The sequence below is a fragment of the Halosimplex salinum genome, assembly GCF_003730195.1.
Taxonomy (GTDB): domain Archaea; phylum Halobacteriota; class Halobacteria; order Halobacteriales; family Haloarculaceae; genus Halosimplex; species Halosimplex salinum.
Window position 1 is genome coordinate 1 of record NZ_QWGG01000009.1, and the last position, 113,093, is coordinate 113,093.

103 protein-coding genes (1 of these 103 running past the window's edge) are annotated in these 113,093 nt (G+C 67.8%); 51 read left to right on the forward strand and 52 right to left on the reverse strand.

Translation table 11 applies throughout. From position 1 onward, the window contains the following. Window positions 1-327: 327 nt before the first annotated feature. From D1409_RS19015 to D1409_RS19030, 4 genes are all read right to left on the reverse strand, one after another. Window positions 328-513 (reverse strand): hypothetical protein, encoded by a 186-nt coding sequence (locus D1409_RS19015; protein ID WP_123538581.1) that lies wholly within the window; start codon window positions 511-513, stop codon window positions 328-330. 353 nt (window positions 514-866) lie between these two features. After that, window positions 867-2,126: a site-specific integrase gene (locus tag D1409_RS19020; RefSeq protein WP_123538582.1), complete on the reverse strand. Its 1,260-nt coding sequence runs from the start codon at window positions 2,124-2,126 to the stop codon at window positions 867-869. A gap of 322 nt (window positions 2,127-2,448) precedes the next feature. Beyond that, entirely contained in the window at window positions 2,449-2,718 is a 270-nt protein-coding gene (locus D1409_RS25450; protein ID WP_123538583.1) for a hypothetical protein, read from the reverse strand. Between the two features lie 125 nt (window positions 2,719-2,843). After that, on the reverse strand, window positions 2,844-3,218 hold the full coding sequence (locus D1409_RS19030; protein ID WP_123538584.1) for an SHOCT domain-containing protein: 375 nt from the start codon (window positions 3,216-3,218) through the stop codon (window positions 2,844-2,846). Window positions 3,219-3,476: 258 nt separating this feature from the next. Between D1409_RS19030 and D1409_RS19035 the strand changes: the two genes are divergently transcribed. Continuing rightward, a complete protein-coding gene (locus tag D1409_RS19035; RefSeq protein WP_123538585.1) occupies window positions 3,477-3,674 on the forward strand; it encodes a heavy-metal-associated domain-containing protein in 198 nt (65 codons plus the stop codon). 429 nt (window positions 3,675-4,103) lie between these two features. Here the strand turns inward: D1409_RS19035 and D1409_RS25270 are convergent, their stop codons facing one another. After that, window positions 4,104-4,427 (reverse strand): hypothetical protein, encoded by a 324-nt coding sequence (locus D1409_RS25270; protein ID WP_206425131.1) that lies wholly within the window; start codon window positions 4,425-4,427, stop codon window positions 4,104-4,106. A gap of 137 nt (window positions 4,428-4,564) precedes the next feature. After that, window positions 4,565-6,241: a DUF4397 domain-containing protein gene (locus D1409_RS19045; protein ID WP_123538586.1), complete on the reverse strand. Its 1,677-nt coding sequence runs from the start codon at window positions 6,239-6,241 to the stop codon at window positions 4,565-4,567. Between the two features lie 545 nt (window positions 6,242-6,786). On the opposite strand from D1409_RS19045, the gene D1409_RS19050 reads away from it, so the two are divergent. Together D1409_RS19050 and D1409_RS19055 are read left to right on the forward strand one after the other, a co-directional pair. Continuing rightward, window positions 6,787-7,146, forward strand: a complete 360-nt coding sequence (locus D1409_RS19050) for a hypothetical protein (protein WP_123538587.1) — start codon at window positions 6,787-6,789, stop codon at window positions 7,144-7,146. Between the two features lie 100 nt (window positions 7,147-7,246). Next, a complete protein-coding gene (locus D1409_RS19055) occupies window positions 7,247-8,860 on the forward strand; it encodes a long-chain-fatty-acid--CoA ligase (protein WP_123538588.1) in 1,614 nt (537 codons plus the stop codon). A 9-nt stretch (window positions 8,861-8,869) separates the two neighbouring features. Here the strand turns inward: D1409_RS19055 and D1409_RS25455 are convergent, their stop codons facing one another. Next, window positions 8,870-10,057, reverse strand: coding sequence for a hypothetical protein (locus D1409_RS25455; RefSeq protein ID WP_235853623.1), 1,188 nt, complete (start codon window positions 10,055-10,057; stop codon window positions 8,870-8,872). 389 nt (window positions 10,058-10,446) lie between these two features. On the opposite strand from D1409_RS25455, the gene D1409_RS19065 reads away from it, so the two are divergent. Then, complete coding sequence (locus tag D1409_RS19065; protein ID WP_123538589.1) at window positions 10,447-11,904, forward strand: sulfatase; 1,458 nt, start codon at window positions 10,447-10,449, stop codon at window positions 11,902-11,904. 68 nt (window positions 11,905-11,972) lie between these two features. Here the strand turns inward: D1409_RS19065 and D1409_RS24760 are convergent, their stop codons facing one another. The 3 genes from D1409_RS24760 to D1409_RS19075 form a co-directional block, all read right to left on the reverse strand. Further along, window positions 11,973-12,146: a hydrogenase maturation nickel metallochaperone HypA gene (locus D1409_RS24760; protein ID WP_164471788.1), complete on the reverse strand. Its 174-nt coding sequence runs from the start codon at window positions 12,144-12,146 to the stop codon at window positions 11,973-11,975. 75 nt (window positions 12,147-12,221) lie between these two features. Then, on the reverse strand, window positions 12,222-12,908 hold the full coding sequence (locus tag D1409_RS19070; RefSeq protein WP_123538590.1) for an RraA family protein: 687 nt from the start codon (window positions 12,906-12,908) through the stop codon (window positions 12,222-12,224). 97 nt (window positions 12,909-13,005) lie between these two features. Then, window positions 13,006-13,932, reverse strand: coding sequence for an LLM class oxidoreductase (locus tag D1409_RS19075; protein ID WP_123538591.1), 927 nt, complete (start codon window positions 13,930-13,932; stop codon window positions 13,006-13,008). Window positions 13,933-14,041: 109 nt separating this feature from the next. Here D1409_RS19075 and D1409_RS19080 point away from each other — a divergent pair, with 109 nt between their 5' ends. Further along, window positions 14,042-14,626 carry a hypothetical protein gene (locus D1409_RS19080; RefSeq protein WP_123538592.1) on the forward strand — a complete coding sequence of 195 codons (585 nt, stop codon included), beginning with the start codon at window positions 14,042-14,044 and terminating at the stop codon, window positions 14,624-14,626. 27 nt (window positions 14,627-14,653) lie between these two features. Here the strand turns inward: D1409_RS19080 and D1409_RS19085 are convergent, their stop codons facing one another. The 3 genes from D1409_RS19085 to D1409_RS24770 all read right to left on the reverse strand — a co-directional run bounded on the left by D1409_RS19085 (window position 14,654) and on the right by D1409_RS24770 (window position 16,301). Next, window positions 14,654-15,139 (reverse strand): metal-dependent hydrolase, encoded by a 486-nt coding sequence (locus tag D1409_RS19085; protein ID WP_123538593.1) that lies wholly within the window; start codon window positions 15,137-15,139, stop codon window positions 14,654-14,656. Window positions 15,140-15,413: 274 nt separating this feature from the next. Further along, a complete protein-coding gene (locus tag D1409_RS24765) occupies window positions 15,414-15,734 on the reverse strand; it encodes a hypothetical protein (RefSeq protein WP_164471789.1) in 321 nt (106 codons plus the stop codon). 75 nt (window positions 15,735-15,809) lie between these two features. Next, window positions 15,810-16,301 carry a hypothetical protein gene (locus tag D1409_RS24770; protein WP_206425132.1) on the reverse strand — a complete coding sequence of 164 codons (492 nt, stop codon included), beginning with the start codon at window positions 16,299-16,301 and terminating at the stop codon, window positions 15,810-15,812. Between the two features lie 289 nt (window positions 16,302-16,590). Between D1409_RS24770 and D1409_RS19095 the strand changes: the two genes are divergently transcribed. Beyond that, a complete protein-coding gene (locus D1409_RS19095) occupies window positions 16,591-17,808 on the forward strand; it encodes an RNA-guided endonuclease InsQ/TnpB family protein (protein ID WP_123538595.1) in 1,218 nt (405 codons plus the stop codon). 98 nt (window positions 17,809-17,906) lie between these two features. Here the strand turns inward: D1409_RS19095 and D1409_RS19100 are convergent, their stop codons facing one another. Further along, window positions 17,907-19,262, reverse strand: a complete 1,356-nt coding sequence (locus D1409_RS19100; protein ID WP_123538596.1) for an arylsulfotransferase family protein — start codon at window positions 19,260-19,262, stop codon at window positions 17,907-17,909. Between the two features lie 147 nt (window positions 19,263-19,409). On the opposite strand from D1409_RS19100, the gene D1409_RS19105 reads away from it, so the two are divergent. Beyond that, on the forward strand, window positions 19,410-20,213 hold the full coding sequence (locus tag D1409_RS19105) for a lamin tail domain-containing protein (RefSeq protein ID WP_123538597.1): 804 nt from the start codon (window positions 19,410-19,412) through the stop codon (window positions 20,211-20,213). Between the two features lie 14 nt (window positions 20,214-20,227). Here D1409_RS19105 and D1409_RS19110 read toward each other — a convergent pair whose 3' ends face one another. Both D1409_RS19110 and D1409_RS19115 read right to left on the reverse strand, forming a co-directional pair. After that, complete coding sequence (locus D1409_RS19110; protein WP_123538598.1) at window positions 20,228-20,596, reverse strand: Cdc6/Cdc18 family protein; 369 nt, start codon at window positions 20,594-20,596, stop codon at window positions 20,228-20,230. A 68-nt stretch (window positions 20,597-20,664) separates the two neighbouring features. Beyond that, complete coding sequence (locus tag D1409_RS19115; protein WP_123538599.1) at window positions 20,665-21,357, reverse strand: TIGR00266 family protein; 693 nt, start codon at window positions 21,355-21,357, stop codon at window positions 20,665-20,667. Window positions 21,358-21,584: 227 nt separating this feature from the next. Here D1409_RS19115 and D1409_RS19120 point away from each other — a divergent pair, with 227 nt between their 5' ends. Then, on the forward strand, window positions 21,585-23,066 hold the full coding sequence (locus D1409_RS19120) for a hypothetical protein (protein WP_123538600.1): 1,482 nt from the start codon (window positions 21,585-21,587) through the stop codon (window positions 23,064-23,066). A gap of 35 nt (window positions 23,067-23,101) precedes the next feature. Here the strand turns inward: D1409_RS19120 and D1409_RS19125 are convergent, their stop codons facing one another. Then, window positions 23,102-23,854, reverse strand: a complete 753-nt coding sequence (locus D1409_RS19125) for a DUF429 domain-containing protein (RefSeq protein WP_123538601.1) — start codon at window positions 23,852-23,854, stop codon at window positions 23,102-23,104. 172 nt (window positions 23,855-24,026) lie between these two features. Between D1409_RS19125 and D1409_RS19130 the strand changes: the two genes are divergently transcribed. The 3 genes from D1409_RS19130 to D1409_RS19140 are packed head-to-tail and all read left to right on the forward strand — an operon-like array spanning window position 24,027 to window position 24,609. Then, complete coding sequence (locus D1409_RS19130) at window positions 24,027-24,221, forward strand: cold-shock protein (protein ID WP_006883278.1); 195 nt, start codon at window positions 24,027-24,029, stop codon at window positions 24,219-24,221. Further along, complete coding sequence (locus D1409_RS19135) at window positions 24,221-24,415, forward strand: cold-shock protein (RefSeq protein WP_006883278.1); 195 nt, start codon at window positions 24,221-24,223, stop codon at window positions 24,413-24,415. Before D1409_RS19130 ends, D1409_RS19135 begins: the two co-directional genes overlap by 1 nt. Then, entirely contained in the window at window positions 24,415-24,609 is a 195-nt protein-coding gene (locus D1409_RS19140) for a cold-shock protein (RefSeq protein ID WP_123538602.1), read from the forward strand. Before D1409_RS19135 ends, D1409_RS19140 begins: the two co-directional genes overlap by 1 nt. Before the next feature lie 162 nt (window positions 24,610-24,771). On the opposite strand, the gene D1409_RS19145 is transcribed toward D1409_RS19140, so the two are convergent. Then, on the reverse strand, window positions 24,772-25,638 hold the full coding sequence (locus D1409_RS19145) for an aldo/keto reductase (protein WP_123538603.1): 867 nt from the start codon (window positions 25,636-25,638) through the stop codon (window positions 24,772-24,774). Between the two features lie 120 nt (window positions 25,639-25,758). On the opposite strand from D1409_RS19145, the gene arsN2 reads away from it, so the two are divergent. Next, window positions 25,759-26,202, forward strand: coding sequence for an arsenic resistance N-acetyltransferase ArsN2 (gene arsN2 / locus D1409_RS19150; protein ID WP_123538604.1), 444 nt, complete (start codon window positions 25,759-25,761; stop codon window positions 26,200-26,202). On the opposite strand, the gene D1409_RS24775 is transcribed toward arsN2, so the two are convergent. Further along, entirely contained in the window at window positions 26,194-26,364 is a 171-nt protein-coding gene (locus D1409_RS24775) for a hypothetical protein (RefSeq protein ID WP_164471791.1), read from the reverse strand. The genes arsN2 and D1409_RS24775 overlap by 9 nt on opposite strands. A 77-nt stretch (window positions 26,365-26,441) precedes the next feature. Then, a complete protein-coding gene (gene katG, locus D1409_RS19155) occupies window positions 26,442-28,604 on the reverse strand; it encodes a catalase/peroxidase HPI (protein WP_123538605.1) in 2,163 nt (720 codons plus the stop codon). A 217-nt stretch (window positions 28,605-28,821) separates the two neighbouring features. Here katG and D1409_RS19160 point away from each other — a divergent pair, with 217 nt between their 5' ends. The 6 genes from D1409_RS19160 to D1409_RS19185 all read left to right on the forward strand — a co-directional run bounded on the left by D1409_RS19160 (window position 28,822) and on the right by D1409_RS19185 (window position 34,163). Beyond that, window positions 28,822-30,123 (forward strand): M48 family metallopeptidase, encoded by a 1,302-nt coding sequence (locus tag D1409_RS19160; protein ID WP_123538606.1) that lies wholly within the window; start codon window positions 28,822-28,824, stop codon window positions 30,121-30,123. 106 nt (window positions 30,124-30,229) lie between these two features. Further along, window positions 30,230-31,822: an alpha,alpha-trehalose-phosphate synthase (UDP-forming) gene (locus tag D1409_RS19165; RefSeq protein ID WP_123538607.1), complete on the forward strand. Its 1,593-nt coding sequence runs from the start codon at window positions 30,230-30,232 to the stop codon at window positions 31,820-31,822. Continuing rightward, window positions 31,809-32,627, forward strand: a complete 819-nt coding sequence (gene otsB, locus D1409_RS19170) for a trehalose-phosphatase (protein ID WP_164471792.1) — start codon at window positions 31,809-31,811, stop codon at window positions 32,625-32,627. The genes D1409_RS19165 and otsB overlap by 14 nt, the downstream gene beginning before the upstream one ends. Window positions 32,628-32,955: 328 nt before the next feature. Continuing rightward, window positions 32,956-33,444: an Lrp/AsnC family transcriptional regulator gene (locus tag D1409_RS19175; RefSeq protein ID WP_123538609.1), complete on the forward strand. Its 489-nt coding sequence runs from the start codon at window positions 32,956-32,958 to the stop codon at window positions 33,442-33,444. A gap of 78 nt (window positions 33,445-33,522) precedes the next feature. Next, window positions 33,523-33,774 carry a HalOD1 output domain-containing protein gene (locus D1409_RS19180; protein WP_123538610.1) on the forward strand — a complete coding sequence of 84 codons (252 nt, stop codon included), beginning with the start codon at window positions 33,523-33,525 and terminating at the stop codon, window positions 33,772-33,774. A gap of 167 nt (window positions 33,775-33,941) precedes the next feature. After that, on the forward strand, window positions 33,942-34,163 hold the full coding sequence (locus tag D1409_RS19185) for a hypothetical protein (protein WP_235853624.1): 222 nt from the start codon (window positions 33,942-33,944) through the stop codon (window positions 34,161-34,163). A 43-nt stretch (window positions 34,164-34,206) separates the two neighbouring features. Here the strand turns inward: D1409_RS19185 and D1409_RS19190 are convergent, their stop codons facing one another. Continuing rightward, the gene (locus tag D1409_RS19190) at window positions 34,207-35,289 is read right to left on the reverse strand and encodes an NAD(P)/FAD-dependent oxidoreductase (RefSeq protein ID WP_123538611.1); all 1,083 of its coding nucleotides are present in this window, start codon (window positions 35,287-35,289) and stop codon (window positions 34,207-34,209) included. Between the two features lie 118 nt (window positions 35,290-35,407). Beyond that, on the reverse strand, window positions 35,408-37,219 hold the full coding sequence (locus D1409_RS19195; RefSeq protein WP_123538612.1) for an ArnT family glycosyltransferase: 1,812 nt from the start codon (window positions 37,217-37,219) through the stop codon (window positions 35,408-35,410). A 150-nt stretch (window positions 37,220-37,369) separates the two neighbouring features. Here D1409_RS19195 and D1409_RS19200 point away from each other — a divergent pair, with 150 nt between their 5' ends. Then, window positions 37,370-38,476, forward strand: a complete 1,107-nt coding sequence (locus D1409_RS19200) for a Gfo/Idh/MocA family protein (RefSeq protein WP_123538613.1) — start codon at window positions 37,370-37,372, stop codon at window positions 38,474-38,476. A gap of 4 nt (window positions 38,477-38,480) precedes the next feature. Here D1409_RS19200 and D1409_RS19205 read toward each other — a convergent pair whose 3' ends face one another. The 3 genes from D1409_RS19205 to fabG form a co-directional block, all read right to left on the reverse strand. Next, entirely contained in the window at window positions 38,481-38,873 is a 393-nt protein-coding gene (locus D1409_RS19205; RefSeq protein WP_123538614.1) for a HEPN domain-containing protein, read from the reverse strand. Further along, window positions 38,866-39,204 (reverse strand): nucleotidyltransferase domain-containing protein, encoded by a 339-nt coding sequence (locus tag D1409_RS19210; RefSeq protein ID WP_123538615.1) that lies wholly within the window; start codon window positions 39,202-39,204, stop codon window positions 38,866-38,868. The genes D1409_RS19205 and D1409_RS19210 overlap by 8 nt, the downstream gene beginning before the upstream one ends. A 105-nt stretch (window positions 39,205-39,309) precedes the next feature. Then, entirely contained in the window at window positions 39,310-40,047 is a 738-nt protein-coding gene (gene fabG / locus D1409_RS19215; RefSeq protein ID WP_123538616.1) for a 3-oxoacyl-ACP reductase FabG, read from the reverse strand. 135 nt (window positions 40,048-40,182) lie between these two features. On the opposite strand from fabG, the gene D1409_RS19220 reads away from it, so the two are divergent. The 3 genes from D1409_RS19220 to mutS all read left to right on the forward strand — a co-directional run bounded on the left by D1409_RS19220 (window position 40,183) and on the right by mutS (window position 44,667). After that, a complete protein-coding gene (locus D1409_RS19220; RefSeq protein WP_123538617.1) occupies window positions 40,183-41,025 on the forward strand; it encodes a sugar phosphate isomerase/epimerase family protein in 843 nt (280 codons plus the stop codon). Between the two features lie 72 nt (window positions 41,026-41,097). Continuing rightward, window positions 41,098-41,817 (forward strand): class I SAM-dependent methyltransferase, encoded by a 720-nt coding sequence (locus D1409_RS19225; RefSeq protein ID WP_123538618.1) that lies wholly within the window; start codon window positions 41,098-41,100, stop codon window positions 41,815-41,817. Window positions 41,818-41,937: 120 nt separating this feature from the next. Further along, window positions 41,938-44,667, forward strand: coding sequence for a DNA mismatch repair protein MutS (mutS, locus tag D1409_RS19230; RefSeq protein ID WP_123538619.1), 2,730 nt, complete (start codon window positions 41,938-41,940; stop codon window positions 44,665-44,667). Window positions 44,668-44,681: 14 nt separating this feature from the next. Here the strand turns inward: mutS and D1409_RS19235 are convergent, their stop codons facing one another. Then, entirely contained in the window at window positions 44,682-45,932 is a 1,251-nt protein-coding gene (locus tag D1409_RS19235; protein WP_206425133.1) for an orc1/cdc6 family replication initiation protein, read from the reverse strand. An 815-nt stretch (window positions 45,933-46,747) separates the two neighbouring features. On the opposite strand from D1409_RS19235, the gene D1409_RS19240 reads away from it, so the two are divergent. The 3 genes from D1409_RS19240 (at window position 46,748) to D1409_RS19250 (ending at window position 50,758) form a co-directional block, all read left to right on the forward strand. Then, the gene (locus D1409_RS19240; RefSeq protein WP_123538620.1) at window positions 46,748-47,377 is read left to right on the forward strand and encodes a GNAT family N-acetyltransferase; all 630 of its coding nucleotides are present in this window, start codon (window positions 46,748-46,750) and stop codon (window positions 47,375-47,377) included. 65 nt (window positions 47,378-47,442) lie between these two features. Then, window positions 47,443-48,498, forward strand: coding sequence for a prolipoprotein diacylglyceryl transferase (locus D1409_RS19245; RefSeq protein ID WP_123538621.1), 1,056 nt, complete (start codon window positions 47,443-47,445; stop codon window positions 48,496-48,498). A gap of 760 nt (window positions 48,499-49,258) precedes the next feature. Continuing rightward, window positions 49,259-50,758, forward strand: a complete 1,500-nt coding sequence (locus D1409_RS19250) for an aldehyde dehydrogenase family protein (RefSeq protein ID WP_123538622.1) — start codon at window positions 49,259-49,261, stop codon at window positions 50,756-50,758. 91 nt (window positions 50,759-50,849) lie between these two features. Here the strand turns inward: D1409_RS19250 and D1409_RS19255 are convergent, their stop codons facing one another. Beyond that, window positions 50,850-51,248, reverse strand: coding sequence for an acyl-CoA thioesterase (locus tag D1409_RS19255; protein WP_123538623.1), 399 nt, complete (start codon window positions 51,246-51,248; stop codon window positions 50,850-50,852). Then, window positions 51,248-51,397, reverse strand: coding sequence for a hypothetical protein (locus D1409_RS24780; RefSeq protein ID WP_164471793.1), 150 nt, complete (start codon window positions 51,395-51,397; stop codon window positions 51,248-51,250). The genes D1409_RS19255 and D1409_RS24780 overlap by 1 nt, the downstream gene beginning before the upstream one ends. A gap of 81 nt (window positions 51,398-51,478) precedes the next feature. On the opposite strand from D1409_RS24780, the gene D1409_RS19260 reads away from it, so the two are divergent. Further along, window positions 51,479-52,888 carry an SLC13 family permease gene (locus D1409_RS19260; RefSeq protein ID WP_123538624.1) on the forward strand — a complete coding sequence of 470 codons (1,410 nt, stop codon included), beginning with the start codon at window positions 51,479-51,481 and terminating at the stop codon, window positions 52,886-52,888. Between the two features lie 141 nt (window positions 52,889-53,029). On the opposite strand, the gene D1409_RS19265 is transcribed toward D1409_RS19260, so the two are convergent. Next, the gene (locus D1409_RS19265; protein WP_123538625.1) at window positions 53,030-53,548 is read right to left on the reverse strand and encodes a gamma carbonic anhydrase family protein; all 519 of its coding nucleotides are present in this window, start codon (window positions 53,546-53,548) and stop codon (window positions 53,030-53,032) included. A 127-nt stretch (window positions 53,549-53,675) separates the two neighbouring features. Between D1409_RS19265 and D1409_RS19270 the strand changes: the two genes are divergently transcribed. Next, on the forward strand, window positions 53,676-54,083 hold the full coding sequence (locus tag D1409_RS19270) for a universal stress protein (protein WP_123538626.1): 408 nt from the start codon (window positions 53,676-53,678) through the stop codon (window positions 54,081-54,083). Window positions 54,084-54,118: 35 nt separating this feature from the next. Here D1409_RS19270 and D1409_RS19275 read toward each other — a convergent pair whose 3' ends face one another. After that, window positions 54,119-54,559: a MaoC family dehydratase gene (locus D1409_RS19275; RefSeq protein WP_123538627.1), complete on the reverse strand. Its 441-nt coding sequence runs from the start codon at window positions 54,557-54,559 to the stop codon at window positions 54,119-54,121. Between the two features lie 84 nt (window positions 54,560-54,643). Next, window positions 54,644-55,066, reverse strand: a complete 423-nt coding sequence (locus D1409_RS19280; protein ID WP_235853626.1) for a hypothetical protein — start codon at window positions 55,064-55,066, stop codon at window positions 54,644-54,646. A 135-nt stretch (window positions 55,067-55,201) separates the two neighbouring features. Here D1409_RS19280 and D1409_RS19285 point away from each other — a divergent pair, with 135 nt between their 5' ends. Next, the gene (locus D1409_RS19285) at window positions 55,202-57,760 is read left to right on the forward strand and encodes a hypothetical protein (protein WP_123538628.1); all 2,559 of its coding nucleotides are present in this window, start codon (window positions 55,202-55,204) and stop codon (window positions 57,758-57,760) included. Between the two features lie 79 nt (window positions 57,761-57,839). Here D1409_RS19285 and D1409_RS19290 read toward each other — a convergent pair whose 3' ends face one another. From D1409_RS19290 to D1409_RS19310, 6 genes are all read right to left on the reverse strand, one after another. Further along, a complete protein-coding gene (locus tag D1409_RS19290; protein ID WP_123538629.1) occupies window positions 57,840-58,721 on the reverse strand; it encodes an NAD-dependent epimerase/dehydratase family protein in 882 nt (293 codons plus the stop codon). Between the two features lie 88 nt (window positions 58,722-58,809). Continuing rightward, window positions 58,810-59,790 carry a glycoside hydrolase family 5 protein gene (locus D1409_RS19295; RefSeq protein WP_123538630.1) on the reverse strand — a complete coding sequence of 327 codons (981 nt, stop codon included), beginning with the start codon at window positions 59,788-59,790 and terminating at the stop codon, window positions 58,810-58,812. Window positions 59,791-60,274: 484 nt separating this feature from the next. Continuing rightward, a complete protein-coding gene (locus tag D1409_RS25275) occupies window positions 60,275-60,691 on the reverse strand; it encodes a Zn-ribbon domain-containing OB-fold protein (RefSeq protein ID WP_206425134.1) in 417 nt (138 codons plus the stop codon). Then, on the reverse strand, window positions 60,691-61,674 hold the full coding sequence (locus D1409_RS19300) for a hypothetical protein (protein ID WP_206425135.1): 984 nt from the start codon (window positions 61,672-61,674) through the stop codon (window positions 60,691-60,693). The genes D1409_RS25275 and D1409_RS19300 overlap by 1 nt, the downstream gene beginning before the upstream one ends. Further along, the gene (locus D1409_RS19305) at window positions 61,671-62,840 is read right to left on the reverse strand and encodes a thiolase domain-containing protein (RefSeq protein ID WP_123538631.1); all 1,170 of its coding nucleotides are present in this window, start codon (window positions 62,838-62,840) and stop codon (window positions 61,671-61,673) included. Before D1409_RS19305 ends, D1409_RS19300 begins: the two co-directional genes overlap by 4 nt. A gap of 77 nt (window positions 62,841-62,917) precedes the next feature. Then, the gene (locus D1409_RS19310) at window positions 62,918-64,153 is read right to left on the reverse strand and encodes an iron-containing alcohol dehydrogenase family protein (RefSeq protein ID WP_123538632.1); all 1,236 of its coding nucleotides are present in this window, start codon (window positions 64,151-64,153) and stop codon (window positions 62,918-62,920) included. A gap of 430 nt (window positions 64,154-64,583) precedes the next feature. Between D1409_RS19310 and D1409_RS19315 the strand changes: the two genes are divergently transcribed. Further along, window positions 64,584-64,838 carry a hypothetical protein gene (locus D1409_RS19315; protein ID WP_206425136.1) on the forward strand — a complete coding sequence of 85 codons (255 nt, stop codon included), beginning with the start codon at window positions 64,584-64,586 and terminating at the stop codon, window positions 64,836-64,838. A gap of 50 nt (window positions 64,839-64,888) precedes the next feature. After that, entirely contained in the window at window positions 64,889-65,509 is a 621-nt protein-coding gene (locus tag D1409_RS19320; protein ID WP_123538633.1) for a VOC family protein, read from the forward strand. Between the two features lie 26 nt (window positions 65,510-65,535). Here D1409_RS19320 and D1409_RS19325 read toward each other — a convergent pair whose 3' ends face one another. Both D1409_RS19325 and D1409_RS19330 read right to left on the reverse strand, forming a co-directional pair. Further along, on the reverse strand, window positions 65,536-66,375 hold the full coding sequence (locus D1409_RS19325; RefSeq protein ID WP_123538634.1) for an alpha/beta fold hydrolase: 840 nt from the start codon (window positions 66,373-66,375) through the stop codon (window positions 65,536-65,538). A 37-nt stretch (window positions 66,376-66,412) separates the two neighbouring features. After that, window positions 66,413-66,844: a nuclear transport factor 2 family protein gene (locus D1409_RS19330; protein WP_123538635.1), complete on the reverse strand. Its 432-nt coding sequence runs from the start codon at window positions 66,842-66,844 to the stop codon at window positions 66,413-66,415. 158 nt (window positions 66,845-67,002) lie between these two features. Here D1409_RS19330 and D1409_RS19335 point away from each other — a divergent pair, with 158 nt between their 5' ends. From D1409_RS19335 to D1409_RS19345, 3 genes are all read left to right on the forward strand, one after another. Continuing rightward, window positions 67,003-67,920, forward strand: a complete 918-nt coding sequence (locus D1409_RS19335; RefSeq protein ID WP_123538636.1) for a CoA transferase subunit A — start codon at window positions 67,003-67,005, stop codon at window positions 67,918-67,920. A 38-nt stretch (window positions 67,921-67,958) separates the two neighbouring features. Next, window positions 67,959-68,696 (forward strand): CoA-transferase subunit beta, encoded by a 738-nt coding sequence (locus D1409_RS19340; RefSeq protein ID WP_123538726.1) that lies wholly within the window; start codon window positions 67,959-67,961, stop codon window positions 68,694-68,696. Between the two features lie 76 nt (window positions 68,697-68,772). After that, window positions 68,773-69,726 carry a VOC family protein gene (locus D1409_RS19345; RefSeq protein WP_123538637.1) on the forward strand — a complete coding sequence of 318 codons (954 nt, stop codon included), beginning with the start codon at window positions 68,773-68,775 and terminating at the stop codon, window positions 69,724-69,726. 39 nt (window positions 69,727-69,765) lie between these two features. Here the strand turns inward: D1409_RS19345 and D1409_RS19350 are convergent, their stop codons facing one another. Both D1409_RS19350 and D1409_RS19355 read right to left on the reverse strand, forming a co-directional pair. Next, window positions 69,766-70,554: an IclR family transcriptional regulator gene (locus D1409_RS19350; protein ID WP_123538638.1), complete on the reverse strand. Its 789-nt coding sequence runs from the start codon at window positions 70,552-70,554 to the stop codon at window positions 69,766-69,768. Window positions 70,555-71,459: 905 nt separating this feature from the next. Next, the gene (locus D1409_RS19355) at window positions 71,460-73,652 is read right to left on the reverse strand and encodes a periplasmic substrate-binding domain-containing protein (RefSeq protein WP_123538639.1); all 2,193 of its coding nucleotides are present in this window, start codon (window positions 73,650-73,652) and stop codon (window positions 71,460-71,462) included. A gap of 649 nt (window positions 73,653-74,301) precedes the next feature. Here D1409_RS19355 and gfo6 point away from each other — a divergent pair. Further along, window positions 74,302-75,369, forward strand: coding sequence for a D-xylose 1-dehydrogenase Gfo6 (gene gfo6, locus D1409_RS19360; RefSeq protein WP_123538640.1), 1,068 nt, complete (start codon window positions 74,302-74,304; stop codon window positions 75,367-75,369). 75 nt (window positions 75,370-75,444) lie between these two features. On the opposite strand, the gene D1409_RS19365 is transcribed toward gfo6, so the two are convergent. After that, window positions 75,445-76,620, reverse strand: a complete 1,176-nt coding sequence (locus tag D1409_RS19365; RefSeq protein ID WP_123538641.1) for a mandelate racemase/muconate lactonizing enzyme family protein — start codon at window positions 76,618-76,620, stop codon at window positions 75,445-75,447. Between the two features lie 115 nt (window positions 76,621-76,735). Here D1409_RS19365 and D1409_RS19370 point away from each other — a divergent pair, with 115 nt between their 5' ends. The 3 genes from D1409_RS19370 (at window position 76,736) to D1409_RS19380 (ending at window position 80,107) form a co-directional block, all read left to right on the forward strand. Next, the gene (locus tag D1409_RS19370) at window positions 76,736-77,497 is read left to right on the forward strand and encodes an IclR family transcriptional regulator (protein ID WP_123538642.1); all 762 of its coding nucleotides are present in this window, start codon (window positions 76,736-76,738) and stop codon (window positions 77,495-77,497) included. A gap of 117 nt (window positions 77,498-77,614) precedes the next feature. Further along, the gene (locus tag D1409_RS19375) at window positions 77,615-78,484 is read left to right on the forward strand and encodes a fumarylacetoacetate hydrolase family protein (protein WP_123538643.1); all 870 of its coding nucleotides are present in this window, start codon (window positions 77,615-77,617) and stop codon (window positions 78,482-78,484) included. Between the two features lie 126 nt (window positions 78,485-78,610). Next, complete coding sequence (locus D1409_RS19380; protein ID WP_123538644.1) at window positions 78,611-80,107, forward strand: alpha-N-arabinofuranosidase; 1,497 nt, start codon at window positions 78,611-78,613, stop codon at window positions 80,105-80,107. Here the strand turns inward: D1409_RS19380 and D1409_RS19385 are convergent. Then, window positions 80,058-81,509, reverse strand: coding sequence for a hypothetical protein (locus D1409_RS19385; protein WP_206425137.1), 1,452 nt, complete (start codon window positions 81,507-81,509; stop codon window positions 80,058-80,060). The two genes, D1409_RS19380 and D1409_RS19385, sit on opposite strands and share 50 nt — an antisense overlap. Before the next feature lie 105 nt (window positions 81,510-81,614). Here D1409_RS19385 and D1409_RS19390 point away from each other — a divergent pair, with 105 nt between their 5' ends. Next, window positions 81,615-83,555, forward strand: coding sequence for a glycoside hydrolase family 127 protein (locus tag D1409_RS19390; RefSeq protein ID WP_123538645.1), 1,941 nt, complete (start codon window positions 81,615-81,617; stop codon window positions 83,553-83,555). Between the two features lie 60 nt (window positions 83,556-83,615). Here D1409_RS19390 and D1409_RS19395 read toward each other — a convergent pair whose 3' ends face one another. The 3 genes from D1409_RS19395 to D1409_RS19405 all read right to left on the reverse strand — a co-directional run bounded on the left by D1409_RS19395 (window position 83,616) and on the right by D1409_RS19405 (window position 88,585). Continuing rightward, a complete protein-coding gene (locus tag D1409_RS19395; protein WP_206425138.1) occupies window positions 83,616-86,195 on the reverse strand; it encodes an alpha-L-arabinofuranosidase in 2,580 nt (859 codons plus the stop codon). 468 nt (window positions 86,196-86,663) lie between these two features. After that, window positions 86,664-87,458: an IclR family transcriptional regulator gene (locus D1409_RS19400; RefSeq protein ID WP_123538646.1), complete on the reverse strand. Its 795-nt coding sequence runs from the start codon at window positions 87,456-87,458 to the stop codon at window positions 86,664-86,666. A 35-nt stretch (window positions 87,459-87,493) separates the two neighbouring features. Then, a complete protein-coding gene (locus D1409_RS19405) occupies window positions 87,494-88,585 on the reverse strand; it encodes a Gfo/Idh/MocA family protein (RefSeq protein ID WP_123538647.1) in 1,092 nt (363 codons plus the stop codon). A gap of 248 nt (window positions 88,586-88,833) precedes the next feature. Between D1409_RS19405 and D1409_RS19410 the strand changes: the two genes are divergently transcribed. Continuing rightward, the gene (locus D1409_RS19410) at window positions 88,834-89,289 is read left to right on the forward strand and encodes an NUDIX domain-containing protein (protein WP_123538648.1); all 456 of its coding nucleotides are present in this window, start codon (window positions 88,834-88,836) and stop codon (window positions 89,287-89,289) included. A gap of 60 nt (window positions 89,290-89,349) precedes the next feature. Here D1409_RS19410 and D1409_RS19415 read toward each other — a convergent pair whose 3' ends face one another. From D1409_RS19415 to D1409_RS19425, 3 genes are read right to left on the reverse strand one after another with little or no spacing between them, the layout of a single operon-like run. Then, window positions 89,350-89,964, reverse strand: coding sequence for an ArsR/SmtB family transcription factor (locus D1409_RS19415; RefSeq protein WP_123538649.1), 615 nt, complete (start codon window positions 89,962-89,964; stop codon window positions 89,350-89,352). Further along, window positions 89,961-91,577, reverse strand: a complete 1,617-nt coding sequence (locus D1409_RS19420) for a S8 family serine peptidase (RefSeq protein ID WP_123538650.1) — start codon at window positions 91,575-91,577, stop codon at window positions 89,961-89,963. The genes D1409_RS19415 and D1409_RS19420 overlap by 4 nt, the downstream gene beginning before the upstream one ends. Then, on the reverse strand, window positions 91,567-92,796 hold the full coding sequence (locus D1409_RS19425; protein WP_164471804.1) for an ABC transporter substrate-binding protein: 1,230 nt from the start codon (window positions 92,794-92,796) through the stop codon (window positions 91,567-91,569). Before D1409_RS19425 ends, D1409_RS19420 begins: the two co-directional genes overlap by 11 nt. Window positions 92,797-92,899: 103 nt before the next feature. Between D1409_RS19425 and D1409_RS19430 the strand changes: the two genes are divergently transcribed. From D1409_RS19430 to D1409_RS19465, 8 genes are all read left to right on the forward strand, one after another. Beyond that, window positions 92,900-94,102, forward strand: a complete 1,203-nt coding sequence (locus D1409_RS19430; protein ID WP_123538652.1) for an ABC-2 transporter permease — start codon at window positions 92,900-92,902, stop codon at window positions 94,100-94,102. Window positions 94,103-94,234: 132 nt separating this feature from the next. Continuing rightward, entirely contained in the window at window positions 94,235-95,179 is a 945-nt protein-coding gene (locus D1409_RS19435) for an ABC transporter ATP-binding protein (RefSeq protein ID WP_123538653.1), read from the forward strand. Continuing rightward, entirely contained in the window at window positions 95,176-96,039 is an 864-nt protein-coding gene (locus D1409_RS19440; RefSeq protein WP_123538654.1) for an ABC transporter permease, read from the forward strand. The genes D1409_RS19435 and D1409_RS19440 overlap by 4 nt, the downstream gene beginning before the upstream one ends. 5 nt (window positions 96,040-96,044) lie before the next feature. Then, entirely contained in the window at window positions 96,045-96,587 is a 543-nt protein-coding gene (locus D1409_RS19445) for a hypothetical protein (protein ID WP_164471794.1), read from the forward strand. 72 nt (window positions 96,588-96,659) lie between these two features. Then, window positions 96,660-98,906 carry a DNA mismatch repair endonuclease MutL gene (gene mutL, locus D1409_RS19450; protein WP_123538656.1) on the forward strand — a complete coding sequence of 749 codons (2,247 nt, stop codon included), beginning with the start codon at window positions 96,660-96,662 and terminating at the stop codon, window positions 98,904-98,906. A gap of 107 nt (window positions 98,907-99,013) precedes the next feature. Further along, the gene (locus D1409_RS19455; protein WP_123538657.1) at window positions 99,014-99,955 is read left to right on the forward strand and encodes a sugar kinase; all 942 of its coding nucleotides are present in this window, start codon (window positions 99,014-99,016) and stop codon (window positions 99,953-99,955) included. Between the two features lie 118 nt (window positions 99,956-100,073). After that, complete coding sequence (locus D1409_RS19460; protein WP_164471795.1) at window positions 100,074-101,312, forward strand: PGF-CTERM sorting domain-containing protein; 1,239 nt, start codon at window positions 100,074-100,076, stop codon at window positions 101,310-101,312. A gap of 130 nt (window positions 101,313-101,442) precedes the next feature. After that, entirely contained in the window at window positions 101,443-101,850 is a 408-nt protein-coding gene (locus tag D1409_RS19465) for a hypothetical protein (RefSeq protein ID WP_123538659.1), read from the forward strand. 34 nt (window positions 101,851-101,884) lie between these two features. Here the strand turns inward: D1409_RS19465 and D1409_RS19470 are convergent, their stop codons facing one another. Further along, window positions 101,885-102,460: an LURP-one-related/scramblase family protein gene (locus D1409_RS19470; RefSeq protein ID WP_123538660.1), complete on the reverse strand. Its 576-nt coding sequence runs from the start codon at window positions 102,458-102,460 to the stop codon at window positions 101,885-101,887. Between the two features lie 163 nt (window positions 102,461-102,623). After that, a complete protein-coding gene (locus D1409_RS19475; protein WP_235853629.1) occupies window positions 102,624-103,451 on the reverse strand; it encodes a PIG-L deacetylase family protein in 828 nt (275 codons plus the stop codon). 154 nt (window positions 103,452-103,605) lie between these two features. Between D1409_RS19475 and D1409_RS19480 the strand changes: the two genes are divergently transcribed. The 3 genes from D1409_RS19480 to uvrA all read left to right on the forward strand — a co-directional run bounded on the left by D1409_RS19480 (window position 103,606) and on the right by uvrA (window position 109,111). Beyond that, on the forward strand, window positions 103,606-104,619 hold the full coding sequence (locus tag D1409_RS19480) for a hypothetical protein (RefSeq protein WP_123538662.1): 1,014 nt from the start codon (window positions 103,606-103,608) through the stop codon (window positions 104,617-104,619). A gap of 70 nt (window positions 104,620-104,689) precedes the next feature. After that, entirely contained in the window at window positions 104,690-105,913 is a 1,224-nt protein-coding gene (locus tag D1409_RS19485; RefSeq protein ID WP_123538663.1) for an aminotransferase class V-fold PLP-dependent enzyme, read from the forward strand. Between the two features lie 186 nt (window positions 105,914-106,099). Then, complete coding sequence (uvrA, locus tag D1409_RS19490; RefSeq protein WP_123538664.1) at window positions 106,100-109,111, forward strand: excinuclease ABC subunit UvrA; 3,012 nt, start codon at window positions 106,100-106,102, stop codon at window positions 109,109-109,111. 79 nt (window positions 109,112-109,190) lie between these two features. Here the strand turns inward: uvrA and D1409_RS19495 are convergent, their stop codons facing one another. Beyond that, window positions 109,191-112,124 (reverse strand): rhamnogalacturonan lyase family protein, encoded by a 2,934-nt coding sequence (locus D1409_RS19495; protein ID WP_123538665.1) that lies wholly within the window; start codon window positions 112,122-112,124, stop codon window positions 109,191-109,193. Window positions 112,125-112,678: 554 nt separating this feature from the next. Between D1409_RS19495 and D1409_RS19500 the strand changes: the two genes are divergently transcribed. Continuing rightward, window positions 112,679-113,093: the beginning of an aminoacyl--tRNA ligase-related protein gene (locus D1409_RS19500; protein WP_123538666.1), read on the forward strand. Its footprint extends 887 nt past the window's final position; 415 of the gene's 1,302 nt are visible here — the first part of the coding sequence; the start codon lies at window positions 112,679-112,681; the stop codon falls past the right edge of the window.

The window sequence follows — 113,093 nt, forward strand, 5'->3', positions numbered from 1 at the left end:
CGGCGCTCGCCTCCGAACGAAATACTTCAATTGGAAACATAGTCGGGTGATGCTGACGCATCACCCTTGCCCGCTACGCTTTCATAGCGCCAGCTCTGTTCGACCAACAATCTGCTTCCGAAGAGCGTTGCTACCAAGATACCCGCCGAGTGACGCCGCTCCGAAGACGCCTAAGTAGAACCGACGATTCAGGCGTACCCACAGAGTGTATGATAAGGACGTCGGTGTCGTTCGCCTGCAGCACAGCAGGGGTTGTCACGTCGTATCGTAGTGATAGGGTTACTGGGCTGCCCGCGCTTGACGACTCTGCTCAACTATGAGCCGAACTTACCGACTGAGATCTTCTCGCAGTTCCTCTTCTAAGTTAGTGAGTTCTGCATCGAGTTCAGCATCATCCACCTGTTCTGGTGGCTTGTCTTCTTCATCCTCGGCGTGATCATCGATTGGATGGCTGAACATCCGATCTAACTGATCGAGACTAGTGAAGAAGCGCCGGAACTCTTCGTCGTCCATAATAGAAGGTGTATGCTCCATTGACAAAACTTCGATGCCGATTACGGATCGTAGCCATTGCCATGTATCACCCCCATATGTCTGTTTTATTACTATCTGTGTTGGGTGGCTTGTGACCCCTCCGAAATCACAACGGGGAGTTCTGTCCGGTGGATTTGGTTGAGTCTACCAACCGCCGAAAGTCAATGAGATAGCATCCCGCCGCTGTACAGCGAATCTGAGTTGACTGAATTGGTTCGGTTGTGAGAGCTACAAATCGAAAACGAACAGGGAGCTAGTTATAACTGAAAAATGAGATGAGAGAACAAGACCGAATCTAACTCTATCTTGGGACTTTACCGGAAGTGTATGTTCTATATTTCAAGCCCCAATGAGCGGAGTTCCTCGATCTCGCTTTGGATGCTCTTGACTCGCTCTTTCATGTTGCCATCAGCTTCCAACGCTGAGTCGAAGAGTCGTTCTTCCCGTTCTTCGAGTCGCTCGACACCCTTCGGACTCAGAGCCTGCCCACACCACATACATTGGGCCTCTCCTCTGGGCGTATCGCGTTGACACCGCGGACACTCCACCGGCCCGATGTCCTCAATCTCATCCTCCGAAACGTCTGCTCCGTGGGCTCGGGCAACTTCTCGTGCAGTATCCTCTCGGAACACGTTGATGTATCGGCGGGCCTCGTCGCTATTTTCGACCCACCCATGGTGCTTTTCTATATGATTCTGTGACACGTTCTTTCGTGCGAGGTAACTTGCGGAAGATTTCCGCATCCGCGTGAATTCTATCTTCGACGGCTTTCTGAGATCGCCATTATCGACTGCTCGTTTGACGGGTGCTCGGAGCATTTTCAACTTCATGTTGTAGCTCACGTCCCGCCCGGTGTCTAAGTCCGACCAAAGCGGTGCATCAGGCTCGTTACCCCGAGGGTGAACCTCTAACCAGCGTTTGAGGTATGGGACTGATGTGATTAATACAATCGAGCGGCGACCCCGCTTTCCATCAACGGTGATCTCCATCCCGTACTTGTGATCACTAACGTCACCAACAGTTAGTTCACGGAACTCCTCGGATCGCGTACCAGCATCCCAGCTGACGGCGACTGCTGCCTTGTTGCGTGCGTGTTTGGCGTTATCTAGGACAGGAACGATGTGCTCGTCCCACCACCACATCTTCGTCGGGTCTGGTTTTGGGTTGTAGTCTCTGGGGAGGTCGGCCGAGATCCACTCGATACTTGATGGTTTCTCGTCCTCATAATCACCTTCTGTTATGTGCCCACCAAACACTCGAAGCGCGACCCGATGGTCACGTTTCGATTCTTCGCTATCATAGTTTGCGTTGATCCAACTGACGTATTTCTTTGCGGCCTCTTTCTCTTTCTTTGACTCTCCGATGATTTCTACTAAATCTGGCTCAGGTAGTTCATCTGGCGAATATTTGGACGAATCCCCAGCCATCATCGTACAGTGTTGGAGGAGCTTTGTCCATCGGCCCTCAGAGTAATTGTGGACCCCGAGTTCTGAGGAGAACTTGAGAAGGGCGTCTTTCTCCTCTGGTGACAGAGTCTCCGATTTCTCAATCCGCGTGTGGAGTGTTTCGATCTTGTCTGGCAGCTTCGGCATACTCTAATTTAGAACGGGTAGGCATTTGAACTCTTGGTATATGTCCGGGAGGCGGCATTTTCCTGCGAACGAAGTGAGCAGTGAAAATGCTCCTGACCGCGATTTGAACCCTGGAAGTCGCAGCGTCGAGCGAAGCGAGACGACCGTCTTCCTCTGGTTCACGATCCGGGAGGCGGCATGTTTCTATCATCCCACAGTCGCCACTGAAGGGGGTATGGTGGTCCCGAAACCCGTACCTGGTAGTCGGACGTGTGGGCGTGACGGGCCTCTGTGGCGAGGGTGCCATATCGGGGTCGATCAGCGTACTGCCGTCGTGATCCGATCAGTGATGGTCGTGTCCGTCGGACGGCACGTCGGCGGCCGGTGCACGCGTCGCGAACTCTCCCGGCATCTCCACGAACGCTCGCTCGCTCGCAACTCCGCGAGCAGAAGTGATAGTCGTCCCGTCGTGGGTCGCCATCGACCCGTCCACGTCGGTCCGCATCCCGAAGACCGGATCGCGATACCGACCGGAAGCGCCGAGACCGCGTCGATACACGTAGAGGAAGAACTCCAGGAGCGTGAACGCGATCAGATCTTTAGAGACGTACACACCTGGACGAAGCTGGTGACGATCAGCCCCAGGACGATCGCCCACGCGACCGTTCAGAGGAAGCCGACGCCGATTCGCAATGCCTCGAACATCTGGGAGAGGAGTTCCGCTTGCATCGTTTGCTCCTACCGTTCAGATTCGAGCCGTTCACGACGCCGTTCGAACTCCTCGTCGTCGAGTTCCCCGCGAGCGTACGCGGAGCGCAGTTCCTCGAGGGCGGGATCGGTCGATCCGGAGGTGGACGTCATCGCTTTGTAACCGAGGTAGCCGAGACCCACGAGGAGAGCCAGGAACAGCAACTGGAGTCCCGCGCCGACGACGAACAGCCAGCCCATCGCCCCGCCGCTGGCTCCCCACATTCCGTGGCCCCAGTCGCCACCCATCGCGGGACTCATGCCCATCACGCCGAATCCCATCGCAAACGCCGGGAGGAGGACGAGTACGGCGACGATCACGAGGACGAACCAGACGAGTTGCCGGACGGTCGTGTCGGTAGCCATGGATATCATCTCCGAGTCGCGACGGAACGCGATCTCTACCTAGACAGACGAGCGCATCGTTCAATGCCGTTGCCCTTCGGATGGCAAGCATATCTGGGCGCCGATCGTTGCGATCGAAACCGTCTCTCCCGAGGACTCAAGATTCGAGCGATGGATACGGTCTGACTGCCCTCTAAACGGCCTCCGAAGGGACCTGTCCACCACTCCGGTTTCGAAAGCGCAATCGAAAAAGTCGGCAAGGGCGTAGATGGGCCTACCATGACCCGAACCCTGACCGTCGAAGGGATGACCTGTGGCCACTGTGAGCAGACCGTCGAGGCGGCGCTCGAAGGCGTCGACGGCGTGACCGACGCGACGGCCGACCGCGAGACAGAGCAGGTGACGATAGCGGGCGACGCCGACCCGGACGCCCTCGTCGCTGCGGTCGAGGACGCGGGATACGAAGCGAGCGCCTGACAGCGAGCGGATCGACCCCTGTTGTGGACCGATTTTCGCGCCCCGCTTACGCTGACAAACGCTCGCTGCCGCCGGACCGAGAGATGCATCCGTATTCCGAACACAACAAAAATATTATGTAGACTATCTGTCTGTACTCGACTGATGAACGTCGTGGAGATCGTCGAAGAGATGATCGAGGGGTACCTGTCGGGCGGCGCGGAGGAGGCGCTATCGGAGGGCGCCGAGGAGACAGTGGAAGGGGCGACCGGGAAAGACCTGTAGCAGGTCACCGAGCGGACACTCGTCGCCCCGTCCCTCGGTGGCGTGAGGTTCCGCTGGACCATAGCGGAGCGGCCGACACCGGCTGCTGCCGGTCTGTGGAGCCGAGTCCAAGTCTCTACGCTCGCACCGAACTGAAGAACAGCCGACCGAAATCGGGGCCGATACTCAGGCGGGTTTCTCGAGGCAGGCCTCGTGGACGGTCTCGTCGTTCTCGTTCGGTTTCCGCACCTGCCCGGGAACGATCGGTTCGCCGCAGGCGGCACAGCGCAGCTCTCCGCGCTCGCGGGGCCGTTCGGTATCGACCGTCTCCGGTTCGCCGGCGGACGCGGTCGCGACCGAGTACCCGGTCACGGCCGCGAGGCCGCCGACCAGCAGGCCGCGAAGTCGGTTGCCCTTCCGGAACGACCGGATCGCGACTGCCGCCAGCGCGGCGGTGAGGAGTGTGCGAACGGTCCGGTCACGGTCGCCGAGAGTTTCCTGTAACTCCATACCGGGGTATCGGGTTCCGTGACCTTGTATCATCCGTCCCGGCGGACGGAGTCGGTCGGACAGAGCGAGGCGGCACAGTCGCGTGCTCGATCGAAAAAACGGGCGAAAGCGGATTGCTGGGGTTCCGACGGTGGCGATCAGTCGGACGGCGCGCGGGGGTCGGACCGGGCGGGCAGGATGCCGCCGTCGTCGGTGCCGCCGTCGGCGCGCTCGCCGTCGCTGGCGGTCTCGACGGCGACGAACTGGAACTCCTGCGGTTCGTCCTCGACTACCCCATCGCCCTCCGCCGTGGTCTCCGTCTCCTCGTCGGCGCCGTCGTCAGTCGGCGTCTCCTGTCCGACGTCGCCTCCGTCGTCCGTCGGCGTCTCCGCGCCGACCTCGTCTCCATCGTCGGTCGGCGTCTCGGTCTCGGTCTCGGCGCCTGCCTCGTCGGGGTCGAAGTATCCGACCGCGAAGCCACTGTAAACGGTCCCGCCTTCCAGCGAAACCTCGGCCTCTCGGACCTCCGCTTCGCCCTCCTCGTCCGGGGTGGCGGTCGGGGTCTCCTGACCGACTCCGCCACCGTCGGTTGGCGTGTCTTCCTGCTCACCACCGGTGGCCTCGGTCTGCGTCGCGGTCTCCGTCTCGTCGTCGTCACCGCCGCCGAAGAGACCGCCGCCGTCCTCGTCCTCCATCGCGACGACGTTCACCGAATCGACGTCGGGAACCGCGTGGAACACGCGGATGCGCGACGTGTCACTGCCCTCGTCGGTCGGCGTCTCCTGTCCGCCGCCGTTTCCGCCGTCAGTCGGCGTCTCGTCGCCGTCGGTCGGCGTCTCGTCGTCGGTCGGCGTCTCGTCGCCCGGAGTTTCGGCGCCGGTCTCCTCCCCCGGCGCGGAGAGGTCGTCTTCGAGGACCTCGACCTGGAACGCGGTGTCGGTCGTCTCGGTCTCCCCGCCGCCGTCGTCTGTGGGCGTCTCGTCGTCGGTCGGCGTCTCTCCGCCGACACCACCTTCGTCTGTCGGTGTCTCGTCGTCCGGGGGTTCCGCCGTGATGGGCGTCGCCTCGTCGTCCGTCGGCGTCTCCGCGCCAGTGGTATCGTCCGTGGTCCCCTCGGCCTCGCTGATCTCGAGGGTGTAGTCCCCCGCATCGACCTCGACCGACTCGTGTTCTCCGTAGCCCAGCCCCTCGACGAGGACTTCACTGCCATCGGTGGTCCCCTCGCCGTCGGTAGGCGTCTCGGTTTCTTCGCCGACGCCGTCGTCGGTAGGCGTCTCGGTCTCTTCACCGACACCGTCGTCTGTGGGCGTCTCGGTCTCTCCGCCGACGCCGTCGTCGGTCGGTGTCTCCGTGCCGGGTGTCGCTTCCGCTCCGAGGTCGGACTCGGCGAGCACACCGTACGCGACGACGGTGTAGGTCGTACCCGAGTCGAGTTCGACCTCGTCGTCGTAGATGACCTGCTCCTCCTCCTCGCCGAAGATGCCTTCGAGGAACCCGGTGTTCTCGGTCGCGACGATACTGACCTGGTAGGTTCCCGGGTCGACCTCCTCGTAGCTGCTCACGTCACCGAACTCGAGCCCCTCGACCAACGGACCGTCCTCCTCGTCCGTCGGCGTCTCGTCGCCGGCGTCGCCCCCGTCGTCGCCGTCGCCTTCGAGTGTCACTTCGACACTCGGCGTGTCCGGCGACGCGTGGGCGACCCGCAGCGCGGCCTGATCGTCCTGGACTGTGCGCCTGTCGCCCTCCGCCGAGACGAGCGCGTTGCCGGCCACGCCGGCGACGCCGAGCGCTCCGACTCCCTGGATCACTTTGCGCCGTGTGATATTCGGACTCATGCGTTCCGAACGTGGGGCTCTGTGGCTATTGTTACTGAGACGTTCCCTGTTCCGGGCGACATAACAGACATATATGATAAGATAAACAGACCATTTTCCCGACTATGACGGCGTTCCGACGGGAGGTAACGGGACCGAACCTCCGGTTCGGAGCCAGTACAGACTCTCGAAGGCCTCTGAACCCGACTTTCGGGCACCTCTATCGGCCATCGCGTCGTGCGGCTACGCCCGTCGATACTGTCCGATTTCGCTCATAACCCCGAAGAGAGACGTTTCCTTCGTCGAGACTAACCGTTTCGGCCGTTTCGATGGCGCCGCGACGAGAGACGCAGTTACCTCGCTCGATCGGACGGCGCGCTGGTCGAGCGACGCAATCGTTCGCGCGGCGGCCACATCCCGGCCGGGTGGCCACACCGACCGGCTCCCGGTGAGCGCCCGGCGTCGACCGATCGTCGCATCGACTTCCGAGAACGGGATAGGGGTGGCGGGACCCCGCCTCCGGTAGGTGGGTAGTAACTACCGGGCTGGTCCGGGATAGAGTCGATATGGCGCTCATCGACTCGGTCATCGTATTCGTCGTCAGCCTGCTCGTCGGCGCGCTCGGTATCTACGCCGGCGCTCGTGTCGTCACCGACTACGAGGACTACACGTACGCGATCGTGACGGCGCTGATCGGCGCGATCATCTGGGGAATCGTCGGCTTCCTGTTCGGCTGGATCCCGCTGCTCGGGCCGCTCCTGGTGCTGATCGCGTACGTCGCGGTCATCCAGTTCCGGTACCCCGGCGGCTGGGGAGACGCGGTCCTCATCGCACTGATCGCGTGGATCGCGTCGCTGGTCGTCCTCTACGCGCTCGCGCTCGTCGGGATCGGCGCTCTCGAAGCTGTCGGGGTCCCCGGCGCCTGATCGAGGGGCCCGAGCAACCCGAGAGACCCGGGCGAATCGTTCATCATCGAACGTTATTTTATGTGAGAGTAGTCCATTGGGTCCGGTGTGATCGGTTCTCATGCATAAACCACTGCTCGTGACGGACTTTCTGGACAGGGCCCGGCGACACTACGGCGACGACGAGGCGGTCGTGGCGACCACCGGCGAGCGGTTCACGTACGACGAGCTGGGCGAGCGGGCGGACAGGTTCTCGGCGGCGCTCCGCGAGCGCGGCATCGAGAAGGGCGACCGCGTCGCCGTCCTCGACCCGAACACCCACTACCACCTCGAGGCGGCCTACGGGACCATGCAACTCGGCGCGGTCCACACGCCGCTGAACTACCGGCTGACGCCCGACGACTTCGCGTACATCCTCGACGACGCCGGCGTCGACGCTATCTACGCCGACAGCGAGTACGTCGAGAAGATCGAACCCGTTCGTGAGGACGTCCCCACGGAGACGTTCATCACGAACGACGCGGAGTCGGTGGCGGGAGACTGGGAGTCTTTCGACGACCTCCTCGACGCGGCCGACCCGAACTTCGAACGGCCCGAGATGCACGAGGACGAGGTGATCACGATCAACTACACCTCGGGAACGACCGGCGACCCGAAGGGCGTGATGCGGACCCATCGCTGCGAGACGCTCCACGCCTATCTGATCTCGATCCACCAGGAGATCCGCGACGACGACGTGTACCTGTGGACGCTCCCGATGTTCCACGTCAACGGCTGGGGCCACATCTACGCGGTCACGGGGATGGGCGCGACCCACGTCTGCAGTCGCGGAATCGACGCCGAGTGGATATTCGAGACGGTCGCCGAGGAGGACGTCTCCTACCTCTGTAGCGCGCCGACGGTGCTGAACATGCTGATAGACTACTACGAGGACGAGGCCCCGGCGACGACCGGCGCGAACGACGTGCGCGTCGCGACGGCGGGGTCGGCCCCACCGGAGGCGACCATCAGGACCGTCGAGGACGACTTCGGCTGGTATCTCAAGCACGTCTACGGAGCGACCGAGACCGGCCCGCTGATCACCACCTCCGACGCTCGCAGACACTTCGACGACGACGGGTCCGCCCGCTTCGCGATCAAGAAACGGCAGGGACTCGGCTATCTCGGGACCGACGTCCGGGTCGTCGACGAACACGGCGAGGACGTGTCCAGAGACGACGGGAGCATCGGCGAGGTCGTCGTCAGGGGGAACCAGGTGATGGAGGGGTACTGGAACAAGCCCGATGCGACCGAGGAGGCGTTCTCCGAGCGGATCGAGGGGTACTACCACACGGGCGACCTCGCGACCGTCGACGAGAACGGGATGATCGCCATCCAGGACCGGAAGAAGGACATCATCATCTCCGGCGGCGAGAACATCTCCTCGATCGAACTGGAGGACACGCTGTTCGACCACGACGCGGTCTCGAACGTCGCCGTCGTCCCGGCGCCCAGCGACCAGTGGGGAGAGACGCCGAAGGCGTTCGTCGTCCCCGCGGCGCAGACGGTCGACGACCCCGACGCGCTCGAGTCCGAACTGATCGACTTCACTCACGAACGCCTCGCGAGTTACAAGACGATCGGGAGCGTCGAGTTCGTCGACGAACTCCCGACGACTGCCACCGGGAAGGTCCAGAAGTACGAACTCCGGGCCCGGGAGTGGGAGGACGAGGACCGGATGGTCGGCGAGGGGTGAGGAAACGGCCTACTGCAGCCCGCTCGCGATCATGAACAGCCCGACCAGCGCGAGCAACACCCCGACGATCCTCGTGAGCGCGACGTTCCACTCCGCGGGTTCGACCTCGGAGGCGGGCGTCTTGCTCCCGATGGCGTCGAACTGCTCGCTCAGGCGTGCGAACCCGTAGGCAAATCTGGTGCTGAGAGCGCCGAAGCCCGTCAGGAGTACGCCGAAGAAGATCGATCCATCGCCTGACCCGCCGTCTCTCCGCTCGTCGACCTCCTGCGGTCCGTCGGGGCCGCCGCCTCCCGGCCACGTTCCCGGCCCGGGCCAGGCGTCGTCGGTCGGGGACTCGGTCGCCCCGGATCCGGAGCCCTCCCGTGGGTCGTCCGCCTCGGAGACGCCGACGGCCAGTCCGTCGAGGAACGCCCGCCCGTCGAGCACGACGCGCCACTCTGCCGCTCCCGCGTCCTCGAAGCGCGCGTCCCACTCGTGGTCCCACGGATCGCCGGATTCCCAGACCGCGACCCGAACCGTGCCGTCGCTCGCGCGGCTGACGGCGAAGTCGAAAAAGCGCCCCGACGGGAGCGTCAGGTTCTCGGAGCGGCCGCCGACCGAGACGACGGCCGTCGTCGAGAAGTCCGGCCCGTCGTTGGCGAGAATCACCCCGGACTGCGCAGCCGTGGGTCGCGTGTCAGTCGACGTTACGGTCGGCGTCATCTCCGTCGCGGACAGCGTCGTGGCGGTCACTATCGGCGTCGCCTCGCTTCTGGTCGGTCCGTCGCTTTCCGTCGCCGTCGCGGTCGTAGCCGCGCGGTCTCCGCCGGTCTCGGGTCTGGACCCGTTCGGGTCGACGAGGCGGAGCGACCCGTTCGCGCCGAGGTCGAGCGTTCCAGTGACGACGCCGGAGTCGGGTTCGACGGTGCCGTCGGGTCTGGTCAGCGTCGCCGTCTCGGAGTCGGCGACGTACAGCGAACAATCGCCGTCGGCGCCCACGGGGACGGTTCGACCGCCGCTCCAGTTGTCGAGCGAGTTCTCTCCCAGTCCGTCCTCGAAGGCCGGCGCCCAGTCGTCGTCCAGTCCGGGCGCCGAGTAGGTCTCGTACGTGCAGTCGGCCACGCCGTAGCCAGCGGCCGGCCCGCTGTCCGCCGAAACCGTCCCGAGGACGGCGCCCGACGCGACCGACACCGCACCGACAGCGACGGCCAGGAACACGACGAGAGAGACGACTCGCGGAACTACCGCGTCTGATGGAGGGCTCGACACACGGAGACAGTCGTCGTGAACGACACTTAGTGACTTTGGAACCGCCCGACGCCGGCAACTCCGGCACACCGCCGAAGCGTAGACGACTCCGTGCGCGAATTCGGGTCGCTCCTCTCTCGTTGCCGACCGCTCACTCGGCCGAGAGGTCGGCGGCATAAGCCGGACGTACTCGCCGCTCACCGGTGTATCGGGGTGTGACCGGTCACAGCCGATGCCCCGCCGCCGGCTCCGGTAAGTCCGCCCTATCGAAACGCCCGACCGCGGGAGGAAACGAACGGCGAAAATCAGCGAGTAAGCGGTCAATTGCTATCGGTATCGGCCCCCAAGCGCAGGCGACAATGGCTACTCAGCCGAACGTCGTCGTCGTCGTCGCCGATACCACGCGAGTCGACGACGCGTACGACTCGCAAGTCGCGCCGACGATCGCGGAACTCGCTACGACGGGAACTCGGGCCACGCAGGCGGTCTCCGCCGCCCCCTGGACGCTCCCGTCCCACGCGTCGCTGCTGACCGGAACGCCGCCGTCGGAACACGGCGCTCACGCCGACCACGAGCGCCTCGACGACCGGCGGCCGCTGGTCTCGGAACAGTTCCAGGACGCCGGCTACGAGACCGTCTGCGTCTCGAACAACACCTGGCTGAGCGCCGAGTCGGGCTTCGACCGCGGCTTCGACGAGTTCCGCCAGATGTGGCAACTCGTCCAGTCCGACAACGCGCTGAGCGAGCTCGTCGACGAGACGGAAGGGAGTCGCGCCCGCCTCGTCGCCCGGAAGCTCTTCGACGGGAACCCGGTCGTCAACGCGGCCAACACGCTGTACCGGCGGCTGGTCCGCGACCGCTCCGACGACGGCGCCCAGCGCAGCACGGAGTGGATCGCCGACTGGCTCGGCGACCGCTCGACCGACCGCCCGTTCTTCCTGCTGGCCAACTACCTCGAACCCCACCTCGATTACCGGCCGCCGAAGCGCACCACCGAGCGCCACCTCCCCGACGACGCAACCTACGAGGAGGCGATGGCCGTCCCGCAGGAGCCCTGGGAGTACCTCGCCGGGGATCTCGAACTCTCCGACCGGGAGCTCCGACTGCTCCGCGACCTGTACCGCGGCGAAGTCACCTACTTCGACGAGCAACTGGCCGCGCTCAGGGAGGCGCTCGTCGCCGCCGGCGAGTGGGAGAACACGATACTGGTGGTGACCGCCGACCACGGCGAGAACGTCGGCGACCACGGCCTGATGGACCACCAGTACTGCCTCTACGACACGCTCGTCCACGTCCCGCTCGTGATCCACGGCGGCGCCTTCACCGGCGGCGACGACCTCGACGACCTCGTGAGCCTGGTCGACCTCGCGCCGACGCTCCTCGACGCCGCGGGCGTCGACGCACCCGGAGCCCGCGAGGCGTTCCACGGCACTTCGTTCCACCCGGACGCCGACGCGTCTCCCCGCGAGTTCGTCGTCAGCGAGTACATGGCCCCACAGCCGTCGATGGCCGCACTGGAGCGCAACCTCGGCGAGGTCCCCGACCACCTCACCCGCTTCGACCGGTCGCTGCGCTCGATCCGGACGGACGAGCACAAACTCGTCCGCGGGTCCGACGGCTCCGAGCGGCTCTACGACCTCGACGCCGACCCCGGAGAGACGACCGACGTGTCCGAGGCACGGCCCGAGGTCGTCACAGACCTGAGCGACGCGCTCGACGACTGGCTCGATACCGTCGACGCGGCCGGCGACCGCGGGTCCGTGTCCATCGGCGGCGAGCGCAAGGAACGGCTCGAACAACTGGGATACCTGCAGTGACCGGGGCCGACGTCTCCACTCGCTGACCCGCCGGTCCGGCAGTCGTCAGGGCCGTACCGAGTGTCGTCTCAGGTGTCCGGCGCCATGTCGAACCCCTCGACCTCCTTGACGTCGGTCGACCCGCACTCCGGGCAGTGCTCCCGCGGCGCGTCGAACTCCGCCCCGCAACTCGTACACTGTAGGTGGACGCCTGGTTCGGTGTCGGGGACGAGCAGGTCCCTGATCGTGTCAACTATCCCCATGGGACGGGGTTGGCTGTCGACACGCAAAGGTGTTGTTCCGTGTGCGACGCGGCGCGAATCGCGAACGGTTATCGACTACAGCGTGCCGTAGCGGTCCCAGACCTCGAAGACGCTGTCGCCGTCGCGGATGTCCGAGCGGACCTGGTTCTCCGTCTCTAGCTCTTCCTCGCCGCGTTCGAGCACCTCGTCGACGATGTCGGGCTCGATGACCGCGATCGACTGGTAGTCGGCGAAGATCACGTCGCCGGGCGCGATGGTCACGTCGTGGACCTCGACGGGCACGTCCCACTCGCGGAAGCTGACGCGGCCGAACGACTCGATGGCGCTGTGGCCGTCCGACCAGACCGGGAACTCGTGCTCCTCGATCATCGTCGAGTCGCGCGTCGGGCCGTCGATGAGCGCGCCCGTCGCGCCGTTCTCCTGCACGATGGTGCTCAGGAGTTCGCCCCAGAGCCCGACTTCCGTGTCCTTCGGCGCCGCCATGACGACGAAGTCGCCCTCGTCGGTGGCCTCGAGGTACTGGAAGAAGTCGATGTCCTCGGCGTCGCGGTCCTCGTCCTCGTCGTCACCGCCCTCCTCGTAACCGATGTCGACGCGCTGTGCGGTGTGTGCCGTCCCGACGGTCGGCTCCGTCGACCAGACGGGGCGGATGCGCGTCCCAGGGATGACGTTGTCCTCGATGCCCATCTCGTCCGTGATGTCGTTGATGAGGGCGCTGTGGAGTTCCTCGAACCGCTCGCGTTTCTCCGGTGTGAGCGTCATTTGGGTTCTCTCCGAGCGACACGATGCGAGGGAAAAAGGGTGGCTATAGCGGCAGGCTGGACCGGCGTCGGCCGAGCGGAACACTAGATCGTCCTCGTCACAGCCCGGCCAGCACCTCGTCGGCGAACTGTTCGAGCACCGCGCGCTCGTCCCGGCTCGGGTCGGTCGCGCGAACGTTGATCATCACGTGGTCGACGCCCGCCTCGCGCAGGTCGCGGACGTGGTCGCCGAGCCAGTCGGTCCCCGCGGCGTACCCCTGATGTATCCGCTCGGGACCCGCCGCCGGATCCTCGGACAGCGCCACGTGGAGCACCTGCACGTACGGTTTCTCGCCGGCAGTCTCGCGCCACTCCTCGACCTGCGCGGCCACGTCCTCAACCGCGCGCTGGTAGTACACCCAGCCGTCGCCTTCCTCGCCGATCCACTCCATGGACTGGCCGGCGTGCCCGGTCACGAGCAGTGGCAGCGTCTCCGTCGTCGGCTTCGGGAGCAGGTCCAGCGAGCCGTCGAGCGTCCCGAACGACGAGTCGAGTTCGGGGTACTCCTCGCGCCAGAGCGTACGGAGCACGTCGACGCTCTCCCGGAACAACTCGCCCGCGTCGTCCTGGTCCACACCGAACGCGGGGAACTCCGGCGGCCGGTCGCCGCTGGCGACGCCGAGGACCAGTCGGCCGTCCGAGAGCCGGTCGACGGAGGCTGCGGCCTTCGCGACGTGGAGCGGGTGGCGGAGCGGCAGGACGATACTGCCGGTCGCGAGCGCCACGTCGTCGGTGTTCGCGGCGACGTGCGAGAGGAACACCCACGGGTCGTACACCTGCCCGGCGTCGTCGAACTTCGGCCAGAACAGCGGCACGTCGCGGAACCATAGCGCGTCGAACCCCAGTTTCTCGGCGACCCTCGCCAGTTCGACCTGTTCGCCCAGCGGCGGGATCGGGCCGTCTGCGGTCGTGATCGGGAAGAACAGCCCGACGGAGAAGTCGTCGCCGAAGAGCCGACGATACCCCCGGTTTTCGTGGTCGGTCATCGACTCCCGGTTCGGTCGACGCCGCCGAGAAACCCCCGGTCTCGGCCGCGTCCGGCTTGCACGAATGTGCCGGCCGGTCGCCCATTCGCCTGGCGGCCCGAACGACCACATGGCACTGTCCGGACAGCGCCCCGCAACGGACCCCGACTCGCCGCCGGCCGCGTCGGACCGCGACCACTCGGCCGTGGCTCGGCCGCTCTTGCTCGCTGTCGTCGTCGCGTCGCTCGGTACCGTCGGCGTCGCGGTCGACCGGCCGGCGGACGACTCCTCGATAGCGGGCGCCAGCGCGGGCGGCGCGCTCGCGGGTGGGGCCGCAGTCGCACCGGTCGGCGGCCCGGCAGCCCTCCAGTCGAACGGGACCGAGTCGGTCGCGCTGTCGGTCGAGAACGTCGCGAACTGCGGCAGTCGCTGTCGGCTGGTGACGGCGAATCTGACCAACAACGGGACCGAGCGGCTGGAGAACGTCACCGCGGAGACGCGGATCGCCGCCGACGACGCGCGGCTCTGGAACCGCACCTACCGGTTCGGAAACCTCTCGGTGAACGAGTCGGCCAACCGGACCGCTCGCATCCGCCTCAGCGTCACCGAGAGCCTCCAGGTCGCCCGCAACGACGGCTGGATACGGATCAACACGACCGTCTACTGGGACGGCGGCAACGCCACCTTCAGCGAACGCCGCCGCGTCATCCGATGACCGGAATCGGCTCCCGGCCGTGACCGGTCAGCGCCGGCTGTCGCCGTCGCTTCGCCGCTCACGTCCGACGCCGTCGAGTCCGTCCCGAGAGACCCACAGTATCGCCAGCGAACAGACCCACAGCACCGCAGTCGCCTCGGGGGAGTGGCCGCCGAGCGAGACGCCGACGTGAGTCGACCAGAACGGCGCTGCCGCGGGAATGCCGCGGGGAGTCATCGCGTCGACGATTAGCTGGGACGCGTACCCCACTCCCACGCCGCCGGCCGCAGTGTGGCTGTACCTGGCCGCCACGCCGGCCGCGACGACGGCCGCGAGCACGCTGTGGGTGAGGCCGCGGTGTGCGAGCGGCCCCCACGCCGTCGGTACGAGGAGATCCGCGTCGGCGACGACGCCGCCGACCAGTCCGGCCCGCGGTGCGTCGAACAGCGCCGCGCCGAGCGCGTAGCCGACCAGCCCGTGCGTCGCTATCGCGACCGCGAGGAAGAGCGCCCGACTCCCGAGATAGGCCGCCACGGTCTGTGGCAATTCGGTGTGCCGACCGACCTAAACGTTCCGGCGACTCCAGCGTCGGTACCGGCCGGTTACGCGCTCACAGGCCGACCGTACGCCCCGCGCTTCCCGGCCTATCCGCGTAAGGGACGGTTATCGAGCGGGCCGTTCGCCCCGCCCTGGTAAACGGAGTCGGTCCTATATCCCGACCGCGCCCGGAGCGATAGCACTGGGTACCGGACCCGGATTTCCTATGCAAAACAGTCACCCGACCGACTCCGACCGACACCAGCGACAGTCACACGACCGCCAGCAGCGACAGGGCCAGCACCATCGCGGCCAGCAGACCGGCCACCAGCAGACCGGCCAGCCCGATATCGGCCGCCAGCAGAGCCAGGGCCAGCACGGTCAGCATCAGGGCCAGCAGCACCAGCAGAGCCAGGGCCAGCACGGTCAGCATCAGGGTCAGCACGGTCAGCAGCACCAACAGACGCAGAGCCATCAGCAGGAGCGACAGCCCGCGGGGCAGCATCACCCGCGGAACCAGCGACAGCAACACGGTCAGCACGGCCAGCAGCACCAGAGCCACCAGCACGGGCAGCAGACTCAGGGGCAGCATACACAGTCTCAGGGGACCCGATCGGCGCCGCAGCATCACCCGCAAAACCAGCGTCCGCAGCCCCAGGGCCACCAGTCACAGGGACAGCAGAGCGGGCACGGGACACACCAGCACCAGCAGCGCGAGAACCCCCAGCAGATGGGCGCTGGTGAACGGGACAATCGACAGCGCCACAGCACGGGCGGCCAGCACCGCCGACGAACCGACTGGGATCCGAGGGGGCAGCACCAGCAGGGTCAGCAGCACCAAGGCCACCAGCAGGGTCAGCAGCACCAGCAGGGCCAGCAACACCAGATCCCACACGGCGGGGGCAGCCAGCGACACCGTCCCCAGCAACAGGGCGGCCACCCCGGCGGACATCAGGCCTCGCAAGGCAGTCACCAGCAATCTCATCAGGGCGGCCAACAGCACCAGACGCACCAGCAGGGCGGCCAACAGCACCAGACGCACCAGCAGGGCGGCCAACAGCACCAGCGATCTCAGCAGGGCGGCCAGCAACACCAGACTCAGCAGCACGGTCAGCAAACCCGCCACAGCGGTCAGCAGGCGAGCCAGTCGGGCGGTCACTCCGGGTCGTGGTCGGAAGAGGGGCTGCGGTACGGTGGCGAGGCGCGCCACGACCACGACCCCTCGCACGTGGGGAGCGAACAGACGTACGGCCAGTAGACGGGTACCGGTCTGACGCCCCGGCGACCCGACACGCCGCCCGCCGTCGACCGCGTTCACAGGCGGTCGAGGCGGATGCCCCGACCCTCGAGGTCGTGGAGGAAGCCGACACCTGGTGCCACCAACCATACTCGATGACAGGTCTATTCCCTAATATGTTAAGTAACTACAATCGCATATGTGAACCACAGTGGAGGACCGTCGCACCGCCGTCATCAAACTCGACACTCCCGAAGGAGCCGATGACTCCCTTCGAGAGACTGTCGAACAGTTCAACCACTGCGCCAACACCGCGAGCGAGTGGTGCTGGCACGGCGACGACGGCTACCACGTCACCTCCAAAGCCAAAGCCGAACGCGCTCTGTACGACCGACTCCGGGACGAAACCGACCTGACCGCGAACCTCGTCCAGAAAGGGATCCGCAGGGCGGTCGAAGCCGTCAAAAGCGGCGTCGAACGCCTCAAACGTGGCGAGAACACGTCACAACCGCACTTCTCGGCAGACAGTGCGGTGTACGACAAGCGGAGCGCGACGTTCCACCGCGACCACGTTTCCCTCTCGACCGTAGACGGGCGCATAGAGTGCGACTACACCCTCCCCGACGACTCGGAGATCCCGCCGACGAAGTACGTCTCCGACGAGGATTTCGAGTTTCGGATGGCACACTTGCAGTACCGCGGCGGTGACTGGTATCTCCACGCTTCGATGCGGAAACTCGAAGCAGACGAGGAACCGTCTGAGTCCGAGTCCAAGCACAGAACAGTCCTTGGTGTGGATTTGGGCGTGAACAACCTCGCTGTTACTTCGACGGGGCGATTCTGGTCGGCAGACGAGTTCAACCACTGGCGTCGAGAATACGAGAAGCGTCGTGCATCATTCCAGCAGTGTGGCTCTCGCCACGCCCACGAAAACATCGAGCGTGTTGGGCAGAAAGAGTACGGACGCTTCGAGATATACCTGCACGCGGTGGCGAACGAACTTATCGAGGAGGCCGTCGAGAACGACTGCTCGCACATCGTGTTTGAGGATTTGACCCACATTCGGGAGACCATTCCCGAGGCGACGTGGCAACACGTCTGGGCGTTCCGACGCCTCTACGAGTACGTCGAATACAAGGCCGAGGAACACGGTGTCGAAGCCGTGCAGGTAGACCCGCGTAACACGTCAAAGCGGTGTTCGACGTGTGGATTTACCCACGACGACAATCGGTCGGGTGAGTCGTTCGAGTGTCAGCAGTGCGGGTACGAGAATCACGCCGATTACAACGCGGCGAAGAACATCGGTTTGCAGTATCTCCGTCGTCGGCAAAATGCAGACGATGGAGGCGCACCCGTAGATGTGCGCTTGAATCGCGGGACGCTGAACGTGAGTGGGGAGTACGTGCCCCCTGCCTCGGCTGAGGCATAGAACGGGAGTCCACGCGAAAGCCTCGGGGTCGTACGGAAATCGAAGATTTCCGTGATGACGAGAGACTCGTCTCTCGAACCACTTGACCCCGAGGCGATTTACTCCTTCTCGTAGACCGGCCACCGGAGACCCACGTCGGGGAGGCGCCACCGGAGTTCGAGGCCGACCCACGTCAGCGCCGAGCCGAGACCGACGAGCGCCGCCGCGAACTCCGGGCGCCCCATCCACACCGGCGAGAGGAAGATGACGCCGTTGACGATCCGCGAGGGAACGACCGCCGTCACCAGGTCGCTGAGCAGGTCCAGCGGGTCGAACCCGCCGCCGTCCGAACCCTCGGCGGTCCGCGATTCGAGACCGAGTCGGGCCGCGCTCTCACCACCCGCGCTCTCCGGGCCCGTCTCCAGTCGCTCCACGTCGTAGGGGTGTGAGACCGGGACCGACCAGGCGATCGCCCCCTCTCGGTCGACCTCGACGACGCGCTTGCCGTGCGTGTCGGCGATCAGCGTGTGACCGTTCGGGAGGCGGTCGGCGTCGCGTGGCCACTGGATGCGAGCGTCCTGCCACTGCCAGGTCCGCTCCCAGACGCCGTCGGCTGCCGTCGTCGCCTCGCCGGAGTCGGGGTCGACGCGCTGGTACTCGACGATCCGCCCGTTCTCCGAGTCGGCGACGAGGACGGCCGGTCCGCCCCGCTCGGGCGGGATGTAGTCGGGGTTGTGCTGCTCGTAGAGCGTGTCGTAGTCGCCCTCGCTCCCGAGCGTCCACTCGTCGACGAGGCCGGTCTCGCGGTCGAGGAAGACGACCTGATCCTGGTTGCGGAGGCTGACCATCACGCGGCCGTCGTCGAGGAGCGACACGTCGTTGATGTGCGCCCAGTCTTCGGGATAGGGCCCGCCGCCTTCGACGGGGAAGTCGCTCTGGGCGTCCCAGCGCCACTCGACGAGTTCCGTCGTCGTGTTCACCAGGAACACCTGGTCGTCGACGATGTCGGCGATCAGGATCCGTTCGTCGTCGACGCGGACGTGGTCGTGCCACTCCGCGGCGAGTTCGCGGCCGTCGTAGCGTGCGTAGACTTCGCGGGTCTCCCCGGTCGAGAGATTCACCCGTTCGATCACGTTCCGGGTGCAGGGCGGCGACTCGCAGGTAGGACCGCTGGCGTGTATCGTGTCGGTCGCGGCGTACTCGACGGTGAGCGACTCGTTCTCGACGGGGTCGACGTCGAAGTACTTCGTGCGGTCGTCGTCGTAGTACAGGAGGCTCCCGTTCGGGCGCCACGCGACGATCGTTCCGAACTTCGCTGACTCGGTGACGACCGTGTGACCGTCGCGGGGTTCCGGTCGCGGCACGTCGTCGGCGCTGGCGGTCGTGGGCGCCGTCGCCGCGCCGTAGGCGAGGCCGGCGACCGAGACGACGAGGAGCGCCGCGAGCGCGAGTCTGAGCGTCCGGCGTGAGACCATCTGGTGGGTCGGTCCTCTCGGCCGACGCTAATAAACGGTCGTCCTCTCGGGGCGGATCGACGGGTCCGAGCGGCGCGCCGTCCGGCAGGTGCCCACGGTTGCGAAGGCAGGCCGAAGGGCTACGGCTCGGTGAACCGAGCATCCGCCATGAGCCAGAACGACGACTCGGGCGCGTGGCGGACGACGCGCGACCACGAGGAGATCCAGGAGTGGGCGGTCGAGCGCGACGCCGTCCCAGTCGACCGCGGCGCCAGCCAGCCGGACATCGCGTTCGAGCGCGAACCCGCGGACGCGATGCCCTGGAGCCGCTTCTTCGGTATCTTCGACAGCGAGGACCTGGTGTTCCGATACCGGCCGGACGCCGACGAGGTCGGTCCGAACCACGAGGTCGTGAGCCAGGACGCGAGCGGTGACACCGGGGCGGCGAGCGTCGAGACGCGCCGGTCCCGGACCGCGGACTCCGAACACCTGGGACAGTCGGACACCGGCGAATCGGAGCCGGCCACGCACGACGAGGCCGGGAGTGAGGACGAGTCCGCCGGGAACGCGGGCGCCGCTCAGCGGACGACGACCGCCGACCAGGCTCGCGGTCCGACGGCGGCGGCGGACCAGCTCGTCCTCGACAGCGTCCACGAACACCGCCCCGGTCTGGGCGACTCGCAGGACGAACACGTCGCGCTCGAGAACGCCGGGGACGAACCGCTCGACCTCTCCGGGTGGCGACTCCGCAACGGCGACGGCCGCACGTTCGAGTTCCCGCCGGCAACGACGCTCGACCCCGGTAACTCACTGCGCGTCCACAGCGGCGAGGGCCGAGACGAGGAAGCGGACTACTGGGGCGCCGACGGCGTGGTGTGGGAGGGCCGCGGTGAGACCGTGATCGTCGAGACGCCCGACGGCCGCCGCGTGCTCGAAGCGGACTACAAGAGCGGCAGTTCGGACGCGCCGTAGCGCCTGCCCGGCGGTCAGCGGTCGAGCGACGCGATGCGGTCGGCGATCGGTTCGACGCGTTCGTCGGCCGCGAGCGCCTGGCAGATGGCGTCGGGGTCGGCGACGAGTCGGTAGCGCGGCCGCCCCTTGCCGGTCGCGCTGGTGTCGTCGCGCGACCCCTCGACGAGGTCCTCGGCGTCGAGTTCGTTCAGCGTCCGCGAGACCTCGGCCTCGGTCATCCGCCCGAGTACTTCGTCCGAGACGGCGTCCATGGCCTCGTTGCACGCCCCGCGGATCTCACCGGCGTGGGCGGGCGTCCGACCGCGGACCGATAGTTCGGTCACGCCCGCGAGCACGACGTGCGCGGACAGCGACGCCGAATCGAGTTCCACAGATTCGCTCATGGGTATCTATCAACACCGACGTGTCATAATGATTGTGACAGAACCGGGCGTGGAGGCCCCGGTCCCGGTCACGTGGACGTCGAGGTCGTCGTGTTCCGGGAGGGGAGCTTCGGGATCAGCCACGAGAGGAACGCGTCGGGACTGCGGGTCTGGGTCCAGACGCGGCCGTCGCCCTCAAACTCGCAGACCAGTCCCTCGCCGCTGAACAGCGTCGACTTCAGGCCGCCGACCTTCCGCACGTCAAACGAGAGCGAGTCCTCGAAGGCGACGATGTGGCCGGTGTCCACGACGAACGACTCCCCGGCCGTCACGTCGTGTTCGTCGATGGCGCCGTAACTCGACAGGAACACCGGGCCGGTTCCCGACATACGGAGGAGGAAGAGCCCCTCGCCGCCGAAGAACGTCTTCGCGCCGCCGAACTCCGTGTCGACATCGACCGACGGGTCGGAAGCCAGGAACGACGACGACTGGACGTACAGCGTCTCGTCGTCGAGCCGGTGGTGTTGCACGTCACCCGACAGCGCCGGCGCGAGCTGGAGTTGTCCCGGTTCCGACGCGGTGAACGTGTTCATGAAGAACGACTCCCCGCCGAACAGCGACCGAGAGAGGGACTTCAGGACGCCGCCCTCGGCGCTCGTCGTCACGTCGATGTGGGGCGCCTTGCTCACCATCGCTCCGGCCTCAGCCCGAACCGATTCGCCCGCCTCGAGATCCAGCGTCAACTGTGCGTAGGACGGTCTGTGACCGATGTCGTACTCCATGTCGACCTGTACACCGGCCCCCTTCTGGTTAGTTCTTTCCGACAGGTTGCCAGTTCCTCCGGTCGGTGCCGCTCGACGCCCGCGCGGTCAGTCGCCCGACCGGGCGACGAAGTAGATCTGTCTTACCGGATCGAGGGTGAGACGGGTCGTTCGCGACGCCGAACCCCGGGACGGTCGCCGACCGTTTCCGCCATCATAACAATCCGTGTGGCGGTCCGGGAGGGGGTATGTCGAACGACACGCCGTCGCTCCGTGCGGGAGCACTCGACAGGCGAACGCTACTGCAGGTACTCGCGGGCGCCGGCGCGCTCGGAACGGCTGCCGCCGGATCGGTCGCGGCGACGGACGACGGAACGGGCGCCGGGAGCGAGGGGGAATCGACCGCGGGCTTCGGCCGTCGGTTCGTCTTCGAACAGGACGACGAGCGGGTTCAGGTAGAACCGCTCACCGGGTCGGAACCGGTCGAGTCGTTCTACGACCTGCGGATCCCCGAGAAGTACGAGGGCGACAACGGCGCGACGGACCCTGGCGAGAGGCCCTACTACATGTCCGTCGGGACGCAGGATATCCAGCGGCCGTCGACCTCGCTCCTCTTCTTCTACGACGGACCGAACGGGGTGAGTCTCGTCGCCGTCCACGACGCGCAGGACGACGACGGCGGGTCCGTCACGTGGACGGTCTCGGGCGTCCCCGAAAGCGTCGACTGGCTCGTCAAAGACGACTTCTACCTGTTCGAGTCGGGGGACCGGCCCGACAGCAACTACGACAACTGGGACACCGACGGGACGACCCACGAGATAGACTGGACGTGGGGCGCGAGCAGGGGCGACGGCGGCGCGCTGGGGTATCTCGACGCCGGGACCGCCGTCGATATCGATCCGGCGTTCAACGAGGCCGCGGCGCTCTACGACGAACACTACGAGGGCGAAGTCGACGAGTGGCAGATGCTCTCGGCCGAGGAATCGGACGACGGAGATGGGGGCGGGGACGGGGACGGGAAGGAAGACGGGAACGGGATCCGCCGGATCGACCTCGACCTCGACCAGCCCCTGACGGTCGCGGTCGAGCGGAGCATCACGGGCGAGGACTCGCCGTTCGACCTCTCCGTCGCCCCGCCCGACGGGAGCATCAACGTCGAGAGCGAGGGCCTGATACCTGTCGAGATAGACTGCCCCGACCCCTCGGCGATCGACACCGACTCGATCGGGTTCGGCGCGCCCGAGGCGGTCGACGAGGGCGACGGCGCGACGCCGGAACACGACAGCCACGGCGACGAGAAGTGCAAACTCCACTTCGACGTCGACGAGAGCGACCTCGAACCCGATATCGACACCGCGAAGATCGTCGGCGAAGTCGACTGGCTCGGCGAGGACGACGAGAGCGACGGAAACGGCGGCGACGGCGGAAACCGCGGAGACGGCGGAGACGATGAGGAGGACGGGGACGAGGGAGACGACAACCTGATTCCGTTCTCTCTCTCCGACGCCGTCGACGTCTTCGACCCCACCGACGACGAGGACGAAGATGAAGACGAAGGCAAGGGCAAGGGCAAGGGCAAGGGCAAGGGCAAGGGCAAGGGCAAGGGCAAGGGCAAGGGCAAGGGCAAGGGCAAGGGCAAGGGCAAGGGCAAGGGCAAGGGCAAGGGCAAGGGCAAGGGCAAGGGCGAGGACAACGACGGAAACGGTCCGCCGGACCACGCCGAGAACTGAGAGCCGCTCGGCGTCAGACCGCCGAGACGGCGGCCTTATTCGCTGTCGAGCGGCGCGTCGGCGCGATAGGTGATACCCATCGGGAGTCCCTTCGCGTCGGTCGGCGGGTCCGCCGGGAGCGTGCGGAGGGTGCCGTCACCGGGCGCGGCGGTGTAGGCCAGCGCCATCGCGTCGAGGACGTCGGCGACAGCGACTTCGTGGCCCTCGGTGGACGCAGCGGCCGCCTGCACGGCGGGCGGCGCGTCGCGGTCGTACTGCGCCAGCGTGCGCATCCGCTCCGCGTAGCCGGCCGCGTACGCCTTCGAGTGTTCGAGCGGTTCGCCGGCGAACGCCCGGAAGCAGACCTCGGGATTGGACTCGGCGAACGCCGCGTGTGCCTCCGGGACGTTCCGGAGCAGTTCGTCGACGGCGGCGATCGCGTCGCTCATCGCGAACGCTCGCTCGGTGATCCCCCGTCCCGCCTTGCGCTCGTTGACCCGCTGAGCCGCCGGATACCGCCGCTTTCGCGTCGCCTCGCGGACCGGCGGCGTGACGACCGTCCGGCCCATCGGACCGAGAACCTCCCGTGCGAGTTCGTCACAGCGACGCCCCTCCTCGCCCTCCTCGACGAGACCGATCGGCAGGTCGACCAGCACGCGCTCGGCGACCTCTTCGTAGCGTACCCAGAGGTCGCCGACCTCCTCGAAGACGGCGGCGTGGTCGAACCCCGACGGGTCGAACGCCACCGCGACCCACGACCCGCCCGACCAGTCGACGCCGACGTACAGCGGCCCCTCCGTCTCGCTCATTGTCGGAATTTCAACGCCCCCGGGCAATAACCCCTTCCCCGCACGTCAGACATCTCCGACGCCTCCGTACGCCGGCGATTCCCGCGCGCCACCCTCTGAGCCCCCCGTGAAGGGTCGTGGTAACGCTTCTCTCGGAACTCTTATACATCCCCCGCGTCTGTGTTTAGTCGCAATGGCATCCGGTAAGGTTGACTTCTTCAACGACACGGGCGGTTACGGTTTCATCGAGACTGAGGACGCTGACGACGACGTTTTCTTCCACATGGAGGACGTGGGCGGTCCGGACCTCGAAGAGGGACAGGAAGTGGAGTTCGACATCGAGCAGGCCGACAAGGGCCCGCGAGCGACCAACCTGGAGCGCCTCTAATGGCCTCCGGAAAGGTCGACTTCTTCAACGACACCGGCGGTTACGGTTTCATCGAGACTGAGGACGCGGACGACGACGTATTCTTCCACATGGAAGACGTCGGCGGCCCCGACCTCGAAGAAGGTCAGGAAGTCGAGTTCGACATCGAGCAGGCCGACAAAGGCCCGCGAGCGACCAACCTGGAGCGCCTCTAATGGCCTCCGGCAAAGTCGACTTCTTCAACGACACGGGCGGTTACGGCTTCATCGAGACCGAGGACGCGGACGACGACGTATTCTTCCACATGGAAGACGTCGGCGGCCCCGACCTCGAAGAGGGCCAGGAAGTGGAGTTCGACATCGAGCAGGCCGACAAGGGCCCGCGCGCCACGAACCTCACGCGACAGTAAGTCGCACTCTCTAACTACGGCGTCAGCGTTCCGCTGACTCCGAATTCTACACTCTCACCCACCGAGCGACGGCGCCCGCGCCGCCGCTCGCCGTGAGACGACATCCGACACCACCGAGCGACGCGTACAGCGGTAGAAACGGGCGACAGCGCCGAGTCGCGACTACTGCGCGTCGATCTCGTTCAGTTTCGCCAGGTCCTCGTCGGTCAGTTCGACCTGCGAGGCGGCGACGTTCGATTCGAGGTGGTCGACGCTCGACGTCCCCGGGATCGGCAGGGTCACGTCGGAGTGGTGGAGGAGCCACGCGAGCGCGACCTGCCGACGGCTCGCGTCGTGCGCCTCGCCCACTTCGTCGAGGACGCCCGCGACACCTTCGTCGTCGACGGTGTACAGCGGTCCCCACGGGATGAAGCCCACGTCGTACTCCTCACAGGCCTGGAGGACGTCCTCGTCGTCGCGGTAGGCGACGTTGTACTGGTTCTGGACCGTCGCGATGTCGACGATGTCCCGCGCGGTATCCAACTGCTCGACGGAGACGTTCGAGAGGCCGACGTGGTCGACCTGGCCGGCGTCTTTCATCTCTGCGAAGGCGTGGACGGAGTCCTCGAAGTCCGTGTCAGGGTCGGGCCGGTGGAACTGGTAGAGGTCGATGCTGTCGACGCCCAGCCGGTCGCGACTGCAGAGGACCTGATTGTGGAGGTAGTCGGGGTCGCCGTGCGGGAGCCACTCTCCGTCGCGGTGGCGGAGCAGCCCCGCCTTCGACGCGACGATCGGGTCCGAGTCGGTCTCTGCGAGCCCCTCCTTCAGGATACGCTCGCTCGTCCCGGGGCCGTACGAGTCGGCGGTGTCGATGAAGTCGACGCCCAGTTCGGTCGCGCGCTGGACGACGCTCCGCGCGTTCTCCTCGTCGTCGGGCCGGCCGATGATGTCCTCCCCGGTGAGCCGCATCGCGCCGAATCCGAGGCGGTTGACCGTCAGTTCCCCGCCGATGTCGAACGTGTCGCTCTCGTTGTATACGTCGTCAGCCATAGCGAACACTGCTGGGGCTTCCACTCACTAAGCGGTGGGGATGGCGGAACTATGGGTGGGGTTCGAGGGAGAGCGGACTCCGGGGGAAACGTAATCCCAGCGGATACTGTACGCACAGTCATGACCGAGACGCCGGTCACCCTCCAGCGAGCGGACGACGACTCGCTCCGGTACGCCGAATCGATCCTCGGCCGCGCAGGGCTCCCGACGGACGACCTCCGCACGGCACCCGTCCACGTCTACGTCGCCCGCGACGGCACCGAGAGAATCGGCGTCGGCGCCCTCGAAGTCCACGGGTCCGACGCTCTCCTCCGGTCCGTCGCGGTCGAACCCGCCGAGCGCGGGAACGGCCACGGCACGGCCATCGTCGACGCGCTCGAAACCGAGGCGAAGCGGTCCGGCGTCTCCCGCCTCTATCTCCTCACCACGACTGCGAGCGACTTCTTCGTCGCCCTCGGGTACGACGAGATCGACCGTCCGAACGCGCCCGATTCCATCCGGGACACCACCCAGTTCACCGACCTCTGCCCGTCGTCGGCGACGTGCCTGTACAAGTCAGTGTAACTCCTCACGGGCGACGAAGACGGTCTTCAGTTTCCGGCCGCAGGTCGGACAGCAGAGCGCCTGCCACTTCCGCGGATCCAGGTCGCCGTACGGTTCGCTGCGAGTGGCCGCCTCGCGCGTTACTGCGCAGTCGCAGGTGTCACAGCGGAGGTCTTCGCTCATGCGCGAGCGCTCGGTCCCGAGCGAGATAACCGCGTCGAATGGCCGGAGGGCGGCGGAGATACCGGACGAGAGACGGACTACTCCAGGTCGAAGCGGTCGAGCCGCATGACCTCGCTCCAGGCGTCGACGAAGTCCGCGACGAGGTCCTCCTCTCCGTCTTCGGAGCCGTAGACCTCCGCGATGGCGCGGAGCCGGGAGTTCGACCCGAAGATGAGGTCGAAGCGGGTCGCCTCCCACTCGAGTTCGCCGGTGTCGCGGTCGCGGCCCTCGTACACCTGGTCGCGGCCGTCGGCGGACTCCCACTTGGTGCCCATATCGAGCAGGTTCACGAAGAAGTCGTTGGTCAGCGTCCCCGGCCGGTCGGTAAGTACGCCCAGGTCCGTGCCCTGGTAGGTCGCGTCGAGCGCGCGCATGCCGCCGACCAGCGCCGTCATCTCCTCGGCGCTCAGGTCCAGCAGGTCCGCCCTGTCGACCAGCAGTTCCTCCGCCGGGCGGTCGACGCTCTCGGCGATGTAGTTGCGGAAGCCGTCGGCTTTCGGCTCGAGCGCCTCGAAGGAGTCGACGTCGGTCTGGTCGGCCGTCGCGTCGACGCGTCCGGGTTCGAACGGCACCGTCACGTCGTAGCCGGCCTCGGCCGCCGCCTGCTCGACGGCCGCGTTGCCGCCCAGCACGATCAGGTCGGCGAGCGAGACTCGCACGTCGTCGGACCGCGAGTCGTTGAACTCAGACTGGATCGACTCGTAGGTCTCCAGTGCCGTCTCCAGCTCGGCCGGCTCGTTGACCTCCCAGCTACGCTGGGGCTCCAGACGAACGCGGGCGCCGTTGGCGCCGCCGCGCTTGTCGCTGTCGCGGTAGGTCGACGCCGAGGCCCACGCGGTCTTGACCAGTTGCGACCGCGAGAGGTCGCTGTCGAGGATGTCGGCCTTGAGGGATTCGACCTGCTCGTCGTCGATCAGGTCGTGGTCGCGGTCGGGTAGCGGGTCCTGCCAGATCATCGTCTCGTCGGGGACCTCCGGCCCGAGGAGCCGCTCGGGCGGGCCCATGTCGCGGTGGGTCAATTTGTACCACGCTTTCGAGAAGGCCATCCCGAACTCCATCGGGCTCTCCTGGAACTCCTCCATGATCTCGCGGTAGTCGGGGTCGCGCTTGAGCGCGATGTCCGTCGTGAGCATCATGGGGGTGACCTCCTCGTCGGGGTCCGAGGCGTCGGGGGCCGACTCGACGTCCTCGCCCTCCTTCGGCGTCCACTGCCACGCGCCGCCGGGCCCTTTCTCGGGCTCCCACTCGTAGTCGAGGAGGTTGTCGACGTATCCCATGTCCCACCAGGTCGGGTCCTGTGTCCACGGCCCCTCGATGCCGCTTGTGATCATCTCGCCGCCCTTCGTGCCGTCGGTCTGCCAGCCGAGCCCCATGTTCTCGATGGGGGCCGCCTCCGGTTCCGGGCCGTGGTTCTCCTCGGGGTCGTCGGCGCCGTGGACCTTCCCGAAGGTGTGGCCGCCGGCGATCAGCGCGGCCGTCTGCTTGTCGTTCATCGCCATCCTCGAGAACGTCTGGCGGATGTTCTTCGCCGCGCCCATCGGGTCCGGCTGGCCCTTGGGACCCTCCGGGTTCACGTAGATGAGCCCCATGACGGAGGCGCCCAGCCCCTCCTGGATCTCGCCGGGCTCCTCGAAGCGGTCGTCGGCCTCCCACTCCTGCTCGGGCCCCCAGTCGACGGCCTCGTCGGGTTCGAAGGCGTCCTCGCGTCCGCCGCCGAAGCCGAACGTCTTGAACCCCATCGACTCGATGGCGACGTTCCCCGCCAGGACGATCAGGTCGGCCCACGAGAGGGCGCGGCCGTACTTCCGCTTGACCGGCCAGAGCAGTCGCCGCGCCTTGTCGAGGTTCGCGTTGTCGGGCCAGCTGTTGAGGGGCGCGAACCGCTGTCGCCCGCCCGCTGCCCCGCCGCGACCGTCCGATGCGCGGTACGTGCCCGCGCTGTGCCACGCCATGCGGATCATGAACGGCCCGTAGTGGCCGTAGTCGGCCGGCCACCAGTCCTCGGACGTCGTGATGGCCGTCTCGATATCCGACTTCACCTCGTCGAGGTCGAGTTCCTGGAACGCCTCGGCGTAGTCGAACTCGTCCTCGTAGGGCCCGCTGTCGCGGGCGTTCTGGTCGAGGGCACTCAGGTCCAGCGAGTTCGGCCACCAGTCGCGGTTTTTCTTCCGTGTCTGGGGCGTCGGCTCGTTTTCACTCATTAGTCGTTCGTAAGCCGGGCATATTGCTCCATAAGCCTTCCTTTGGCTAGGACCAACCCGCTGGAGTCGCCCGAGTCCGGCACGCGACGAACGGCGCGTTCGACCCGCTGAACGGCCGGACTTCCCGACGCGGTCGCGGCGACAGCGGGTCGCCCCCGGACGGTCGGGCGGGGGCGCGGGCGTGGGGGTTTAATGAGTCGATACCGTACCGGCCCCCGTGATCGAACTCCACGTCGCCTTCGTCCTCTTGCTCGTCGGGACCGAGGCCTTCTTCACCTGGCTGGCGGCGCTCAACGTACGGTACGGCGCCCGGGCGGTCGAGCGAGAGGCGAGCTGGTTCGACGAGCGCCTCGACGTCGACGACACCGACGAACTGCTCGGGTACCAGCGGGCGAGAGCCGGCGCCTCCCAGCTGGAAGCCTGGGTCGGCCTCGGACTGCTCCTGCTGGTCCTCTACACCGGCCTCCTCGCCGACGCCGTGGCCGCCGTCGAGTCGCTCGGGCTCGGCACCGTGCCCTCGGGCGTCGTCTTCTTCCTCGGCGTCGTCGTCGCCGTCCAGCTCTCTTCGATTCCCTTCGACCTGTTCGAGACGTTCGTCGTCGAGGAGATATTCGGGTTCAACGAGCAGTCCCCGCGACTGTGGCTGCGCGACCAGGTCGTCGGACTGGCGCTCTCCCTCGTCGTCACCGGCCTGCTCGTCGCGGCGCTCATGGCCGTCGTCGAGGCGTTCCCGGGGCTGTGGTGGGTCGGCGCGTGGGCGCTGTTCGTCGCCGTCTCGCTGGCGATGATGGTCGTCTACCCGCGGGTGATCGCGCCGCTGTTCAACGACTTCGAGCCCGTCGAGGAGGGGGGTCTGTACGAGGCCGTCACGGACGTGTTCGACCGCGCCGGCTTCGAGTGCTCGCAGATCTACGTCATGGACGCCAGCAAACGGAGCGGCCACTCGAACGCCTACTTCGTCGGGTTCGGCGCGACCAAGCGCGTCGTCCTGTTCGACACGCTGGTCGAGCAGATGGAGACCGACGAGCTCCAGGGCGTGCTCGCGCACGAGCTCGCACACTGGAAGAAAGCACATATCTGGAAGCGCATCGGGAGTTCGGCCGTCCAGATGGGGCTGTTGCTCTTCGTCGCCTACCAGCTCGTCACCGGCCCGTGGCTGTACGACATGTTCGGCCTCGCGTCGGGGTCGGGACGGCCGGTGTATGCAGGGCTGTTCCTCGCCGCGCTCGTCCTGCAACCGCTCGCCCGCCTCACGAGCCCACTGGAAAATAAGCTGTCCCTTGCACACGAGCGGGAGGCCGACGCGTTCGCGGTCGACGTGCTCGGCGACGGCGAACCGATGGTCGACGCGCTGTGTCGACTCGCCAGCGAGAACCTCTCGAACCCGTTCCCGCACCCGCTGTACGAGACGTTCCACTACACGCATCCGCCGATCCCCGACCGGGTCCGAAACATCCGACAGCGAGCCGGGGCGAGCACGGACGACGCGGACGACAGTACGGCCACGAATACGGGGTAACGGCGCCGTTTCGGCGGTCGTCGAGTGGCGTGGTGTTCCGGGTGACAGCCCGCAGGTGCAAGCCGCGGCCATACCCCCCTGGCGGGGCAATCACGCGTACGACGACATGGCGAGGACACATCTGCGAGCCGACCGTGTCGAGACCGACCTCGACCGACTACTGACGACAGTGGGCGACGACGTTGTCGTCGCCTCCAACCGACAACCGTACAGACACCGGTACGACGACGACGGCGAGGTCGTCGTCGACCGGCCGACCGGAGGACTGACGGCCGGTCTCGACGCCGTCATGCGACAGGTCGACGGGACCTGGATCGCCTGGGGGGACGGCGACGCGGACGCGACCGTCGTCGACGCGGACGACAGCGTGACCGTACCGCCGGCCGACAGCGAGGGTAAAGGTGCGGGTGAACGCGAGACGGCCGGGGACGGCGGCACCTACACGCTCCGGCGGGTCTGGCTCGACGACGACGAGGTAGAGGGGTACTACTACGGATTCAGCAACCAGGTACTCTGGCCGCTGTGCCACGCCGCGCTGGGGACCGTCGAGAGCTCCAGGGGCGGCTGGGCGGACTACCGCCGCGTCAACGACCAGTTCGCGGCCGCGCTGGCCGACGCGGTGGCGAGCGACGCCTTCGTCTGGCTGCAGGACTACCACCTCGCGCTCGCACCCCGGCAGGTCCGCGAACGCGAGGCCGCCGGCGGCGCGACCACCGACGCCACGCTCGCCCACACGTGGCACATCCCGTGGCCGGGCTGGGACGCCTTCCGGGCGTGTCCCAACCGCGAGGCCGTCCTCGACGGACTGCTCGGCAACGACCTCCTCCTCTTCCACGTCTCGCGCTACTGCGAGAACTTCCTGGACTGTGTCGACAGGGGGCTCTCCGACGCCGACGTCGACCACGACCGCGGCACCGTCGACTACCGGGACCGAACGACGACGGTCCGCGCGGTCCCGATGGGCGTCCCCGCCGACCGGATCCGCGAGCAGGCCGGGAGCAGGACCGCGACGGGCTTTCGCGCCGCCTTCCGCAAGAACCGCGGTATCGACCGCGACACCCGCATCGCGGTCGGCGTCGACCGGCTCGACTACACCAAGGGCATCGTCGAGCGCCTCGACGCGCTGGAGCGGCTCTTCGCCGAGCGACCGCGCTGGCGCGAGGAGCTGACGTTCGTCCAGATCGGGACCGAGAGCCGGTCGGCCATCGAGGCCTACCAGCGCTACCAGGACCGCGTCGAGGCGACCGTCGACCGGGTCAACGACCGCTTCGCCACCGACGACTGGCGACCCGTCGTCTACACGACGGACATGATCTCCGACGAGGGACTGGCCGGGCTCTACCGAGAGGCGGACCTCGCCGTGGTGAGCCCCGTCCGCGACGGTATGAACCTCGTCGCCCAGGAGTACGTCGCCGCACAGGACGACGACCCCGGCGTGCTGGTCCTCAGCGACCAGGCCGGCGTCCACGACTGCGTCGGCGAGTGGACGACCTCCATTCGCCCGCACGACACCGAGGGGTTCGCCGCCGCGCTCGACGAGGCGCTGTCGATGCCCGACCGCGAGCGACGCCGCCGCGCGAACGCCCTGGCCGACTACGTGGCCGACAACGACATCGAGTCGTGGCTCTGTGACGTGCTCGGCGTCGCCACCGGCCTCGACTGCACCGACGGGGGTGTCCCGACCCGTGCAGACCACTGACCCGACGCCGCTGTGGCTCGCCCGCGACACCGTCGTCGACCGCCTCGCGAGGCCACCGGGCCTCGTCTGCTGTCTGGACTTCGACGGGACGCTCGCGCCCATCGTCGACGACCCCGACGCCGCCGAGCTACCGCCGGCCGTCCGTGACCGCGTCGCCGGCCTCGCGGACTGCCCGTCCGTCGACGTGGCCGTCGTCAGCGGCCGCGAACTCTCCGACCTCCGCGACCGCGTCGGCCTCGACGGCGTCGCCTACGCCGGCAACCACGGCCTCGAACTCCGCGGAGGCGGCGAGGAGACCGTCAACCCGGTCGCTCGCCGGAGTCGAGCGGCCATCGACCGCATCTGCGACCGCCTCTCGGACTGCCTCGCGCACGTCCCCGGCGTCGAGATCGAGAACAAGGGGCTCACCGCGACGGTCCACGTCAGGAACGTCCCCGACGAGCGCGTCCCCGAGGTCGAGCGGACCGTCCGCGTCGCCGTCGAGGAGTCGCCCTCGACGAGCGGTGCGCAGTTCGAACTCCGCGACGGCAAGGCCATCCGCGAGGTTCGCCCCGCCGTCGACTGGGACAAGGGGAGGGCGGTCGAACTGCTCAGCGAGGAGGCGCCCGACGACTGGCTCCCCCTCTACGTCGGCGACGACCTGACCGACGAGGACGCGTTTCGGGTGCTCGACGACCAGCGAGGGGCGCTCGACGGGATCGGAATCCTGGTCGGCGAGCGGGAGACCGCGGCGGACTACCGACTGGAGAACCCGCGCGACGTGCGTGAGTTGCTGGACCTGATCGAAGACGCGCAGTGTGCGTGAGCGGGTTCGAGAGGGTGTCGGAGAGCGTTTCAGAGCGAGTGAGTCCCGCGCTGGGTAGAGACGGACCGGCTGGTCGGGGGCTCTGTCTATCGAGTGTCGGTCGCTCTCTCAGAGTCGAGTGTGTCGAGGACACAGTGTGAATCCAGAGCGCGTATTTCGCAGACCGTACATCGGCAGTATCGTCCTGACCCACAGCGAACGATACATCGACGTGGAATCGTAAAGCCGAACTCGTCGGGATCGGACGCAGAACCCCGAGTGTAGTACGCTAAATGCGTGCGCCTCCCGGCGCGAGAAGGGTTTTCCGCACGGATGGCGTACGACAATTATGGCCCCCGACGAGATCGATAACACGGACAAAGGGATCATCTATCTGCTTCAGCAGGACGCCAGGAAACGAACGGTCGCCGACATCGGCGAACAGGTCGGCGTCTCGTCTAGCACCGTCACCAACCGAATCGACCGGCTCGAGGAACAGGGCGTCATCAAGGGCTACCATACGATCGTCGACTACACGAAAGCTGGGCTCGGTCATCATCTTCTGATCACTGCGACGGTTCCCATCTCGAAGAAGGAGGAACTGCTCGACGAGATAATGGAAGTGTCCGGTGTTGTGAGCGTTCGAGAGCTGTTGACGAACAACGATAACCTGTCGTTAGAACTGGTTGGTCGAACTCAGGGGGACATAGAGGAGAGCCTGGAAGACCTGGATTCGCTGGGAGTCAATCTCGCACGAGTGGAGATTATGAAACAGGAACGGGCCCAGCCCTACAATCATTTTGGTCAGGAGTTCGCTGACGAAGAGGACGTTGGATGATGACCAGATCGGTTTAAGTGCCGCTGTTTAATGTCCACTACCCGACATATTTAAATGGAGTGAGGGCCGAATGAACACGTGAATCAGGTACAGACCGACGATTCTGGAGACGGCACTATCTGCCAAAATGTTGTTGAGTCTATCGCCAAAGCGGAAGGAACGAGTCCGACCGAACTCGTTCCGTCCCTGTACGAGGTGATCGACCCCGACGCCCTGGAGAGCCTGTTCACCGACGACCAGGCACTTGGGAAGGTGATTTTCAATTACAACGGCTACGAGGTGAGTATCTTCTCTGATGGGTACGTTTCGGTCGAATCTCACGGGGCATAACCACGGTTGCTGAGAGCACAGAGGACGCTCGAACCTCTGTAGAGAGCGCTTTGCCGTACACGTACTCTGCATCGAGCGCCAGTGAAATTCGAACACGGACACGGGAACCGCTGAACGACACTCTCAGCCACCAACTGTAATGTAATCCGACCCCGTATCGGCGGCCAATGCGCGAGTTTCTCGCGGACGTGTTCGCGCCGACGCGGTACAACGTCGCGACGGCCGTCGTCGTCGCGGCGCTGCTCGTCGTCGCGTACGTCCTCGTCCCGCACCCCTACGTCCAGTACGGGGCGTGGCTCGTCATCTTCACCATCTGGATGGTGTGGTTCGTCTACGTCGGCGTCGACCGCGTGTACGGCATCGGCGCCGACTCCGACTCCGAGTCCTGACGCCGGTCGGCTGGCGGTCGGCCAGCGAAAAATGTCCCGCCGCTCAGTCGTCGTCTGCGGTCTGTTCGTCGCCGCTCTCGACGTCTTCCGGTGACTCGACGCGCGGCCCGGCCGCGTGCCCTTCGTGGGCGACCGCGTTCGCGAGCAGTTCCTGCGAGACGGCCGGCACCTCGCCGGAGGAGACCGGGCCGAGTTCGTCGATGCCAGCCGTCGAGCGCGGGAACGGGCGCAGGTCCATGTGGATGGCGATACCCGCCTTCGCGCCCTGGCCCATCGCGACGGGGATCTGGTTGTGGCCGGGGGTCACGTCGCCGACGGCGTAGACGCCGTCGACGCTGGTGCGACCGTGGTCGTCCACGTCGACCGTCCCGTCGTCGGTCAGCTCACAGCCGAGCGACTCGTGCAGGTCCGTGTTGTACTGCGACCCGTACATCGGGAAGCCGCCCTTGTACTCCCGTTCCGTCCCGTCCTCGAACTCGAAGGATTCGAGCCACCCACCGTCGTCGCGGTTGGCGGCGGCGATCTCCTCGTGGACCACGTCGACGGGGTGGTTGCGGAGCATCTCGTCGGTGTCCGCGCTCCACTCGGGGTCGTCGCCGCGGGTCAGCAGGTCCACGTCGTCGGTGAAGTTCAGCATGATCATCGCGACGTAGGCCGCCGAGTCGCCCGTCCCCATCACGTAGACGGGTTCGTCGACGAACATGTAGGCGTCGCAGTGCAGACAGTAGTGCAGGCCGCGACCCGTCGGCGGGAGCGGCGGGTCGGGATGGACGTCCGAGAAGCCGGTCGCGAGGACGACCCGGCGAGCCTCGTACTCGGCGTTCTCGGTCTGGAGTCGGAAGCGCGGTTCGTCCCCGTCGTCGACGCGTTCGACCTCGCCGACGAAGGCTCGATGCACGTCGGCGCCGTAGGACTCGACCTGTTCGGTCGCGGTCTGGAGGAACTCCCCGCCGCTGACCTCCTCGGTGACGCCGATGACGTTGTGCGTGTCCTGCATCATCGCCGCGCGACCGCCGCCCCGGTCGACGAGTGCCGTGTCCAGTCCGAGCCGCGTGGTGTACAGCGCGGCCGTCAGTCCGGCCGGCCCGCCGCCGACCACGACGACGTCGTACTCGCTATCGGTCATGTACGAGTCGATAACGGACGAGTCGGCTTAAACCCCGTCAAAGCGGCACGCGCGGTTACTCACGGGTAATCCCACTTCGAGACGAGATGGCCGTCGGTACGGACCCGATCCGACGCGGTCAGCGGCTCTCCGAGCGGGTTGGGTCTGTGAGCGTCCCGTTCCCGCACTCGCCGGTCCGCTCAAGAACGATCGTGTACTGGTCGACGCCCATGTCCTGTGGGTCGCCGTACTGCATCGTCCGCGGACGGATCCCCGCGCGGAGGAGCCGCTGCCACGTCGGCGGGCGCCCCTCGTTCTCGAGGAATCGGGGTCGTCGGCCGAATTCGCCGGCGATCTCGTAGGGATACGTGTCCTGAGCGAGCAGGTCGAGGACGTGCCCCTCGACGCGGGGGTCCGAGAGCTGTTCGGCCCGCTTGCCCCAGTCGTCGGGCGCGAGATAGAGGATCGACTTGTGGTAGTTGAGGACGACGAACGCCGGACAGCGGTCGGTGAACGAGCCGACGCCGTAGCCGGGCTGCTGGTCGACGCGGTCGCTGTACGGCACGGCCGCGTCCTGCGGGTCGATGGGGTAGGTTTCGATGGTGTCGTCCGGCCCGCCGTTGCGTTCGAGATACGAGACGGCCTGGTCGCGCGGCTGGGAGGCGTAGGCGAGGGTCCCGGCCCCGGCGTAGACGGCGCTGGTCACCAGCAACAGCGCGACCGCCGCCCGACCGACGGCGGGCCGGCGCTCGCGCAGTCGGACGAGGCCGACAGCGAGGACGAGCGCGAGCAGGGCGAACGTCGGCAAGAGGTGGTGGGTTCGGACGTACTGCCACGTGCTGAAGACCACGAGATACGTGGTCACGCCGACCAGCGCGAGCCTGATCCCGTCGGCGGTCAGCGACCGCTCGCGCAGTCGGGGGAATGCGGCGGCCGCCCCGCCGAGGAACCCGACGAACAGCGGGAGCCCCGCCCCGTGGAGGTACCCCCGCAGGATCCACCACCAGCTCGGGCGGACGAGCCAGCCGTGGGAGTCCGACTTCGCGCCGAACGCCCGGGCGATCCGGCCGCCGAACTCCTCCGGTGCGCCCAGAAGGAGCGACGGGAAGCCCAAAGCGATGGTCACGAGGGCGACGAGGATGCCCGTCCCCAGGAACTTCGGCCGGAGCGCCCCCGACACGAGGCCCTCCTCCGAACGGCGGGCCCGCTGGAGGTGTGCGACGCCGAGCATCACCGCGCTCACACCACCCGAGAACTTGAACGCGATGGCGACGCCGCCGAACAGACACCCCCAGTAGAACAGGCGGTCGGCGCCCGACTCGACGTAGCGAAGCGCGAAGTACAGCGACAGGAGCAGGAAAAACAGCGAGGGGATGTCCTCGCCGCCCTCGTGGGCGAGGATCAGGAATCCCCAGGTGACGGTCAGCAGCGCCGCGGCCAGCCGACCGGTCGCGCGGTCGTGCATCGTCGTCCCGATCCGGTAGGTGACGTAGACGCTCCCGACGGCCATCGCGACGTTCGCGAGGCGCACCGGGAGCACGCTCCACGTCCAGATCCAGGCCGGCGTGTCGAACCAGTGGCTCCAGAACCCGATATCGACGTGTCGGCCCATGTTCGCGAACGCCGCGAGCGAGTCGGTCGCGAGGACGACGACGAACACCGGGACCAGAGCGAACGCGGAGAGATGCATCGCCGCGCCGTACGTCCGCCAGTAGGCGACGCCCTCCGATATCGACCCCAGTCGGGGGTCGTCGAGATACGCGGCGACGACTTCGACGGGATCGACGACCCGCCAGCGCTCGTCCCGGGTCGCGAAGTTGGGCAGTCGGTGCCAGATCCAGAACGACGACAGGAGGAGGGCGGCGACGAGGATGTACGGCAGATACGGGTCGGCGCGGAGGTCGTCCGCGACCTGCCGTTTCGCCCGCTGGAGGGGGTCGGGGAGGGCCATCGGTACGTTTCAGTCGACCGATGCGAGCGGTAAAAACGCCCCGCCTTCGGACGAGAGCGGGCGACGGTGGGAGCGCCCGAGGCGAGCGGTGGAGGCGGGGTTCGCCCCCTCGGTCAGCTTTTAGTCACGGGGTCGTGAACCCGGCGCTACATGACCGACCGAATCGCGATCGCCGGGATCGGAGCAGTCGCGCGGATGCACGCCGAGTCGATCGCCGACATCGAGGACGCGACGGTCGTCGCCGGGTCCTGTCGCACCGAGTCGCGCGGCCGCGAGTTCGCCGGCGAGTACGACTGCGCGTGGTACGACGACACCGAGACCATGCTCGACGAAGAAGACGTGGACGTGCTCACCGTCTGCACCCCCAGCGGCGCCCACCTCGAACCGACCCTCGCCGCCGCGGAACGGGGCGTCGACGTGCTCTGCGAGAAACCCCTGGAGATCACGACCGACCGCATCGACGAGATGGTCGACGCGGCCGAAGCGGCCGGGATCAGGCTCGGCGGCATCTTCAACCAGCGCTACAACCCCGTCGTCCGACAGCTTCACGAGGCCGCCGGCGAGGGGCGCTTCGACGGCCTCTCGGTCGCCAGCGCCTACGTACCGTGGTGGCGCGACGACGACTATTACGACGGCGCGTGGCAGGGCACGCGGGACCTCGACGGCGGCGGCGCGTTGATGAACCAGTCGATCCACGGCATCGACGCGATACAGTGGCTGGCGAGCGCGGCCGGAGCGGGCGGGGACGGTGTCGGCGAGGAGGACGACGGAAGCGGTGACGGAGTGAATCCCGTCGAAGAGGTGTTCGCCTACACGGACCGGCGCGCCCACGACGACGATATCATGGAGGTGGAGGACACGGCGGTCGCCGTCCTCCGGTATCGCGACGGCACGCTCGGCCAGATCCTGGGAGCCACCTCGATGTATCCGGGGTCGCTCAAGCGCCTCCAGTTAGCAGGCAGAGGCGGCACCGCCGAGATACTGGAGGACGAACTCGTCACCTGGCAGTTCCGCGAGGAGCGCGACGACGACCCGGCGATCCGCGAGGAGTTCGGCGAGACCGACTCCGGTGGGGGCGCGGCCGACCCGATGAGCATCGACTACGAGAACCACCGGCGCAACATCGCCGACTTCCTCGACGCCCGCGCCGACGACGAGCCCTACATGCTCGACGCGAGCGAGGCCCGGAAAGCCGTCGAGATCATCGAAGCCATCTACGAGTCCGCCGAGCGGGGCGAGCCTGTGCGGATCGAGTGACGAGTCAGTTCCCGGCGTCGGCGTTCAGTAGGTCGCCGACGACTTCGACGAAGTCGTGTGTCCGCTCACGTAACGCTTCGACGTCTTCGTCGATAGGAGCGTAGCCGTAATCCGCCTGTTGACGGAGGTCGGCGAGTGTCGTGAGCAGTCGGCCATGATCACGTGATACGCATCCGTCGACGACGAGATGTTCACCGAATCGGTTTCGAACTGCACCGTGTGAGGAAGGGTCGACACTGCGGTCGTACAGCGCTGCCTGTGCCGCGTGGAAACACGCGTAGTAGAGCCGATTCACGACGCCGGCGTCGCTTCCGCCGCTCGCAGCGAGCGATTCTGCGTCGGCGAGTGCCTCGCGGGCTTTCGAGAACTCTTCCTCGACGTACTCCCGGTCAGCCATAGATCGGGCGTCCCTCGTCGAGCGCAGTCCGGAAAAACGGGTGGTCGGCCCGCGCCTCGACCGTCGACTCCGTTACCGCGTGGATGCTGAAGGCTGGACCGCCTTCGAGCATCACGTCGTAGGCGAGGTCACGGAGCCGCTCCTCGACTGCCGAGACGTCGGCTCCGTCGTCGAGAACGGCGAAGATGTCGACATCTGAGTCGGGGCGCTGGGTCCCGCGAGCGACGCTCCCGAAGAGGTACAGTCGCTGAATGGCGTCGAAATCTCCGTCCTCGACTCGCTCGACGAACGCGTCGACGGCCTCCCGGTGTGGGAGCGTCGATTCGGCCATACCGGATGTTGCTCGCCACCGTATTTAAATTCCAGTCCGCCGAGCGGGGCGAACCGGTGCGGATCTGACGACCGCGCCGACTCGACGGTAGCACCACCCGCCCACTCAGAGGTCCTTCCCGCCGTTGACGTCGATGATCTCGCCGGTGATGAACGACGAGCGGTCGCTGGCGAGGAAACAGACGACCTCCGCGACCTCGCGGACGTCTCCGAGTCGGTTCAGCGGCGTGTCCTCGCGGATCTCGGCTTTGATTCGGTCGGGGAGGTCTTCGACCATCCGGGTCGAGATGAACCCGGGCGCGACGCAGTTCGACGTCGACCCCTCGCGTGCGAGTTCGAGCGCGAGCGTCCGCGTGAACCCGAAGATACCCGCCTTGGCGGTCGCGTAGTTGGCCTGGCCGAAGTTGCCGCCCTTCCCGACGATGCTGGAGATGTTGATCAGTCGGCCCTGCTCGGACGCGGCGATGTCGTCGTAGAACGCCTGCGTGCAGTGGAACGCGCCGTCGAGGTGGACGTCGAGGACGGTGTCCCACTCCTCGTGAGTCATCGCCTCGAACTTCACGTCCTGGTTGATCCCCGCGTTGTTGATCAGCACGTCAGCCTGCCCGAAGGCGTCGTGGACTTCGTCGCGCATGGCCTCGACTGCATCCAGATCCGTGACGTCGGCCCGGACCGCGATGGCCGTCCCGCCCGCGTCCTCGACTCGCTCGACCGTCTCGTGGGCCGCCTCCTCCGACCCGCGGTAGTTCACGGCGACCTGGCACTCGTTCTCCCCGAGGCGCTCGGCGATGCCGCGACCGATCCCGGTAGACGATCCCGTGACGACGCACGTCTTTCCCTGCATAACGGTAACATTACTCAGTGGCGCGTGAAAAGTGCTCGCCACGGGGGTCGCGGTCGGTGTCGACCCGACGGAGAGTCCCGGCGGTGCCCGCCGCGAGAGCAAGACCTACGGACCAGTGGCGCGACCCCGGAGACGATGACCGACCCCGCCGTCCACATCAGCGGTTTCGCCGACGAGATCGCCGACGACCTGGACGACCAGCTATCCGTCCTCGAATCACTCGATATCAACCACCTCGACCTGCGAGGTGTGTGGTCGGAGAACGTCCTCGATCTCTCGGAGGACCGACTGGACGAACTAGCGGCGACCCTCGACGAGCGTGGATTCTCCGTGACATCCATCGGCTCGCCGATCGGCAAGATCGGTATCGAGGACGAGTTCGAGCCACATATGGAGCGCCTCGACCGGGCGCTCGACGTCGCGAACCGCTTCGACACCGAGTACGTCCGCGTGTTCTCCTACTACATCCCGGAGGGCGACGACCCCGCCGACCACCGCGAGGAGGTGCTCCGGCGGACCCGCGTCGCCGTCGAGAAGGCCGAGGAGGCGGACGTGACGCTCGCGCTGGAGAACGAGAAGGACATCTACGGCGACACGCCCGGCCGGATGCGAGACCTGCTGACGACCGTCGATTCGCCCCACCTCCGTGCCGTCTTCGACCCCGCGAACTATCTGGAGATCGGCGTGCGGCCGTACCCCGACGCGCTCCTGCAGGTCGTCGAGTACGTCGAGCAGGTCCACGTCAAGGACGCCGAATACGGCGAGCGCGGTGAGATCCGACCCGCCGGCGAGGGCGACGGCCGGATCGGCGAGACCGTCGCGGCGCTCCGGGACAGGGGGTTCGAGGGCGCCCTCTCGCTGGAACCGCACCTGTCGTTCGCCGGGTCGGCGTACGGCTACAGCGGTCCCGAAGGGTTCGAGGCGGCCGCCGAGTCGCTGAAAGCGGTCCTCGACGAGGAGGGCGTGCGGCACGGGTGAGTCCCGATTCGAACTCGGAACCGGAACCAGAACCGGAACGACTAATTCGCCGAGTGACATGATATCGCACTCATGTCGCCCGAAGAGAGTCCGTCCGTAGGAGACGCGTACGACAGGCTGGCGGAAACGTACGAGACCCAGGAAGCGGACCCGTACTGCGCGGACTTCGAATTTCCCGCGACGACAGACCTCATTCCAGACGTGGCGGGCAAACGAGTCCTCGACGCTGGTTGTGGGCACGGCCGGTACGCGGAGTGGTTGCTCGAGCGGGGAGCGGACGTCGTCGCCGTCGACGAGAACGCCGAGATGCTCGACCGGGCGAGACGACGACTCGGGGACCGAGCAGCCCTCCACCGGGGCGACATCACGGAGCCGCTCGAGTTCGCCGACGACGGCGAGTTCGACGGCGTCGTCTGCGGCCTCTCGCTCCACTACGTCGAGGACTGGCGAGAGGCGTTCGCGGAGTTCGCTCGGGTCCTCCGACCGGGCGGCTTCCTCGTGTTCTCGGCGCAGCACCCGGTCGACGAGTACGTCGCGTTCGACGCCGAGGACTACTTCGCGGTCGAGCGGGAGACGATGACGTGGTCGGCCGACGGCGAGGACATCGACGTCCCGTTCTATCGCCGACCGTTCTCCGAGGTCGTCAACCCCCTCCTCGAAACCGGGTTCCGGCTCGACGAACTGGTCGAACCGAAGCCGAGGGAGTCCTTCGCGGAGCAGAAGCCCGAGTCCTACGAGAAGCGGGTGACGTACCCAACGTTCCTCTGTGTTCGAGCGTCGAAATCCGAGTAGCGGCGGAGTGTCGCGGCGATCGAACCGAGACGAGTCCGTTCGGTCACGCCGGCCGAGCGGTCGGACCACTTCCGCCGCGGACCCGTAGCCTTTTACCCGACTTCGGTCACACCTCAGGGTATGACCGAGGCGACGGGTATCGTCGGGGAGTTCCTCGCGCTCAAGGAGGGGACCGACGCCGACATTCTGGCGATGCAGTGCGGCGACTTCTACGAGTTCTTCGCCGAGGACGCCGAGATCGTCGCCGACGAACTCGATCTCAAAGTCTCGCAGAAGGGGTCCCACGGCTCCTCGTACCCGATGGCGGGCGTGCCGCTCGACGACCTGACGCCGTATCTCTCCGCGCTCGTCGAGCGCGGCTATCGCGTGGCCGTCGCGGACCAGTACGAGACTGACGACGGCCACGCCCGCGAGATCTCGCGAGTCGTCACGCCGGGAACCCACCTCGAGACCACCGACGACGACGCGCAGTACCTCGCCGCGGTGGTCCGGGAAGGCGGCGGCACGGACGGTGAGCGCTTCGACGACAGCGACGCCACCTACGGTATCGCGGTGGCGGACGTGACGACGGGGCAGTTCCTCGTCACCGAGCAGTCGGGGGCGGACGCGACCGCCGCGGCGCTCACGGAACTGTACAAGTTCGACCCCGCGGAGGTGTTGCCGGGACCGGACATCCGCTCGGACGACGCGTTCCTCGACGAGGTACGCGAGCGCACCGACGCGTCGCTCTCCCTGCACACGACGGAGGCGTTCGCACCGGGACGCGCGCGCCACCGAGTGCGCGAGCAGTTCGGCGACGAGACCCTGGAGAGCGTCGGGATCGCGGACGACGACGCCGCCGTTCGAGCGGCCGGCGCCGTGATATCGTACGTCGACGAGACCGGCGCGGGCGTGCTGGCGTCGATGACGCGCCTGCAGTCGTTCGACGAGTCGGCGTACGTCGACCTCGACGCGACGACCCAGCGCAACCTCGAACTCACGGAGACGATGCAGGGCGACCGGGACGGCTCGCTCTTCTCGACGGTCGACCACACCGTCACGAGCGCCGGCGGGCGACTCCTCCGGGAGTGGCTCCAGCGCCCGCGCCGCTCGCGCGGCGAACTGGTCCGGCGCCAGTCCGCCGTGGCGGCACTCGCCGAGGCCGCGATGGCCCGCGACCAGTTGCGCGAGACGCTCGGCGATGCCTACGACCTCGAACGACTGGCCTCGAAGGCCGCCTCGGGGAGCGCCGACGCCCGCGATCTGCGGGCGGTACAGGAGACGCTCGCGCTCCTCCCCGTGGTCGGGGAGATCGTCGCGGAGACCGACCGACTGGCCGACTCGCCGCTCGCGGAGACGCTGGAGCGGCCGGACCGCGCGGCGACCGCCGAACTGGCCGCCGACCTCGACGAGGCGCTCGTCGAAGACCCACCGGGGACGGTCACCCAGGGCGGACTGATCCGGCAGGGGTTCGACGCGGACCTCGACGAGATAATCGGTGCGCACGAGTCGGCGCTGGCGTGGATCGAGAACCTCCCAGAGCGGGAGAAGCGGAAGACGGGAATCACCCACCTCTCGGTCGACCGGAACAAGACCGACGGCTACTACATCCAGGTCGGCAACAGCGAGACGGACGAGGTGCCCGAGCGCTACGACCAGATCAAGACGCTCAAGAACTCCGAGCGGTACACGATCCCGGAGTTAGAGGAGAAAGAACGGGAGATCCTCCGTCTGGAGGAGCGCCGTCACGAGATGGAACGCGAGATCTTCGAGCGGTTGCGAGATCGGGTGGCCGCTCGGGCCGCGGTGCTGCAGGAGACCGGGCGGGCGCTCGCCGAGTGCGACGCGCTCGCGAGTCTGGCCGTCCACGCCGTCCGCAACGACTGGACCCGCCCCGAACTGACCGACGGGCGCGAGCTGGCCGTCGAACAGGGTCGTCACCCGGTCGTCGAGCAGACGACGCAGTTCGTGCCGAACGACCTGCGGATGGACGAGGACCGGCAGTTCCTGATCGTGACCGGGCCGAACATGAGCGGGAAGTCGACGTACATGCGGCAGGCCGCACTCATCACGCTGCTCGCGCAGGTCGGGAGCTTCGTCCCGGCGCGGTCGGCGCGCGTGGGGCTCGTCGACGGCATCTACACCCGCGTCGGCGCCCTCGACGAACTCGCGCAGGGCCGCTCTACGTTCATGGTCGAGATGCAGGAGCTCTCCAACATCCTCCACTCCGCGACGGCGGACTCGCTGGTGATTCTGGACGAGGTGGGGCGCGGGACCGCGACGTACGACGGCATCTCTATCGCCTGGGCCGCGACGGAGTACATCGCCAACCGGATCCAGGCGAAGACGCTGTTCGCGACCCACTATCACGAACTCACGGCGCTCGGCGAGGAGCTCCCGGCGGTGGAGAACGTCCACGTCGCCGCGGACGAGTCCGACGGAGAGGTGACCTTCCTGCGGACGGTCCGTGACGGGCCGACGAATCGGTCCTACGGGGTTCACGTCGCAGACCTCGCCGGCGTCCCCGACCCGGTCGTCGACCGCTCTCGGGACGTCCTCGACAGACTCCGCGAGGAGAAAGCGATCGAGGTACAGGGGAGCGAGGGAGCCGACGGCGGGGGCACCGAACAGGTCGTCTTCGACCTCGGGTCGGGCGAACTGGTCTCCGAAGAGACGAGCGGGTCTCAGCGACAGGTCGCGACCGACGGGAGTCAGACCGAAGCGCCCGCGAGTGAATCGAGCGGTGGGTCGCTCGACCCGGAGACCGAAGCCGTCCTCGACGAACTCGGCGACGTCGACGTCAACGAAACGCCCCCGGTAGAACTGATGGCGAAGGTACAGCAGTGGCAGGAGCAGTTAGACGAGGAGTGAGTCGCTGACTCCAGTTACTGGTCGACGTCGACCTGTGCGGGGTCGGGGTCCATCCTGAACACGACGCTGGGCTCCCAGAGCAGGCGGTGTTCCTTGTAGGTCCCCTTCCCCATCCCGCCGTGTTCCTGGTTCGACTCCGTGACTTCGAGGAAGGCGAGTTCGCTGAGCAGGCCGCGGATCGAGTCCGTCGTCAGGTCGTCGGCTCCCTCCGCCGCGCAGACCTTCTCGTACACGTCGTAGATGACCGTCGTCCGGAACCAGTCGCGCTCCTCGTCCGTGTTCGCGGTCAGGTTGGCGAGCGCGTAGAGGACGTACTTGCTGTGGGGCGGGAGCCCGGCGATCAGCTCCTTCAGCCGCTCGACCTCGGCCTGTTCCTGGGCGCGTTCGAGATGGGCTTCGGTTACCTCGCCGAGACCGTTGTTCTTCGCGTAGTCGCCCGCGTGGCGGAGGAGGCGGATGGCCTTGCGAGCGTCGCCGTGGCGCTGGGCCGCGAGCGCGGCCGTCTTGGGGATGACGCCGCTGTGGAGGACGCCGTCGCGGAACGCGTCACGCCGGTTCTCGAGTATCTGGCGGAGCTGTTCCCCGTCGTAAGGGTCGAAGATGAACTCGTTGTGGCCGAGGCTGCTCTTGACCCGCTCGGTCATCTGCTCCCGGAAGTTCACCTTGTTCGAGATGGAGATGATGCCGATGGGGACGTCCACCTTGCCGGCTTCGCGGGCGCGGGAGAGCAACATGAGGACGTTGTCGTCGCCCAGTCGGTCGACCTCGTCGAGCGTGATGAGCGCGGCGTCGTACTGCCGGTCGAGGACCTCCCAGAGCCGGTTGTAGTACTCGTTGGTCGAGATCCCTCGGGTCGGTATCTGGACGCCCGACCCGGGGACGTTGATGCCGTCGGCGATGGTCTGGATGGTGTCGGCTTCCCCCTTCGCCTGCGCGCAGTCGACGGTCACCGTCGCCAGCCGGTTGTCGCGTCGCTCCGCCTCGCCGCGCGCCCGTTCCATGACGTGGTTCGCGACGAGCGACTTCCCCGACCCCGTCTTCCCGTAGAGGATCACCGAGTTCGGCGGCGACCCGGTGACGGCCGGACCGACCTCGTTGGCGAGGTCGCGGATGTGTTCGTCGCGGCCGACGATGCGCGTCTCGTCCGGCACGTGGTCGATGTTGAGTAACTCCCGATTCGCGAATATCGTGTCGTCACCGCCCTCGTCGACGGACTGAAACAGCTCGTCGCCCTCCGTCGCCGACCCGTCGCTACGCTCCTGCATTGCTCGTCTGTTCACAGGGCCGCTGAAAAACGTTTCCACTACACTCCGAGTTAGTTACTGTGTCTCACCTGTCAGAGACCCACCGAGCGGCGCTTTGGATGTAACTCCGAACCCAGTCAGACCCCACTGCATTCCGAGTTAGCGGTGCGCGGCGGGACGCCGACCGGGTGTCGAAGTGACACACCCGATTCCGAGTTAGTTCACGGACGACCCGTCGAACCCGAGACGGACCTGTCCGGGACGCCACTCCACAGCGCTGATCGGGGTCCCACAGTGGGGTCGATACCTCCGTGACGGACGACAGGACACCCGATTCCGAGTTAGTTTCGGTGGCCGTGAACGGGGACGGCAGTCAGCAAGTCGGCGGACACCTCGTTCCGAGTTAGTCGCGACTCTCTCGCCCACACACACCGGATTCCGAGTTAGTCCGTCGAGATCGGTCCGTCACCGAACGACGGAGACGCCCCCGCGCGGTCCCTCGGTTTCGTTCGTCGTCCGACAGTTGTCCTGCTGCCGTTCACTCCGTTGGTCTGCTTCCGCGTCCGTCGGCTTCCGCGCTCGCTTGCTTCCCCGCTCGTCCGCTTCCCGCTTCTCGTTTCTCTTTCTCTTCTTCTTCACTTCTGTTTCTAGTACCTAGTACTAGAGAGAACACACCGGATTCCGAGTTAGTTCACCGGCCACGAACGCACTCGCCCCCCGCCAACCCCCCACTAACTCGGAATCCGGTGTGTGTCCCCGGACGGAGTTCGGCCGGCGTTCCCAGCGACTGAGAGACCGGTCCCCTCCTTAACCCCGGTCGAAACAGACACTCGGGCATGAGCGACGAGTCGTGTTCGCACTGGGAGCCGGAGAACTGTGAAGGGTCGATCCACTGCCCGCCGCGGTGTCCGCGGTTCGTCGACCGAACGGGCGAGCCCTGGGTCGTCCGCCCGCCGACCGCCGAGGACCGGGAAGCGCTCGTCGACATGTACGACGACTTCGCGCTGGGGCAGCAGGCACAGGGGTTGCCGCCGCGGACACGCCCCCGAATCGAGGGATGGCTCGACGACGTCCTGACCGAGGGGTGTAACTTCGTCGTCGCCGGCGACGACCGCCTGGTCGGCCACGCGCTGTACACACCGACCGACGAGGCCGAACCGGAGTTCGCGGTGTTCGTCCATCAGGACTACCAGAGCCGCGGGATCGGGACGGAAGTGAGCAAACACGTCGTCGCCGCGGCGGCCGCCGGCGACCGCGAGGCCCTCACACTCGTCGTCGAACCGGACAACCGCGCCGCTCGCCGACTGTACGACCGACTGGGGTTCGAGACCGTCGAGCAGTTGTCCTACGGCCAGGGGGGGATCCAGACCGGGATCGTTCGGATGCGTCGCGAGTTCGGCCCCGCTGCCGCGGCGGAGTTCCGCTGTCCGCCCGTCGTCCGAAATCGACCGAGCCCGGCGGACTGACAGGCCCCCGCGCCGCCGGCGCTCGCCGGCCGCACGGCTTTACGGTCGCCGACCCAACCGCGGACATGAGCTACGGAGAGACCGGTCACGACACCGCCGACAGCGGGCGGTCGGATCACGCGACGGAACAGGACGGCGACGAGCGGACCGGGCTCGTCGGCCGGGTCAGGAACACGGCGCGTTCGGGCGCGCTGGCCGGGTTCGGTGGCGGCGTCACGGTTCTCCGCGGTCTGCAGTCGATCCGTCGGGGCGACCGTCTCCGTGGCGTCGGCCGTCTCGTCGCCGGCGGCGCGTTGCTCGCTTTCGCGGCCCGCCAGCGACGGCGGGCGGAGCGCGGCGCCGAGCGGATCGACATCGACCAGTCGGACGTCGTCGACACCAGCCCCGACATCGAGAGCGCCGCCGAGGGAACTGCCGCGCGAGAAGACCACGCCAGCGGCGACGAAGCGGAGACGGTCGTCGACACCGGGCCAGACCTCGGCGACGCCGTCTCACCGAGCGAGGCAGGCGGGGCCGAAGCAGAAACCACGGGAGAAGGAGACGTGGCCGACGCGACCGATTCGGCCGATACGACCTATTCGGCCGATACCACCGATTCGACAGACGCGACCGGGACAGCCGACGCGACCGGGACAGCCGACGCGACCGGGACAGCCGACGCGACAGGCGTTGCCACCGAGGAATCGACGGAGGAGATAGCCGACGAAGCGTCGACCGAGCCGCGCGAAGCGTACGACCGGCTCGGGGAAGCGGCGCTCGACGGTGAGAGCAACGAAGTCCCGGCCCCGCAGCGAGCGTTCAACCAGGGCTTCCTCGCGATCGATGCCGAGGCAGTCTGGGGGATCCGCGACGACGACAGCGTCGTCGTCTCCCAGCAGTACGACCCGATCGACGAGGCCGAGGACGCCCGATACGTCGCGAGTACACAGGTCGGCGAGGACCGCGTCGTGACGATCCCCGCCGAGATACTCGACCACTGGGACGACGTCTCCGGCGGTCCCACTGCCGTCGAAGGCGGCGACGACGTCGTGTTCGCGACGAGCGACGAACTCGAAGCCGTCGACCAACTCGTCGTCGTCCCCGCGGCGTGGGCGGACGACGTGCTCGGCGAATCCGAATAGCGGCTCGACGGGTCACCCCACTCCGACCCGGCGCGCTCTGTCGCGGACCTCCGACCGTCGGATACCCGATACATACAGAGCTCATTATAAACGAAATCTTTAGATGTTCGGCGATCCGCTCCTGGAACGACCGACCACCCGGCGGGCGAGAGAAGCGCCTGTATCAGGAACTAACGGGCTATAGTCTCCGATATCCCGCACCAGTGGGGCCGATCTCGACCGTGCCAGAATCCGTCGAAGCGTGTCGGCTGTGAGACTGAGATTCGGCGCTACCGGGTGCCTGTCGCGAATATATCGCCGAATTTGTAGCGGTTCGATTCGAGCGAGTCCGTATCGTCGGATACATACCAGGTACGTTAGAAATATACTGACGTACTATCTCACGTATGCTTGCCGGACAGTGTGACGACGAGTCCTCCCCGAGTTCGACCGCGTTCGGTCCGGGTGATCGCCTGTCGGGACCATTGGTATCGCGGGGTCGCGCTCCAGGTCGGCGACGAGCGCGAGGGCGCGCCGACCCCTTTCGACGCGGTCGATTACCACTCGCGTCACCCACTCGCTGCAACACTCGCGACACCCGCTCGATTCACCACCCGATACACCCGCTCGATACACCTGCTTCACCCCGGTTCTCAGACGCTCTAGGCCGACCGTCCGCGACAGTCAGATCGCCGAATTTCGGCCGGTAGCATCCACGTCACCCGCTGTCTCGAGTGTCACCGTTCCAAACATACTTGTCCGTTTCGCCGTATGATACTGTATGGCTCAGGAAGGTCTCTCACGATACAGTATCGACGCCGACTGGAGCGAACTCTACGTCGGCGGCGAGTGGCGAGCGGGCGCGAGCGGCGAGACTATCGACGTCGAAGATCCGTCGACGCGAACGGTCGTGACCGAGGTCCCGCGCGGGACCGAGGCGGACGTCGACGCCGCGTACGAGGCGGCCGAGGCGGCCCAGGACGAGTGGGCGGCGACGCCGCCGGCCCGCCGCGAGGAACTCGTCCGCAACCTCCTCCAGTTGATGGACGAGCGGAGCGACGAGATCGTCGAACTGCTCGCCTCCGAGGCCGGCCAGATGGAGGGGATCGGCGAGACTTCCGTCCAGCTCGCGACGGACCAGGTCGCCGAGGCCGCCACGTACCCGCGGCGGATGAAAGGCGAGACCGCGGCGTCGAACGTCCCGGGCAAGGAGAACGTCGTCGAGCGCGAGCCCCAGGGCACCGTCACGGTCATCTCGCCGTGGAACTTCCCACTCAACCTCTCGGGCCGGGCGGTCGTCCCGGCCGTCGCCGCCGGGAACACCGTCGTGCTCAAGCCCGCGACGAACACGCCGATCACCGGCGGCCTCCTCTTCGCCCGACTGTTCGAGGAGGCGGGGTTCCCCGACGGCGTCCTCAACGTCGTCACCGGCCGCGGGTCCGACGTCGGCGACGCCGTCGCCAGCCACGACGTGAGCGACGTAGTCGCCTTCACCGGGTCGACGCCGGTCGGCCGCCGGGTCGCCGCGGCCGCGGGCGAGAACCTCGCCGAGGCCGCGATGGAACTGGGCGGCAACAACGCCCACGTCGTCACCGCCGACGCGGATCTCGACCAGGCCGTCGACGCCGGCGTCTTCGGGTCGTTCGCCCACCAGGGACAGGTGTGTATCTCCATCAACCGCCACATCGTCCACGAGGACGTCTACGACGAGTACGTCGAGCGACTCACCGAGCGAGCGGAGAACCTCCCCGTCGGAAGCGCACACGACCACGTCGTCATCGGCCCGATCATCGACGAGTCCCAGCGCGACCAGATGCTGGAGTACGTCGAGGAGACCGTCGAAGCCGGTGCAACCCTCGAGACGGGCGGCGAGACGGCCGAGGTCGAGGGCGTCGACGACTCGCTCGTCGTGAAGCCCACCGTGCTCTCGGACGTGACCAACGACATGTCCGCGGCCTGCTTCGAGCACTTCGGCCCCATCGCGCCGGTCATCCCGTTCTCGGACGTGGACGAAGCCGTCGAACTCGCCAACGACACCGAGTACGGCCTCTCGGGCTCCGTCCACGCCGGCGACGTGGGGAGGGGCAAGCGCATCGCCCAGCGCATGGAGACCGGGATGGTCCACGTCAACGACCAGCCGATCAACGACGAGGCCCACGTCCCCTTCAGCGGCACGAAGGCCTCCGGCACTGGCGGCTACAACTCCGACGACTTCCTCGACGAGGTCACCGAGAAGAAGTGGATCTCGCTGCAACACGAGCCCCGCGAATTCCCCTTCTAACCACGAGTTCGCGTTTCGGCCCGCGAATCCCCGTTCTGACCACGAGTTCGCGCTTCGGCCCGCGAATCTCCGTTCTGATCGGCGACCGCACTCACTCCTCGGCGTACTCCGCCAGCGCCGCGCGGAGGTCGGCGGGCAATTCCCGCGTGTCGCCGTCGCGCTCGACGCAGACCCGCTGTTCGAACCCGGAGAAGGCGACCTCCCCCTCGTGGCGGGCGACGTAGTCGAACCGCACGCTCCGGTCGCTCGGGACCGGTGTCAGTTCGAGTATCACGTCGTCGCCCGCCTCGACCGGCGACTCGAACGTGAAGTTCATCTCCACCAGCGGGAGGCCGAAGCCGTGCTCCGCGACGATCTCCCAGTACGGCCAGCCCAGTTCCTGCATGAACATGTCGGAGGTCTCGTGGATCGCGTCCACGATCCGCGGGTAGTGGGCGATACCGAACGGGTCGGCGTCGGAGAATCGGACTGTCCAGACGCGCTCGTACATCACTCGCCCTCCGAGACGGTGAGCGGGTCGGCGACCACGGTGGCCGTCTGGTCGAACGTGTGTTCGAACGTCACGGCCGGACGTAGACAGAACTGTACAATATCGTTTTCCCCTCCCCTCTCCTCTCTTCCCCTCAACTCACCGACCACAGCCTGATCGGCTCGCTCTCCGGCGCGTCGGGGGGACCGACAGTATCTTTGTGATCGCTACTCTCGCGGGTACTAGTCACCATGACAGAGAAGCGAGGGAGACGCGGGTTCGGCGGCTTCGGTGCCGACCCCGCGTGGCTCTCGGTGCCGGCGGGCCTGCTGGCGGCCGGCCTGATCCTGGGAACGGCGCCGCTCGCGACCGACGCCAACCGGATCCTCGCGATAACGCTCTTCTGCATCGCGCTCTGGGTCGGTTCTCCCGTCGAACCGTGGTTCACCGCGGTCCTCGGTATCGGTCTGATCGGCGTCGCGTTCTCGACGGAACTGGCGCTGACGGGGTTCCAGTCGCCGGCGACGTGGCTCGTCGTCGTCGGCATCCTCGTGGGCGAGGCCGCCCGAGAGAGCGGGCTCGCGGGACTCGTCGAGCGCCTCTCGCTGTCGCGACTCCCGGCCCGTGCCGCCGGGGACGCCCTCGTCACCTACCGCTACCTCCTCGTCCTCCTCTCGTTCGGCAGTCTCGCTCTCGCGGTGCTCGTCCCCTCTGCGCTCGTTCGGGTGCTCGTCCTCGCCCCGATCCTCCGGTCACTCGGCGACCTGTTCGATGAGCGCCGCGCGAAGGTCGGGATCTTCCTCGGCCCCCTGTTCGCCACGTTCTACGGCGCCTCGGGGGTCCTGACGGGATCGCTCGCGAACATCATCGTCACCGGGCTCGTCGAGTCCAGCGGTGGCCCGTCGATCACCTGGACGGAGTGGGCGCTGTGGCTCGGTCCGGTGATGGGGATCGGTCGCGTCGCGCTCGTCGTCGCCATCGCGTACGTCCTCTACCGACCGCGGGACCGGGACGGTGTGACCTCGCCCGAGCGGACCGGGTCCGTCTCGACGACACCCGCCGAGCGGCGGATGCTCCTCTTCCTCCTGCTCGGCGTCGCCGTCTGGGCGACCGACGCGATCCACGGGCTCCACCCGCTGTTCGGCGCGATCCTCGTCGCGCTCCTGGCGTTCGCGCCGCGGATCGGCGTCGTCGGTCCCGACGCGGTCGGGGAGGCCGACTTCTCGATCGTCTTCTTCCTCGGCGCGATCTTCGCCATCGCCGAGGGCCTACGACGGACCGATTTCACCGATCTGGCGGCGAACACGCTCCTCTCCTCGTTGCCGGCGGACCCCTCGCTCCCCGTGGTCCTCGCGTTCGTCGTGGTCCTCTCGCTCGCGCTGACGCTGGTGATGGAGGGACTGGCGGTGGCGAGCGTGCTGACGCCGGTGCTCGTCTCCTTCGCCGCGAGCACGGGCGTCCCGCTGGTCCCCGTCGCGATGATCGAGGCCGTCGCGCTCAACGCCTACTTCTTCCCCTACCAGTCGGCGGTGCTGGTCGCGATCCTCGGCTTCGACGTCGTCGACTCCCTCGAACTGACGCGGATGGCCAGCGTCTGCTCGGTCGCCACGCTCCTCCTGCTCGTCCCGATCCAGATCGGTCTCTTCGCATTCCTGTTCTGATTGACCCTCTGCCCCCGAAATAGCCACCGTATGGCCCCACAGGCCGCGATCTGGGCAGTTATTACAGTCGTAGGACTGTTATGATTTCCGAGTTCGCGCCCGTAAATCCGCCGTTCGCGATCGGGCGCGTTTCGGTCGTCTTCAGTCGTCGGGTGGGTCGGACCGACCGAGGCCCGCCTGTCTGAATCGCTCGCCGAGGTCGACGTACGTGTCCCGGATGCCGTCTATCTCCGCGAGCTGGTCGTCGGTCAGGGGGGCGGTCTCGGCGGGGACGCCGTAGGCCAGGTGGCCCGACGGGACCGTCTGGTCGTAGCGCACGACCGCGTTGGCGGCGACGACGGCGCCTTCCTCGACGGTCGCGCCTCGCATCACGGCGCTCCCGATGCCGACGAGCGAGCGGTCGCCGACGTCGGCGTAGTCGACGACGGCCCCGTGGCCGACGGTGACCCCGTCGCCGAGCGTCGCGCCGTGGAGCATCGCGAACTCCTGGACGTTGGTCTCCTCCCCGACTTCGACGGGCGTGCCGTGGCCGCGCAGGCAGACGAACGGCCAGACGCTCGCCCGGTCCGCCACGGACACGTCGCCGACGAGATACGCCATCTCCGAGACGAACGCCGACGGCGCGACGGCGGGCGCGTCGCCCTCGAACTCCCGTTGCATACTCGAATCACCACGGCGACGAACATAAAGCCGCCCGGCCGGAAACCGCGTCTCTCCGCGCCGTGAGCGCCCACGAACGGGGGGTACACGCAGTAGTTATAAGACCGACTAGAATCAATTCGAGGGTATGGTTCGATTCCTGATGGCGCTGGACGACCGCCTCCCTGCGGCCCAGGCACAGACTGACGCGATCGAAGACGTGGTCGACGCCGCCGGCGGCGCCGACGACGTGGAAGTGTACATCCTGCACGTCTTCGGTGACAACCCCGCAGGCGCGTCGGTCCACCAGATAGAGCCCGTGCGGCGAACGCAGGACCGACTGGAGGAACTCGGCGTCACGGTCGAACTACTCGAGACCAGCGGCGACCCCGGCGGAGAGATCCTGAGACACGCCGACGAGTACGACGCCGACCAGATCGTCGTCGGCGGCCGCAAGCGTACCCCGGCCGGCAAGGCCCTGTTCGGGAGCGTCACCCAGACCGTGATCCTCGGCACCGACCGGCCGGTCCTCGTCTGCGGCAGTCAGGAAGAGTAGCGACGCCGGGCCGCCGACGTCTGGGTCCGTCGCTGCTACTCCGGTCGCCGGGCGAACAGCGCGGTCGCGTCGAAGGAGATGACCACCTCGTCGTCCTGGTTTCTCCCCTCCATGCGCGTCGTCACGTAGCCGCGGTCGTCGCGACTCTCGGAGGGGCGCTTCCCGGTGACTTCCGTCCGGAGCCGGAGCGTATCGCCGGGCGTCACCGGTCGTTCCCACCGCAGGTCGTCGAGCCCGACGCCGGCGAGCACGGCCTCGTCATCGAGTCGGTCGACGTTCAGCCGCATGCAGATCGACCCGACGTGCCACCCCGAGGCGACGAGTTCGCCGAACACGGAGTCGGCGGCCGACTCCTCGTCGAGGTGGAACGGCTGGGGGTCGTACCTCGAAGCGAACTCCTTGATCTCCGCGGCCGTCACCTCGTAGTCGCCGACCGTCTCCGTCTCGCCCACGTCGATGTCCTCGAAGTATCGCACGGGGGAGTACACGCCACGGACCGTCGAAAAGGCTTCGCCGCTCCAGGGCTCGGAACCGGGCGGCCAGCAGGCACGGGCGGGCGGTCAGTTCTGTCGGAAGTCGGCGCCGGTGGCGGGTTCGGGCCCCGTCGCGTCGACCCAGTTGGACTCGTCGAGGACCGTCCGGGAGAGGAGGGCGGCGACTGACCGAGCGGTGGCTTCGCGTTCGAACAGCGAGACGCTCCCGAGCGACTCGCCGACGGTCTTGCTCACTTCCGTCACCGGGCGGTCGGGGTCGCCGACGACCCGCTCCAGTTCGCGCGTGAGCCGTTCGTTCAGTTCCTTTCGCGCGGGTTTGGCGAGTTCCTTCCCCGCGGGGAGGAGGTCGTAGGTGACGGCGTACCCCTCGTCGTAGCGCTCGACCGCGAAGAACGGCGTCGACTCGCGCTCGGCGCTCTCGTAGGCCGCGTCCCGCGCGGCCAGGTCCTCGTACAGCGGCACGTCCGACGGCGCGTATCCCTCGGTCACGAGTCGAACTACGCACCTCCCCGATATAAATCTCGCGCGCCGACGGGGCAGAGAGGGGGTGTGACGCAGTGTCACTGAAACCGCTATTTGAGTAAGCAAAACCTACTCTATACTGCCGGGTATCACTCCGACTGCATGAACAGAACGGAACCCGCCGTGGCCTGCTGGCTGGCCGCCTTAGTCCTCGTCGGCACCCTCGCCGCAGTGGTGCCGGCCGGGGCGACAGCCACAGCGCCCTCCTCCCCGTCGGCCGTCGCGGCCGACGCGCAGACGAACAGCCCGTACGGAACGACCGCACCGCTCGCGTTCGCGGAGTCGGACGACGCGACTCTCGTCGGCGGTGTGGAGATCCCCGAGAACTACAGCGTCCGTTCCTCCCCGTCGACGCTGAACGGCACGCTGGCCCGGGTCGAAGACGACTCGGTCGTCTGGCGACAGTCGTTCTCGACGGAGAACGCGACGACGCAGGTCACCGACGTGGCGCTCGGCCCCGGCGGTGACGCCTACGCCCTCGTCACGACTCGCTCCACCGACGTCACCTCGTACCCGCCCGAGACGACCGTCGAAGTCGTCCACACGACCAGCGACGGCGACGTCACCTGGCGCTACGAACTCGACGCCGACACGACGTCTGCGCTCGCGTCGGGTGGTGACACCCTGAGAGCCACCGACCAGGGCGTCGCCGTCACGCACGCCCTCCCCGACGACGAGGGCGTCCACCTCGCCGAACTCACCGGGGGCTCCCCCATCTGGAACAAGACCTACGAGGTGAACGCCGTGCCGAACACGCTCAGGACGACCGACGACGGCTACCTCGTCGCCGGCACTGTCGGGTTCGAGGACCCGTGGGTGCTCCGAACCGGTCAGTCCGGTCAGGTCGAGTTCAACCGAACGATCGACGGCGCCCACCAGCGCGTCGCCGGGGCCGTCCCGACCGACGACGGCGGGGCGCTCCTCGCCGGCTCGCAGTCGAGCTTCGGTGGCACCACGAACACGTGGGTGAACCGCGTCGACGACGACGGCATCACCCGATGGAGTCACGTCTACGGCGTCGACAACGAGAGCCGCGTGCAGAACGTCTTCGCCCACCGGAACGGGCTGTTGCTCGTCGAACAGGGCCGGTACAGCCAGGCCGAGTCGACCGTGCGACTCCGTGGCGTCGGCGACGACGGCGCGCAGACGTTCGCCGAGTCCCTCCAGTTCGACGGGTCGCTGACCGCGAGCGGCCTCGCCGACGGCGAAGTCCGGTTTGCAGGCGTCACCGGCGTCCTCGAAGGGAACCTCACGACGACCACGTCGACGACCGACGTGCCCCACGGTGTCGCCGCGGGCGATGTGACGCTCGACGCGGACACCGGCGCCACCTCCAACGAGACGGTGTATCGCGGACAGAACGTCCGCTTCGCGGACGTCGGAGTCCGCGGCGAGACGTACGAACTCGTCCGCCTCTTCGGCGAGTACGACGGGCACCGCCAACAGGGCGACGAGCACCGCCAACAGGGCGACGAGCACCGCCAACAGGACGACGTCGAACCCGAAGTCGTCCGCCGCGTCGACTTCGACGACGGCGAGGCCGTCATCGAGTCGGCGACGCTCCCCGAGGGCGAGTACGTCCTCCGTAACGCCGACGGCGAGGCGGTCGTCCTCGACGACGGCCGCGTGGTCGACACCGGCGACCAGTCGGAGGCCGCCTTCGACGTGACGAGTCAGGACTTCTTCCGCCTCGAGACCAGTCAGACCTTCGTGAACGCGGGGGCGGGCGAGGACCGCGTCTCGCTCTCAGCCGACTCCGACCGCTCCGACTACACCGTCCACGTCAGCGTCGAGGACAGCGACGGCGAGTCGGTGTCCGAGGAGGAACTCGGCGACGCGTTCGGCGACGCAGACGACTTCGACCGCGTCGAGACGGTTCGCGGCCAGCCCGTCGCGGCCTTCGACGTCGACGAGGGTATCGACGTGAACGTCTCCGCCGCCGCGTTCGACGCCGGCCTCTACGAGGTCACCGTCAGCGCCGTCGACACCCGCGACGCCGGCGCGTCGGCGACCGCCCGCCTCGTCGTCGCACAGGACACCGACCGCGAGGTCGACGTGTCGCTGAACCGCACGAACCTGACCGTCCCCGTCGACAGCGAAGCACAGGCGAACGTCACGCTGTCGGGCGTCGACAACGGCATCTCGGCGCTGTCGCTGTCGGCGAATCGGACCGGTGAACCCGCCGTCCGGCCGGATCTCGAGGTCCGCATCAACGCCTCGTACCTCTCCGCCGGTGCCGGCTTCGGTAGCGGCGAAGCGACCGCCTCCGCGAGCGCCTTCGACGGTTCGACCGGCAACGGCACCGTCACCGTCGGCACCGTCGGCGTCGAGACCGAGACGTACGGCGGCGAATCGATCGCGACCGGTAACAACACGGTCACGTTCCGCGTCGAGTGGGTCGTGGACCAGGACGGCGTCCCCTACGCCGTCCCCGACCCGATCACCGTCCCGTTCGAAGTCGTCGAGTCCGTCGACGAGTCCGACGGCGAACAGGACGAGGGCGGCGTCGGCGCAGGCGGTTCCGGTGGCGAGAGCGACTCCGAGAGCGGCAGTGATTCCGAGAGCGACGGAGACTCCGAGAGCGGCAGTGAGTCGGACGAGAACAGCGACTCCGCGAGCGACGGAGACTCCGACGAATCCAGCGACTCCGCGGACGAATAGCGTCTCTGCGGGCGAATAGCGACTCCGCGGCATCGCGTCGCGTCTCGCGGTGCAGTTCCCGTTTTTCGGTTTCGGCCGACTACTCGTCCCGCCAGCTGTGCTCGGGCTCCCAGTCCAGCAGTTCGCGGGCTTTGTCGACGCTGACGAGCGACTCGTGGCCGTCGAGCGGTCTCCGACGCTCGGCGTCGGGGAAGAACTCGGCGGCGAGCGTCTCGGAGCGGACGTCGGCGTTCGTGTCGGCGGCGACCGCCCAGAACGGTTCGTGCCCGTCGAAATCGGCCTCGACGGCGCGGCGAGCGATCGACGCGGCGTCGGCGAGGTGGAGGTAGGAGAACAGCGTCGAGCGGCTGCGACCGCTGGCGCGGAGGGCCGCGAGCGACCGATCGCGCTCGGCGTACTTCTCGCGGAGTTGGGCCCCGGTACCGACCCAGGGATACCGCAGCGAGGCGACCTGCGGCGCGTCGGGGCGGCGTCCGAATCCGTCACCGAGGACTTCCGTCGTGTGCTTCCCGAGCGCGTAGGGGTCCCGAGGAGTGAGCGGGTGGTCCTCGTCGACGGGGAGCGAGCGCACGTCGGTCGGGGCGTCCTGATAGTCCGCGCCCATCACGTTGATGCTGGAGGGGAGGACGACCGCTTCGAGGCCGAGTTCCGTCGCCGCTTCGAGGACGTGGTATGCCGACATCGCGTTGCTCTCGAAGGTGACGTGTTCGGGATTGCGAACCGGTGATGGGATCGTTCCCATGTGAACGACCGCGTCGACGTCGGTGGACGCGAGCGCGCCGTAGGTCTCGCCGGCGTCGAGCAGGTCGGTGGTGCAGTAGCGGTCGGCGACGTCCTCGCGGCGCTTCCCGCGGGCGACGTTCACGGTCTCGTAGCCGCGCTCGGCGAACTCCCCGAGGATGGCCTCGCCGATCTTCCCGTTGCCCCCCGTCACCGCCACGCGGTCGATGCTCGTGGTCATGGACCGGCTTTGACGGACCGGTGAAAATAGCTACCGGACGGGGAAATTCGAGCCTCGACCGCGGTGTGAGCGGCCGAGCGGCCGGCGCTCAGTACCGCTGTAGGAGGTCGAGCATCGCCCGGTCGAGGTCGTGGCCGTGCCAGTCCTCGTACTCGACGTCGTCGCGCTCGCTGTCGAGAATCCCGAAGGGGCCACGGAAGTTCCACAGCGCCCAGCCCCAGCCCGCCGCCTCCCAGAGCCGGAGCACGTCCTCCATCCAGTCGAGCGCCACGTCGTGGGGCGTGTGGTTGTAGACGCCCCACTCCCCGACGTGGACGCCGACGCCCTGTGATTCGAGCCGTTCCCACGGGGCGATCCGGGACGCGCGCAGCCAGTCGCGGTCCTGAATCTTGCCCTCGTCGGTCGCGTAGGGCCAGGACGGCGGCTCGTCCAGGTCCACGTCGGTCCACTCGGCCTCGTGGTGGGTCAGCGGGAACGGGTCGTACCCGCGGGTCGACTGCGCACAGTCCACGTCGGCGAGTTCGAACACCGGTTCCCGCCCGTAGCGCATCCCGTCGGCGACGACGAGTCTGTCCGGGTCGACCTCGTGGATCGCGTCGACCGTCTCGCGGACGACGCTCGCGTATCTACCGTGGCTCGTCTCGGCTGGCTCGTTGATCAGGTCGAAGCTCAGTTCCTCGCTCGGGATCCCCTCGTAGCGTTCGGCGAACCGCGTCCAGTGTTCGGCGAACACCGATTGCGTCTCCGCATCGGTCCAGAGGTCGGTCTCCTCGGGCGGGTCGGCGACGGTGAACCCCGGTCCGCGGTGGAAGTTCAGGTTGACGTGGACGCCGTGTTTCCTGCCGTACTCGACCGCCTCGTCGACTTCTTCGAGCGCGTCCTCGTCGAAGTCGCACCAGTCCTCGCCCGTCCAGCACCGGTAGTCCATCGGCAGGCGGGCGAAGTCGAACCCCCACTCGGCCATCCACTCGAAATCCTCTTCGCGGAACCGCTCCTCGTCGTCCGCCACGAACTTCGCCTGCAAGTTGAACCCGCGCCACCGCGGCAGCGAACTCGCACTCGGTCCCATGCCTCCCTGCCCGGCCGGTCGTCACTTAAACGCGCGTCTCGGGGAAGACGACGCCTGTTTTCGACGAAAACAATATTTTCTAATACATAAACTAATTCTGATAATAATAGCTACCCCTATCGAACAATCTCGGAATCGATTCGAAACAATATCAGCCTGCAGGGGCTAAATCACTCATTATTGATGAGTATCTGTGCCAGGCCGACCGACATCGCGGTTGAGCTGTCGTTCACCTCAAAAACGAGCCAAAAATCGGTTTCAACCGGTTATTTACCAGTTCTCTACACTCGTCGGGACTCGATGAGAGGCCTGGATCGTAATTCAGATACACAACAGTTGTAAAAAACAGTCAGAAAATATATGATATAGTGTTTCGAAACGTCACAGCCCGGTTGCTACCGACCGTTCACAACTGTGCGACAGATCGCACGCCGAACCGCCCGACCGAACCGCTCGGCCGAACCGCCCGGTCGAACCGCTCCGATCACGGCTCGGGGCGGAACTTCGCGCCGTAGCGGACGATCCCTTCCTGCTCGTAGATCCGGCGGACGACGCTTTCGACGCGGTCGCCGCGCGCGACCTCGCGCGGGTCGCAGTCGGTCAACATCCCGGGGACGCGGGCGCCCTCGTCGAGTTCGACGAGGACGACGCCGATTGCGCCCTGGGCGTCGAGCAGGGCCGCGAACTCCGGCGGCGCGCCGCTCTCGATGACGGTCTGAGCGACGACCTCCCCGGTTCCCGCGGGTTCGACCGGTTCGAGCGTCCCGACGGCGTTGCACTCGACGCAGGCGCCCTCGGGCGGGAACGTGTAGCCGCCACACTCCGTGCACTCCCCGAGAACGAAGCGGTATCGGCTGTCGAGGTTGCGAACCCACGACGGGACGCTGAGGTACGCGCCCATCAGTCCTCACCTCCGACGTGGCCGCGCTGGCGCAAGTACTGGGGATAGGTTATTTCGACGGACGGCCACGCCGTCTTCACGGGAATCGACCCCCGGATCGCGAGAGCGTCCGCGCTGGCGCCGTCGCCGTAGCCGACGACCGCCACCGACTCCGACCCGGCGTCCCAGGCCGCGACGAGCCCGAACAGCGGACTGGCCGCGCCCGTGTCGCCGAGTTCGCCAGCCAACTGGAACACCTCGCTCCCCTCGACGGCGCGGCCGGCGCGTCCGGGGCGACTCCCGTCGGGGGCCGTGGGCGCCAGCGCCTCGAAATCCGCGTCCAGCGCGTCGACGGCTTCGGTGACGGTGGTGGTGTACGCCTCCCGCTCGTAGGTCGTCGCGCCGTAGGTCTCCACTTCGTCGTTCCCGCGCCGACGGAAGCGCGTGCCGGGGAACTCCCGGGTGTAGGTCGCGTGGTCGGTGACAGCGGCGTCGCCGTCGTCCGCCACGACGAGCGCGACCGCACCCGCGCCGGCCGCGTGGTCCACTGCGTCGTCCGGCGACCCGCGAGGGGCGTCCGCGGCGACGACGAGCGCCGGCGTCCCCGACCGGAGTCCGTCGACGACTGCGCGCGTCCCCGCCCGGGTCGACTGGGAGTGGACGGAGACCTCCGTTCCCTCGCCGAGACCGACGACCTCGGCGACCGTCGCGCCGATGTCGCCCTCGTCGACCGGCGGCGTGGTCGTCCCGAGCGCGAGCGTCTCCACGTCGTCACGGTTGTGTTCCGAGTCGTCGAGCGCGTTCCGGGCGGCCGCGACCGCCATCGTCACCGCGTCCTCGTCGGCAGCGGGGACGCGTTTCTCGGAGACGCCGCGGGCGTGGAACCCGTCCCACGCCTCCCGAACTGTCTCGGCCGAGATGGTCGAGCGCGGGACGTACGTACCGACGCTCTCTACGGCACCGAGTGCGCCGTCGTGACCCTCGGCGGACTCGGTCCCAGTCACGCCCACCCCTCCTCGAAGACGTGGACGGCGACGGCACCGCCCGACCCGCCGACGTTGTGGGTCAGCCCGCGATGCAGGCCGTCGACCTGCCGCTCGCCCGCCTCACCGCGGAGCTGCTTGTACACCTCGGCGATCTGTCCGGTCCCGGTGGCACCGATCGGATGTCCCTTCGACTTCAGCCCGCCCGAGAGGTTGACCGGGCGCTCGCCGTCGGGTTCCGTCGCGCCGCTCAGGACGTACTCGCCCGCTTCGCCCGCGTCGCAGAAGCCCAGGTCCTCACAGGCGACCAGCTCCGCGATGGAGAAGCAGTCGTGGACCTCCGCGAAGTCGACGTCCTCCGGGCCGACGCCCGCCTCGTCGTAGGCCTGGTCGGCGGCGTCGCCCGTGGCGGGGATCGACGTGAGCGACGGTCGCTGGAAGAGGCCGACGCGACTGCTGGCCTGTCCGCTCCCCGTAACTCGGATCGGGTCGTCGGTGAGTTCCTCTGCGGTCTCGCGACTGGCGAGCAGGGCGACGCTCGCGCCGTCCGAGGTGGGACAGCAGTCGAAGAGGTTCAGCGGGTCGGCGACGGTCGCCGCGTCCATCGCGTCGTCCAGCGTGGTCTCGAACTGCAGGTGCGCGTCGGGGTTGTTCGCGCCGTTGGCGTGGTTCTTGACCGCGACCGAGGACAGGTGTTCGCGCGTCGTCCCGTGTTCGGCCATGTGCGCGTCGGCCATGTGGGCGTAGACGCCGGCGAAGGTGGTGCCGGCCATCCGCTCCCACTCGGTCTCGCCGGAGACGCCGAGCCACTCGCGCGTGCGCTCGCCGCTCGTGTCGGTCATCACCTCGACGCCGCCCGCGAGCGCGAGGTCAGCGGCGCCCGCCCTGACGGCGAGGACGCCCTGTCTGAACGCCGACCCGCTGGCCGCGCAGGCGTTCTCGATGCGGGTACACGAGGTCCCGTCGAGGCCGACGTGCTCGGTGACGGCCGGGCCGCTGAGGCCGAGCTGGCGGCCGCCGACCCCCAGCGAGCCGACGTACGCCTCGTCGATACTGGTCCGGTCCACGTCGCCGTCGACCGAGTCGAGCGCGCGCTCGAACGCCGCGGCGAACAGCGACCGGTAGGATTCGTCGGGGAACGAGCCGAAGGCTGACTGGGCGGCCCCGACCAGGTACACCTCTCGCATACGCCCACCGACGGCTTGCTCACACCTAAGCGTTCCCTCGCTCGGACCGAACGCGTCCGCTCACCGCGCTCCCTCGGTCACCACGCGGCTTCGAGCACGCCCACGATGTCCTCGGCCGTCGGGTCGAGACCCTCCGGCGCCGCGCCCATCAGCCCGTCGTCCCTGATCTCCTCGGCGACGTCGGGGAAGTCCGCCTGCGTGAGCCCGTCGATCTCTCGCAGGTTCGAGGGGAGGCCGAGGTCGTCGCTGACGCCGGCGACCGCGTCGATCACGTTCTCGGCGAGTTCCTCGTCGGTGGCGCCGTCGTCGGCGACGCCGAAGGCCTCGGCCAGCAGGTCCCGCCGACCGTCCACCTCGTCGAAGACGTACCGGAGGACGTGCGGGGCGAGGATGCCGTGAACCGTCCCCTGGTGGGCCTCGTAGTCGTGGGAGAAGCCGTGCCCGAACGCGTGTACGATCGAGGCGCGATAGGTCCCGGGCGTCGAGATGCCGTACTGCGCGAGGACGATACCCGCGACCGCGTCGTAGAGCTGCTCCTCGTCCATCTCCGCGTCGGGAAGCGTCTCGAAGCCCGACTGCATGAGAGCCAGCGCCCGCATCGCCGTCCCGTCGGTGATCGGCGTGCTGTACGGCGAGTAGAGGCACTCGACGGCCTTGTCGAAGCCGTTCATCGCCGACGCGCAGAGGACGCCCTTGGGCGTCGTCTCGAACAGCGCGAGGTCGTACACCAGTGCGGTCGGCATCAGTCGCCGGTCGCTGACCGACCCGTTCGGGATCTCGCGCTCGGGCACGCCCTCGGGAGACAGCGAGAGGCTGACGCCCGCGATAACCGAGAGGTCAGCGCCCGCCAGCGTCGTCGGCACTGCCACGATAGGGGCCGGGTCGCGGTCGGATCCGACGGGAACGCCCCCCTCGTCGATGGAGCGCTCGGCCGCCGCGTCGAGGTCGTCGTGACTCGAGAGCGCACTGATCACCTTCGCCACGTCGAGACTGCTCCCGCTCCCGACCGCGACGACGGCGTCGATACCCTCCTCGCGGACCCGCCGTGCGCCCGCGAGTCCGGTCTTCAGGTACTTTTCGGGTGTGGTCTCGTCGAAGACGCCGGCGAGTCGGTCGCCCAGACCCGCCTCGACGGGGTCCATCACGTCGCGGTTCGCGCCGACGTTCGACCCCGTGACGACGAGCGCGCTGTCGAGGTCGCGGTCGGCGAGCAGTTCCCCGATGTCGGCGGCCGATCCCCGTCCACAGCGGAGTTCGCCGGGGTCGTAGTCGAACGCGAACTGCCGCTCGGACCGCTCGCTGTCAGTCGACATACCCGTCTATTGTGGTGATCCCCGCATAAGTCCCACGGGCGTCGGTGGCGGCGTCACCGGGGCTCCGGGCCAGATCCGCCGGTCGAATCCGACGGCCCGACCCGTGACTACGCCGGCAGTGTGCTTATGTGACAGTCAGACGACCGTTCGGACGAACGATGGGGGACCCGAGACAGGCCGACGACGGTTCGGCGGACGGACAGACAGACGGTTCGGCAGGCGGAAAGACGGACGGTTCGGCGCACGGACAGATGCGACGAACCTACCTGCGGCGAGTCGGGATCGCGGGGTCGCTGGGGATGCTCGGCGGGTGTACCGGCGAGACACGATCGGATGGGGCCGGGCCGACGGGGTCTTCGAGTCCGGTAGGAACGTCCGGGGTGACGGCCGGATCGACCGAGTCGGGGTTCCCGCCCGCGGATCGCACCGAGTGGGGGGATCCGGTGAATTTGGGAAGAGGGACGGCGACGACGACGGCGCGGGCGAGCTCTCGTTCGTCGAACCGATGGTCACCCGCGAGTTCCTGCGCGACCACAGCGGTCGCGACAGACGCGAGATCGCACAGCCCGAAACGTACCGGAGCGCCGGGCGCTACCCCACGGCGTATTCAGTCCGCGACGTGCCCGAACGGGACGCCCTCGCCGTCACCGTCGAGGCGTTCGAGCGGTTCGACGGGACGGACTGACCGGCCGCGGACCGAAGGCATATGTCGCTCCACTCGTACTGTCCGATATCGTGACCGACGACTCAGCGCCGCGTGTCGACGCCGAACGCACGGAGAGCCCGGTCGGCGTCCAGGGCACCGACCACATCACCATCGAGGGGACGAACGTCGCGGACACCGTCGAGTTCTACCGCGACATCCTCGGCATGCCGCTGGTGCTCCGCCAGCCCAACCTCGACCGGACGGAGCTCACCCACCTCTACTTCGACACCGGCGACGGGCGCCTGCTGACCGCGTTCGTCTCCGAGGAGCGCGAGTCGGTCGACGAGACCGACCCTGACCAGGGGGACGTCCACCACGTCGCCTTCCGGATCGACTGGGAGCGGGTCGCAGAGATCGCGGCCGGCCTCGAAGACGCGGGCTACCCCGTCAGCGAGTACGACCGCGGCGCCTTCCACGCGCTCTACACCGAGGACAACAACGGCCTCACGATCGAACTCGTCGCGGACAAGTTCGCGATCCCGGACGACCGCCGCGGCGAAGTACTGGCCCGCGCCCACGCCAACCGAGTCGACGACGGCGCGGAGTTCGTCACCACCAGGCACATGCGAGCGGCCCTCGACGACCTCGGAATCGACGCCGAGGAGCGCGAGATCGGGGCGGCTCCCGCGGGTCGCGAGTACGGCGGCTGAGAGTGGTCGCAAGAGGACCGGTCGCACTACGGACCGGATTCCAGCGACCGGACGAACGCCCGCAGTTCACGGCCGAACCGCTCGGCGTTTTCCCTGAAGGGCGTGTGTCCGCAGTCCGGGTAAACCGATAGCTCGGCGTCGGGGATCCGGTCGGCGACGGCGCGGGCCGCCTCCGCCGAGACGACGCGGTCGTGTGCGCCGTGGGTCACCAGCACCGGGACCGACAGCTCTCCGAGCAGGTCCAGGTGGGACACCGTCCGGTCGCGCATCCCGTCCCTGACGTGGGGCGGAACGACTGCGTTGAACCCCAGATCGAGATACCGTTCGTCGGGCGGACGCTCCGCGTGGAAACAGACGTCGACGAACGCCGCGAGCGCGGCGGTCGCGGTCTCCGCGTCCGTCGAGACGAGGTCGGGGAACAGGTCGAGATACTCCGGCTGGAGCCACTCGTTCGTCGTCTTCGTGCCGATGCCGGCGACGACGCCGACGAGGGCGACGGCGGCGACGCGGTCGGTCCCGTGCGTCGCGAGGTAGTCCAGCGCGACGAGCGACCCGTACGACCACCCCGCCAGGACGAACTCGTCGAGTCCCAGGGCGTCGGCGACCGCCTGTACGTCGCCGGCCCACGCCTCGCTCTCGCCGTACGCCCCGCGTGGTTTCTCCGACTCGCCGTGCCCCCGGAGGTCCATCGCGACCAGTCGGAACTCCTCTGCCAGCGTCGAGTCGAACTGGTCGCGCCACGAGAGGTGGCTCTGGGAGTACCCGTGGACGAGGAGGATCGGTCGCGCGTCCGACGGCCCCGTCTCGACGACGTGCAGGTCCGGCGCGTCGGCACGGTCGACGGTGTGCGAGCGCGTGGCAGTCATCGGGAGCCAGTCGACCGCGGGGTTCTCAGTCGCTCGCTCAGAGCCACGGGTAGCGCTCGGTGTCGTTCCCGGCGTAGTCGGGGTCGAGGTAGATGAAGAGGCGCGTAATCTTCCCGTCTACGACCTCGAACACGTCGCACCAGCGGCCGCCGCCGGGCGTCCCGTCCGGGCGCCACTCGGTGCCGTCGTGGGCCTCACCCGTGCTCGTCCCCTCGACGACCACCGTCGACCCGTCGGTGACGTAGTTGAAGTACTCGTAGTCGTGGGACATCGCGCTGGCCATCTCAGCCACGTCGCCGAACATGTCGCCGATCTCCTCGCGGCCCTCCGCGATCCCCCACTTCGGGTAGAACACCCGGGCGTCCTCGGCGAACAGTTCGAGGAAGTCCCCGCCCGAGTCGAGGCGCTTGAAGTACTCCAGGACGACTGACTTGCGGTGCTGGTCGGTCGCTGTGGCTGTCTCGGCCATACCCGTGAGATGTGGTAACAACAACATAAGCGTTTGGGGCCGGGGAACGGGAGCGGTCGGAGACGGCCGTTCGGCGGGAGACGTGGGTCGTCACAGGATTAATGCACCGCGGGTCGAAACGGGGTGATAGGTCGGCCCGTTCGGGGCCGCGAATAGCCATGACACGTCTCACAGACGCGACCACGGCAGTGTCGAGTGCGGTATCGGACGGCGCGAGCCTGTATCTCGGCGGGTTCACGCACCTGATCCCGTTCGCCCTCGGCCACGAGATAATCCGCCAGGAGTACGAGGACCTGCACCTGATACGCGCGACGCCGGACCTCGTGTACGACCGCATGATCGCCGCCGGCTGTGCCGGCAAAGTGACCTTCTCGTGGGCCGGCAACCCCGGCGTCGGGAGCCTCCGGGCCTTCCGCCGCGCCGTCGAGGACGAGGTCCCGAAGCCCATCGAGATCGAGGAGTACTCCCACTACGGGCTGGTCTCGCGGCTCTCCGCGGGCGCCGAAGACCTCCCGTTCGTCCCCCTGCGGAGCTACGTCGGGACGGACTTCCCCGAACACACGGACGCCATCCGCACCGTGGAGAACCCCTACGACGAGGGCGTCGACGAGATCGCCGTCGTCCCGTCGCTGAAACCCGACGTGGCGGTCGTCCGCGCCCAGCGCGGCGACGAGTCGGGCAACGCCCACCTGTGGGGCATCTCCGGCGAGATCGTCGAGGCCGCCTTCGCCGCCGACACCGTGATCGTGAGCGTCGAGGAGGTCGTCGACGAGGCGACGATCCGAAGCGACCCCAACCGGACGGCGATTCCCGGGAACGTCGTCGACTACGTGGTCGAAGAGCCCTACGGCTCCCATCCCTCCTACGCACAGGGCTACTACGACCGCGACAACGACGCGTATCTGGAGTGGGACGAGGTCTCCCAGACGCAGGCGGGCATCGAAGCGTGGCTCGACGAGTGGGTCTACGGCGTCGACGACCACCGCGAGTACCTCGAAAAGCTCGACACGGACCGCCTGCTGGACCTCCAGCCCGACACGAACTACGCGACGCCTGTCGACATGGGGGCGTACTGACCGTGAGCGAGTCCACGGACTACACCGACACCGAGCTGATGATCGCCCGCTCGGCGCAGGAACTCCGGAGCGAGGACACGGTCCTCGTCGGCGTCGGCGTGCCGAACCTCGCCTGCAACCTGGCCAAGCGGACCCACGCGCCCGACCTGCAGATGGTGTACGAGTCCGGCACCGTCGACTCGAACCCCTCGAAGCTCCCCCTCTCTATCGGCGACCCGGTCCTCGCGACCGACGCCCGGAGCGTCGTCCCGATGGCCGACGGCTTCGGCCGCTACCTCCAGGCCGGCCGCATCGACGTCGGCTTCCTCGGCGGCGCCCAGATCGACAGCCGCGGCAACATCAACTCGACCGTCATCGGCGACTACGACGACCCGGACGTCCGGCTCCCGGGCAGCGGCGGCGCCTGCGAGATCGCCAGCAACACCCATCGCACCATCGTCATCAGCCCGCACAGCCGGCGCCGGTTCCCCGAGGAGGTCGACTTCGTCACCAGCCCCGGCTACGTCGGCGGCCGGGAGAACCGAGCGGAACTGGGGCTCCGGGGCGGTCCAGAGGCCGTCGTCACCGACAAGGCCGTCATGCGCTTCGACGAGGCTGGCGAGATGTACGTCGAGACCGTCCACCCGGACAGTTCCCGCGAGGCCGTCCAGGACGCCACCGGCTGGGATCTCCAGTTCGCCGACGACGTGGGCGAGACGCGCCCGCCCTCGACCGACGAGATCGAACTCGTCCGCGAGGAACTCGACCCCGACGGCGTCTACACCGGCGGCGAGTGAGCGGAGACCCTCACGATAAATCAGAATCTAGGGAAAAATATTATCAGTTATCCCTCGAATATGTCTGTGAGACACGATGCCTTCGATCGACGGGATCCACCACGTAACGGCGTTTGCAGACGAACCGCAGGAGAACTACGACTTCTTCACGAACGTCCTGGGGCTTCGGTTCGTCAAGCGGACCGTCCGCTTCGACGTCCCGGAGAAGATCTATCACCTCTACTACGGTGACGAACGGGGGACACCCGGGACCATCATCACCTACTTCCCCATGACCAACATGGAGATGGGCGACGGGATGGTCGGGAAGGGCCAGATGAGTTCCGTCGGCCTCGTCATCCCCGAGGGATCGGTCGACTACTGGACCGGTCGCTTCGAGGCGCACGGCGTCGACTACGACGTCGAGGAGCGCTTCGACGAGACCGCGGTCGCCTTCACGGACCCGGACGGCACGCCGTACGAACTCGTCACCGGCGAGTCCGACATCGAACCCTGGGAGGGGAGCGACGTCCCCGCTGAACACGGCATCCGGGGAATGCACAGCACGACCATCCACTCGGCGGACCCGCAGGGCACCTTCGACGTGCTGGAGACGATGGGCTGGGAGCGGCTCGGTCGTGCCGACCACCCGCAGGCCGGCGACCGCGTCCGCTACGAGGCGCCCGGCGACACCACCCGCGCCGACGTCGTCGACGTGCTCATCCGTCCGAACGCGCCGGACGGCGTCATGGGCGTCGGTACCTTCCTCCACGTCGCCTTCCGCGTGAACAACAACTGGGAACAGGACGAGTGGAGCGACACCCTCCGGGAGAACGGCTACATCACTACCTCCCGGAAGGACCGCGACTACTTCCAGTCGCGCTACATCACCGAACCCGGCGGAGCCGTCTTCGAGTACGCGACGACCGACGTCGGCTTCGACGTCGACGAGGACATCGACGAACTCGGGGAGAACCTCAAGAAACCCGACTGGCTCGACGTCGACCTCGAGGAGATCGAGCGGATGCTCCCCGACCTGGAGACGAACTGACCGGCCGACCCGGCCGCCCAGCGTCGAGCCCTCCCCCTACTACGAGTACGCGATGTTGAGTTCGAGTTCGTTGACGACGCCGAGCAGCGTCTCCGGCAGTTCCGACTCGAGCTGGTCGCCGCCGATCCGGTAGCGCGGGCCGGCGACGGCACACGCCCCCAAGATCTCGTCGTCGGGGACCAGCGGCGCCGCCAGCGCCACCAGCCCGTCGGTGCTCTCCTCGCGGTTGAACGCGTACCCGCGCTCCCGGACCCGCGCGAGTTCGTCGAACAGCGCCTCCCGGTCGGTGATCGTGTTCTCGGTCGCTCCGGGCAGCCCGACCCGGTCGACGATGTCGTCGACCGTCTCCTCGGGCAGTTGCGAGAGGATCGCTTTCCCGCCCGCAGTCTGGTGGAGGTAAAGCCGCGTCCCGACGCGCGTCCGCGTGAACACGCCCCGATTGCCCGTCTCTCGGAAGAGCGTGACCGCTCGGCCGTGCTCCTCGATCGTGAAGAGGCACGCCTCGCCGGTCTCCGACGCGAGCGTCTGTATCTTGTCCTTGATGGTCGACGCGCCGGGATACTGGAATCGCAGGTGGCCGCCCAGGTCCAGGAACCCGAAGCCGAGCCGGTACTCCGTCCCGGTCTTGGTCACGAAGTCGCGCTTTCGGAGCGTGTTGAGGTGCTTGTACGCCCCGCCCTTCGAGAGGCCCGTCTCGGTGGCCACTTCGGTCACCGTCGCAGCGCCGAGGTCTCGGAGGGCCTCGACGACCTCGTGTGACGTCTCGACCGCGCCCACGACCGCCTCCTCGCCGACCTCCTCCGGGTCTGTCGCTCGGTCCCCACTCATGTCGCCACCCACGGGCGGAGCTCGGTTAACGGTTGCTGTGAGCGGACAGTTTCCAAAAACGTATTCCACCAGAACACGACTGTCAGAGATCGTTTTTGACGAGAAACCATTCGCACTCTCGCGGTAGTCAGTGACTTCGTTCTGACCCGAAGTCACGTTCCCGGCGTGGCCGTGGAGTCGAGACGGGGGACCCGTTCACCAGCCGTGAACGTGCCGGGCATGTCGTCTCCGCTACCCTCGTTCTCACGTGTCTCAGAGGGCAGTCGCAGTGGACGGATACGCGGGATAGATTACGAATATATGGCTGTAATTCCGACCGCCGCCGGTTCGAATTCACGCGTTCACCAGCAGAAACCGTCTCGCAACCGGCTCCGTCCCGAGGCGGTTCGCAATCGAGTTCCGCCGGACTCGGGATAGCCCGGGGGACCGCTTAGATACGAATACGTGGATATATATTAATCTTATATGTTTGATTCCGGTCGGAATCAGACAAATTTGAGAAATACGCAACACACCGCCCATCAATTGTATTTTCACCGGCTCCGCCAAGATACGATAACGAAATTAGAGGTAGTGTCTTGTAGGGACATATACCATATTTTTGGCCTTCTAAGCGCCTAGAGACGCAATCGTATATCATACCGGATAAACAGCCACTAAGTAACAACATTTGTATGGTATCGCTCTAACAAATGATTCTTGAAACGTAGACGAGATCGAAACGGTCGCTTCTCGGCGGGAGAGGACGGAAACCAGTCGGTAGAGAACCGAGACCAGTCGGTAGAGAACGTGGGAGTCGTGCGGGAGGGTGGCAAGGAGTGGTGCAGGGCCCCGTGCCGTCGGTCGGAGCGGTCGGGACGGCCGGCGAGGCCCGAGTGACGATGCGGTGGCGCGGGTCGACCCGCTTACTCGGGCGCGGGGAAGTCGGTGTCGCGGCTGGCCTCGATCAGGCCGCCGAGGATCAGGTTCGTACTGATCCCGAAGCCGCGCTCGTAGTCGAAGCCGCGGTGGCCCGCATCAGGCCACTCGAAGTCGCGGACGTTGCCCCACGCGCCCCAGGTGTACTGGTGGAAGACGAAGTGGGGGAGATAGTAGTTGTAGTAGCGGGCGCACTTGCGGTAGAGCTCCTGGATCTCCTCCTCGGACTTGCCGGGTTCGCGGATCTCGTGGACGATGCTGGCGAGGTTGATCTCCTCGCCGTCGGAGAGGTCGGGGTCGATGCCGGCCTCGTCCGGCGCCTCGATCGACCCGACCTCGGTCGGGATCTCGACCTGGAGCGGTTTGCCCTGGGCGTCCTTCGTCGTCCCGGTGTCGCTCCCCTGACCCGGCGGCTGGACTCGGGCGGTCGGGTTCTCCTCCTGGCCCATGACGAGCGTGCCGGACCACCACCCGGGCGTGGTGTTGTAGAAGCCGAAGACGTTGGGGTAGCCGTGCCAGAAGATCGAGGAGTCGTAGTTGAGACCGTTCGAGGCGGTGAGGTTGTTCGTCCAGGACGACCAGTTCTGACTGCTGAAGTTGACGCCGAATCCGAAGTTCGCCAGGTTGGCCTTGATCGTCTGGCCGGCGCCGGCGTAGTCGTTGATCGACGACGGGTAGATGAGGTCGATAGACGCGGGGTTGCCCTGCGGGTCGACCCACTGCTCGCCCTGCTTGGAGTACCCGCCCCGACGGAGGTACTCGGCCGCCGCCTCGAAGTCCGACTCCTTCGGCCAGGAGTGGAGGCTATCGAGGAACTCACCGGAGAACGTCGACTCCGACTGGGCGTCGAGCAGGTACGTGTCGTTCTCGATGGGGACGGAGCGCTCGTCGCCCCAGCCGTTCGCGCCGGCGGCGTGCCAGTCGACGGCGGCGACGAGCGCGCGACGGACCCAGAGGTTCTGCAGGTGCTCGTCGTGCCAGTTGAACCGCCACTTGTCGCCGCCGGTCGAGCGCAGCCACCGGGTGAGCTCCTGCATGTGGTCCGGCAGCGTCTCCCGCGAGTAGAGGCCGTTCTCCGAGACGATGTTCCCGTTGAGGTCGAGCGACCCGTTGCCGGCGAGCGTGTTTCGACGGTCGCCCTCGCCCCAGTAGATCGCGAGTTTTTCGACGTTGGTGTTGGCGGCGTTGGGGTGTGCCGTCTCGGTCTCGCCGTCGCTCGCGGCGGATTCGTCGCGGAGGCGCAGAACGACCCGTTCCGACCCGAGGTCGTCCATGTCCCGGAGTTCGTAGGGACCGTGGCCCCACCCCTCTTCGGAGAGGCGCTGGAGCGAGATCCGGTCGCTCGACAGGTCGTCCGTGATCGATCCCGCCTGGTCCGACGACGAGGCGTCCGCGTAGCGGTCCGCGTACGGCTGGACGAAGTCGGGGTGGAGCGGCATGTCGCCGTCGTTGGGGCCCGCTTCCGCCTCGAGGATGTGGCGAGCCTGCGGGTTGTCCGCGAGTTCCCCGCTCCCGTCCGCGTACCAGGTGTGGTACTCCCACTGGCTGGTCGCCTCCTGCTGGAACGCCTGGTCCTCGGCGAACTTGTTGCCCTGCTGGTACCAGTGGACGTGGTTGTGCAGTTCGCGGGCGTCGGCGTCCAGCGGGTCGCCGTTCCAGTACGTCGCCCGCTCGTCGTGCGACTCGTAGAAATCGTACGGCTCGTCGACCTCGTACCCGGTGAACCAGGTCATGACCGAGACGCTGTCCGTGTTCGGTTTCCACGGCGTCTCGACCTCCAGACCGCTGTACTCCATCTCTCTGGTGTGGACGTTCATCAGCGCGTGGAGCTCTGTCATGAACGCCATCCCGGTGGAGTTGTCCTGGGGCGCCCAGACGTTGGCGTCGAACACGTCCGGCGAGTTAGACTGGAACACCCGGATCTCGTCTGTCACCGGGTCGGCCATCGGCGTCGGACTGTCGGTCCCCGAGTCGGCCGGCTCGTCGGTCCCGGCGCCACCGTCGGTCCCGGTGTCCCCGCCAGACCCCGAGTCGTCCTCGTCTGTCGGGGTCGAGTTGGGGGTATCGCCCTCCCCACTCTCCGACGGACAGCCGGCCAGACCCACTGTCCCGGCACCGGCCAACAGCTGTGCGTACTGACGACGTGATAGCTTGTCGCGCAGGTTGTTACTGTCCCGCATACTATTCCCGGGACGCGGATGGTATTTAAATTTTTCTTCGGAACAGAGAGAATTATGCGGAGACCGCGAACTGGGCCGGCCGACGAGCGAGGCGTCCGGCACGACGCAATCTGGACCCGCTATCGCAGAGAAACCCAGCCGTTTCAGTATTTGAAACGAACTGGGGCACGGATCGCCCGTCCAGCGCCGGTCACTCTCCCCCTTCGCACTCCTGGACGAGTTTCGGACGTGAGATTACAGAGATAGTCGTGTAATGTATCCCGTGGCGACACCTGTGTCCGCCCGTCCGGCGCGGCGTGCGTGTTTCACTTCGAGAAACGGTTAGGAGAGGCCGGCCGGGCCTGCGTTCGGTTTCCGTGCTCTACGTGCCTGGAGCAGTGAACGAGACGATCCGACAAAGCCGGATCGGGCAGATCCCGGCGTTCGAGCGGAACGTCGAGCACACAGAGCAGTCTCCGCACCACGAACCGTCCGTTCCCGGACCGAGGGGGCCGCGATCGATTACAGATATACCGATGTAATCTCGATCGGGGCGATCCCCGTCGACATCGGCAGCAGTTTCGTCCGATATAATCGGATAGACAGTTCGGACGGCGCGCTCGCCACGAGAGATACATTTATCCGAGTAGTGCCGGATCGGGCGAACGCAATGGCGACAACCCTGTTCGACTACGAGCCGAGAGACTGGCGAACCGACGCCGAGGGAACCGTCAGATTCGCACTCGTCGGGGTCGGGTGGTGGACGACAGACTACGTCCTCCCGGCCATCGAGTCCGTCGGGCACTGCGAGGCGACCGCGGTGGTCAGCAGTTCGACGGAGAAGACGGCGCGAGTCCGCGAGGAGTACGAGACCGTCGAGTACGGCCTCAGTTACGACGAACTGGCGTCGGGGGAGGCCGCGGACGCGTACGACGCTGTCTACGTCTGCACGCCCAACGCGACGCACCTCGAACACGTGGAGGCGGCCGCTCGCAACGGCAAGGCGGTCCTCTGTGAGAAGCCGATGGAGGCGACCGTCGAGCGCGCGCGGGCCCTCGTCGACGCGTGTGAGGAACACGACGTGCCGCTGATGGTCGCCTACCGCATGCACACGGAACCGGCCGTCCGACGAGCGCGCGCGATGGTCCGCGACGGCGTCATCGGCGAACCGATGCTCGTCCACGGGGAGAACTCCCAGCCGCTGCTCGAGATGATCGAGGACCCGGACCAGTGGCGGCTCGACCCCGACCTCACGGGGTACGGGACGTCCGTGATGGACCTCGGCATCTACCCGCTGAACACCGCGCGGTTCGTCCTCGACGCCGACCCCGTCCAGGTCCAGTCGACGATGGCCTCCAACCACGAGGCCTTCGACGAGGTACCCGACGAGGTGGCGACGTTCTCCGTGGTCTTCGACGACGGCACGCACGCGGCCTGCTCCTCGTCACAGAACGCCCACGACCACACGCGCCTCGAGATCGTCGGCACGGAGGGCCGCATCGAGTTCGAACCCGCCTTCCACATGGAGACCTCGCTCACCGTCGCGCGGGACGGGACCACCGTCGACGTCGAGACCGAACAGGTCGACCAGATGGCCGAGGAGTTCGAGTACTTCGCACAGCAGGTGCTCGCCGGCGAACCCCTGCACGCGGACGGCGAGCACGGGCTGCTCGACATGAAGACGGTCGCGGCGATTCACGACGCAGCGGAGTCCGGCGAGACGGTCGACGTCGAATAAAAAGCGAATCCGCAATTTTCTACGGGGCCGCGGCGAGACAGGCGATGTATCCGGGTTCGGAGACGGGACGACGACTTAGCGCAGTTCGTCGGCGCGCTTCTCCCAGTCGTCCTCCCAGAGGTCGATGGTGTGGACCGCGTCCTCGGTGTACTCGTGTTCCTTCACGACGTCCATGTCGAGTTCGATGCCGAAGCCGGGGCCCTCGGGCACCTGGACGTAGCCGTCGTCGACCACCAGCGGATCCACGAGCAGTTCGTCGACCCAGTCCTCGTCGTAGGTCTGGAACATCTCCTGGATGCGGAAGTTCGGGATCGAGGTGCAGAAGTGCGAGTAGATGGCGCCGGCGACCGGCCCCTGCGGGTTGTGCGGCGCGATGTCGACGTGGTCGGCCTCGGCGAGGCCGGCGATCTTCTTGCCCTCGGTGATACCGCCCGTGTTCATCAAGTCGGGCTGGAAGACGTCGATGTCGGTGCGCGTGACCAGTTCGTAGAAGTCGTACTTGGTCATGTGGCGCTCGCCCGTAACGACCGGGATGGGCGACTTCCGCGCGACCTCCGCGAGGCTGTTGATCGAGTCCGGGGGGCACGGCTCCTCGTACCACGCCGGGTCGAACTGGTCGAGTTTCTTCGCGATGTCGACGGCCTGCGCGGCGGAGAAGCGACCGTGACACTCGATGAGCAGCTCCACGTCCGGGCCGACGGCCTCGCGGACCGCGCCGACGATGTCGACGGCGTGGTTCTTCTCCTCGGTGGTCATCGACTGCCACGCGGTCCCGAACGGGTCGAACTTCATCGCGTCGTAGCCGTCGTCGACGACGCGCTCGGCGGCGCGGGCGAAGCCCTCCGGCTCGCCGTCGGCGTCGGTGTACCAGCCGTTGGCGTAGGCGCGCAGCTCGGTGCCGTGGACGGGTCCGCCGAGCAGGTCGTACACCGGCTGGTCCAGGTGTTTGCCCTTGATGTCCCAGCAGGCCATGTCGATCGCGGAGACGACCGTCGTGTTGATGACGTTCTTCGAGAACCACTCGTCGCGGTACATCTCGAGCCAGAGGGACTCCGTGTCGAACGGGTCTCGCCCGACGAAGAAGTCCGACATCTCCTCGATGGCCGCCGCGACCGTCCGCGGCTTGTCGTGCGTCGTCGCCTCTGCGACGCCAGTGATGCCCGCGTCCGTGTGGAGACGGACGAAGACCCACGGCTTCCACGGGTTGGCTACCAGGTGCGTCTCGACGTCTGTGATTTCCAGCTCCGACATAGTTGGTGTGCTCCAGAGAGACGACTTAACTCTACCGGATCGGGCCGACCCGGTGGGCCCCGCTGCATCCGACGTTGTCGGACGATTAATGTAGATCCAGCCCAGTGGTAGCGATATGCACGCAGAACAGGACCCGCCGATCAAATCCACCGCGACGAGCCTCGACATCGTCGAGACCGTCCACGGCTTGGGTGGGGCGACGCTCCCCGAGGTCGTCGAGCAGTTCGAGAAGCCCCGGAGCACAGTCCACGACCACCTGAAGACGCTCACGGACACGGGGTACCTCGTCAAGGACGGCCGGACGTTCCGCGTCAGCGTCCGCTTTCTAAATCTCGGCGGGCGCGCACGCGCGGAGTCACAGTTCTTCCAGGTCGCCGAAGGCGAGATCCGCCAGCTCGCGAGCGACACCGGCGAGCACGCGAACCTCATGATCGAGGAGAACGGCCGCGGGATCTTCCTCTACAAGGTCAAGGGCTCGCGCTCGGTGAACCTCGACACCTACGAGGGGATGGAGGTCGACCTCCACACGACCGCGATGGGGAAAACGATCCTCTCGGAAGTCAGCGAGCGGCGGCGCGACGAGATACTCGACGAACACGGCCTCGAACCGGTGACGGCCAAGACCATCACCGACCGCGACGAACTCGAGACGGAACTCGACGACATCCGGGAGCGCGGGTACGCCATCGACAACGAGGAGCGCGTCGAGGGCGTCCGCTGTGTCGCCGCGCCCATCACGACCGATAACACGGTCGTCGGCGCGGTCAGCGTCTCGGCCCCGAAGAGCCGCATGAACGGGGAACGCTTCGAGGAGACGATCCCGTCCGAGGTCCTCAGCACCGCGAACATCATCGAGGTCAACCTCCAGCACGTCTGATCCGGTAGTCTCGGATAGCGTGGAGCGGTGCCGGCCGAGCGGTTCTCGGGGCCGACGCCCCCCGTGCATCCCGGACGAACGACAAAGTTTTTGTACTGGAAATCGCCATGGAGGACTATGCGTTACTATCGCATCGAGCGAGGGGACTCTACGTCACTCATCGCCGCAGACGAGTCGGCCGCCTACGACCTCACTGCGACGGGGGCGGCCCCGTCGTCGTTCTTCGAACTCGCCTCGGCCGCGTCGTTGACGGACCGGAGCGTCGACGACGTGGCGCGCGGACTGCTCGACGAGGCGCCGACGGTCGAACTCTCGTCCGTTCGCGAACACCTGGTCCGACCCGTCGACCCCGACGAGGTGTGGGGCGCGGGCGTCACCTACGCCATCAGTCAGGAGGCCCGGGAGGAAGAGGGCGGGCTGGCCGAAGCGTACCTGAACGCCTACGAGGCCGACCGCCCGGAGGTGTACTTCAAGGCGACGCCGAGCCGAACCGTCGGGCCGAACGACGCGGTCGGCATCCGCGGCGACTCCGACTGGGACGCCGCCGAGCCAGAGCTCTCGATCGTCCTCTACGAGGGCGAGATCGTCGGCTTCACCGTCGGAAACGACGTGTGTAGCCGCTCGATCGAGCGCGACAACCTCCTCTACCTCCCGCAGAGCAAGACCTACGCGAAGAGCTGTGCGCTCGGCCCCTGCATCGCCACCGGCGAGTCGATCGGCGACCCCCTCGACGTGGAGATGCGCATGTCGATCCACCGGGACGGCGACACCGTCTTCGAGGAGTCCACCTCGACGAGCGAGATGGTCCGCACCTGCGAGGAACTGGTCGACTACTTCACCCGCTACAACGAGGTACCCGAGGCCAGCGTCCTCCTCACCGGTACGTCGATCATCCCGCCGGACGACGTGACCCTCCTGGCCGACGACGAGGTCCACATCGAGATCGAGAACATCGGCACGCTGAAAAACACCGTCGAACAGCTGTAGCGGCCGCTCTCACGGCTATTTTCGGTCGAGGATGCCCCGTCGAGCGACGCGCTGGGCCCCGGATCTCCCGGCCTTGCTGTCGGACCGATCCATTTATACCACCGCTATCGAATACCATACGACTGTATGACAGACGCTCGCGTCACCGTTCACACAGAGGCAGGTATCGATCGTATCGAGCCCGAACTGCACGGCCACTTCGCCGAGCACCTCGGGCGCTGTATCTACGACGGGGTCTGGACCGACGACACCGTCGACGAGGAGGGGTTCCGCGAGGACGTCCTCGAACTGCTCGAAGCCCTCGAGATGCCGGTCCTGCGCTGGCCCGGCGGCTGTTTCGCCGACGACTACCACTGGGAGGACGGCGTCGGACCGCGCGAGGACCGACCCCGTCGCCGCAACCTCTTCTGGGGCCAGGGCCGCGAGATGATACCCGAGGAGTCCAACGCCTTCGGCACCGACGAGTTCCTCGAACTATGCGAGCGCGTCGGCACCGAACCGTACCTCGCCGCGAACGTCGGCTCCGGCGACCCTCAGGAGGCCGCGAACTGGGTCGAGTACTGCAACTACGACGGCGACACGGAACTGGCCGACCGCCGCCGCGCGAACGGTCGCGAGGAGCCCTACGAGGTGAAGTACTGGGGACTGGGTAACGAGAACTGGGGCTGCGGTGGCCGGATGTCCCCCGAGCAGTACGCCCGTCAGTACCGCCGCTTCGCGACGTACGTCGGGACCCAGAGCGCCCACATGCTCGACCACGACCTCGAACTCATCGCCTGCGGCTTCGAGAACCACGAGTGGAACCACCGCTTCATGGAGGAGGTCGGCAACTCCGAATGGGGCGTGGACTTCCCGCTCGACCACCTGACGCTGCACCACTACTACGGCCGGACGATGACCGTCTCCGAGTCCGACGAGGACGACTACGACCAGTTCCTCGCCGAGGCGCTGGAGCTGGACGACCACATCGAGCGGATCGCCTCCGCGATCAACGCCTTCGCGTCGACGCGTGACATCGGTGTCATCATCGACGAGTGGGGCTCGTGGCACCCCGAGGCCCAGGGCGGCACCGGTCTCGAACAGCCCGGGACCGTCCTCGACGCCCTCTCCGCGGCCGCTGTCCTCGACGTCTTCAACGACCACGCCGACGTGATGACGATGTCCAACATCGCCCAGACGGTCAACGTCCTCCAGTGTCTCGTCGAGACCGAGGGCGACGAGGCGTGGGCGCGCCCGACCTACCGCGTCTACGACCTCTACGCCCAGCACAAGGGCAACGAGGCCGTCACCACCTCCGTCGACACGCCGACCCGCGAACTCGACGACGAGGAACTGCCGCTGGTCGGCGCCTCCGCCTCCGTCGACGACGACGGCGAGGTGTACGTCACCGCGACGAACCTCGACACCCGCGCGGCCCACACGGTCGAGTTCACCGTCGAAGACGCGACCGGCGACGACGTGGACGCGCAGGTCCTCTTCGAGGGCCAGGAGCCCGACCTGGAAGTCGACGCGAGCAACGCCGACGAGTTCGCCGCCGACGACCTCGACGTCACCGTCGACGGCGACGGTACGATCACCGCCGAACTCGAACCGTCGACCGTCGCCGCCATCTCCGTGGAGTAACGGCACGACGCGAGCGACGACCGCATCTTTTCGCTGTGTGGCTCCGTTTCGACGCTCGGAACCGGACGACGAGCCAGTCGTTCGCCGTGATCGATGCTGTCAGCGACGTAGCTGGCATGGCCGTGCCTCGATTGTCCCGTTCGTCGTCGACCGCCGTCAGCGCCTCGCGAAAGCGCCGGAACCGGTCGGCGTTGCCGCCGGGCGTCGTCCAGGTGACCTGCCACGGGCCGTATATCTCGTTGCCGACCTCCCAGTAGCGCACGTCGTAGGGCTCCGGGTGGCCGTGCTCGGCACGGAGCCGGCCCATCTCCGTCTCCTCGGGGTCGCCGTTGCAGTACTCGACCCAGCGGGCGGCCTCCTCTGGCGTGCCGTCCCCGGCGTTCAGGCAGATCATCGGCTCGCAGTCGACGGCCTCGCAGAGCGCGAGGAACTCGTCGGTGCCGAACAGGTTAGACTCGACGGCGTCCCACGCGGGGTTCGGCTTCGTCGGCCGCTCCTCGACCGGGCCGACGCCGTCGCGCCAGTGGTACCCCGAGGCGAAGTTGCCGCCGGGCCACCGCAAGACCGACAGATCCATCTCGCGGAGCAGGTCGACGATTTCGGGATCCGCCGTGTGAACGTGGTCGTCCGGTCGGCAGAGGACGCGGTCGACGACGAGGTTCGCGTCGGCCGCGGCCGTCGTCACGCTGAACCCGAACAGCCGGTCCGACTCGTCCAGCCCCGCGGGCAGGTCGAACTCGAAAGCGGTCGTGCGGTTGTCCCTGTGAGCAGTAATCGTCGTCTCAGCGAGCACGTCGCCGAGCACGCCGTCTTCGGCCACCTCGTGGACAGCCAGACGGACCGGCGTCTCCTCAATCGCGCGGAGCGTGACCTGCCCCTCGTAGCCGTTCGTCCGGTGGATCGGGAGGTGACACCACTGCGCGATGCCGCGGTAGCTGTCCTCCGAATCGGTGGTTCCGTCGGCATCGAGTATCTCGATTCGCTGGGCGCGGTCCTCGGCCGTCCCCACGTCGGGGCTGGTCCGCACGGCTCCCTCGTCGCCGTACGGGAACCACCACAGCGCGGTCCCGTCGTGGTAGGCCTCTTCGAGGCGGTCGGCGTCGGGGACGCCCTGCGTCTCCGCGTAGGTCTCGATGCGCTCGGCTATCTCGTCGGGGTCGCGGACGCCGCCGCGGCCGCCGTCGGCGTCGTACTGGTAGTCCTGGAACTGCCACGACGCCAGCGTGGGGTTGTACAGCACCTGCGCTTCGAGGACGTTCTGCACGTTCCGCGGCGAGTAGAGGTGTTCACCGAACTTGCCGAACAGTTCGTCGGGAACCGGGTCGCCCCGCCGCTCGGGGTCGAGTCGGACCGTCGCGCGGTCCGGAGACTCGCCGCTGGTGTGGCGAAAGAGCTCTGTCATTGCCGTACACCGACTGTGGCGAGACACGGAGATAAATCCCGGTGGCCGCACGGCCCGGTGACCAGTAGTATTATTCGCCCACTGGCGCAACTGTCGGGTGTCAGCATGCCCAGCTCGCAGTATTCTATCGACGTCTCCGACGTCACCGTCGACGACGAGTTCTGGTCGCCGTGGATCGACAGGAACCGGGACGTGACCGTCGAGTACCAGTACGAACAGCTCGAAGCGTCGGGAACCCTGGAGAACTTCCGCCGCGCCGCCGACGGGACGGAGGGCGGGTTCCAGGGGATGTGGTTCCAGGACACGGACGCCTACAAGTGGATCGAGGCGGCGAGCTACGAACTCGCCAAGGCCGACGACCCCGACCTGCGCGAGCGGGTCGAGGAAGTGATCGACCTGATCGCCGCCGCCCAGAAGGATTCGGGCTACCTCGACACGTACTTCCAGCTCGTCGAGCCCGGGAACGAGTGGACGAACCTCAACATCATGCACGAGCTGTACTGCGCCGGCCACCTGATCGAGGCCGCCGTCGCCCACCACGAGGCCACTGGCGACCGCTCCCTGCTCGACGTGGCCGTCGACTTCGCGGACCACGTCGACGACGTGTTCGGCGACGAGATCGACGGCGTCCCCGGCCACGAGGGGATAGAACTCGCGCTCGTGCGTCTCTACCGCGTCACGGACGAGGAGCGCTACCTCGACCTGGCGGAGTACTTCGTCGACCGCCGGGGCCACGACGACCGACTCCAGTGGGAGCTCGAACACTCCGAGGAGATCGGAGGCAGTTCGTGGGACGACGGGGCGCTCATCCCCGCCGACGGCGGCGGGAGCCTGTTCCTCGACGAGGACGGCGAGTACGTCGGCACGTACGCCCAGGCCCACGCGCCGGTCCGCGAGCAGGAGGCCGTCGAGGGCCACGCCGTCCGGGCGATGTACCTCTACGCCGGCGTCACGGACCTCGTGGCCGAGCGCGGCGACGAAGCCCTCCGGGCGGCGCTCGACCGCCTGTGGGCGAACATGACCGAGAAGCGGCTGTACGTCACCGGCGGCATCGGCCCGGAGTACGACCACGAGGGGTTCACCGAGGACTACGACCTGCCGAACGAGACCGCATACGCCGAGACCTGCGCCGCTATCGGGAGCGTCTTCTGGAACCAGCGGCTGTTCGAACTCACGACGGACGCGAAGTACGCCGACCTGATCGAACGGACCCTCTACAACGGGTTCCTGGCGGGCGTCGGCCTCGACGGCGAGCGATTCTTCTACGTGAACCCGCTGGCGAGTTCGGGCGACCACCACCGGAGCGGCTGGTTCACCTGCGCCTGCTGTCCGCCCAACGCCGCCCGGCTGTTCGCCTCGCTCGGCCAGTACTGCTACTCGACGACCGGCGGCGAACTGTACGTCACCCAGTACGTGGGCAGCACGCTCGAAACGACGGTCGACGGCACCGAGGTCGAACTCGATCAGTCCAGCGCCCTCCCGTGGGAGGGCCGAGTCGAGATCGAAGTCGACGCCGCCGGCGCCGTCCCGGTCAACCTCCGGATCCCCGCGTGGAGCGAGGACGCGACCGTCACCGTCGACGGCGAGGAAGTCTCACACGGCGGGAAGGAGGTCTCGCACGACGGGACCGGGTACGTCCGGATCGAGCGGGACTGGAGCGGCGAGGACATCGAACTGCGACTGGAGATGGAGTCCGAACTGGTCACGGCCCACCCCGCGGTCGAGGCCGACGCCGGACGGGTGGCCGTCCGGCGCGGTCCACTCGTCTACTGCGCGGAGGCCGTCGACAACGATCGACCGCTCCACCAGTACTCGGTCCCCGACGACGCGGCGATCGAGACCGACGGCGCGGACGCGCGCCTCGACGGCGCAACCGCCCTCGAAGCGGACGCGACGGTGCCGTTCCTCGACGGGTGGGAAGGGTCGCTGTACAGACCGGTCGAGGAGACCGCCGAGGAGGAGACGCGGCTCCGACTCGTGCCGTACTACGCCTGGGACAACCGCGAGGCGGGCGCGATGCAGGTGTGGCACCGCAGGCGTCCCTGAGGGTCGAACCGACCGAAGCGAGAGAACTGACCGAAGGAGAGTCCGCCGGCGTCTCGGGCGTCAGTCGTCTCCCGACGCCGATTCGTCCTCGTCGCCGTCGTCCTCCGCTTCGCTCTCGTCTTCGTCTTCTCCGTCCTCGTCGTCTCCTCCTTCGTCCTCGTTCTCGTCTTCCCGCTCGTCGTCCTCTGCCTCTCCCTCGTCTTCCTCGTCTCCGTCCTCACCGATCGTTCCAACGTGCGGTTCGCTGTACGGTGCGGCGTCGAGGCCGCGCCAGACGCCGTCGTCGCCGACGGTGTCGGGCTGACCGCGGTCGTTGTCGACGTACAGTCGGACGACCGCGGCCGGGTCGAGATCCAGCGTCAGCGTCCCGTCCTCGCCGACGGTCGTCGTCGTCTGCTCTGCGGTGTGGTTGGTCGGTTCGTCCCACGACTCGGGGAACAGGTGCGGGAGCGGCCGCTCCTCGGCGGTCGGGCGCAGGGCGACGACCTCGACCGACCTGCCGGCGTACCGGTCGCCGAGTTCGACCGTGACCTCGCTGTTCGTCCGGAGGTTCCGGTTGGTGAGGAACACGGCGAGTTCCCGACCGCGGCGGTTCTGCATCCCCGCGGCGTCGACGTAGGGCACGTCCTCCATCGGGCGGATACGCGGTCCGGTGTCGGGGATCGTTCGACTGTTGCCGTCGAGCTCCACGTCGACGGCGTGCCACTCGGCGTCGTCCTCGAAGAGCGCCGAATAGAGGCCGAACACCGACCCCGCGGGCGCCAGCGGGTTCGGGTCCGGCGGGAAGTCCTCGTTGATCGGCGGGAACATCCGAACGGGCACCCACGTCTGGGAGGCCTCTTTCACCGTTTCACTCTGTCGGACGAAGGCGTTGAGCATCCCCGCGATGTACGCGCCGCCGGGCATCGTCTCCGGGCCGGGATAGGGGGCGCCGTCGTCGACGCTCGGGAACAGCCCGTACTCGCCGACGTTGATACGGAAGTCGTCGATTCCGGCGTCGTCGGCCTTTTCGCTCAGTTCGGCCATCAACTCGCCGAACTGCGTCGGGAACATCACCAGCACCTCGTTGTAGTCGATCGGGCCGGCGTCGTGCTCGTCGTACCAGGCGTCGCGGGCGTCCTGACTTTCGATCCCCCAGTTGTAGCGGTGGAGGTCGAACCCGTCGAGGTGGTCGCCCGCTTCCGCGAACACGGTGTCGTTCCAGGTGGCGGGGTCGGGAGTGTTCGCTTCCTCGTAGCCGGGGTCCATCGCGTCGGCGTACACCAGAATGTCGTCGTCGACGGCCCGCATCGCGTCGGCGTACTCGACGAACCCGATCCGTTCGTCGGAGCCGCTCGCGTACTCCGAGGGGTCCTGCGTCGAGCCGCGCTGCCACGGGCCCCAGACCTCGTTGCCGACCTCCCAGTGGGTCACGTCGTACGGCGCGGGATGGCCGTTCTCGGCGCGGAGACGGCCCATCTCCGTGTCCGTCGAGCCGTTGCAGTACTCGACCCAGTCGGCGGCGTCCTCGGGCAGGATCTGCCGTTCGGCGGCCCATCCGGGCGGGTTGTCCCACCAGCCGACCGTGATGCGCGGCGTGAGGTCGGCCACCTCGCAGAGTTCGAGGTACTCGTCGGTCCCGAAGTAGTTGGGTTCGAGGCCGCCCCAGGCGTGGTTGAAGCGGACCGGCCGCTCGTCGAGCGGGCCGACCCCGTCGCGCCAGTTGTACTGGCTGGTGAAGTTGCCGCCGGGCCACTTCAGCCACGTCGAATTCTGTTCGCGCATCAGCGCGACGGTGCTCGGGTTGAACTTGCCGCGGACGGCGTCGTCGGCCGCGAGGTTCACCCAGTCGAGGTCGACGTGGCCGCTCCCCTCGGCCGTGAACTCGACGGCGTACTTCCCGTAGGGGGTGTCGACGTCCGCGATGGCGCCGGCGATGTACTGCTCGCCCGCGGCCTCGGCGAGTTCGAGCGTCACTTCGTGGCGCGTCCACTCGCCGGTCACGGGGAGGTCGGTCGCGGCGAGCTCCTCGCCGTCGAGCGTCGTGAGCGCGGCCCGCACCGTCTCACAGCCCTCGCCGCGGACGGACACGGAGAGGTCGTACCCCAGCGTTCGGAAGTCCGGGAGGACGATCTTCTGGGAGATCCCGCCGCGCGCGCCGTCGAGCGCGACGCGCTGGTAGTTCGTCGTCTCCACCGCGGCGACGCCGCCCTCGCGCTGTTCGAACGACGCGCCCGTCCCGCCGACCGGTTCCCACGGGAACGGCACGCCGTCGACCTGTTCGATCTCCGACGCGGGGTAGAACGTTCTCGGGCCGAAGAAGTCGTCCTCCGAGTACGTCCGCGGGTAGAACGAGGGGTTCTTGACGTGTTCGGAGTAGACGCCGGGGTAGATGGTCCCCGAGTCGTAACTCTCGCACAGGCGCCCGAAGAGGCCGTCCGAGACGGCCTCGTCCGTTCGGTCGTCGACGTCCAGTGAGACGGTGTTACTGACGGCCGAGTCCGTGCCGCTCCCGTCGGACTGTGGCTCACCGACGACAGTCCCGGTCGCCGCGCCCGCCAGTACCGCCGACTGGAGGCCCAGGAACACACGCCGCGACAGTCCACCCGTCCCGGTGCCGCTACTATCGGCTCTCCCGCGAAGCTCGCGATCACGAGGCATACGAGAGACACGTCGGAACGATCATGTAAAAACATTTTGAACAGTCGGGGACGGAGCGGACTCGTGCGTCCGGGGCGGCGCTCGTGACTATTCCACTCGCGGCCCGTCCCGACTGTCTCCTCTGGGAGAACTATTAAGTATCCGAACCGAGTACCGTGAAGCGGCACGCAGGTAGCCACTCGCTGTCAGACAGACATCCCCCCACAGTCGGCATTCGACGCCGTGATCCGCTCGGAGACCGAACGGTGGCGGCGTCCGTCGCCTGCCGTGCCAGTGGCTCCCCCTCGCCTTGACCCCGCGAGGCCGGGAGCCCTGACCCTCGCTGTTTCGATTCGGCCGTTGGTGACAACGTTCGATCATACATTGTTTTCTTATACGTCTGTCCGCTCGGAGCGACCGGAGAGACGCCGCTCGGAGCAGCCGCTGGCTGGTCGAACGAGCCGTGACGCGGGTGGAGGAGAGACGGGGTTACAGCGCGTCGGACCACTCGGAGTAGGTGGTGTTGAACTCGACGACGCCGACGACGTTGCGGATCCGGGACGGTATCTCCGAGCGGAACCGCTCGCCGGTCAGTCGGTCGCTCGGGCCGGAGACGCTGATCGCTCCGAGCAGTTCGCCCGACCGGTCGGAGATGGCCGAGGCGACACACCGGACCCCTTGGTCGCGTTCCTCGTCGTCGAAGGCGACCCCGCGCTCGCGAATCTCCGCCAGCGTCGCGCGGAGTTCGTCCTCGTCGGTGATCGTGTTGTCCGTCCGCCGGGACAGGGAACTGTCCGCGAGGAACGCGTCCAGTCGGTCCGCCGGGAGTTCGGCCAGGAACGCCTTGCCGGCGGCCGTGCAGTGCAGGTCCTCGACGGTCCCGGCGTAGGTCGGCGGGTCGTCGACGTCGTCACCGGCGGCCTGGTACAGCGTGATCCCCTGGCCGTCGCGCTCGACGACGAGCCGGGCCTGTTCGCCGGTGGTCTCGGCCAGCCGGTCGACGTTCGGCTTGGCGACGTGATAGATCCGTTCCTGCGTCCGCGCCGAGGCCCCGAGCGTGAACAGCCCCAGGCCGAGCCGGTACCTGCCGTCCTCGCGGACGAGGTAGTTGTCCGACGCGAGCGTGCTGAGATAGTGGTGTACGGTGCTCTTGGGGAGGTCGAGCGCGTCGGCGAGCTCCGTGACGCCGACCCGGTCGCGCTCGCGGACCCCCTCGAGTATCCTGAACGCCGTCGCGACCGACTCTATCCGTCCGCCCCCCGACCGGGAGTCGCCCTCGCTCATGTCCGAACCTGTCCCGGTCGGCACTTAAACGTACGTCAGGGCCGGGGCCGACCGGCGGCCTCGTAGATGCTGTCGAGGACTCGCTGGACCGCAAGCGCCTGTTCGGCGGTACAGCGGTCGGGCGACTCGCCGGTCTCGACGGCCGCCAGGAACGTGGCGAGTTCGTCCCGGAACGGGTCGTTGGCCGGCGGGACCAGTTCGCTGTCGACGTAGTGGTCGACCACGTCGCTCCGCACCTCGTACAGCCTGAAATCGCGGTGCTGGCCGCCCGCCGGGTCGACCGACTCCAGGGGCGTCGTGACGTCCAGCGAGACGCCCGCCTCCGTCCCGCGGATGTTGTACTCGTGGCGCCGCTCGGCGTTGGCCGCCCAGGCGACCTCGAGGTGGGCCGTCTGTCCCCCGTCGAACTCGCAGAAGGCGGTCACCGAGTCCTCCACGTCGTACATCTTTGCCTCGTCGTCCTCGCCGTACATCTCCAGGTAGGCGTAGTCCGAGCGGTCCCCGAAGTCCGACCGCGCCGTGGCGATCACTTCCTCGAGGTCGGGCCAGTCGTAGAAGTACAGCACGAGGTCGACGAGGAAACAGCCCACGTCGATGAGCGCGCCGCCGCCCGCGATCTCCCGGGAGGTGTACCACGTCCCGCGGCCGGGGACGCCGCGTCGGCGCATGAACCGCGCGTCGACGTGCGTGACCTCGCCGAGCCGGCCGCTCTCGACGTAGGCTTTCGCCAGCCGACAGCGGTTGCGAAAGCGGTGGAAGTAGCCGCACATACAGATGCTGCCCGTCTCCGCGGCCGCCTCGACGATCCGCTCGGCGCTCGCCAGATCGTGGGCCAGCGGCTTCTCTATCAGCACGTCCAGCCCCGCGTCGAACGCCTTCAGCGCGGCGGTCTCGTGGAACTTGTTCGGCGTCGAGATGATCGCCGCGTCCATGTCGGCCGAGAACAGCTCGTCGAGCCCCTCGTACATCGTCGCGTCGTACCGGCTGCGGAAGCGCTCTTTCGCCCGCGGGTCCAGGTCCACCGCGTGGACGGTGTGGCCCAGCTCCTGGAGGAACTCCGCGTGGGTCTCCCCGTGCTCGCCCAACCCGACGAGCCCGATGTCCATCCTGGGGGAGTCGTCGTTCATAGCTCACCCTCAAACCCGATCGTTGTATGGGTTTTGGTCACGCTACCGACTTCGACCGTCCCGCGTGCTGGTCCGAGCGAAATATATATGTATGAGACATGACTGTTTCGTAGAGAAATAATATTTATGATGTTTTCACCTCTCGTCCGACCAGGGACGAGCGCGGTCGTCGGCGGGTGTGGCGTCGAATCGGGGAGGGTCGGGCGAGAGGTAAACGTTCAAGGTCGTACGAGCGCACGAACTTCACAATGGGCGACGAGTACTTTCGGGGGCAGGTGACACAGCGCGGGATCGTGTTCGGCCCGCGCGGCGACGTCTTGCTCGTCACGAGCGGGCTCCGACCGTGGACCTTTCCGGGGGGGCGGATCGAGGCGGACGCCGAGCCCGAAGCCGCGCTCCGACGGACGCTGTACGAACGCGTCGGCCTCCACACGGAGGTCAAAGAACCGGTCAAGACGATCACGGACATCTGGGGCGACGGCGACGAACCCGTCTACGCGGTGCTGTACCGCGTCCAGGCCCGCAGTCGCAACGTCGAACTGGACGACAAACACGACGACTTCTGCTGGTACACGCCCGACGGCGCCGTCGAAGAGATGCACTTCGAGTCCCTCGAGATCGCCGTCGAGCGCGCGACGGCGAACCACCACAGCGACGAGTCCCGCGGGTCCGACGACGGGACGGCTCGAAACACCGACAGCTAGCGAAGCGACGACGGAGCCGCTCGACTGCGATGCGGTCGGAGCGAGTCGGTCCAATCGGCCTCACGCGGCGGCGTCGCGGGCGTACTCGGCCGCGATGAGCGCGAGTCCGAAGACGAGGAGGACGAGTCCCGGCTGAACCGTCGCGACGACCGCCGCCACCAGCTGTGCGACGCCGTCGAACGCTCCGTGCGCGCCGCCGGTGCCGGCGGGTTCGAGCACGGGGCTCCCCGAGGGCGTCGCCGCGACGAACCGGTCGCTGGCGTACCGGACGACCGCGCTGGCGGCCACCACTCCGACCGTCGCGCCGAGGTACTCTTCGAGCGAGCGGCGGGCGCGTTCCGACTCCTCGGCGATGACGACGGCGCCCTGCGCGGGCGCCCAGACGGTCATCTCCTTGCCCTTCTCCGAGTAGCGAGTGCCGACGGACTCGACGAGCGCCGCCGACTCCAGTTTCGTCAGGTGGTAGGAGACGGTCTGGACGGACTTCTCCGTCGCCGCCGCCAGCGCCGACGGGGTCCGCGGCTCCTCGTGGAGCGCGCGGTAGATCCGCCGCGCCGTCTCCGAACTGAGGGCGTCGAACACTCTGTCTTCCTCCTCGCTCCCGAGTTCGACGAACCGCGGCGTCGCGTCGCGGTCGTCCGTCGTACCGTGTCTGATTCGTGATATCTTTGTCATCCGTCTCGCCTCCAGTCAGCGGTTGCTCCGAAACTCCGTCCCGCCGCCGCTGCGACCGCGACCAGCGGCCCCGCGAGCAGCGCCAGCGACTCGAGAACCGGGATCGAGCGGTCGGTCCGCACGGCCTGTGCCGGGGCGACGCGACCGACCGCCGCGTCGGCGTCGATCCGGCCGCGACCTGCAACCGGATCGGCGCCGGCCGGTCCGACGTCGACCGCCGACGATTCGAGCGCACGCTCGACGCCGTCGGGGCCGAGCGACGGGGCCGCGTCCAGCGCGAGCGCCGCCGTCCCGCCGGCGTACGCCGCGGCGACGGACGTGCCCGTCTCGCCCCGCCCCGGCCACTCGCTCCAGGCACCGACCGGCGCGACGACGTCGACGCCCCGGCGGCCGTCGGTCGTCGGCCCCCGCCCGCTGTGGGCGGTGACGCCGTCCGAATCCACGTCGTACGCGCCCACCGCGAGGACGCCCCGGGCCGTCGCCGGCGCCGCCACGCTCCCGGCCGGTCTCGCCTGCTCGAAGCCGTGCGTCGGCGAGTCGAGGTCCAACCGCACGTCGGACGCCGACGCGGCCCCGGCGCCCTCCTCGATCCGGACGATGACGAAGTGCGCTCCGGGTTCGACCGACGCGTCGAGCCGTTCGACCTCGACGCGTCCGGGCCGCGGCGCGTCAGGTTCGACCCGTTCCGACCGGGCGACCAGTTCCGGCCCCTCGGGGCTCGACCGGTAGAGTTCCAGCGTCAGGTCGAGGTCGGTCGCGGCCGTGCCGTTCCAGGTCAGCCACGCGCGGGCCGACCCGGCGGTGGACGACTGCGACGACGACAGCGGGCCGAGGTAGTTCCGGGCGCCGTCGGGGAACTCGTGGCTGCCGTCGCCGCCGGGGTCGAGCGGCCCCGACCAGTGACCGCGCGCCTGATTCCCGGTCGGCGCGACGACGAGCGTCCCCGCTTCGCGGGCGCTCGTGACAGCCCGCGACAGCGGCGCCGTCCCGTCGTCCGGGGCGCCGAGCCGGTTGAACTGGACGACCACGACGTCGGCGTCGCGGTCGACGAGCCACTGCAGGCCCCGGACGGCGCCGTCGGGCGAGTCCGCGTTCGCCAGCAGCAGGTCGGCGTCGGGCGCGGTGGCAGCGACCGTGACCGCCGCGGCCGTCCCGTGAGCGTTGACGCCGCCGTTGGCGACGTGATTTCCCCGCCCGAACGAGCGAGCGGCGACGACCCGGTCCCGGAGGGCCGGATTGTCCGCGTCGAACCCGGTCGCGTCGAGGACGCCGACGGTGACGTTCGAGCCGGTGACGCCCCGGTCGTGTAACCGCGACGTCTCGTCGGGCAGCGTGAGGTCGCCGCGGTCGATAGCAGTCGCCCCGTCGCCCCCAAGAGAGCCGAGAGAGCCGAGTGCGGGGCCCAGAGACGCCGAGACGGCCGCCGCCGCGATCGCACCGACGATCACGCCGACGGCGAGCCAGCCCAGGTCCGACGCCAGCCCGCCGTCGGCACCCGCGTCCGTGGTCTCTCCCGCGGCGCCCGCCGCCGGCCGCTCGCCGTCGGTTTCGTCGACCGGTCGCCGCCGGTTCCGCCGTCGGTCGCCGTCCGCGTCGGACCGGTCACGCCGCATCCTCGTCCCCCTGAACCCGGTCCATCAGCCGCCGGTACTCCCGGACGGTCCCGTCGGGCCCGAACAGGTGCGGCTTCAGGCGGAACTCGCCGCCGTCCGCCCAGTCGAGGACCTCCCGGACCGTCGCAGCGGCGTGGCCGTCCAGCGGGACCGTCGGAACCGCTCGCTCCATCTCCCAGCGCCGGGCGGCCACCTCGGGCCGGCACAGCCAGTTCGCGTACTGCAGGCCGGCGAGCGGTCGCTTGCTCGCGGTCGGCACGGCGGAGAACCGGCAGTTCAGGATCGCCCCCTCGGACGGGACGACGTACTCCAGCGGGACGTCCCGCTCGAAGCGGGCCTCGTACAGCGCCGGGAGCGAGATCGACCCGACGACGGCGTCGCCGGCGGCGAAGACGTCCGCGGCCGGCGCCCGGTCGCGGTCGTCGTGGCCATCGACGAGTTTCGGCCGCTGGCGCCGCAGGGTCGCCTCCAGTCGCTCGAAGTCCGGATCCCGGGGGTCCTCGCCGGCGTACAGCGCGGCGATTTCCGGGTGTCCGTAGACGACGTCGGTGTCTATCAGGACCTCGCCCTCGTCGGCCCCGTCCCAGAGCGCACCCCACGAGTCGGGCGGGCGCTCGAAGTGGTCGGCGTTGTACACGAGCGGCGTCAACTGCGCCTCGACGGGGAGCGCGAACACGTCGCCGTCTGTCCGGTGGACCGGCAGGGACCGGAACACGTCGAACACGCGGTCGAACGAGGGCACGTCCGCGGCCGGCAGGGAGTGGAGGAGGTCGTCTTCGACGGCCCTGCCGACGAAATCCGTCGTCGTGACGACGTTGTCGAACGACCCCTCGGGCTCGTCGCGAACGCTCGGTTCCGTGAACAGTCCCTCGACGCGCTCGTACGCCCTGCGGAGCAGTCCCGGCGGTTTCTCGCGGCCGCCGAGCGACCGCGAGGGCTCCCAGGCGAACGACCGGTAGTGCTGCACCGTGATGCCCGTCCGGTCGGCGAACGCTTCCGCGGCCCACGCCGACCACCGGTCGTAGTAGTCGGCGGTCACCACCGTCTCGGCGCCGCCGTCGGGCGGCCACGCGTCGAGACGCGGGGGCATCTCGGGGCTGTCCCGACTGAGCAGGTGGCCGCCGCCGACGGCCGCAGCGCCGGCCGCGACGCCGACGCTCTTCAGGACCCGTCGGCGCGAGAGCGGTCGCGGGCGTCGACCGCCGTCCACCTCGTCCATGGGTGGGACGAGTCGCCGTCCCCACATATAAGTATAGAACGGTTCGAACGCCGTCGAAGCCACCGGGGGGTTTTACTCCAGACCCCGCTGACGTGTCGATACGATGGCTGCGCCCGGCGACCGGACCGACGCCAGTGAGCGGGACCACCGTCGGAGCGGTCGCTCCAGTCCGCCCGACCACACGCTCGGGGAGGCGGACTCCGCGCTCTCGGTCGCGCGGCGCGATCTCGCCGCTCTCTGCCGGTCGAAACTGCTGTGGGCGACCGCGCTGGTCCTGGTCGCGCTGGCCGTCGCACCGGTCCACGACCTGCTCCGCCGCGACATCCTGGTGGAGACGCACTACGACGTTCTGCGCCGGGCCCCGGGCCTCTACTACGTGAGCGTCGGCGCCGTCGCGGCCGCGGTCGGGTACGCGGCGAACGGGTCCTCGCCCGCGACCGGGGCGTCGGGGCGACTTCGAAGTCGCGCTGACGCGGTCCGGGAGTGGACGCGACGGAGCGGGAGCCGGCGGGCGGCTGCGGCGGTCGCGGCCCTGTTCCTGACCGTCCTCGCGTACGTCGCGGTCATGCGGTTCGGGCCGAACCCGGTCGCGCTGGCGACCGTCGCGCTCGCGCTCACCGCGTACGTCGCCGCCAGCAGCGGGCCGCGTCTCCGGGGCCGGGCGACCGGCCGGCGGGCCGCCAGCGGGCTGCCCGCGACGGGGCGGACCGCCTTCCTCGGATTCGCGCTGAGTCGGTCGGCGGTCCTGGTCGCTCTCGTCCTCGGGACGTACCTGCTCCAAGGCGCGCTCGCCTTCGCGGAACTCCGGGCGTTCGAACCGGTCGCCTACCTCGCGACCGCCGGGCTCCTGACCGTGTTCACCGTCATGTGGGCGGCCATCGCGGTCGGGTTCGGGGCACTCGCGGCGACGCCCGGGCGGGCGTTCGCGGCCACGCTCGGCGTGTACGTCCTCGCGGACCTGACTCACTTCTGGCACAACACCGTCTCGAACGTCCTCGGCGCGCTCGTCCTCGGCGACGCCTACGTCCCCACCGAACTCACGCGGCTCGAGAACCCCTACTCCGGCGACCCGTGGTGGGTGCTGTACCTCGGCTGGCTCAACCCCTTCGACGGGTTCCGGGGCGTCAGCAACTGGCTGGCCGTCGAACTCAGTTCGACCCACATCGTGATCGACGGCGAGGTCCGGGAGGTCACCATCGGCGGCGACCCCGTCCACGTGGCCTACGCCGTGGCCGTCATGCTCGGCTGGACCGCCGCGTTCCTCGCCGCCGGCTACTACGCCTCCGGCCGGTCCGAACGGGCCTGAACCGCGGCTCCGCCGTCGCCAGTGTCGCGCTCACATAAGAAATATTATATTATACAACCGCAGAACGTAGCTTCGAACGTCGTCGAACTTATCTGAAATTTTACTGTCCGTCGGGGCCACCGTCCGAACGGAATGGCAGCTATCGAAACAGCCGCCCTGACGAAGGAGTACGGCGACGTCCGCGCCGTCGACGGGCTCTCGCTCACGGTCGAGGAGGGCGAGATCTTCGGCTTTCTCGGTCCGAACGGCGCGGGCAAGTCGACGACGATCAACGTCCTGCTGGACTACGTCCGGCCGACCAGCGGGGACGTCTCGGTACTGGGCATCGATCCGCGGGAGCGACCGGAGGCGGTCCGGGCCCGCCTGGGCGTCCTCCCCGAGGGCTACGCGCTCTACGACCGACTCTCCGCGCGCAAGCACGTCCGCTTCGCCGCCGAGATGGAAGGCGTCGACGTCGACCCGGAGGCGGTCCTCGAACGGGTCGGCATCGCGGACGACGCCGACCGCGCGGTCGGCGGCTTCTCGAAGGGGATGACCCAGCGCCTCGCCCTCGGGCTGGCGCTCGTCGGCGAGCCCGACCTGCTGATCCTCGACGAGCCCTCCTCGGGACTGGACCCCAACGGCGCCCGCGAGATGCGGGAGATCGTCCGTGAGGAGCGCGACCGCGGGGCGACCGTCTTCTTCTCCAGTCACGTCATGGAGCAGGTCGAGGCGGTCTGCGACCGCGTCGGCATCATGACCGACGGCGACCTCGTGGCCGTCGACACGGTCGAGGGACTCCGCGGCCGCCTCGGCGCGGGCTCGACGCTCGTCGTCACGGTCGACGCGGTGCCCGACACGAGCGGCGTCGAAGCGATCGACGGCGTAACGGGCGTCACGGTCCGCGACGACGCGCTCCGCGTCTCGTGTACTGACCCCGGCGTGAAGGCGGCGGTCATCGAGCGGGTGAGCGCCGCGGGGGCGACGGTCCGCGACATCGACGTCGAGGAGGCGTCGCTCGAAGACCTCTTCACCGAGTACACGGGCGGCGGCACCGATCCCGGTTCCGGCGCGCCGACGGAGGTGAGCGAGGCGTGAGCGCGCGAGCGCTGACGATCGCGCGGAAGGACCTGACGGACCTCGCGCGGTCGAAACTGCTGTGGGGCGCCGCGCTGGTGATGCTCGCGCTGACCGTCCCGCAGACGTACGACGAGGCCACGAGTTCGTGGGACGTGCTGGTGGACGGGACGCAGGACCAGCTCCTGATCCCGTTCGTCCTGTTCGCCGGTCCGGTCGCCATCGTCGCCGCGTACGCCTCGGTCGCCGGCGAGCGCGAGTCAGGGAGCCTCCGTGTCCTGCTCAGTTTCCCGACCGACCGCGGCGCCGTGCTCCTCGGCAAGGCGCTGAGCCGGACGCTCCTGCTGTTGGCCGTGTCGCTCGGGACCTACCTCGTCCTCGGCGGCGTGTTGATCCAGGCCTACGGGACGCTCGACGGGGCCGAGTACCTGCTCGACGCGGGCCTGTTGGCGGCGTTCACGTTCGCGTGGGCGGGGCTCTCCGTCGGCGTCTCCGCGGCCGTCGCGACGAAGGTCCGGGCGGTGGCGGTCCTGTTCGGGCTCTACCTCGCGCTGGGCCCGCTCGCCCTCTGGAAGGCGACGGTGGTCAGACTCGTCGGCGCGCTCGTCGAGGGCCCGGGCTTCGACCCGTCCGAACTCAGGGGACTCACGAACGCCGGCAGCGAGACGCCGGAGTGGTACCTGTACGTCGGACGGCTGAACCCGGTCCAGGCGACGCTGGCCGCCAACGACTGGACCAGCCACAGCCTCACGCCGTCGGCGTGGTCGACCGGCCACGGCTCGCTGACCCACAACGCCTTCGGCGTGGCCGCGGTCGTCGCCTGGGGCGTCGTCCCGCTGGCGATCGGCTACTGGCGCTTCGGGCGCGCCGACCTGGGGTGACCACGATGCGCGAGACTCACCGAGATCTGACGCTCGTCGCGCTCGGGGTCGTCCTGCTCGCCGCCGCCGCGGTCGTCCCCGTCGACGCGGTCCGCTGGCACGACACGTCCGTCGAACAGCCGGACTTCGCCGAGGGCAACGCGACCGAACTGCGGAGCGATGGGTACGAGATCGTCGCCTACGAGACCCTCTCCGAGCGGGGCCGGGAGCTGTACGTCGCCACGCTGGAGAACGGCGGCCAGTACCGCGTCTCACCGAACGAGGGCGCGGACGACTTCGACTACCGCACGAGAGCGGAACTGCTCGGCGACGCGAACGTCTCCGGGCTCGACGCCGGGCGAGCGATGCAGGTCGTCGTCGAGCGACCGAACGGCACCGCCGAACTCCCGCCGGCCGACGAGGAGTCGCCCGACGCCCGGTACGACGCCGTGCTGACGAAGACGGCGCCGCCGCCGCTCCTATCCGTCGGACGGGCCCACCAGCTGGCGCTCGCGCTGGCGGGCCTGGGCTGTTTCGGCTACGGCGGATCGAGGTTCGTGACGCTGTGAGTGCCGATCGGACGGTCGACGGTCGGCGGCGGCCGGAGTACTCAAGGGCGTCGGCCGACCAGAGGCGGGTAGATGAGCGACGACGCCCCGACCGGAACGATCCAGCGCCTCGACGACGCCACCGTCGAGCGCATCGCGGCGGGCGAGGTCGTCGAGCGCCCCGCCTCCGTCGTGAAGGAACTCGTCGAGAACAGCCTCGACGCCGACGCCGGCCGCGTGGAAGTGAGCGTCGAGCGCGGCGGGAAGGACGGCATCCGCGTCGCCGACGACGGGATCGGCATGACCGAGGACGAGGTCCGCCGCGCCGTCGAGGAACACACCACCTCCAAGATCAGCGACATCGACGACCTCGAATCCGGCGTCGCCACGCTGGGCTTCCGCGGCGAGGCGCTCCACGCTATCGGCGCCGTCTCCCGCCTCACCGTAACGACCCGGCCGCGCGCCGACCGCGACGACGTGGACGGCGGCCGCGGCACGAAACTCCGCGTCGAGGGCGGCGAGGTGACGAGCGTCGAACCCGCGGGCTGTCCCGAGGGGACCAGCATCGAGGTCGAGGACCTCTTCTACAACGTCCCCGCCCGCCGGAAGTACCTCAAACAGGACGGGACGGAGTTCGCCCACGTCAACACGGTCGTCACGAGCTACGCGCTCGCGAACGCCGACATCGCCGTCTCGCTGACCCACGACGGCCGCGAGACGTTCGCCACGACCGGTCAGGGCGACCGCCGCGCGGCGGTCATGTCCGTCTACGGCCGCGAGGTGGCCCAGTCGATGGTCGCTGTCGACGCCGAGGCCGACGACCTGCCCGACGGCCCGCTCGACGGCGTCTCGGGACTGGTCAGTCATCCCGAGACGACCCGGAGCACCCGCGAGTACCTCTCGACGTACGTCAACGGCCGGTACGTCACCGCCGGCGCCGTCCGCGACGCCGTCGTCGACGCCTACGGCCACCAGCTCGCTCCCGACCGCTACCCCTTCGCCGTCCTCTTCCTCGACATCGAGGCCGGCGACGTGGACGTGAACGTCCACCCCCGGAAACTCGAAGTCCGGTTCGCCGACGAGGAGGGCGTCCGCGACCAGATTCGGACCGCCGTCGAGTCAGCCCTGCTCGACGAAGGCTTCCTCCGCAGCGGCGCCCCGCGCGGGAAATCGGCCCCCGAACAGGCCGAGATCAGCCCCCAACGGAACGGAACACCCGATCGAGACCCCGACCGGGACGACCGGTCGAACGAGACCGAGTCGGGCGACGGATCCGCGGTCGGACGGTCTGACGGGCTGGAAGCCGGCGCCTTCGAAGCAGACGGCGCGGCCGATGCTGGCACCGCTGCCGACGCCGGCGCCGCGACCGACGACGGCACCACAGCCGACTCCAGTGACGCGCCCGATTCCAGCGACGCGCCCGATTCCACCGTCGAGAAGACGCGTGGACCGACGTTCTCGTCGGACCCCTCGGCCCCGTCGCCGCGGTCCTCCCCGTCGAAAGGTGTGCCTTCGAGGGACACGGCGTCGGACACCGACGACGGACCGACCGACGTGGACGGGCCGGACGGCGAGAGCGGTGAGAGAGACGTCGGCGGGACGGCGACCTCCCCGGCGAGAGACGCCGACCCACGGGACGGCGCTCGCAAGTTCTCCGGCGGCCACGACCAGGCGCGACTGGGCAGCGGCGACGCCGACGCCGCCGCCGACGAACCGACGGCGTTCGACGCGCTGCCGTCGATGCGCGTCCTCGGCCAGTTACACGGCACGTACGTCCTCGCCGAGACCGACGACGGACTGGTCATGATCGACCAGCACGCCGCCGACGAGCGGATCAACTACGAGCGGCTGCGAGACGCCTTCACCGGCGAGACCACCACGCAGGCGCTCGCACAGCCGGTCGAACTGTCGCTGACCGCCCGCGAGGCCGAACTGTTCGAGACCTACGGCGAAGCGCTCGCGACGCTCGGCTTCCGCGCCGAGCGGGTCGGCGACCGGACCGTGGAGGTTCGAACCGTCCCGTCGCTCGTCGCCGACGCGGCCGATCCCGACCTGCTCCGGGACGCGCTGGCGGCGTTCGTCGAGGGCGAGGGGAGCGCCGCCGAGACGGTCGAGGCCGCCGCCGACGAGTTGCTCGCGGATCTCGCCTGTTACCCCTCGATCACGGGGAACACGTCGCTCACCGAGGGATCGACGCGGGACCTGCTCGCCCGCCTCGACGACTGCGAGAACCCGTGGGCCTGCCCGCACGGTCGACCCGTCGTCGTCGAGTTCGACGCCGACGAGATCGAGGCTCGCTTCGAACGCGACTACCCCGGTCACGGCGGCCGACGGGACTGAGACGACCGGTTCCGGGTCCGGCTTCCCAGCGAGTCGCGCCGGAGGCGTGAGCCGGATTTCACTTCGTGCCCCAATGAACTAAACCGGATGCTACCGATGGACGGGGTATGACAGAGCTGGTTACGTTCGGCGAGACCTCCTTGCGGCTGTCGCCGGCCGGCGACGAGCGCCTGGAGTCGGCGACGGACGTGGAGCTGCGGGTATCGGGCACCGAGAGCAACGTCGCGGTGGCGGCGAGCGCGATGGGCGCGGACGCGACGTGGCTGTCGAAGCTGCCCGACACGCCGCTCGGCCGACGCGTCGAGCGCTCGCTCCGCGAGCACGGCGTCGAGACGGAAGTGGCGTGGGCCGACGACGGCCGACAGGGGCTCCAGTTCGCCGAACGGGGGCGCACACCGCGGGACGGGCGACTCCTCCAGGACCGCCATCACGCCGCGGCGGCGTCGGTGACGCCCGGCGAGCTCCCGATGGACCGGATCCAGCGGGCCGACGCCACGTTCGTCGCCGGGAGCACGCTCTCGCTGTCGGGCGACATCGTCGAGACGGCCGAGGCGGTCCTGCGCGCCGCGGGGAGCGGGCTGGTCGCGATGGACCTCGACTTCCAGCCCGGCCTCTGGTCGGTCGAGGAAGCGCGCGAGACGCTCGACGGCGTCTTCGACGCGGTGGACGTGCTGATCGCGAACGAGGAGCAGGCCCGGACCGTCTTCGACCGGACGGGGAAACCGCGCGAACTCGCCCACGCCATCGCGTCGGCCCGGGAGTTCGACACCGTCGTCATCACGCGGAGCGAACACGGCGTGCTGGCCTACCAGGACAGCGTCATCCACGAACAGGACGGGATCGAGGGGGAGGTCGTCGACCCCGCGGGCCAACACGAGGCGTTCACCGGTGCCTTCCTCGAACGGGTGCTGTCGGGCGCCGACGCGGGCGAAGCGCTGGCCTGTGGCGTCGCGAGCGCGACCCTGGCGCGGACGCTCCCCGGCGCGATGACCACGGCGACGCGCGAGGAAGTCGATTCGCTGGTCGAGGAGCTCCAGAGCGGACGCTGACGGCGACCGATCGGTCGAACCGCGCCAGAGGCTCGCTCGCCCGTCTTGACAGCGATATGATGGGCTGTGCGCTCAAAAAGTCGACAGAGATATGTGGGAACCGCGAGATAAGACGCCCATGACACGGGCACACACGGGGTTCGTAACGGTGCTGTTCTCGCTGTTCGTCGTCACCGCGTCGTTCGTCGGGGGGATCGGTGCGGCGACGGCGGCGACGACAGAGTCAGTCACGTTGACCGTCACCGTCGTCGACCAGGGGGGCAATCCGCTGAGCGACGCGGCGCTCTCGGCCACGTGGGACGACGGCGGGCCGGTCAACCGGACGACCGCCGGCAACGGGAAGGCGTTCCTCGACGTCGAGGAGGGGGCGGACGTGACGATCAGGGTCGACCACCCGAACTACGTCCGCAACCAGCCGTACGTCGTCGAGGACGCGAGCGAACAGGACGTGACGATCCGGGTCGCACGTGAGGGACAGGCGACCGTCTCCGTCGTCGACGAGAGCGGCCCGGTCGACAACGCCATCGTCCGCATGTTCCACGACGGCCAGCCGGTCGTCAACGCCCGGACGGCGTCCGACGGCACGTTCACCACCGGCGAGGTCGAACGGGGCAACTACACGCTCATCACGTTCAAGGAAGGGTATCTCCGCAACCGGACCACGCTCGCCGTCGACGGCGAGGTAAACCAGCAGATGGGCATCGAACGCGACTCCGTGCTGGTGACCTTCTCGGTCACCGACGACCACTTCGACCCGCCGCAGTCGGTGACGAACGCGAACGTCACCGTCCCGGACATCGCCGACGTGACGACGCAGGGGAGCGGGAGCGTCACCGTCAGCGTCCCCGTCAACGACGTGTACGACGTGACGATCACCAAGCCCGGGTACGAATCGGTCACTCGGGAACTGCGCGTCCGCGAATCGGCGACGACGCTCAACGCGACGATCCAGCGGACGCCCGCGATCGAGGTCGAAGCAGGGAGCGACCGCGTCGTCGTCGGCGAACCCGTTCGCGTGACCGTCTCCGACGAGTACGGCAACCCGGTCCCCGGCGCGTCGGTCAGCGCCGACGGGAGTTCGGTCGGCGAGACCGACGATCAGGGCGTTCTCAGCGTCCCCGTCGAGCGAGACGGGAACGTCACTATCTCGGCCGAAGCCGACGGTCGCGAGGACAGCGTAACGGTCGAAGGCGTCGGGGCCGGCGGCGACGACACGCCGACCGCGACGGCGACCGCGACCGTCACCGCGACGGACAACCAGACCGAGACGAGCGGCGGCGTCGGACCCGGGTTCGGGGCCGCCGGGGCGCTGGTCGCGCTCCTCCTCGGCGCGATCGCGGCCCGCCGGCGAGCCTGAGGAGTCCCCTCACTCTCTCCGCGGCGAGTTCGAGCCGATCGACTCCCGTCTCGACCAACTCGCGCCCTGTATCGGCCGACTCGCCCACGCCGGCGACAGTCCTATGGCCGCGAGCGCGCTAGACTCTGGCATGACTATCGACGGTGAGACACCCGGTGACGACCTGACAGATACGGAGGTCGCGGCGCTTCACGAGGTCGAACTCGGGGTCGAGTGGCTCCGACGAGCGCACGGTAAACTCGTCGAGTTCCATCACAACACCGGCCACGCGATGGAACACCTGGCGACGGCCGAGGCGCTGCTCCGCGAGACCGGGCACGACGACCTCGCCGACGAGATCCGCGACCGGCACCTCCCCCGGGGCGTCGTCGACGAGGACCGCTGGTCCTACGACGTGCTGGAGTCCTTCGAGCGGGACTTCATGACACAGGTGTCGGCGCTCGAACAGCAGACGCGGCGCGACCTCTCCGGCGGCCACCGACACGTCGCCGAGCGCCGACAGGAGCGAGAGTGGAAGCGCCAGGCCGACGGGGAGTGACGGCCGGCGGCGCGCCGCCAGGCGCCTGTCGCCCCTAGTTCCCCTGGATCGCGTCGATGACCATCGCGGCGGCGACGATCGGCTCTTTCGGGACGGTGCTGGCGTCGTCGATGGTGATCTCGTAGCGGTCCCGCAGCGAGAACTGCCCGTCGATGCTCCCGACGTGGTTCCCGTCGAGGTCGGTGATCTCGTACTTGTGCGGGATCCACCCGCCGAACGGGATCACGTTCCGTGCCAGCGTGACAAGCGCGCCACGGGAGTTGATCTCGGCGAGTTTCGACTCGTCGCGCGCGTCGCGGATCTTCCAGGTGTCCTGGAAGATCGAGTAGTCGTTGTCGAGGACGACGAGGTCCTCGCCGGTCTGTGCGTCCGAGAGGACGTAGTTCCCGGCCACGTCGATGATCCCCCCGGCTTTCACCGTGAACACGTCCTCGCCGTTCCCGTCGACGAAGGGGAACTCCTCTTTCATCTTCAGCATCTTCTGTTTCCCCCGAAGGACGACGTTGCCCGCCGCGTCCATCGCCTTGTACTTGTTCCGGATCAGCGACTGTTCGACCGTGTAGCTGTCGTCGCCCAGTTCGATCCCCGCGATGTCGTAGCTCCCAGCCATCTTGCATGGGTGTCGCCGGCCCGATATTTAAACTTCCGTACCAGTCGGCCTCGTCGGCGCGACGCTCGGTCTCCTCCTGCGCTCGACGGCCGCCGACGGAGCGGGCGGTTCGGTCGGCGAGGCGTAGTCGGCCGGCGACCGGCGACACTTCGACGCCGGGCCGTCAGAAGAAGAACAGCCGGTCCCGGCGGTCGTCGGTCAGCGGCGCGCCGTACTCCGATATCTCGACGGCCTCGGCGTGCTCAACCGCCGCGGCTCGGGACTCGCCGTAGCGGTCGGCGAGTTCGCCGCGGAAGCGGTCGGCCACGTTCACCTCGGTGTTCGCGGACAGGTGGTCGATCCCTTCGTCCGCCAGCCACGCCCGGCGCTCGGCGTCGCCCTCGGGCACCTCGTCGAGCACACCGAAGGTGTAGGGAAGCCACTCGTACATCTGGGACTCGTGACAGTCGAGCGCGTCGAGTTTGCGGTCGGCCGCGTCGGACACGTCGAGGGCCACGTCGGGTTCGAACGGTGCGGGCTTGCGGAAGTGGTCGGCCACGTAGCCGAAGACGGGGTTCTCGTCCATCGGTGGGGTGTCGGGGCAGACGTTCGGGACGATCAGCATGTAGGCGGTGTCGCGGAGCAGTTCTGCGCAGTAGCGGTGGTCCGGGTGGTAGTCGTCGGGGCGAGGACCCAGCACGAGGTCGGGGTCGACCTCGCGGACGAAGCGGATCAGGCGTCGCCGGTGGGTCAGCGTCGGTTCGAGTTCCCCGTCGGGGATATCGAACACCGCGTAGTCGACCCCGAGGGTCTCGGCGACGGCCTCGGTCTCGCGCTTCCGGCGCGCGGCGACGGTCTCGCGGTCCTGTTCGTGGTGGCCCGCGCTCCCGTCGGTCACGGACAGGAAGGTCACGTCGCGGCCGTCCTCGACGTATTTCGCCGCGATGCCGCCGGCCTTGATGGAGCAGTCGTCGGGGTGGGCGCCGACGACCAGGAGACTCGGATCGGTCACGCTCACCGATCGAACCCGAACCACCGAAACCGTTGTGTCCGCCGCCCGGGTGCGGCCCGAGTGAGAGAGAACTACCGGGGAGACGGTGCTTTTTGCCGGCTGGATCCGTACGAGGCGTCGCCGGCGGCGTCCGACCGGGCGCGTCGGGATATCCATGGAATACGGAACGAGCTACTTCGGCGTACGGAACCGCGACCACGCGGCGCGAGACCTCGACCGCTTCGCCGACGAGGGACTGAACGCGGTCCTGCACACGTTCAGCGAACGCGACCGCATGTACTACGAGGAGACGATGGCGGATCTCGTCGCCGACAGCGCCGAGCGGGGCTTCCGGACGTACGTGAACCCCTGGAGCGTCGGCCGCGTCTTCGGCGGCGAGGCGCTCTCCGAGTTCGTCGGTCGGAACCCCGGGGCCTGCCAGGTCACGAACGACGGTGAGCGCATCGCAGCGGCGTGTTTCAACGCCCCGGAGTTCCGTGAGTACATGCGCGAGTGGACGGAGGCAGCGGCCGGCCTCGGCGCAGACGTGCTCTTCTGGGACGAACCCCACTGGTTCATCCCCGAGTGGTTCGACCAGTCGTTCCCGGACGACGCGTGGGGCTGTCGCTGCGAGCACTGCCGAGCGGCGTTCGAGGCCGAGTACGACAGGGAGATGCCTCGCGAGGAGACCGCCGACGTGCGGGCGTTCAAGGCCGACTCGCTGCTCGAGTTCCTCCGGGAGATGATGGCGCTCGCCGCCGAGACGGGGGCCGAGAACGCCGTCTGTCTCCTGCCCAGCGAGGACGCCGAGCACGGCCTGACCGACTGGGAGACGCTGGCCGTCTGTGAGGACCTCGACGTGATCGCGACCGACCCCTACTGGGACGTCTTCGAAGGGGCCGACTCGCCCGAGTCGTTCGTCGGCTATTTCTCCGAGAAGGTCGTCGACCTCGCCGACCGCCAGGACCTGCGGAGCCAGATCTGGATCCAGGGGTTCCGCCTCGGGCCGGGCAAAGCGGACGAGGTTCGGACGGCGACGCGGACGGCCGTCGAGCACGGCGTCGACAGCGTCTTCATGTGGGGGTACGACGGCTGTGCGTCGATCTCCAGCATCGCCTGTGCGGAGCCCGACCGGGTCTGGCGAGCGTACCTCGACGAGGTTCAGGCCGCCCGGACGCGCGACGACTGACCGACCGACGAACCCGGCGGCGGTTCCGCGACACCGCCACTTTATCTCTCGAACCGTCCAACCGTGGGTGATGACAGACGACACCGTCTACGCGGAACTGGGCGTCCCGACGGTCGTCAACGCCGCGGGGACCAAGACGCGGATCGGCGGCAGCCGCATCCGCCCCGAAGCGCGCGAGGCGATGGACCGGGCGGCCGAGGAGTTCGTCCGACTCTCGGACCTGCAGGCGGCCGCGAGCGACCGAATCGCCGAGGTGACGGGCGCAGAGGCCGGCTACGTGACCAACGGCGCGGCGGGGGCACTCATGCTCGGTGCCGCCGCCTGCATCGCCGGGACGGACCCCGGCGTGGCGGCCCGCCTCCCCGACACCGAGAGCGTCGCCGACGAGATCGTGATGCCCCGCACGCACCGCACTGGGTACGACCACGCGCTCCGCACTGCCGGCGCGACGATCGTCGACGTGGGCACCAACGACGCGACCCTCGGCACCGGCGCTCGCAACGTCGAGCCCTGGGAGTACGCCGACGCCATCGGCGAGGACACCGCGGCCGTCGCGCACGTCTACAAGTCCTACGAGGGGCCGCCGCTGGACGAGGTCTGCGAGATCGCCCACGACCACGGCGTGCCGGTCGTCGTCGACGCCGCCGCGGAACTCCCGCCGGTCGAGAACCTCTCGTGGTTCACCGAGCAGGGCGCCGACCTCGTCGCCTTCAGCGGCGGCAAGGGGATTCGCGGACCCCAGACCACGGGTATCCTCGCCGGCCGCGCGGACCTGATCGAGTCCGTCGCCGCCCAGCACCTGGACACCCACGCCACCGAATCGGTCTGGGACCCGCCCGAGCGCCTGCTCGACGCCGACCGGTTCGACGGCGTGCCGCGCCAGGGGGTCGGCCGCCCCCTCAAGGTCGGCAAGGAGGAACTCGTCGGCCTCCTGGCGGCGCTGGACGCCTTCCTCGAGGAGGACCACGAGACCACGCGCGGCGAGTGGCGCGACCGCGCCGACGCGGTCGCCGCAGCGCTCGCCGGGGTCGACGGGCTCTCGACGACCATCGAAGACGGCGCCAAGTCCGTCGCGCCGACGGTGTCGGTCGCCGTCGACGCGGAGCGGGCGGGCGCGTCGGCGGCCGGCCTCGTCCTGACGCTCAGGCGGGAAGATCCCCGGGTGTTCGTCGGGGCCGACGGCGTCGACGAAGGGACGTTCGCCGTGAGTCCGATGTGTCTCACCGACGAGGAGGCCGAGTACGTCGTCGAGCGGATCCGCGCGAACCTCGGTGTCGGCGACGGGGGCGACTGAGACGCGCGCGGTGGCGGTCGAGCGAGACCGCGAGGGACCGCGCTTGATCGACGCGCGCTGAGTCGCCCGCGACACGACCGCCCCATCGGATCTCCCGGACTGCGGGGCGCCGCCGTCGACCGGGACCTCGCGAGGAAACCGGCGAACCGACAGCGTTTCACACCCCCAGTTCTTGACGTGGGATAGATGAGTAAAGACGTCATCGAGGTCCGAGGGGCAGAGGAACACAACCTCAAGGACGTCGACGTAACGATCCCGCGCGAGGAGCTGACGGTCGTCACGGGGCTGTCCGGGTCGGGGAAGTCCTCGCTCGCGTTCGACACCGTCTACGCCGAGGGCCAGCGCCGCTACATCGAGTCGCTGTCGGCGTACGCGCGCAACTTCCTCGGGCAGATGGACAAGCCGAAAGTCGAGAACGTCGAGGGGCTCTCCCCCGCGATCTCGATCGACCAGAAGAACGCCGCGAACAACCCCCGGTCGACGGTGGGCACGGTCACCGAACTCCACGACTACCTCCGTCTCCTCTACGCTCGCGTCGGCGTCCCGCACTGTCCCGAGTGCGGCCGCGAAGTCGGCGAGCAGTCCGCCCAGCACATGGTCGACCGCATCCTCGAACTCCCCGAGGGCACCCGCGCGAAGATCCTCGCGCCGGTCGTCCGCGACCAGAAGGGCGCGTTCGAGGACCTGTTCGACGAACTCGTCGCCGAAGGGTACGCTCGCGTCGAGGTCGACGGCGAACAGCACGACCTCTCGCTCGACCGACCCGACCTCGACGAGAACTACGACCACACCATCGACGTGGTCGTCGACCGCGTAACCACGAGCCCCGACTCGCGCTCCCGGATCACCGACTCCGTCGAGACGGCGCTCGACGAGAGCGACGGGATCATCAAGGTCGCCGTCCCCGAACCGCCGGAAGGCGTCGAACTCGGCGGCGCGACCACCCGCTCCGTCGGCGACCTCGGCGACGAGGACGGCGAATCGGACGGGGACGGCGACCCCGTCGCGGACGACCGCCTCGTCGTCGAGTTCTCCGAGGACCTCGCCTGCACCCACTGCAACGTCGACATCAGCGAGATCGAGACCCGCTCGTTCTCCTTCAACAGCCCGTACGGCGCCTGTCCGGCCTGTGAGGGACTGGGCGAGACCAAGGAGGTCAGCGAGGACCTCGTGATCCAGGACACCTCGAAGCCGCTGAAACACGTCTTCGAGCCCTGGAGCTACGACCGGACCTACTACTCGCGCCAGCTGGACAACGTCGCCGACCACTTCGGCGTCTCGCTGTCCACGCCCTTCGAGGACCTCGACGAGTCCATCCAGCGCCAGTTCCTCTACGGGACCGACAGCCGGGTGCACTTCGAGTGGCGCACCAAGAACGGTACGCGGGAGAAGACCGAGCGCTTCGAGGGCGTGATCCCGAACCTCGAACGGCGCCACGTCGAGACCGACTCCGACCGCGCCCGGGAACACATCGAGGAGTACATGGCGACGACCACCTGCCCCGACTGTGAGGGCACCCGACTCAAGGCCGAGTCCCGCGCTGTGCTCGTCGACGGCACCGCGATCACCGAGGTCAACCGGCTCTCGATCGGCGACGCGCTCGACCACTTCGAGGGGGTCGAGGCGAATCTCGACGCCCGCGACACGAAGATCGCCGAGGAGATCCTCAAGGAGATCCGCGCGCGCCTCGGGTTCATGTGCGAGGTCGGGCTGGAGTATCTGACCCTCGACCGCGAGGCGGCGACGCTCTCCGGCGGGGAGAGCCAGCGCATTCGCCTCGCGACGCAGATCGGGAGCGGACTGGTGGGCGTCCTGTACGTCCTCGACGAGCCCTCTATCGGGCTCCACCAGCGCGACAACGACCGGCTGCTGAACACCCTCGCCGAGCTCCGCGACCTCGGCAACACCCTGCTCGTCGTCGAGCACGACACCGAGACGATGCGTCGCGCGGACACGATCGTCGACATGGGGCCCGGCCCCGGCAAGCGCGGCGGCGAGATCGTCGTCAACGGCGACTTCGACGAAGTGATCGACACCGACGCGAGCATCACCGGCGACTACCTCTCCGGCGAGCGCGCCATTCCCGTCCCCGCCGAACGGCGCGACCCGGACGGGACGATCACTATCGAGGGCGCCCGCCAGCACAACCTCAAAGACCTCGACGTCGACATTCCGGTGGGCAACTTCACCGCCATCACCGGCGTCTCCGGGTCGGGCAAGTCGACGCTGATGCACGACGTGCTCTACAAGGCGCTCGCCCGCGAGATGCACGGCAACTCCGACGTGAACCCGGGCGAACACGACGGGCTCTCCGGCCTCGACGCCATCGAGACGGTGCGCCTGATCGACCAGTCGCCCATCGGCCGGACGCCACGCTCGAACCCCGCCACGTACACCAACGTCTTCGACCACATCCGCGAGCTGTTCGCCGAGACGAACCTCGCCAAACAGCGCGGCTACGAGAAGGGGCGATTCTCCTTCAACGTCAAGGGCGGCCGCTGCGAGGAGTGCGGCGGGCAGGGCACAGTGACGATCGAGATGAACTTCCTCTCGGACGTGCAGGTCCCCTGCGAGGAGTGCGGCGGCGCGCGCTACAACCGCGAGACGCTGGACGTCACCTACAAGGACGCCACCATCGCCGACGTGCTCGACATGAGCATCGACGAGGCCCACGAGTTCTTCGAGGGCCACAGCCAGATCCGCCGCCGCCTCGAACTCCTGGAGGACGTCGGGCTGGGTTACATGCAGCTCGGCCAGCCCTCCACGACCCTCTCGGGCGGCGAGGCCCAGCGCGTGAAACTCGCCGAGGAACTCGGGAAGAAAGACTCCGGCGAGACGCTGTACCTGCTGGACGAACCGACCACCGGGCTCCACCCCCACGACGAGCGCAAGCTCATCGACGTGCTCCACCGGCTCACCGACGACGGCAACACCGTCGTCGTCATCGAGCACGAACTCGACCTCGTGAAGAACGCCGACCACGTCGTCGACCTCGGTCCCGAGGGCGGGGAAGCCGGCGGCCAGCTCGTCGCCGAAGGTACCCCCGAAGAGGTCGCCCGCACCGAGGGCTCCTACACCGGGAAGTACCTCCGCGACCTGCTCCCCGACGTGGACCTGGAGGGGCCGCGCGGCGACCGCGTCGTCACCGCCGACGCCGACGGCGAGGCCGAGACGGCGCCGAGAGCCGACGACGACTGAGTCCGTCACGGACAGCCGCCGATTCTCGCGACGTGGTCGCCGAACTCGTCGCCGCCGAAGACGGATAGCTCGTCGGGAGTCAGGCCGACGGGTCGCGGAAGGCGAACTGCTGGTTGTCGCTGTTGCTCACGCTCCAGATCCCGATGGTGGCACCGTCCTCGGTGCTCACACCGAAGACGTCCGCCGCGAGGTCGTCGGGTGCGTCCATCGGCCGGAGGCTGCAGTGCCCGTCGGCCACGGGCACGAGCTTCCACTTCTGGTAGTCTGCGCCCTCCCAGGAGGCCTGCACGACGTTCCCGCCCTCCGAGGCGCCGCCGTCGGCTTCCATTACGAGCCCGCTGTTGACGTTCTCGACCCGGTACACTCCGTCTTCGAGTTCCGTCACCTCCCAGCGCTGGTAGTCCGCGCCCTCCCAGACGCCCTGCTGGACGTTCGCCCCGTCCGCCGTGGAGCCGTCGGCCACCTCGACGACCTTGTCGTCGGCGGTGTGCCTCGCGGTCAGACGGTAGGTGCCCGCCGTGACGTCGACCGTGATCGTCACGGAGTGTGACGTCGTGCAACCGCTTTCGGCGGTGGCGTTCAGCGTGACGGTGTACTCGCCGGGTTCGTCGTAGCTATGCGTCGCCGACCAGCCCGTCGCAGTCGTGCCGTCGCCGAACTCCCACGTCAGGGAGTCGACCGAATCCTCCTCACCGGAGACGTCCTCCGCCTCGAAGTCGATGGACTCGCCCGTGTCGACGCGGGTCGCACTCGGCACGGCCTGCGCTATCGGCTCCGGCTCGCCGATCGTGACCGTCTCGAAGTCGGTCGTCGTCTCCCCGTTCTTGGCCGTCGCGGTCAGCTCGACGGGGTACGTCCCCAGTTCGTCGTAGGTGTGACTGGTCGACCAGCCCGTCGCAGTCGCGCCGTCGCCGAACTCCCACGAGAGCGAGCGGACCTTGCGACCGTTACCCGTCAGGTCGACCGCGTCGAATTCGACGTGGTCGCAGATCGTCGCATCGGTCTCACTGGCGGATATTTCGGCGATCCGGTCGTGTCCTGCGGGCTCGAACGAGGTCTCGATGTCGGGTTCCGGTGGGTCGTCCATCCCGTGGCCGAGGAAGAAACTGGGCCACGGCGGCTGGTTGTAGCCGGCGTTCTGGCGCGCGATGCCGGTCCGGTACTGCGGGTCGTGCAACAGCGTGTACAGCCGGTGTTCGGTCTCGTGCGGCGTCGCGTAGAGGCGCAGGTGACTGCTGTCCTCGGCCCGCCAGACGACTTCCTCGCGCCAGTCGCCGAGGATGTCCCCCGACAGACACGGGTTCCCCTTCGTCCAGTTGTTCGAGCGAGTGCCCTCGAACGATTTCAGGAGATCGAGTTCCTGGGCCTCGGGGTTCCACTTCTCGATCTTGCCGATGCCGACCCCATCGCCCTGCCAGTCGTGGTCGAGCAGTTCGCGGTGGAGGTCGCCCGTCCACCAGACCCCGGAGTTGAGCGACCCGACCGGCTCGTCCATGAGCTGCTGGCCGTTCGCGCTCCAGGTACCGACGCCGCCGGACGCCCAGGCCTCCGCTCCCCGGTAGTTCGGGTCGATGTCGGCGACCATCGCGCGGCCGGCGTCGTCGCCGTCGACCGACCAGATGTACTCGCCGGTCTCGGCGTCGCGCATCGACGCGGACGGTTCCCCCTCGGGCGGATACTCGGCGGGGACGAAGATCTCCAGCCCCTCCCGGTCGGGGAGGAAATCGCCGCAGTGCTGGGCGTCGGGGTTCGACATCGTCGTCGTGTGCAGGCCGGTGCCGTCGTGGTCGATGACCGCGCCGCCGAAGACGATCTCGTCCTTGCCGTCGCCGTCGACGTCCGCGGTGGCCAGGCTGTGTGCGCCCTTACCCTCGTACTCCTCGTTCCCGTCCCTGCTGTCGAAGATCCAGCGTACCTCGAGTTCGCCCTGCCGGAAGTCCCACGCGGCGAGCATCGTCTTCTCGTAGTAGCCCCGGGTGAACACGATGCTCGGTCGCTCGCCGTCGAGGTAGGCGGTCCCCGCGAGGAACCGGTCGACGCGGTTCCCGTAGCAGTCGCCCCAGTCGCAGGCGTCCCCGCGTGCGGGCTGGAAGTCCTCCGTCGCGAGCTCTTCACCCGTCTCTCCGTCGAAGACGGTGAGATACTCCGGTCCCTCGAGGACGTATCCCGATTCGTTCGTCCAGTCGGCGTCCGGATCGCCGACGACGTTGCCGGCCGCGTCTTCGGTGCCGTCGGCCGTTCGCACCACGAGCTCCGACTTGCCGTCGCCGTCGAAGTCGTACACCAGGAACGGCGTGTAGTGCGCGCCGGCCCGGACGTTCTGGCCGAGGTTGATCCGCCAGAGGTGCTCCCCGTCCATCGTGTACCCGTCGATCAGGACGTCACTCGTCTGCCCCGACTGTGAGTTGTCCTTCGCGTTCGACGGGGACCACTTCTGGACGATGTCCAGCGTGCCGTCGCCCGTGAGGTCGCCCAGACTCGCGTCGTTCGCGTGGTACGTGATCGTCTCGCCGTTCTCGCCCTCGACCGGGTCGGGCCTGTTCAGCGGGATCTCCTTGTACTGGTCGTCCCACACCTCGACCGGCTCGGACATACCGGGCTTTCGACCGTCGGCTTTGCGCTCACCGCCGGACCGCCCGTTGCCGACCGCTCGAACGGCGTAGGTCGAGTCGGTCGTCCCGTCGGGGTCGAGGTAGTTCGTGCTGTCGGTGATCGGTTCGTCGTTCAGCCGTTCGCCGTCGCGAAACACGTGGAAGCCGAGATCGGCGGGTTCGGTCCCGAACAGCCGCCATCGGAGCAGTACCCCCTCTTCCGTCGGAACGGCCACGAGCCCCCGATCGAGCGACTCCATCTGACGCGTACCGTCCGTGTCGGTTCCGCTCCTCGTCCCCCTCCCAGCGGTTGCAATACCGATACCGCCGGCCCCCAGCGCCGCCGTCCCGGCAGTGATTCCCCCGAGGAACTGGCGTCGAGACTGTCGATACCGTCCTTCGCTTTTGTCCGAATCTGACATTGTCTTTCTCGCCACGATGTTCCCATTTGTGGTCATTTTGTATGAACGTTTGGGAATGTTAACCATACGCAAGTTATTATTCGATAATGTATCAAATGATCTTAACTTGTCGGAGCCGTCCGCTTCGGGCACGTCTCTGTCGGAGAGTAGATAGCCGACACGGGCGAATCACGCGCCGTCGCATCGAGTTAGTTCGACCGCCGTCGGACTCGCATCTCCTAAACCGCGCTCCCGGACCGACGAGGCCGATAGAATCCGCGGGCCAGACGACGACTGATCTGACGACCGGATTTCGACCATTCTACTATTACATCTACATTCGAGAACGTGAACCGCTCACAAACCCACCCAACGACTATGTCGACGGACGGTGGAACGCCAGACGCACCGATGACGACGACACACGCGATGGACCGCGGGACCGCGAAAGCGGCTCGCGGCCGTGTTCCGGCAGTATCGAACCGATAGCGGCTGGTTTTCGACAGTATCGAAGCGCAGAGACCACCAGCGACAGCGCCACAGACAGCGTCGGCGTCACGACCGGAGGCGTCTCGATGCGGCGTAGCGAGGTGTTCCTCGCCACGAGCCGCGAAGCGCCCGACGCCGGCACCGACGTAGTCGCGCTCATGCGGCGCGCCGGACTGGTACGCGAGTTCGGGAGCGGGCTCTGGGGCTTCCTGCCCACCGGCGAACGCGTCCGACGGACGGTCCAGAGCCGGGTCACCGCGGCGATGGAGAACTGCGGCGGCCAGCGGATCAGTCTGCCCGCGCTCCAGTACAGCGGCATCTGGGAGGAGAGCGGCCGCTGGCGGGCGTTCGAGGACGAGATGTTCACCCTCGAGAACCGCGACGGACAGGCGATGTGCCTGGCGCCCTCTCACGAGGAGGGAGTCGTCCACCTCGTCGACGGGCGCGTCCGCTCGCACGACGACCTGCCCCTCCTCGTCTACCAGGTGACCGAGAAGTACC

Excerpts from the sequence above, each read along its gene's own strand:
- D1409_RS19015 (WP_123538581.1), bottom strand. The coding sequence starts at position 513 with ATGGACGACGAAGAGTTCCGGCGCTTCTTCACTAGTCTCGATCAGTTA.
- D1409_RS19020 (WP_123538582.1), bottom strand. The coding sequence starts at position 2,126 with ATGCCGAAGCTGCCAGACAAGATCGAAACACTCCACACGCGGATTGAG.
- D1409_RS19030 (WP_123538584.1), bottom strand. The coding sequence starts at position 3,218 with ATGGCTACCGACACGACCGTCCGGCAACTCGTCTGGTTCGTCCTCGTG.
- D1409_RS19035 (WP_123538585.1), top strand. The coding sequence starts at position 3,477 with ATGACCCGAACCCTGACCGTCGAAGGGATGACCTGTGGCCACTGTGAG.
- D1409_RS25270 (WP_206425131.1), bottom strand. The coding sequence starts at position 4,427 with ATGGAGTTACAGGAAACTCTCGGCGACCGTGACCGGACCGTTCGCACA.
- D1409_RS19045 (WP_123538586.1), bottom strand. The coding sequence starts at position 6,241 with ATGAGTCCGAATATCACACGGCGCAAAGTGATCCAGGGAGTCGGAGCG.
- D1409_RS19050 (WP_123538587.1), top strand. The coding sequence starts at position 6,787 with ATGGCGCTCATCGACTCGGTCATCGTATTCGTCGTCAGCCTGCTCGTC.
- D1409_RS19055 (WP_123538588.1), top strand. The coding sequence starts at position 7,247 with ATGCATAAACCACTGCTCGTGACGGACTTTCTGGACAGGGCCCGGCGA.
- D1409_RS19065 (WP_123538589.1), top strand. The coding sequence starts at position 10,447 with ATGGCTACTCAGCCGAACGTCGTCGTCGTCGTCGCCGATACCACGCGA.
- D1409_RS24760 (WP_164471788.1), bottom strand. The coding sequence starts at position 12,146 with ATGGGGATAGTTGACACGATCAGGGACCTGCTCGTCCCCGACACCGAA.
- D1409_RS19070 (WP_123538590.1), bottom strand. The coding sequence starts at position 12,908 with ATGACGCTCACACCGGAGAAACGCGAGCGGTTCGAGGAACTCCACAGC.
- D1409_RS19075 (WP_123538591.1), bottom strand. The coding sequence starts at position 13,932 with ATGACCGACCACGAAAACCGGGGGTATCGTCGGCTCTTCGGCGACGAC.
- D1409_RS19080 (WP_123538592.1), top strand. The coding sequence starts at position 14,042 with ATGGCACTGTCCGGACAGCGCCCCGCAACGGACCCCGACTCGCCGCCG.
- D1409_RS24765 (WP_164471789.1), bottom strand. The coding sequence starts at position 15,734 with ATGCTGCCCCTGAGTCTGCTGCCCGTGCTGGTGGCTCTGGTGCTGCTG.
- D1409_RS19100 (WP_123538596.1), bottom strand. The coding sequence starts at position 19,262 with ATGGTCTCACGCCGGACGCTCAGACTCGCGCTCGCGGCGCTCCTCGTC.
- D1409_RS19105 (WP_123538597.1), top strand. The coding sequence starts at position 19,410 with ATGAGCCAGAACGACGACTCGGGCGCGTGGCGGACGACGCGCGACCAC.
- D1409_RS19110 (WP_123538598.1), bottom strand. The coding sequence starts at position 20,596 with ATGAGCGAATCTGTGGAACTCGATTCGGCGTCGCTGTCCGCGCACGTC.
- D1409_RS19115 (WP_123538599.1), bottom strand. The coding sequence starts at position 21,357 with ATGGAGTACGACATCGGTCACAGACCGTCCTACGCACAGTTGACGCTG.
- D1409_RS19120 (WP_123538600.1), top strand. The coding sequence starts at position 21,585 with ATGTCGAACGACACGCCGTCGCTCCGTGCGGGAGCACTCGACAGGCGA.
- D1409_RS19125 (WP_123538601.1), bottom strand. The coding sequence starts at position 23,854 with ATGAGCGAGACGGAGGGGCCGCTGTACGTCGGCGTCGACTGGTCGGGC.
- D1409_RS19130 (WP_006883278.1), top strand. The coding sequence starts at position 24,027 with ATGGCATCCGGTAAGGTTGACTTCTTCAACGACACGGGCGGTTACGGT.
- D1409_RS19135 (WP_006883278.1), top strand. The coding sequence starts at position 24,221 with ATGGCCTCCGGAAAGGTCGACTTCTTCAACGACACCGGCGGTTACGGT.
- D1409_RS19140 (WP_123538602.1), top strand. The coding sequence starts at position 24,415 with ATGGCCTCCGGCAAAGTCGACTTCTTCAACGACACGGGCGGTTACGGC.
- D1409_RS19145 (WP_123538603.1), bottom strand. The coding sequence starts at position 25,638 with ATGGCTGACGACGTATACAACGAGAGCGACACGTTCGACATCGGCGGG.
- arsN2 (WP_123538604.1), top strand. The coding sequence starts at position 25,759 with ATGACCGAGACGCCGGTCACCCTCCAGCGAGCGGACGACGACTCGCTC.
- D1409_RS24775 (WP_164471791.1), bottom strand. The coding sequence starts at position 26,364 with ATGAGCGAAGACCTCCGCTGTGACACCTGCGACTGCGCAGTAACGCGC.
- katG (WP_123538605.1), bottom strand. The coding sequence starts at position 28,604 with ATGAGTGAAAACGAGCCGACGCCCCAGACACGGAAGAAAAACCGCGAC.
- D1409_RS19165 (WP_123538607.1), top strand. The coding sequence starts at position 30,230 with ATGGCGAGGACACATCTGCGAGCCGACCGTGTCGAGACCGACCTCGAC.
- D1409_RS19175 (WP_123538609.1), top strand. The coding sequence starts at position 32,956 with ATGGCCCCCGACGAGATCGATAACACGGACAAAGGGATCATCTATCTG.
- D1409_RS19185 (WP_235853624.1), top strand. The coding sequence starts at position 33,942 with ATGCGCGAGTTTCTCGCGGACGTGTTCGCGCCGACGCGGTACAACGTC.
- D1409_RS19190 (WP_123538611.1), bottom strand. The coding sequence starts at position 35,289 with ATGACCGATAGCGAGTACGACGTCGTCGTGGTCGGCGGCGGGCCGGCC.
- D1409_RS19195 (WP_123538612.1), bottom strand. The coding sequence starts at position 37,219 with ATGGCCCTCCCCGACCCCCTCCAGCGGGCGAAACGGCAGGTCGCGGAC.
- D1409_RS19200 (WP_123538613.1), top strand. The coding sequence starts at position 37,370 with ATGACCGACCGAATCGCGATCGCCGGGATCGGAGCAGTCGCGCGGATG.
- D1409_RS19205 (WP_123538614.1), bottom strand. The coding sequence starts at position 38,873 with ATGGCTGACCGGGAGTACGTCGAGGAAGAGTTCTCGAAAGCCCGCGAG.
- D1409_RS19210 (WP_123538615.1), bottom strand. The coding sequence starts at position 39,204 with ATGGCCGAATCGACGCTCCCACACCGGGAGGCCGTCGACGCGTTCGTC.
- fabG (WP_123538616.1), bottom strand. The coding sequence starts at position 40,047 with ATGCAGGGAAAGACGTGCGTCGTCACGGGATCGTCTACCGGGATCGGT.
- D1409_RS19220 (WP_123538617.1), top strand. The coding sequence starts at position 40,183 with ATGACCGACCCCGCCGTCCACATCAGCGGTTTCGCCGACGAGATCGCC.
- D1409_RS19225 (WP_123538618.1), top strand. The coding sequence starts at position 41,098 with ATGTCGCCCGAAGAGAGTCCGTCCGTAGGAGACGCGTACGACAGGCTG.
- mutS (WP_123538619.1), top strand. The coding sequence starts at position 41,938 with ATGACCGAGGCGACGGGTATCGTCGGGGAGTTCCTCGCGCTCAAGGAG.
- D1409_RS19235 (WP_206425133.1), bottom strand. The coding sequence starts at position 45,932 with ATGCAGGAGCGTAGCGACGGGTCGGCGACGGAGGGCGACGAGCTGTTT.
- D1409_RS19240 (WP_123538620.1), top strand. The coding sequence starts at position 46,748 with ATGAGCGACGAGTCGTGTTCGCACTGGGAGCCGGAGAACTGTGAAGGG.
- D1409_RS19245 (WP_123538621.1), top strand. The coding sequence starts at position 47,443 with ATGAGCTACGGAGAGACCGGTCACGACACCGCCGACAGCGGGCGGTCG.
- D1409_RS19250 (WP_123538622.1), top strand. The coding sequence starts at position 49,259 with ATGGCTCAGGAAGGTCTCTCACGATACAGTATCGACGCCGACTGGAGC.
- D1409_RS19255 (WP_123538623.1), bottom strand. The coding sequence starts at position 51,248 with ATGTACGAGCGCGTCTGGACAGTCCGATTCTCCGACGCCGACCCGTTC.
- D1409_RS19260 (WP_123538624.1), top strand. The coding sequence starts at position 51,479 with ATGACAGAGAAGCGAGGGAGACGCGGGTTCGGCGGCTTCGGTGCCGAC.
- D1409_RS19265 (WP_123538625.1), bottom strand. The coding sequence starts at position 53,548 with ATGCAACGGGAGTTCGAGGGCGACGCGCCCGCCGTCGCGCCGTCGGCG.
- D1409_RS19270 (WP_123538626.1), top strand. The coding sequence starts at position 53,676 with ATGGTTCGATTCCTGATGGCGCTGGACGACCGCCTCCCTGCGGCCCAG.
- D1409_RS19285 (WP_123538628.1), top strand. The coding sequence starts at position 55,202 with ATGAACAGAACGGAACCCGCCGTGGCCTGCTGGCTGGCCGCCTTAGTC.
- D1409_RS19290 (WP_123538629.1), bottom strand. The coding sequence starts at position 58,721 with ATGACCACGAGCATCGACCGCGTGGCGGTGACGGGGGGCAACGGGAAG.
- D1409_RS19295 (WP_123538630.1), bottom strand. The coding sequence starts at position 59,790 with ATGGGACCGAGTGCGAGTTCGCTGCCGCGGTGGCGCGGGTTCAACTTG.
- D1409_RS25275 (WP_206425134.1), bottom strand. The coding sequence starts at position 60,691 with ATGGGCGCGTACCTCAGCGTCCCGTCGTGGGTTCGCAACCTCGACAGC.
- D1409_RS19305 (WP_123538631.1), bottom strand. The coding sequence starts at position 62,840 with ATGCGAGAGGTGTACCTGGTCGGGGCCGCCCAGTCAGCCTTCGGCTCG.
- D1409_RS19310 (WP_123538632.1), bottom strand. The coding sequence starts at position 64,153 with ATGTCGACTGACAGCGAGCGGTCCGAGCGGCAGTTCGCGTTCGACTAC.
- D1409_RS19325 (WP_123538634.1), bottom strand. The coding sequence starts at position 66,375 with ATGACTGCCACGCGCTCGCACACCGTCGACCGTGCCGACGCGCCGGAC.
- D1409_RS19330 (WP_123538635.1), bottom strand. The coding sequence starts at position 66,844 with ATGGCCGAGACAGCCACAGCGACCGACCAGCACCGCAAGTCAGTCGTC.
- D1409_RS19335 (WP_123538636.1), top strand. The coding sequence starts at position 67,003 with ATGACACGTCTCACAGACGCGACCACGGCAGTGTCGAGTGCGGTATCG.
- D1409_RS19340 (WP_123538726.1), top strand. The coding sequence starts at position 67,959 with ATGATCGCCCGCTCGGCGCAGGAACTCCGGAGCGAGGACACGGTCCTC.
- D1409_RS19345 (WP_123538637.1), top strand. The coding sequence starts at position 68,773 with ATGCCTTCGATCGACGGGATCCACCACGTAACGGCGTTTGCAGACGAA.
- D1409_RS19350 (WP_123538638.1), bottom strand. The coding sequence starts at position 70,554 with ATGAGTGGGGACCGAGCGACAGACCCGGAGGAGGTCGGCGAGGAGGCG.
- D1409_RS19355 (WP_123538639.1), bottom strand. The coding sequence starts at position 73,652 with ATGCGGGACAGTAACAACCTGCGCGACAAGCTATCACGTCGTCAGTAC.
- gfo6 (WP_123538640.1), top strand. The coding sequence starts at position 74,302 with ATGGCGACAACCCTGTTCGACTACGAGCCGAGAGACTGGCGAACCGAC.
- D1409_RS19365 (WP_123538641.1), bottom strand. The coding sequence starts at position 76,620 with ATGTCGGAGCTGGAAATCACAGACGTCGAGACGCACCTGGTAGCCAAC.
- D1409_RS19370 (WP_123538642.1), top strand. The coding sequence starts at position 76,736 with ATGCACGCAGAACAGGACCCGCCGATCAAATCCACCGCGACGAGCCTC.
- D1409_RS19375 (WP_123538643.1), top strand. The coding sequence starts at position 77,615 with ATGCGTTACTATCGCATCGAGCGAGGGGACTCTACGTCACTCATCGCC.
- D1409_RS19380 (WP_123538644.1), top strand. The coding sequence starts at position 78,611 with ATGACAGACGCTCGCGTCACCGTTCACACAGAGGCAGGTATCGATCGT.
- D1409_RS19385 (WP_206425137.1), bottom strand. The coding sequence starts at position 81,509 with ATGACAGAGCTCTTTCGCCACACCAGCGGCGAGTCTCCGGACCGCGCG.
- D1409_RS19390 (WP_123538645.1), top strand. The coding sequence starts at position 81,615 with ATGCCCAGCTCGCAGTATTCTATCGACGTCTCCGACGTCACCGTCGAC.
- D1409_RS19395 (WP_206425138.1), bottom strand. The coding sequence starts at position 86,195 with ATGCCTCGTGATCGCGAGCTTCGCGGGAGAGCCGATAGTAGCGGCACC.
- D1409_RS19400 (WP_123538646.1), bottom strand. The coding sequence starts at position 87,458 with ATGAGCGAGGGCGACTCCCGGTCGGGGGGCGGACGGATAGAGTCGGTC.
- D1409_RS19405 (WP_123538647.1), bottom strand. The coding sequence starts at position 88,585 with ATGAACGACGACTCCCCCAGGATGGACATCGGGCTCGTCGGGTTGGGC.
- D1409_RS19410 (WP_123538648.1), top strand. The coding sequence starts at position 88,834 with ATGGGCGACGAGTACTTTCGGGGGCAGGTGACACAGCGCGGGATCGTG.
- D1409_RS19415 (WP_123538649.1), bottom strand. The coding sequence starts at position 89,964 with ATGACAAAGATATCACGAATCAGACACGGTACGACGGACGACCGCGAC.
- D1409_RS19420 (WP_123538650.1), bottom strand. The coding sequence starts at position 91,577 with ATGCGGCGTGACCGGTCCGACGCGGACGGCGACCGACGGCGGAACCGG.
- D1409_RS19425 (WP_164471804.1), bottom strand. The coding sequence starts at position 92,796 with ATGGACGAGGTGGACGGCGGTCGACGCCCGCGACCGCTCTCGCGCCGA.
- D1409_RS19430 (WP_123538652.1), top strand. The coding sequence starts at position 92,900 with ATGGCTGCGCCCGGCGACCGGACCGACGCCAGTGAGCGGGACCACCGT.
- D1409_RS19435 (WP_123538653.1), top strand. The coding sequence starts at position 94,235 with ATGGCAGCTATCGAAACAGCCGCCCTGACGAAGGAGTACGGCGACGTC.
- D1409_RS19445 (WP_164471794.1), top strand. The coding sequence starts at position 96,045 with ATGCGCGAGACTCACCGAGATCTGACGCTCGTCGCGCTCGGGGTCGTC.
- mutL (WP_123538656.1), top strand. The coding sequence starts at position 96,660 with ATGAGCGACGACGCCCCGACCGGAACGATCCAGCGCCTCGACGACGCC.
- D1409_RS19455 (WP_123538657.1), top strand. The coding sequence starts at position 99,014 with ATGACAGAGCTGGTTACGTTCGGCGAGACCTCCTTGCGGCTGTCGCCG.
- D1409_RS19460 (WP_164471795.1), top strand. The coding sequence starts at position 100,074 with ATGACACGGGCACACACGGGGTTCGTAACGGTGCTGTTCTCGCTGTTC.
- D1409_RS19465 (WP_123538659.1), top strand. The coding sequence starts at position 101,443 with ATGACTATCGACGGTGAGACACCCGGTGACGACCTGACAGATACGGAG.
- D1409_RS19470 (WP_123538660.1), bottom strand. The coding sequence starts at position 102,460 with ATGGCTGGGAGCTACGACATCGCGGGGATCGAACTGGGCGACGACAGC.
- D1409_RS19480 (WP_123538662.1), top strand. The coding sequence starts at position 103,606 with ATGGAATACGGAACGAGCTACTTCGGCGTACGGAACCGCGACCACGCG.
- D1409_RS19485 (WP_123538663.1), top strand. The coding sequence starts at position 104,690 with ATGACAGACGACACCGTCTACGCGGAACTGGGCGTCCCGACGGTCGTC.
- uvrA (WP_123538664.1), top strand. The coding sequence starts at position 106,100 with ATGAGTAAAGACGTCATCGAGGTCCGAGGGGCAGAGGAACACAACCTC.
- D1409_RS19495 (WP_123538665.1), bottom strand. The coding sequence starts at position 112,124 with ATGTCAGATTCGGACAAAAGCGAAGGACGGTATCGACAGTCTCGACGC.